Genomic DNA, 115343 nt, shown 5'->3' with positions numbered 1-115343 from the left:
GGAGGCGGGCGTGTCCGAACACGGCGCTTCCGTGCATTGGGTGACGCCGGGCGTGGATGAGGGCGAGATCATCGCCCAGGCGCGCGTGCCGGTGTTTTCTGACGATACGCCGGAGCGGCTGGCGACGCGGGTGCTGGCCGAGGAGCATCGGCTGTATCCGCAGGCGCTGCGCAAAGCGTTAGCGGCGTCTAAGTAACGGGGTCTGGGGCTCGGCGCCCCCGGTCAACTGGCCCCAGCCTTTCCTTTATCCATAAGAAAAGCCCGGCTCTTTGGCCGGGCTTTTCTTATGGATAGCGAAGATGTGGGGCAATCGCCCCCACGCCCCGTCACTTAGCCGACGATATCGGCTTCCGAGAAGAACTGCGCGATCTCGATCGCCGCATTCTCATCCGAATCCGAACCATGCACCGAATTCTCACCGATCGACAAAGCGAATTGCTTGCGGATCGTGCCGTCGGCGGCCTGTTCCGGGTTGGTCGCGCCCATGACTTCGCGGTACTTCGGCACGGCGTTATCGGCTTCCAGAACCTGCACCACGACCGGCGCGGCGGTCATCTGCTCGACCAGCTCGCCGAAGAAAGGACGCTCCTTGTGGACGCCATAGAAACGCTCGGCCTGAGCGCGGGTCATGTGGACGCGGCGCTGCGCCACGATGCGCAGGCCCGCGGCTTCGATCACGGCGTTGATCGCGCCGGTCAGGTTGCGGCGCGTGGCGTCCGGCTTGATGATGGAGAAGGTACGGGACATGGGAGGTTCCATTTTTGCTTGGTATTTAAGATTGGCGCGCTTATAGCGACCTCCATCCGGTTCGCCAACCCTGAATTTTCCGAAGTTTTCGCGACATGCTGCAAATCAACGCCCTGGTCTTCGACGCCTATGGCCGCCGCTTCTTCGACGGCGCCAGCCTGACCCTGGCGCCGGGCGTCAAGGCGGGCCTCGTCGGCCTCAACGGCGTCGGCAAATCGACCCTGTTCAAACTCATTTTAGGCCATCACCAGCCCGGCGGCGGCGAGATCCTGATGCCGAAGGGCTGGCGCGTCGCCTCTGTCGATCAGGAAATCGCCGCCTCGCCGCAGCACCTGATCGACGCAGTTCTGGCGCTCGACACCCGCCGCGCCAATCTGCTGAAAGCGCTGGAAACCGCCGATCCGATGCACCAGGCGGAAATCCATCACGACCTCTACGCCATCCAGGCCGACCGCGCCCCGTCGCGCGCCGCCGAAATCCTGTCCGGCCTCGGCTTTTCCAATGCCGATCTGACGCGGCCCATTTCGGACTTTTCCGGCGGCTGGCGGATGCGCGCCGCCCTGGCTGGCGCCCTGCTGGCTGAGCCCGACCTGCTGCTGCTGGACGAACCGACCAACTATCTCGACCTCGAAGGCGCTTTGTGGCTGGAAGCCAAGCTTAAACGCTATCCGAACGCCGCCCTGATGATCTCGCACGACCGCGACCTGCTCAATGAAGCCGTGGACGCCATCGTGCATGTCACCGGTCAGAAGCTCGACTATTACAGCGGCAATTACGACAATTTCGAGCAGATGCGCGCCGAAAAGGCCCGTCTCAACGCCGCCAACCGCGCCAAGCAGGAGGCCGAGCGCGCCCACCTGCAAGGCTTTATCGACCGCTTCGGCGCCAAGGCCAGCAAGGCGACCCAGGCCCAGTCGCGCATGAAGAAACTGGCCAAGCTGCCGCCCATCGCCGCCAATATCGAGGACCGCGTCGCGCCCTTCCTGCTGCCGTCGCCCGAGAAACAACTGGCCCCGCCCGTGCTGCGCCTTGAAGACGTCAGCATCGGCTATGACGACGCCGTCATCCTGCGCAACGTCAATATCCGGCTCGATCCCGATGATCGCATTGGGGTTTTGGGCGTCAATGGCGCCGGTAAATCGACCTTCGCCAAGCTGCTGGCTGGCGCGCTGAGCGAAAAGCACGGCGTGCAATGGCGCGACCGGCGCATGACCGTCGCCTGGTTCCATCAGCATCAGATCGAGGCGATGGACCCGGAAGACACGCCGCTGGAAATGATGCGCCGCGCCCGCCCGGAAGAGACCGAGTCGAAACGCCGCGCCCGCCTCGGCTCCTTCGGTATGACCGTCGAAAAAGTCGAAACCAAGGTCAAAGACCTGTCCGGCGGCGAACGCGCGCGCCTGCTGCTCAACATGGTGGCGATGGACGGGCCGCACCTCTTGATCCTCGATGAGCCGACCAACCACCTCGACATTGATTCGCGCCGCGCCCTGCTCGACGCGCTCAACGACTACGAAGGCGCGGTGCTGATCATCACCCACGACCGCTCTCTGGTCGAACTGGTCGCCGACCGTTTGTGGCTGGTCGATCAGGGCACGGTCAAGACCTTCACCGGCAGCATGGACGACTACGCCAAACTGGTCATCGAACGGGCCAAGACCGCTACGCGCGAAGACGCCGCCGCCAATGCGGCGCCCAAACAGGCCAATATCAATTCCAAGGAGGCGCGCAAGGCCGCCGCCGCTGCGCGTCAGGCCATCGCCCCGCTGAAGAAGAAGGCTGACGACCTGGAGCGCAAGATCGAGACGACCGGCAATCAGATCAAGCTGCTCGACCACAAACTCGCCGATCCCGATCTTTATACAAAAGATAAGACGAAGGCCGTAAGTCTTGGAAAAGACAAGGCGAAACTGGAAAGCGATCTCGTTCGCCTCGAAGCCGAATGGATGGAGGCCGCCGAGGCTTACGAAAACGCCCGCCTGGAAGCGGGCGTTTGAAGCGTTTCCCCAAAAAGTGTCTTCACTTTTTGGATAAGGAAGAGCGACTTTAACAAAAAAACACCTTACGGATTTTTCGACAGCGTAAACGCCACCGTCAGACCGGCGCCGCGCCCGGACGGCTCCAGCCAGATTTCGCCGCCGTGCTGAAGCACGATCTTGCGCGCCAGGGTCAGACCCATGCCGACGCCCGGATAGGCGTCGTCGGTATGCAGCTTGCGCAGAGGGCGGAACACATCGTCATAGAACATGGCGTCGATGCCGACGCCATTGTCCGACACGCGAAACTGCCAAAAGTCCGCCTTTTCTTCGACCTGAATGCGAATATCCGGCGCCGCCTCGCTGCGAAATTTCAGCGCATTGTCGATCAGCGCGTAAAACAGGGTGAACATACGTCCCGGATCAGCGGTGATTTCCGGCATGCGCGGATAGTTGAGCACGCCCTTGGTGGCGTCCAGCCGTGGCTGGGCCTCCATATAGCAGCGCGCCAGCACGATCTCCAGATCGCAGACGGTCGAGACGCGCGGCACCGTGTTCAGCCGCGAAAAGGCCAGCAGCCCCTGAATCATCTCGCTGAGCTTCTGCCCGCTTTCGACAATCAGGTCGAGATGCAGTTGATCGTCGTCGGTGACCGTCTTGCCGACCTGTTCTTTGAGGATTTGCGAGAACGCGACCATAGAGCGCACCGGCCCGGCCAGGTCATGCGAGACGATATAGGCGAAGTCGCGAAACTCCTCCTCGGCGTCGGTGGTCGTTCTGGCTGTCACCAGATCATCGTGCATCCGCATCGACTCCTTCCCGCTTCGTCGCCCCTGCCGGCGGCAGCACCGCCAGCATAAAGAAAAACTGCTCGATCATGGTGATCGCCGCCCGAAAGGCGGTCAAGTCGCCGGGTTTGGCGACATAGGCGTTGGCGTGCAGGTCGTAACATCTGGCGATATTGGTAAGATTGCCTGAATTCGACATGACGATCACCGGAATGTGACGCAAATCCGGGTCAGACTTTATCGCTTTCAGCACGTCGAGGCCGCTCATGCGCGGCAATTGCAGATCCAGCAGCACAAGATCCGGATGCGCGACGCCCGCATATTCGTCTTCCCCGCACAGGCGCGCCAGCGCCATTTCTCCGGTTGACGCCATGCTGAGATTCGTCGCGACCCGCGCTTCGCGAAAGGCGTGCGCAGCCAGAAGGGCGTCGCCGCGATTGTCGTCGATCAGCAGGATTTCCGCCGCGCGCCCCTCCGCAATGCGTATCTTATCCATAGGGTCTCCCAACCGCGCCGCCTCACGCCTGTGATTCGTTTGGCTCTGCAATCATTGGACGATAGGATGCCACGAACGGTTGCGCCTATCTACCCACATTTCACCGATGTGATCAGTCCGGTGTCTGAATTGAAGGTAATGGTCTGGCGGTCGGCGCGGTATTCCTGCGTCACCACGCAGGTCGAACACACCACCCGCCGCATCGACGGATCGAGCGGCACGGGAATATCGGTGCGCGGCTTGCCGACCAGATATTGCAAAGGTTGCGCGCCGCACTGATCGTCCGCCATCGGCTTGAGTTGCGGCGCGGGCGCAGGCGTTTCCTGCGTCGGCGCGGGACGAAGCGGAACCGGCATGGACGGTCGCGGCGACGGCGGCGACGCATCCGGCGAAGATACGGGCGAGGTCGTCGCGCACCCGGCCAGAACCAGCAGCCCCGCCGCGAATCCCACCGCGCCTGCGGCGATTGTCGTCACCCTGATCACTGCATCTTCTCCCATCTGCCGTTGTCGTTCTGCTTCCAGTAGGCCAGCTTGCGTCCCTCGCCCTTCAACTGCTTCCACAGCGACCGCGCCCAGCCGAGATGACCGTCATCGCCGCCTTCAAACACGATCAGGCAGCGCTGCAAGGACGCCATAGCGCCGGAATCGGGCAAATTTACGGGCGCGACCGACAGATAAACGTCCGGCGCATTGCTCAAACTGCCGCTGTCGCCCAGCAGGACTGGCTGCTGCGCCGCATTCGGCTCGCTCTCCAGTCCGTGCGCCAGAAACGAAGCCGGAGCATAGGTCCACAGATGCGCGTTCAGCGCCTCAAGCCGCTCATCGTCCGCGCCATGCACATAGGCGCGCCAGCCGCGTTGCAGCGTCCGCTCCAGCAGTTCCGGCAGGGTCTGCGCCAGCGACCGGCTTTCCAGATGATAGAACCAGAATTCCGGCCCGGACGCCGCGCCCGCTTCGAGATCGCCATCCGGCATGGTCAGCCTTCGTAATAGCTGGCCACAAGCTGATTCAGCGTGCGCACGCCAAAGCCGGTCGCGCCTTCCGGCACGCTGGGGATGCGCTGCTCATTGGTCCAGGCGGTCGGGGCGATATCCATATGCGCCCACGCCAGGCCGTTGACGAAGCGCTGCAGGAACAGGGCCGCGGTGATCGAGCCCGCCGGACGTCCGCCGATATTGCGGATGTCGGCGATTTTCGAATCAATCTGCTTTTCGTACTGCGCGGGCAAGGGCATGCGCCAGGTGTTCTCGCCCGCCGTCTTCGACGCCGCGCCGATGCGCTCGGCCAGTTGGTCATTATTGCTGAACACCCCGGCGTAATCGGTGCCGAGCGCGATGATCATGGCGCCGGTCAGGGTGGCCAGGTCGATCATGAATTGCGGCTTGAAGCGGTCCTGACAGTACCAGAGCGCGTCGGCCAGCACGAGACGGCCCTCGGCGTCGGTATTGATCACCTCAATCGTCGTTCCCGACATCGCCTTGACCACGTCGCCCGGACGCTGCGCATTGCCGTCCGGCATGTTTTCGACCAGGCCGACAATGCCGACCGCATTGACCTTCGCCTTGCGCCCGGCCAGGGCGATCATGGTTCCGACCACGGCGGCCGAGCCGCCCATGTCCCACTTCATATCCTCCATGCCCTCGGCGGGCTTGATCGAGATGCCGCCGGTGTCGAAGGTCACGCCCTTGCCGACAAAGGCGACCGGCGCGTCGCCGTCCTTGCCGCCTGTCCATTGCATGACGACCAGCTTCGATTCGCGCGCGCTGCCCTGCCCGACGCCTAAAAGCGCGTTCATGCCCAGCTTCTGCATCTCGGCGACGCCCAGAACCTCGACCTTGAGGCCGACGCCCTCAAGCGCCTTCAGACGGTCGGCGTAGGATTGCGGATAGAGGACATTGGCGGGCTCCGACACCAGATCACGGGCGAACATAATCCCGTCGCGCAGCGCCGCCAGCGGCGCAAACGCCGCTTCAGTCGCCGCCGGGTCGTCACAGACCACGGTGACCGTCTTCAAAGTCGGCGCCTTGTCCAGCTTGGCCTGCCCGAAATACTTGTCGAAACGGTATCCGGCCAGTTGCAGCCCTAAATAGGCCTGCGCCGCCACATCCGGCGCAAAGCCGCTGAGATCGAGGCTCAGACTGGCGAAGCCCGACGCCTTGACCGCATGATAAAGACCGGCGGCCAGCGTCTCCATGGCGGCGGCGTCCAGCGTCTTCAGATCGCCCGCGCCGACCACAGCCAGCCCCGCCGCCGTGAGACCGGCGGGCCGCCCGACAATCTGCGTCTTGCCGCGCGCGCCCTTGAAGCCGAGCGTGGCGAGCTGCGCCAGAACGTCGTCCGCCAGAGCCTTGTCCAGTTTGGCGAAACCCGCGCTGGGCGTCTCGCCCTCGCCAAGAATGACGGCCAGAAGGGTATGCTCGGCGGGCGCGGCGGCAAGACGATAATCGGGCGACGGCATGGGATGCGATTCCTTGTAACAGGTCTGCGAAAGCTTGCTTCATGACCTAGGCGACGGCTGTTTCTTTTGCAAATGGTTTCGCGACATTGTGACCATGCGTCGGGCGCGGCGTCGCGCCTGCGCACAAAATTTGTGCGGCGCGACGGGGCGGCTTGTAATTAACCGCGTAAGCGGTCAAAAGGGAGCGGAACACGCCGCCGCTATAGGTCACGCCTTACGTAATGCGCACCCTCGACCGCTATATATTCCGTCAGACCCTGACGCCGGTGCTGGGCGCCGTCGCCGCCCTGACGGCGATTGCGCTTCTGAGCCAGTCCCTGTCGCAGTTCGACCTGGTGGTCGAGCGCGGGCAAAGCACCTGGACCTTCCTGCGCATCACGCTTCTGTCGCTGCCGCAACTGGCGGGCATGATCTTTCCTATCGCCCTGTTCGTCGGCGGACTGGTCGCGCTGACGCGGCTGCAGGGCGAGTATGAGTTCACCGCCGCCTACGCCAGCGGCATGTCGCTGGCGCGCATCGCTTATCCGGTGGTGCGCATCGGCGTCTATTTCACCCTTATCAGCCTGGTCGCCAATCTGTTCCTGCAACCGCTGACCGCGCGCGCCATGCGGCACGAGCTGTTCAACATCAAGAACGACCTCGTCGCCACCCTGGTCAAGGAGGGCGACTTCTCGACCTCGGCGACGGGTCTGACCATCTATGTCAAGCGCATCGACCAGAACGGCCTGCTGCGCGACATCTTCATCCGCACCCCGGCGACGGGCGGCCACGACCGCACCTATGCGGCGCGCGAAGGCCGCATCATCAAGCAGGGCGGTCTGTCCTATCTCGTCATGCGTCAGGGCTCGACCGAACAGGTCAATGATCAGGGCGCGCTCGACCACACGACCTTCGACGAATACAGCATCGACATCACCCCCTATTTCGCCACGGACGATTTCCTGCAATTCAAGGAAAGCGACCGCTACATGCACGAACTGTTCTTTCCCAATCTCAAACTGCCGGGCATTGGCGGCGACTGGGACCGGGGCAACTGGCGCAAATTATACGCCGAGGGTCATGCGCGGCTGGCTTCGCCGCTCTATAATCTCAGCTTCCTGATGCTGGCCCTGCTCGCCGTTATGGGCGGCGGCTTCAGCCGCAACGGCTATGGACGCCGCATCGCCATCGCCGCCGCCGCCGCAGGCGGCACGCGCATCCTCGGCATCGTTGTCACGTCTGTATGCGCCAGCGCGGCGCCGTTGAACATTCTGCAATACGCTGTGCCGCTCGTACCGATCTATCTGTGCGTACAGGCCATCCGCAAACGCGACCGGATGCTGGCCACCAGCGGCGGCCTGACCGCGGTTGGCGCTTCCGGCCAGTTACAGCCGCTGACTTAGGGGGGACGCCAAGGATGCTGAACGCCGTACTGTCCACCCTCAATCCCTGGCGCAAGAGTCGGCTGGAAACCTATATCCTGCGCACCTGCATCGCCATGTTCGGCGCAGCGCTGGCGGTTGTTTCGTGCCTGATCGTGCTGGTCAACTATGTCGAGATTTCGCGCACCCTGGTCGGCAACGCCGATCTGTCCGGCGTATCGGTTATCGGCCTGGTGCTGGAAAAATCACCCAGCACCATCCTGATCCTGCTGCCCTTCGCCTTCCTGTTCGGCGCGATCCTGGCCTTTATCGGCCTGAACCGCCATTCCGAGCTGATCGCCATGCGCGCGGCGGGCGTCTCGGCGTGGCGCTTTATCCTGCCCGCCACGATTCTGGCCTTCGCCTTCGGCGTCGTCACCCTGACGGTTCTGAACCCGGTCGCTTCGCATCTAAGCGACGCCTATGACCGCGTCACCAATCCGGTGGACCTCGCGACCGCCGGGACGCAGACCGTATATATGCGTCAGGGCGACAACGATCAGCAGATGATCATCCGCGCCGAATCGCAGCAGGCGGGGCCTGTGCATCGCCTGAAGGGCGTCACCTTCTGGATCTACAACGTCACCGGCAAGGGTCGCCCGCAATTTGACGAGCGCGTTGACGCCGAGAGCGCCGATCTCAACACCGGCCACTGGCTGCTGCGCAATGCGCGCGAATACACGCTCGACAAGCCGGTTCAGGCCTATGACGTCCTCAGCCTGAACTCCAATCTTGACCCCGAAAAGGCGTTCAAAACCTACGCCAACACCGAGTCTGTCGCCTTCTGGCAGTTGCCGGGCTTGATCGCGCGCAACTCCGCCTCCGGCGCCTCAACCGCGCTCTATGAGCTGAAGCTGCACGAACTGTTATCGACGCCGCTGATGTTCGCCGCCATGACCGCGCTGGGCGCCGCCTTCTCCTTACGCCTGATGCGCCTCGGCGGCATGACGCAGTTGGTGATTTCCGGCGTCAGCCTCGGTTTCGTCATCTTCTTCGTTAATCAGTTGTTTTCCTCAATGGGCAAGGCTGGCGTGATTCCCGTCGCGCTGGCCGGATGGTCGCCCTCCGTACTGGCCCTGCTCGCCGCGATGACATTGCTTGTTTATACGGAAGATGGATAGCTCATGGCGGCGCGCGCAGCGTACACGACGAAATTGTGCTATGTCACATGCCTGCCGGCGTGGACGGCGCAATCCCTGGCATGAATCTCTTTAGGGCGATGATGAAGCGGTACTCCCCGAACCTGAGCGCCGGACTGGTGTCTTTCATGGCGATGAGCGCGGCCTGCGTCGGCGGCGCCCACGCCGCGCCGCTGCTCGCCAGCGCCGCTGCGGACGGCGACCATACCGGCATGCAGCTATCGTTCGAACTGGCGATGGCCGCCGCGGCGCAGACCACTCCGCCCGCCGCCACGCCCAATAAGGCCGCCACGTCCGCCACATCGCCCGAATCGGATCAGCCCGGCCCAGACGGCCTGAAGCCGGGCGCGGCCTATGTCGAGGCGGATCAGGTCCAAAGCCCGGCGCAAAACCAGTTCGTCGCCAGCGGCGCCGTCGAGATGCGCTACAAGGACCGCACGATCAACGCCGATCAGGTCCAGTACAATTCCGACACCGGCGTCACCGTGGCGACCGGACACACCCGCACCATCGACGATGACGGCACGATTCAAGACGCCGATTCCATCACTTACGACGACAATATGAAGTCGGGCGTCAGCTATAATTTCGCCGCCATCAGCCGCGACAACGCCAAGGTGTTCGCGCGTAAGGTCGAACAGATCGACCCGAACACCAATGAGCTGACCAATGTGATCTATACGCCCTGCGACCTCTGCGTCGCGCACGGCAAGACACAGGAACCAAGCTGGTCCATCCAGGCCTCGCGCGTCACGCAGCGCAAGGACCAGAAGATGGTCTATTATCAGAACGCCATCCTGCGCCTGCAGGGCGTTCCGGTCGTCTATATGCCCTATATGTGGACGCCGGACCCGACTCTGGACCGCGCTTCAGGATTTCTGGAGCCCAAGATCGCATTTGGCCGCAAGCGCGGCTTCTCCTATGAGCAGCCCTATCTGTGGTCGATCTCGCCCTACCAACAACTGATCATCAGCCCGCAGCTCAACGCCAGCGTCGCGCCGCTGCTCAACATCGACTATCAGCGCAACTTCTATTCCGGCCTGCTGCACATCCGCGGCGGCGTGACCAACGAATCCTTCTTCGACAATCACGGCAACAAGATCGGTCCGGCGGAAATCCGCGATTACATCCTGGCCGACGGCGCCTTCAAGATCAATGATAACTGGCGCTGGAACTTCACGGCGCAGCATGTGAGGGACGATTTTGCGGCGGGAAGCTATGATGGCGGCCAGCTCTCGCTCCCGCGCGGCGGCGTCTACGCCAACTTCTTTGAACGCTACAATATCGACGGCGCCTTCGATAAGGTCGGCGACTTTTCGGTCGATGACCGCCAGTTGATCAATCAGCTGAATCTGATCCGGCAAACGCCGAACAGCTACTTCGCCCTCACGATGGCCAGCTTCCAAAGCCTGCAAATCGCGGGCTATCTGGATTACAATCCCGCCCTCAACGCCGCAGACCAAAATCTGGTTCAACCCTACGCCACCGATTCCGCCCTCTACCCTGTCATCGCGCCGATGATCGAAGGCTACTGGTCGCCGCGCGCGCGTATTTTGGGCGGACAACTGACATTTTCGTTCAATGCGCTCGGTTTGCAGCACAAAAAAATCGGCGCTGGTACACTTCCAGACCTATTTCCCAACTACGGGAACTATACCAACGACGAAAGCAATGGATTTGATAGCGTACGTGGCAGCATTGGTGTCAACTACAGCGGAGGTATGACGACGAGCGGCGGCTTACGCTGGGGGCCCGTGCTTGATTTACGCCATGACGAATATCGTCTCTATGGCTTATCAAAAACCAATCTGGTCCTCGCCAAAGATAACGTAAGCATCTCACGCGACCTGGCCACAGCAGGCTTTAAGGTCAGCTATCCGCTGCTGCGCAAATTCAGCGGCGCGACGGTCGTGGTCGAACCGATCGGCGAATTCCTGGTCTCGCCCAACGCGCAGCAAAGCCCATATCAGCCCAACGAAGACAGCCAGAGCGTCGAGTTCGACGAAACCACCCTGTTCGCTATCAACAAGGCGCCCGGCTTCGACGTTTATGAAGGCGGCGCCCGCGCCAATCTGGGCCTGCGCACCAGCGTGACCTTCACCAGCGGCCGCTCGTTCGACCTGCTGGTCGGCCGCACCCTGCGCAATAAGCCGGAAGATCAGTTCTTAAAGACGTTCACCGTCACGGATAAATCGGGTCAAAGCGGCGCCTATACCTACGACCCCTCCGGTCTTGGCGGGAAAAACTCTGACTGGATCGTAGATAGCTCGTTTGTCCTCACCAAGGGCCTGAACGGCTATGAGCGGCTGCGTCTCGACTCAAGTACTTTTAAGCCCGTTCAGGGCGAATTCGGCTTGAGTGCGATCACGTCAAAAACTCAGGCGACCTTGCGCTACATTTTCAACGACGTCCTTACCGAAGCGCAAATTCAGACGCTTTATCGATCCGCCACCGTCCTGCCTTCGCAGGAAGGACTCAACACGACCGGCGACAATTACCGCGATCTGCAACTTTACGCTCAGCATTTCTTCACGAAAAACTGGGGTGTGTCGGCGCGCGTTGACCGCGATCTGGTTCTGAACACCTGGCATCGGTCGACCGTCAGCCTGATCTATAAGAACGATTGCATCTGGTATGAACTGGTGTATCAGAAGAACGACAGCCAGTTGGTCAATTATAACCATAAGCCGCAGTCCACGATACTGTTCCGACTTAACTTCGCCACATTGGGAACGTCTGGTCACAAGTTCTCCGACGTGCGTTAATCCTGACAAAGCCATACAACCGACGAATGCCCATTATGCGATTTTCAACCTTCTCCGCCGACTCTTCCAAGCTTAGGATGGCCCTGCGCCACGGCGCGGCAGCGGCGGCGTGCATTATGGTCGTGATCGCTGGCGGCGCATCTGCGCAGGGCCTGACCCCGCCGCCCCTGACCGCCAACAGCGGCGACGCCGCCTTCGATTCGCAGGCCCCGCTGACGGCGAACACCCAGGCGCCGCAATTGCCGCAGCTCGGCGAAGGCGTGCTGGTGTCGGTCAACAGCGACATGATCACCTCCTACGATCTGAAGCAGCGCATGCTGCTTTTGATCGTCACCTCCGGCGTTCAGGTCACCCAGGACAATTACGCCGCCTTCCAGCAGCAGGCTCTGAACAGCCTGATCGACGAAAAGCTGGAAATGCAGGAGATGAATCACTGGAAGCTCAAGGTCACCGACAAGGAGGTCGATGACGAACTGAAGCGCATGGCCGGTCAGAGCAATATGAGCAAGGACCAGTTGCTGGCCGAACTCAAGCGCGTCGGCGTCGAGGCCGACACCCTGCGTCAACAGATCCGCGCGGGCATCGGTTGGCAGGAACTGGTCGGCGGACGCTACCATTCCAACGCCGCCGTCGGCTCGGCCCAGGTGGACGCCATGATGGACAAGGTGATCGCCGACGGCCAGAAGCCGCAATATCTGGTGTCGGAAATCTTCATCGACCCGCAGGTCGCCGGCTCCATGCAGGCGGCGCAGCAAGGCGCGCAACAACTGTACGACCAGCTCCAGAAAAAGGTCGCCCCGTTCCAGGCCGTCGCGCGCCAGTTTTCCAACGCGCCCTCCGCCGCCAATGGCGGCGATGAGGGCTGGCTGGTGTCCGGCAATATCGACCCGGCCATCGAAACCGCGCTCAAGCAGTTGCAGCCTGGCGAGATGAGCCCGCCGGTCATGACCAAGGACGGCGCCTATATTCTGCTGCTGCGCCGCAAGACCGACGGCAATGCCGACATGCTGTTCCATCTGAAAGAGGCCGCTGTGCCCTTGTCGGACGGCAATGGCTCCGCCGCCCTGACCGCGTTCAGCGACCGGGTCAAGACCTGCGACGCCTTTGACGATCAGAACGAAAAGGCCGCTTCCGGCGTGCAACTGGTCGATCTGGGCGAGGTGCAGCTCAGCACCCTGACGCCGGAATATTTCGACGCCCTGCATCCGCTCAAGGAAGGCGAGGTCACCTCCCCGCTGAAAAACAGCCAGAACACCAATATCCTCTATGTCTGCAGCCGCCAGTTGGCGGGCGACAACGCCCTGTCGCGCAGCCAGTTGGAGGATAATCTGGTCAATCAGCGTCTCGCCATGCTGGGCAAGCGATACTTACGCGAACTGCGCGCGTCGGCGACGATTGAACACCTCCAGTAAGGAGGCGCTATGACCGCATCCGCATCTCCGCTGATCGTCAGTCTGGGCGATCCGTGCGGCATCGGCCCGGAGATCATCGCCGCCGCCTGGCGCGCGCTGAAAGACCAGCCGCATCTCGCCTTCGCCGTACTGGGCGACGCCGATCTTCTGAGCCTTTATGCCCCGGTCGCGCGCTGCGCCGCGCTCGCCGATGCGCCGCAGACCTTCGCCAACGCCCTACCCGTTTTGGATCGCCCGCTGACGGCCTCTGCCACGCCGGGCCAGCCGGACGCCGCGCACGCGTCGCACATCATCGGCTGGATCCGCGAAGGCGTCGAGCTGTGCCAAAGCGGCGCCGCGCGCGCCCTGATCACCGCCCCCATCGCCAAGTCGGTGCTGTACGGCGCCGGTTTCAGCTTTCCCGGCCATACCGAATATCTGGCCGATCTGTGCCGCAACGGCGAGGTCGCGCCGCGCCCAGTCATGATGCTGACCGCGCCCGACGCCGCCAACTCCGGCGCCCTGCGCGTCGTCCTGGCCACCATCCATGTCGCGATCGAAGATGTTTCCGAACATCTCAACCCCGCCGTTATCACCGAAACCGCGCGCATCACCCACGCCGCCCTGATCCGCGACTTTGGCGTCGCCAATCCGCGCATCGCCTTCGCCGCGCTTAATCCGCATGCCGGCGAAGACGGCGCCATCGGGCGCGAGGAGATCGACCTGCTGCGCCCCGTCGCGCATCACTTGCAAAACGAAAGCATCGACATCACCGACCCGCTGCCCGCCGACACCCTGTTCCACGCCGAAGCGCGCCGCGCCTATGACGCCGTCCTGTGCATGTATCACGATCAGGGGCTTATCCCTTTGAAGGCGTTAGACTTCTGGCGCGGCGTCAACATCACGCTCGGCCTGCCCATCGTGCGCACCTCGCCCGACCACGGCACGGGCTTCGCGATTGCGGGCAAGGGCAAGGCGCGCCCCGACAGCCTGATCGAAGCGATCCGCGCCGCCGACGCCATCGCCGCCAACCGAAGCCGCGCCGCATGACCGACCTGCCCACCTTGCGCGAAAGTCTGGAGCAGCACGGCCTGATGGCGAAAAAAGCCTTCGGCCAGCATTTCCTGCTCGACCTCAACGTCACGCGCAAGATCGTGCGTCTGGGTGGCCCGTATGACGGCGATACGGTGATTGAGGTCGGCCCCGGCCCCGGCGGCCTGACGCGCGCCGTGCTGGAAACCGAGGCCTCGCGCCTGATCGCCATCGAGAAGGACGCGCGTTTCATCGACCTGCTCGAAGAACTGAAAATCCCGTATGGCGAACGCTTTGAGGTCATCGAAGCCGACGCGCTCAAGGTTGACGAATCTGCATTGCTTGCGGATCGCAACCTGCCGCCGCGCGCGCATATTGTCTCCAACCTGCCCTATAATGTCGGCACGCCCTTGCTGATCAAGTGGCTGACCGGGCCGTGGCGGCCTCTGTCGATGACGCTGATGTTCCAGCTTGAGGTCGCGCTGCGCGTCGTGGCGCCGGTCGGGGACGATGATTATGGCCGTCTGTCGGTGATTGCGCAGGTCTTGTGCGACTGTGAGAAGATCATGGACCTGCCCGCGCGGGCCTTCACCCCGCCGCCGAAAGTGGACAGCGCGGTGGTGCGGCTGACGCCTAAGGCGGAGCGACCTGACGACGCCCTTGTCAAAAACCTCGAAAAACTGACCGCCGCCGCCTTCGGTCAGCGCCGCAAGATGCTGCGGGCTTCGCTGAAATCCCTGGGCGGCGAGGCGCTGCTGGTCCGGGCGGGAATCGAGCCGACCTTACGCGCGGAGCAGGTGGCGCCGGGGGATTTTGTGAGGATGGCCGGACTGCTCTGAACCCAGTTACGGGGTCTGGGGCCAATGGCCCCAGCCTTCCTCTTTTCCTTTTCGCCATCCGCCCTTTGGGGCGGGTGTCGAAAAGGAAGACAGGAAAGATGTGGGGTCATCGACCCCACGCCCCATAACCGGTTCAGATCGCCTCCGCCATCAGTTCATCGACAAACGGCGCAATCCATAATCCCCGCGACCGCCGCGACGCCTCGGCATGATAGATATGCGCCAGCTCCGCATAGGACCGGTCGAAATCGTCGTTGAGAATGACATAGTCATATTCCGCCCAGTGCGCGATCTCGCCCTTGGCGCGCGTCAGACGACGCTCGATCACGTCCATCTCGTCCTGCGCCCGCGCCACCAACCGGCGGCGCAGCTCCAGCATCGACGGCGGCAGGATGAACACCCGCACCACGTCCGACGGCGCCTTGACCGAGATGCGCTGCGCCCCTTGCCAGTCAATGTCGAACAGCACATTCTTGCCCTGACTCAACGCCCGCTCCACCGGCTCGCGCGGCGTGCCGTAGCGCGCATCATGCACCGGCGCCCATTCCAGCAGCGCATCGCCCTGCACCAACTCATCCATCGCGCCGTCAGTGATGAAGTGATATTCGCGCCCGTCCTGCTCGCCCGGACGCGGACCGCGCGTCGTCACCGACACCGACAGCTCCAGATCGCCATGATCGGCCATCAGGCGACGGCACAGGGACGTCTTGCCCGCGCCCGACGGCGCGACGACGATCAGCATTAGGCCGCGTCTCAGTTTTTGCGTTTGGGACATGCGCTACTCCACATTTTGCGTCTGTTCGCGGAACTGGTCGATGACGGCTTTAAGTTCAAGCCCCGTGCGGGTCAATGCGATCAGCGCCGATTTTGAACATAAGGTATTGGCCTCGCGCATGAATTCCTGCGCCAGGAAATCGAGCTTGCGCCCCGGCGCGACCTCTTCGCCAATCAGGCGATGCGCCTGTTCGATATGGGAATGCAAGCGATCCAGCTCCTCGCGCACATCGGCCTTGACCGCTAAAGCCGCCGCCTCCTGCATGACGCGCTCGGCCAGGCCCTCGCCCGCCTCGCCGCTCAACTCCGCCATCCGGCGCGCAAAGCGGTCGCGGATCGCCTCGACCTGTTGCTGCGCCAAGGCTTCCGCCTCCGCCACCAGCTTTTCCATACTGGCCAGATGCCCGTTCAGCACGGCCTCCAGCGCCTGTCCTTCGGCGGCGCGCGCCGCGTTCATGCCCTCACACAAGGCCGCCAGATCGGCAGCCAAAGCCGCCTCCGCCGCCTCATCGAGCGCCACGCCCTCATCGCCTGACGTCTCGATCACCCCGCGCAGGGCCAGCAACCCGTCCGCCCCCGGCGTCAGCGCATGGCCCGCCTCGACCAGCCGGTTGCTGGCGGCGATATATAGATCGAGCGCCGCCTGATTCACCGCAACGCCCGTCGCCGCCCGCGCCGAAGTCACGCTGACGGTCAGGTTCATCTGCCCGCGCTGAAAATGCCGCTTGCTCAGTTCGCGGCCAAGCCGCTCGACCGCCTCGAACCCCGCCGGAAAGCGGTAGCGCACATCCAGCCCACGCCCGTTGACGCTGCGCAGCTCCAGCGTCCAGTTCAGCTCGCCCAGCCCGCCCTCAATGCGGGCGAAGCCGGTCATGCTGTTCAAAGCCATGCGACGCCTTTCGTTGTATAAGCCCGATAAGCGATCAGGACTTGCCTTTTAACTGCACCGGCGCCGCGGCCTGCGCCTTTTCCGGCCTGGCGCCCGGTTTGGCCACATCCAGATGCGCCATCGCCGACTCGCCCGGCGTCAGATCGTCGGTCATCGCCGACGAGGTATAGACATCGACCTGATTTTCCACCGCGCGCCACTTGGCGACATTGGCCAGATGCTCCTCATAGGTGGCCGAGAAGACATGCCCGCCGGTTCCGTTGGCGACGAAATAGAGATCGTCGCTCTGCGCCGGAGTCAGCACCGCCGCAATCGACGCGCGGCCCGGATTGCAGATCGGCGTCACCGGCAGCTTGTCGATCTGATAGGTGTTCCATGGCGTCCAGGTCTCCAGCTCCGTCTTGGTCAGGCCGCGCCCCAGCGGCTCGCCATGCGACACGCCATAGATGACGGTCGGGTCGGAGCCGAGCCGTATTCCCTGCTTCAGACGGTTGATAAACACGGCGGCGATGTGCGAACGCTCATTGGGCAGCGATGTTTCGCGCTCGACGATCGACGCCATGATCAGCGCGTCTTCCTTGTTGGCGAACGGCAAACCCGGCGCGCGCTTCGCCCATAGCTCGTCGAGCGTCTTGCGCCCCGCCTCCAGCATGCGCTCCAGCACCGCCTGCCGCGTCTCGCCGGGCGTATAGAGATAGGTTTCCGGCAGGATGGCGCCTTCCGGCGGGACTTCGATGTCGCCGGTCAGATCCTTGACGCCCATCAGGATGCGCACCGCCTGAGCCGAGGTGCGGCCTTCGGGGATGGTGACATAGGTTTGCACGACCTTGCCCGCTTCGATCTGGCTGAGCGCGCCGATCAGCGAAGTGCGCGCCGGAAATTCGTACACACCCGCCTTGAGGCCGTTTTCATGCCCGCGCAGCCGCGCCGCGATGCGGAACAGGGTCGACGAATGGATGACATGCTGTTTCTGCAACTGCGTCGCCATGGCCGAAACGCTCATGCCGTGCGCAAAGGTGACGCGCGTCGGCGCGCTGGAGCCGGGGCCGAACAGTTCGGCGTACAGAAACAATCCCGCCGCGAAGATCAGCAGCAAAACGCCCGCCATCAGTCCGGCCAGCGGCGCCAGCAGCGATCTGACCTGTTTCGGCGCGGGCTTGTCCGTCATCTCAGGCGTCGGCCACCTTGCCGAGGATCAGCGCCGCATTGGTGCCGCCAAAGCCGAAGCTGTTGGACATGACCTTGTCGATCTTCATTGACTTGGCTTTGTGCGGAACGAGGTCGATCGGCGTTTCCACATCGGGATTGTCGAGATTGAGCGTCGGCGGCGCGACCTGATCGCGGATGGCCAGCGTACAGAAGATCGCCTCCACCGCCCCGGCGCCGCCCAGCAGATGCCCGATGGCCGACTTGGTCGAGGACACGGTCCCCGTCGCGGCGCGTTCGCCCAGAAAACGCTCAATCGCCTTCAGTTCGATGCCGTCCGCCATGGTCGAAGTGCCGTGCGCATTGACATAGTCGATCTCGGTCGGATCGACGCCCGCAGTCTTCGCCGCCGCCCTCATGGCGCGAAAACCGCCGTCGCCGTCTTCGGAAGGCGCGGTAATGTGGTAAGCGTCGCCCGACAGGCCGTAGCCCAGCACCTCGGCGTAGATTTTCGCGCCGCGCGCCTTGGCGTGTTCATAGTCTTCGAGGACGACGATTCCGGCGCCCTCGCCCATGACGAAGCCGTCGCGGTCCTTGTCATAGGGGCGCGACGCCGCCTTGGGATTGTCGTTGAACGCCGTGCAGAGCGCGCGGCAGGCGATGAAGCCTGCAATACCGATCGGCACGATCGACGATTCGGCGCCGCCCGCCACCATGACGTCGGCGTCGCCGGACTTGATCAGCCGCGCCGCGTCGCCGATGGCGTGGGCGCCGGTCGCGCAGGCCGTCACCACCGCATGGTTCGGACCTTTGAGCTTGTGGCGGATCGACACCTGCCCCGAAGCCAGATTGATCAGGGCCGACGGAATAAAGAAGGGCGAGATGCGCTTATGGCCCTTGGCCTGCATTTCCAGCGCGGTTTCGGCGATGACGCCAAGGCCCCCGATGCCGGAGCCGATCATCACGCCGGTGCGCTCCTGATCCTCATCGCTTTCGGGATGCCAGTTCGCGTCGTTGAGCGCCTCATCCGCCGCCGCAATGGCGTACAGGATAAAGTCATCGACCTTGCGGCGCTCCTTGTTGGACAGGATGGCCGACGGGTCGAACACGCCCTCCATATCGGGCGTTCCGCCGCCGCGGCCATCGACGCTGGGGATTTCGCAGGCGACCTGACAGGCATAGTCGCTGGCGTCGAAAGCGGTGATCGGACCGGCGCCTGACTGACCGTCGATCAAGCGTTTCCAGGAGACATCGACTCCCGCGCCCAGAGGCGTAACCAGACCCAGACCTGTGATAACGACGCGACGAACCATGCTCACCCCAAGTTTTTGCCGAAACCCCGGCCCCAAAGAAACCGAGCGCGGCCAGACCCCCGGCGGGAGTCTGAAAACCGCGCTCGCGCAAAAGCTTTCGCTTAGGCCTTCAGCTTTTCGTTGATATAGTTGACGGCGTCGCCAACCGTCAGGATGTGCTCAGCCGAGTCATCCGGAATTTCGATATCGAACTCTTCTTCAAAAGCCATGACCAGCTCAACGATGTCGAGCGAATCGGCTTCCAGATCGTCGATGAAGCTGGCCTTTTCGGTCACCTTGTCCGGATCGGCGTCCAGGTGGTCGATCACGATCTTGCGAACACGTTCAAGAACATCAGACATTTATAGTCCCTTCAGAGGTTTTAACTATCCAAAACCCCTGACCCGTAAGGGCTTGGAGGGGTAATCAGAATCCAGATTTGGTCTTGTAGGCACAGATGGTCCGTGATTCAAGCCATTTCAAGTTTGCCTAACACACTCTTGCCTCTGACAACAATAGTCGTGGCGAGACTGTGTCCGGGCAATTTAAATCATCGCCATGCCGCCATTGACGTGCAAGGTCTGGCCGGTGACGTAACCGGCCTCGTTGCTGGCCAGATAGACCGCCGCCGCCGCGATGTCGGCGCCCTTGCCGAGGTCGCCCGCCGGAATCTTGGCCAGAATCGCCGCGCGCTGCGCCTCGTTCAGCTCGTCCGTCATCGGCGAGGCGATAAAGCCCGGCGCGATGCAGTTGACCGTAATGCCGCGCGAACCGACCTCCTGAGCCAGCGCCTTGGAGAAGCCGATCATGCCCGCCTTGGAGGCGGCGTAATTGGTCTGGCCCGGATTGCCGGTCACGCCGACGATCGACGTGATGCCGATAATGCGGCCATGACGGCGCTTCATCATGCCCTTCGTGGCGGCGCGCGCCAGCCGGAAATAGGCTTCGAGATTGACCTTGAGCACCGTCTCCCAGTCCTCGTCCTTCATGCGCAGGATCAGGCCGTCGCGCGTAATGCCCGCATTGGCGATCAGGATGTCGAGCCCCGCGCCCGCAGCCTCTTCGGCCCTGGCGACCAGGCCATCGACCTGAGCCGAATCCGACAGGTTGCACGGCGCGATGACCGCGCCTGTCAGTTCAGCGGCGAGATCGGCCAGCACGTTTTCGCGCGTGCCGGACAGTACGACTTTTGCGCCCTGACCATGCAGGGCGCGGGCGATTTCCGCGCCGAGCCCGCCGGTCGCGCCGGTGACAAGAGCGGTTTTGCCAGTCAGTTCAAACATGATATCTCCTGAAATCAGCGCGGCGGTGTAGTGGAAACCTGCCCCTAAGACAAGTCTTTCGCAAAAGTCTCGAAATCGGCGGCGCCATTAAGCGCAACCGATTGCGCGTCAGGCGCGATGCGCTTGCCCATGCCGGTCAGCACCTTGCCCGCGCCCAGTTCGGCGAATGTCGTCACACCCCCCTCCCCGGCCAGCCACATCACGCTCTCGCGCCAGCGCACCCGGCCCGTCACCTGCTCGACCAGCAGACCGATAATCTCGCCCTTGTCCGCGACAGGACGCGCGGTGACATTGGCCACCAGGGTCGCAACCGGCGTATTAATCGCCACAGCAGCCAAAGCGTCGCGCATCTCATCGGCGGCGGGCTGCATCAAGGGGCTGTGGAACGGCGCGGAGACATTGAGCAGCATCGCCTTGGCGCCCAGCGCCTTGGCCGTCTCCATCGCCAGTTCGACCGCCTGTTTCATGCCGGAAATCACGATCTGACCGGCATTATTGTCATTGGCGACCACGACCACGCCCGCCGCGCGTCCGGCTTCGCAGGCCTTTTCCGCCAGCTCCAGATCCGCCTTGCCGATCAGGGCGGCCATCGCCCCGACGCCCACCGGCGCCGCGCGCTGCATGGCCTGACCACGCAGCTTCAGAAGCCGCGCCGTATCGGCCAGCGAGAACGTCCCCGCCGCCGCATGCGCCGAATATTCGCCCAGGCTGTGGCCCGCGACATACTTCGCCTTCGCGCAGGAAACGCCGAAATCCTTTTCCAGCACCCGCGCCACAGCCAGCGATACGGCCATAATGGCGGGCTGGGCGTTTTCGGTCAGGGTCAGTTGATCCTCCGGCCCGTCCTTCATCAGCGCAAACAGCTTCTGGCCCAGGGCTTCGTCGATCTCGTTAAAGACGTCGCGCGCGGTGGCGAACGACTCATAAAGCTCCGCGCCCATGCCGACGCTCTGCGAGCCCTGTCCGGGAAATACGAAGGCCAAACTCATCTGAAGCGACTCCCTGAAGTCTTAAAAGCGACCCGCTGGTTAGGCCAAACCGCGCAGGAGGGCAAGTCTGTGTAACCCAACTTGCCGCTGCGGCGTATAAGGCGTAGCGTCACAATAGCTTGAGGAGACACGCCATGAAGTCCTTTATCACGTCCATTCTTCCCGGCGCCATCGCCGCCGCCGCCCTTATGACCGCCACGCCGTCGCTGGCGGCGCTCAAGGTCGGCGACACGGCGCCTGATTTCAAACTACACGCGGCCACCAATGGCCAGGTCAGCACCTTCTCGCTGGCCAAGGCGCTGAAGTCCGGCCCGGTTGTGGTCTATTTCTACCCCAAGGCCTTCACCAGCGGCTGCTCTTTGGAGGCGCACGAATTCTCCGAAGCCATCCCGCAGTTTCAGGCCAAGCACGTCACGGTGATCGGCGTGTCGGCGGACGACATCGGCACGCTGCAGAAATTCTCGGAACAGACCTGCCAGGGCAAGTTCCCGGTCGCCGCCGACGCCGACGCCAAGGTCGCCAAAGAATACGACGCCAAGATGCCCGCCATCCAGATGGCCAGCCGCATCTCCTACATCGTCGGTCAGGACGGCAAGATCACCTTCGTCCACGACGATATGAACGCCGCCACCCACGTCAAAAGCCTGCTGGCGGCGATCGGGCAGTAGAAAGTTTATCCACAGATGACGCAGATTTTCGGCGCGTTTCCTGAGGGATCGCTATCCCGGCATGAAGCTGAAAACGGACACCCTCTGCGTCATCTGTGGATCACAAGGCATTGGCGTTTCCGCCTAGCTTCCCCCGCCGAACTTCCAGGCCAGCCCCACGCGCCAGACCTGTTCGTTGTCGAACTGGGTCACGCGTCCGCGCAAGGACGGCGTGTTGACGACCGCAATCCGGTCCTGCCCCTTGAATATGTCGCTGGCGGAAACGCTTAGCGACACCTTTTTCGTCAGAGGTCGCGACCAGCTCAGATCGACATGGCTGGTCGGCTCGGCATAGCCCTGAACGCTCAGGCGGCGGCCTGAAACGCCGAAACTGACCTGATACTGCTCGCCATTGCTGCGGTCATATTCCAGATAGCCGTTGCCGGTATAGGTCATCTGGCTGTGCGTCGCGCCGTCCACGCCGTTATAATAGGGCGTCTCCTCGGCAAACAGGTTCACGTCCAGCATGTATTTGAAATGATGCGGCAAGGGCGCCTTGAGCGATAGCTCGGCGCCGGTCTGGCGCGCATTGCCCGCATTGACGTCCTGCGTCAGCACGACGTTGTCGCCTATGTCGCGGCTATAGGTGGTCAGCAGGTCGTGGGTGATCCGGCTGTACACGGTGACCCCGGTCAGCGTGTCGCCCTTGTTCAGATCGTAACCGATCTCGAACGAGTCCGTGGTCGGCGATTTCAGATCGGCATTGCCCTGATAGGCGCTGCGCGAACCGTAATAGGCGATGCTTGGGTTATATTGCGTGATCTGCGGACGCTCGATCTTGCGGTTATAGGCGATGCGCAGCTTGCCCTGCCCCAGAGCATGCGCCAGATGCAGCGACGGCAGCACATGGGTGAAGTCCGGCGAAGCCGATCCAACATCGCCTTGGGCGTCGATCCGTTCCTGCTCCAGCCGCAATCCCGGCAGCACGGTCCAGGCGCCGACATCATGCTGATAGGTCACATAGGCGTCCAACGTCGTGCGCGCGCCGCTGAAACTCTGCGTAAAGCCATCCGGGTACGGTCCCGCAACTGCGCCGGAATCATTAAAAATCGTGGCGATATCGGCCTCGATCCGCGCCCATTCCGCCCCGGCGGTCAGTTGATCGCCATTGTCCATGCGCCGCTCATAGTCGAGCTTGATGTCGTCCTCCGGTCCCTGACGGCGGATATGGTGGCCATAGACCGCCGCGCCGCCGGGCGCCGACAGATAATTGTCGCGATAGGCGTTCCGGGTCAGGGTGTCGTAATCGACATGCCACGTATCCAGAGTCAGATGCCGCCCTGTATCCGTATCATTGTCTTCATAGATCATTTCGACATAGGCGTACTGGTCATGGATGCGTCCGCGTCCGGCCTGATCGTAGCTGATGTCGTCGGAGCGGTACTGATCGTCATTGCGCAGCCGCGCCCACACGCTTCGCGCCTCGCTGTCAAAGGCCAGACTGCGCTTGTCGTCGAACCTGTAGGTCAGATTGGCGGTGGCGATGACGGCGTCCTGCGCCCAGCCATACCGGCCCGTATCGGTCATCGCAAACGGCGCGGTCAGGACGCTGTTCTGCCGCCAGTCCTTCTGGGCGCGCATCACAACCAGCCTTGTATCGAGCGTCCACGGCCCTTTTGTCACCACGCTTGAAGCGTGCAGATTGTCGCGCACATTATCGACGCGCGCCGAGACCTCGCCGCTGACGCCCAGATGCGCGCGTTTTTTTGTAATGATGTTGATGACGCCGCCCGGCGCGTCGGCGGCGTATTGCGCAGACGGCGTGGTCATGACCTCGATCCGCTCGATCGACGAGGCTGGCATATCCTGAATGACGGCATTGCCGTTGGCCGGATACTTGCCGTCCACCAGCACCAGAACCCGCCGGTCGCCGCGCAGCGACACCGCGCCCGACGGCGTCACCTGCACCGACGGCAGCTTGCCCAGAATATCGGCGCTGGTCCCCGTCGCCGCATCGGGATCGCTCGACACGTCATAGACGCGCCGGTCGATGCGGTCAGCGACCTCTTTATGCTTGCCCTCGACCGTCACCTGCGTCGTCGCATCTGACGGCGCGGTCTTCGCCGCCTTGTTCCCGGCCGCCGCCGTCGTCTGCGCCCCCGCAGACCACGCGCTGACCAGAGCCACTATGCTGACGCCCGCCAGCATCCACCGGCCTGTCCCCCTCGCTCTCACCTTACCTCATCCCTCCCGCTGATCTGATACGATGGATACCATACCCGTTACAATTGCAAGCGACTATGTGACCCTCTCACATTTGTGACCCGCAACTATGTCGCAGCCGCAACAATTAGACGTCGCCTGAACACAGCCTTCGCTTGCCTTTTCCTGTTTGATCCTGTAAGGGGCGCGCGTCCCTGCCGGTCGGTCGGCTCGCATCGTGCGAACCCCGATCCATCACGATCCCTGAGGCTTCCGCTCATGATCGTGCCGCCCGGCGCAACGGAAGAGGATAAAATGGCTTATTACGAACACGTCGTCATCGCGCGACAAGATATTTCGCCGCAACAGGCGGAAGCTCTCAACGACCAGCTCAAGGCCCTGATCGAAGAAAATGGCGGTCACATCGCCAAGATCGAATACTGGGGTCTGCGCAACCTGACCTACCGCGTCAAGAAGAACCGCAAGGGCCACTACTCCCTGCTGGCCATCGACGCCCCGGCCCCGGCCGTGAAGGAAATGGAGCGCCAGCTCTCGATCAATGAAGACGTCATCCGCTTCATGACCATCCGCGTCGAGGAACTCGACCTCGAACTGTCGCCCATTCTGGCCCGCCGCGACCGCCCGGAACGCTCCGAGCGTTCGGACCGCGCCGAAGCCTCGGAATAAGGGAGGGTTTTCACCATGGCTGAAGACACCAACACCCCCACTGTCGGCGCCCCCGTCGGCAACGCCCCCGCCCGTCGTCCCTTCTTCCGCCGCCGCAAGGTGTGCCCGTTCTCCGGCGCCAACGCCCCGAAGATTGACTATAAGGACGTCAAGCTCCTGCAACGCTACATCTCCGAGCGCGGCAAGATCGTTCCCTCGCGCATCACGGCTGTCAGCCAGAAGAAGCAACGCGAACTGGCCAAGGCCATCAAGCGCGCTCGCTTCCTGGCCCTGCTGCCTTACGTCGTGAAGTAAGGAGTACGGATCATGAAAGTTGTTTTGCTCGAACGCGTAGAAAACCTCGGCACGATCGGCGACGTCGTCGGCGTGAAGGACGGCTACGCCCGTAACTACCTGCTGCCGCGCCACAAGGCGCTGCGCGCCACCGCCGCCAACCTGAAGGTCTTTGAGGCCCAGAAGGAACAGATCGTGGCCCGCAACGCCGCCGCCAAGGCCGCCGCCGAAAAGGCCGCCTCGGAACTGGACGGTTCGTCCTACATCGTCATCCGTCAGGCCGGCGACACCGGCCAGCTTTACGGTTCGGTCAACGCCCGCGACGTGGTGGACGCCGTGGCCGAAGCCGACGGCAAGGTCGAGCGTCATCAGGTCGTCCTGAACACGCCGATCAAGACCCTGGGCCTGCACCAGATCTCGGTGCGCCTGCACGCCGAAGTCGCAATCACCATCACGGTGAACGTGGCCCGCTCGCAGGACGAGGCCGAACGTCAGGCCGCTGGTGAGAACGTCATCGCCGCGCAATTCGAGGAAGACCGTCTCGCGGATGAAGCCGCGGCGGCCGATATGCTCGAAGGCGGCGCCGGCGCCGCCATGGCGGACGCGCCTTACGAAGCGTAAAGTCTGGCTCCATGTGAGTCTGAATGAAGCCCCGGAAGGTCCGCCTTCCGGGGCTTTTTCGCGTCTCTGCGCCGCAATTTCGTGACGTTTTCGCCACACATGACCGCCTTTGTGATCACGTGAACGGCGCCGCCCACCCCTGCCCCAGCGCAGCGGACTGTAATGAAAACGTCATAAATATAAGGCGTTTTCTCCCCATTCCTGTAGCGGCGCGCCGCCCGCCGATAGTTTTCCTAACTTCTCAGGCGAAAATCTATTGCGGCGCACCATCTTTAAATCCGACAGCAATGTGACCAACTGTGGCGCATCCGACCGTCATTGTGTCGTGTTTTCGTCGGTATCGCCCAAATGGAGACCTCCCTAATGTCCCGCTCAAGCACCTGGCTTCTCGCCGCCTCCGCCATCGCTCTCAGCGCCGCTTTCGCCGCCCCGTCCTTCGCTCAGGACTCATCGACCGCCGCGTCCGATCAGCCGACCGAGGTCGTCGTCACCGGCCAGCGCGCCTCGCATCGTTCGCGCCTCGACACCCTGGCTCCGGTCGATGTCGTCAAGACCGACACCCTGACGGCGCAGGGCTCCTCCGAACTGGCGCAGGGCCTGTCCCGCGCCGCCCCCAGCGTCAACTTCCCGCGCCCCAGCGGCACCGACGCCACCGACAGCATCCGTCCGGTCGCCCTGCGCGGCCTGTCGCCGGATCAGACGCTGGTTCTGGTTGACGGCAAGCGCCGCCATACCTCGGCCCTCGTCAATATCAACGGCTCGATGGGCCGCGGCTCGTCGGCGGTCGATCTGAACGCCATCCCGGAAAGCGCGCTCGACCGCCTCGAAGTGCTGCGCGACGGCGCCTCGGCGCAGTACGGCTCCGACGCCATCGCCGGCGTCGTCAACCTCCACCTGCGTCAGGCCGATCACGGCGGCGGCGTCACCGTCTCCTACGGCGAATACGACACTGACATCAAGGCGGCCAATTCGTCGCGCACCGCCCATGACGGCGGCACCACCGACGTCAGCGGCTGGGCGGGCTTCAAGCTCGGCTCGGACGGCTTCCTGACCCTGTCCGCCGAAGCGCGCCGCCGCCAGCCGACCTCGCGCGGCGACATCGACAACACCGTCTCGCCTGCCGTCGTCACTTCGCGCTACGGCGATCCGGACCAGAAGAACTTCGCCATCTTCGCCAATGCGGGCAAGCCGCTGAACGACACCTGGTCGCTGTACGGCAACCTCAACTACAGCGACGTCGATTCCAAGAGCGCCGCCTTCTTCCGCCACGCCACCAGCTCCGGCACGGTGGCCAGCCTCTATCCGAACGGCTTCCTGCCGATCATCGAGGCCAAGTCGAAGGATCTGGGCGCCACGATCGGCCTGCGCGGTTCGATCGGCGAATGGGCGTCGGACTTCAGCCTGACCCACGGCGACAATACGCTCGACTACTATACGCTCAACAGCGACAACGCCTCCTATGGCGACCAGTCGCAGCGCAACTTCTATGACGGCCAGATGAAGTACGGTCAGACCGTCTTCAACGCCGACATCAGCCGCCCGTTCGAAGTCGGCCTGGCCAGCCCGATGACCCTGGCCCTCGGCCTCGAAGCGCGCGACGAAACCTATAAGATCAAGCGCGGCGAGGAGCAGTCCTACGCCATCGGTCCGCTCGGCGCGTCCGGCAAGTCGGGCGGCGCACAGGGCTTCGGCGGCTTCCAGCCGTCGAACGAGGTCGATAAGAACCGCAACAGCGTCGGCGTTTACGCCGACGTCGCGGGCAACTTCACCGAAAAGTTCAGCTATGACGCCGCCGTGCGTTACGAGAACTATTCCGACTTCGGCGACAACACGTCGGGCAAGCTGGCCCTGCGCTACGACTTCACCCCGTCCTTCGCGATCCGCGGCTCGGTGTCGAGCGGCTTCCGCGCCCCGTCGCTGCAGCAGCAGTACTTCACCGCGACCTCCAGCAACATCGTCACCACGAACGGCGTCAGCGAAATCGTCCAGACCGGCACCTTCCCGGCCACCAGCGACGTCGCCAGGACGCTGGGCGCGCAGCAGCTCAAGGCGGAAACCTCGACCAGCGAAGCCCTGGGCTTCGTCTGGCACAAGGGCCCGTTCGAACTGACCGTCGATGGCTATAATATCCGCATCGGCAACCGCATCGTTTTGTCGGAAAACATTTCGGGCAGCAACATCACCCCGATCCTGGCGCCCTACAACGTGACCGCCGCGCGCTTCTTCATGAACGGCGTGACGACCACGACCAGCGGCGTCGATGCGGTGGCGAACTATCGCATCCCGACCGACCATTATGGCCGCTTCAACCTGTCGCTGGCCTGGGCCAACAGCAATACGGTCATCAACCGTATGCCGACGATCAACACCCTTTCCAGCCTCAATCCGGCCCCGACCCTGTTCGCCCGCACCCGTCAGTACATCCTGACCAACGGCTCGCCTGAGAACAAGGGCACGTTCGGCGTGGACTGGACCGACGGCGCCTGGTCGGTCAATGCGCGCGCCACCTATTACGGCGACGTGATCGACGCAGCCTCGACCCCGGCCAGCGACATCCACACCGGCAAGAAGACCATCACCGACCTGAGCGGCTCCTACCGCTTCGCGACCGGCACGGTCCTCACCGTCGGCGCGGACAATCTGTTCGACGTCTATCCAGACAAGGTTCCGGCCAATCTGAACATCACCAGCGGCAACGGCGTCGGCGCCCTCGCCTTCGACCGCTTCTCGCCGTTCGGCTTCAACGGCCGCTACCTGTACGCCAAGCTGACCCAGACCTGGTAAGCCGCGTCACAACCTACCCTTACAGCCCTCCGCGCACCCGCGCGGGGGGCTTTTTTTTGTTTAGGCAAGAGAACCACAGATTACGCAGATTTACGCAGATGAGCCGCCACGATTAAACCGGCGCGCAGCGCCAGTCACAGACCACGCTCCACATATGGCAGCCGCCCGCGCCGCCGAAAAATCTGCGCAAATCTGCGTAAATCTGCGGTTCCCCCCTTACTTCCCGTGTTCATCCCCACACTTAACAGCCTGTGGACACTCCCCGGTGGACAGACGCCGACTCAGGCTATGCTGGCGCGCACAAGACGGCTATGAACCTAACCATGCCCGACACAGCGACCCTCGCGGCCCCCGATGCCGCCCTCCACACCCTGCCGCACAACCTGGAGGCCGAGCAGGCCCTTTTGGGCTGCCTCCTGTTCGACAACGGCGCCTATGAGCGCCTCTATGACGGCCTGCAGGCGCGGCATTTCTACGAACCCTTCCACCAGCGCCTGTTCGCCACCATCGAAGAGCAGATCCGCATCGGCCATCTGGCCGAGCCGATCGTGCTTGTGGACAAGTTCAAGTCCGATCAGGCCTTCAATGACCTGGGCGGCATCCGCTATTTCGCCGACCTGGTGGACCGCGCCCCGCCCGCCGCCAATGCGTCCGACTATGCGCGCGTCATCTACGACCTGGCCCTGCGCCGCGAACTGATCCGGCTCGGCGGCGAAATCGCCAAAGGCGCGTCGGGCGAGATGGACGCGCGCGAGCAGATCGAGGCCGCCGAAGCGCAACTGTTCGACCTGGCCGAAAAGGGAAGCTCCTCGACCGGCTTCGTGCCGTTCTCGGATGCGGTCGCGGGCGCGATTGGTCTGGCCGAAGAAGCCTTCCACCGCGACGGCGGGCTGGCCGGCATCGCCACGCGCCTGGCCGACCTCGACAAGCAGATCGGCGGCCTGCACAAGTCCGACCTGATCATCCTGGCGGGCCGCCCGTCGATGGGCAAGACCGCGCTGGCGACCAATATCGCCATGAACGTCGCCAAACATTACAGCTACGAGCCGCAACCCGACGGCACGCGCAAGACGGTCGATGGCGGCGTGGTCGCCTTCTACTCGCTGGAAATGTCCGCCGACCAGCTCGCCACCCGCCTGCTGGCCGATGCGTCGGGCGTCTCCTCCGACCGCCTGCGCAAGGGCGAGATCGACGTGTCGGAATTCGCGCGTCTGAAAGAGGCGGCGATGGAGATCAGCGCCGCCCCGCTCTATATCGACGACACCGGCGGCATCACCCTGGCCAAGCTGACCGCCCGCGCGCGCCGTTTAAAGCGCACCGTCGGCCTTGACTGCATCATCGTCGACTACCTCCAGCTCATCACGCTCGGCGAAGGCGGCGGCTCCCAAAACCGCGTGCAGGAGGTCTCGACCATCACCATGGGGCTGAAATCGCTGGCCAAGGAGCTGGCCGTGCCGGTCATCGCCCTGTCGCAGCTCTCGCGTCAGGTCGAAAGCCGCGACGACAAGCGCCCGCAACTGTCCGACCTGCGCGAATCCGGCTCGATCGAGCAGGACGCCGACATCGTCATGTTCGTCTATCGCGAAAGCTACTATCTCGGCCGCGCCGAACCGCGCGAAGGCACGCCCGAACACCTGACCTGGCAGGAAGACATGGACCGCATCCGCGGCACCGCCGAAGTCATCATCGGCAAACAACGCCACGGCCCCATCGGCACCGTCCGCCTCTCCTTCGACGAAAACGTCACCAGATTCGGCAACCTGGCGCAAAGCGGCAGGTACGATAATTATAATATGGAATAAGGGTAAAACACGCCTTCATCGAGAATTTTTCAGATCCGCTATGCGTCATTCGTTTTCATTTGTCATTGCGCGCTTCGTTTTGACGCTTAGGCCATGGAAGACGAGGACTTTGATATGAACGAAAATAACGGATGTGGTCGTCTATTTTTGTCTTGGTGCCGTTCATCCAGTCATCAAGCTTTTTCGTATTGAAAGTGCTATCTTCGAATTGATCTGGCCTGAATGCCACTAAATACATTTTTAGAATGCGTTCCGCTAGTTCACGACATGACTTTAAACCCTTAGTGACATTTGGGTCATTTGGTGATAACGATCCGTGGACAAGCTTGCTCCTAAGCTTGTAAACTTGGCGAACCTTTTCACTCAATTCAGTGCGAAGTTTCTCACTTCTAAGGCGCACAGGCATCCCAACATTGGAAGCCCTCTCTACGAGGACTTGCGTGACGTCTTCCTTACCGTCAGTCATTAATAGGCGTTCGAGACAAAGGACATATTTGATTACAGAACTCGCATGTCCACTGTCTCTGACCGCTTCACCATACCACTGTAGCCCGTCTAGGAAGCGAAGACTTAACGGCCATTTTGGGTTCGGCACTGTTTTTGCTTTTAATATTACGTGTGCTTGCGAGAGAAAATATGCTTCATCACCATCCTCTAGTAGCCCCGGCCAAGCTTCCCCCAGTGGAACTTCATTGCTACGACCAGTGGACTTATGCAACTTAAGACCACTCTTGGATGCTACGGCCAAATGATAGTAAGATTTGTCGGCTCGAAGTGTCGGATTGGTCTCGAAGCGATCCGTCCACGGAGCGCCAATTATTAAGTGGAGAAAGTCCACCGCACTGGTTACCGCGCTTTTTGCCAATTGTTCAGCGATTTTTGGATGGCAGCCTTCGATGTTGGCCTCAGCTATCCAACTGAAGCCGCCATAGTGATCTAAGGTTTCATTTCGAAATTTGGCAAAGTCTGGATTTCCTTTATCCAGTTGCTCCTTATTAGGATATCGTTCTCGCCAAACTCGTTGGAAACCGTTCTTTGAATGGAAGCGTACAGCGCCGAGATCAATCGTTTCCGGCTCTTGATCCTTCATTAGGTATACGGGGAAAAAATGAGTTTGGGCTTCACAATTAAGTGCCATAGCCCGTCCGCAATCGCGTAAAATCCGATCGATTTCGGTTTTACCGATCAACTGGTCGCTACCAAAGATGTCAGACGATATCCGCTTTTTAAGGAATTGAGCAGCTTCTTCAACGGGGATATGGCCAGTCAAATTACGACGCTTAATTGCCTCAGCAGCTAGCTTATGCACCTCCGACATTCCGGCATAGCCAATGGGAATTATACCTGGAATGTCAGCAGCCGGTAGGTAGTTCAGGAAGTCATCAGCAAAGCCGCCATCTCTTTGTTTTCCGATTTCAGCTCGAAGTCGGGCTGCTTCTGAGACAATAAATTCAATGCTTTTGAGCGGCCAATCGGAGGACATTTTCATTACACCTATATTTCGCAGGACCAGAAAAATGTCCACCAGTCGAGGCGTAGTTTGAACGTATGGAGTGTGCGCATTGGACATTGACCGAATGCCGCAATGCTACAAATGTAATAGCCCCCTCATACCTCCCCAGCAAGCTGGGGAGGAGGACCGCAGTTGCGGAGCGGCGAGGCTTTCTTTCTTCCTCCCCACATTCCCGCCAGCCGCGCATCATGCTATCCCCCGTCCATGACGTCTGAACACCCCACCGCCCGGCTCGATATCGACCTGAGCGCCCTGCTGCACAATTACCGCGCCCTGCAACGCCAATGCCCCGGCGCCGAGATCGCGCCCGTGGTCAAGGCGGACGCCTACGGCCTCGGCATGGCCGCCATCGCCCCGCATCTGGCCCGGCACGGCGCGCGCACCTTCTTCGTCGCCCGCCTCGATGAAGGCATAGCCCTGCGCCACACCCTGCCGGAGGCGGTCATCTATGTGCTGGACGGCCTCGCTGGCGATCCGCAAGCCTTCCTGACGCACACTCTGCGCCCGGTGCTGAACAGCGCCGAACAGTATGCGACATGGCTGCAAGGCCCCGCACGCGTCGAGGCCGCCCTGCATATCGACACCGGCATGAACCGCCTCGGCGTCCGCCCCGACGACCTCGCCGCCCTGCCGAAAACCCGCCCCTTAAGCCTCGTCATGAGCCACCTCGCCTGCGGCGACGAACGCGATCATCCGATGAATGCGCGGCAACTGACCGCCTTCCGCGACGCCTCAGCCGCCTTCGATGCGCCCAAATCCCTGGCCAACAGCGCGGGCGCCTTTCTCGGCCCCGACTACCATTTCGACCTGATCCGACCGGGCATCAGCCTCTATGGCGGCGGCCCGTTCGGCGTCGCCCACCCCGACATCCGGCCCGTCGCCCGCCTGACCGCCCGCATCCTGCAAGTCCGCCCGCTGGAACCGTGCGAAACCGTCGGCTACGGCGCGACCTATGAGGCCGCCGAACCCATGCAACTGGCCACCATAGGCATCGGTTACGCCGACGGCCTGCTGCGCAGCTTCACGCCCAATGGCTTCGTCACCGTGAATGGCGAACAACGCCGCCTGACCGGGCGCGTCTCGATGGACGTATGCAGCCTCGACGTCACCGGCCTCGACGTTCAGGTCGGCGATGAGGTCGAACTCCTCGGCCCGGCGCAGAACCTCGATGCGGTCGCCGCCGCCTCCGGCACCATCGGCTACGAATGGCTGACCCGCCTCGGCCCGCGCATCCCACGCCATTACCGCACTTGACAGCTACAGCTAAATCAGAACATATGAAGAACATTCTTCTGTGAGGGCGATATGGCGCGCGATTCCATCCAATATGTCTGCCAGTCCTGCGGCTCGGTCGCGTCGAAATGGGCCGGGCAATGCTCCGGCTGCGGCCTGTGGAACACCCTGGTGCAGGAGACGTTCAGCGCCCCGCCCGGCGGCCTGAAGCCGGAACCCGCGGGCAAGGCGTCGCGCCTTGATCGCTTGCAGTTTGAAACCCTCGACAGCGAAGACGAAGCCCCCGCGCGCATGATCACCGGCGTCGGCGAATTCGACCGCGTGTGCGGCGGCGGCGTGGTGCCGGGTTCCGCCATCCTGATCGCGGGCGATCCCGGCGTCGGCAAATCGACCCTGCTGCTGCAGGTCGCCGCCCAGGCCGCCCAGACCGGGCTGAAAATCGGCTATATTTCCGGCGAAGAAGCGGTTGAACAGATCAGAGGCCGCGCCGCCCGCATGGGCCTGTCGAAGGCGCCCGTCGATCTTGCCGCCGAAACCGGCCTGCGCGCCATTCTCGATGCGCTCAAACGCGAAAAATTCGACCTCGTGGTCATCGACTCGATCCAGACCCTGTGGTCCGACGCGGTCGAGGCGGCGCAGGGCTCGGTGTCGCAGGTGCGCGCCTGCGCCAGCGAACTGGTGCGCCTCGCCAAAAAACACGGAACCAGCGTCATCATGGTCGGCCACGTCACCAAGGAAGGCCAGATCGCCGGACCGCGCGTCGTTGAACACATGGTCGATGTCGTCCTGTCGTTCGAAGGCGAGCGCGGCTATCCGTTCCGTATCCTGCGCGGCGCCAAGAACCGCTTCGGCGCCACCGATGAGATCGGCGTGTTCGAAATGGGCGATTCCGGCCTGCGCGAAGTGCCCAACCCGTCCGCCCTGTTCCTTGGCGACGGCCACGAACGCGCCGCCGGCTCCGCCGTCTTCGCCGGCATCGAAGGCTCCCGCCCCGTATTGGTCGAAATGCAGGCCCTCGTCGCCCCGTCCGCCTATGGCACCCCGCGCCGCGCCGTCGTCGGCTGGGATTCGGGACGGCTGGCCATGATTCTGGCCGTGCTGGAATCGCGCTGCGGCGTCTCGTTCGCGCAAAAAGACGTCTATCTCAATGTCGCAGGCGGCTTGCGCATCTCCGAACCCGCCGCCGACCTGTGCGCAGCGCTGGCGCTCGTTTCGGCCCTGACCGACACGCCCCTGCCGCGCGACGGCGTCATTTTCGGTGAAATCAGCCTGTCCGGCGACGTGCGCGGCGTCTCCCGCAGCGAGGCCCGCCTGAAGGAGGCCCTGAAACTCGGCTTTTCCTGCGCCCTCGCCGCCGCCTCCGCCGCTGAGAACGCCCCCTTGCAGGTCCTGGGCTTCCGCTCGCTCAACGACGCCCTGATCCGCCTGTTCCCTGGCGATCAGGGTTAACGAAGATTGTTAAAACGGCGATCTGATGGTATGCCATGAACCGGACAGTAAGCGCCGCACTGGCGAATGCGACGGCGCACACTATATCCGGGGGCATGGATGCAGCTTTACGATCTGGTCTTTCTGGCGCTGCTGGCGCTGTCGTGCTTCGCGGGCGTGGTGCGCGGCGGGCTGAAGGAACTGGTCAATCTGATCGCCTTCTTCCTGGCCCTGTTCTTCTCGATCGTGGGCAAGGCCTTCATCGTCAAGGTGTTCCACCTCGACACCATCACCGGCTATGTCGCCGCCTTCATCCTGTTTCTGGCCATCTATTTCGCCATCCGCTATGTCGGCCACGCCCTGTCCGACAAGGTGCATACGCAAAAGGCGCTCAGCGTCTTCGACCGCGTCCTGGGCTTCGGCGTCGGAATCGTCCGTACACTGGTGGTGCTGGGCGTATTCCATTTGATTTTTTCGGCGGTCACGCCTATTGAGCGGCAACCCCACTGGTTCCGGGCCGCCAAGGTCTATCCGCTCAGCGTGAAGTGCGCCAAGATCATCCAGGCGTTCGTCCCCGCGGGCGCAGGCATGGCCAACAAGGTGGCCGATAACGAGTAACCGACCGCTCCGGTCCTGTGTACGGGCGGTCCAGCGTTTGGAAAAGAGATACCATGCTGTCGTCCCAGATCGACCTGTCGGCCCTCACCGATCCGGATGCCGCTTTGCGCGAAGCTGACGATGACCGTCCCCGCCTCGAATGCGGCGTGTTCGGCGTCCACGGCATAGACGACGCCAGCGCGATCACGGTTCTGGGCATGCACGCCCTGCAACATCGCGGCGAAGAGGCCTGCGGCATCGCCTCCTGCGACGGGCGCCGCTTCTACACCGAGCGCGAACACGGCCTGGTCGGCGACGTCTTCACCCAGCCCGAACTGGTCGCCAAGCTGAAAGGCCGCTCCGCCATCGGCCACACCCGCTATTCGACGGCGGGCGGCGCCTTTATCCGCAATGTGCAGCCGATGTTCGCCGATCTCGACGACGGCGGCATCGCCATCGCCCATAACGGCAATCTGACCAATTTCATGTTCCTGCGCACCAAGCTGGTGTCCGAAGGCTCCATCTTCCAATCGACCTCCGATTCGGAGGTCATTTTGCATCTGATCGCCCGTTCGCGTCAGATCAAGGTGATCGACCGCTTCATGGACGCCCTGCGCCACATCGAAGGCGGTTTCGCCATCGTCGCCCTGACCAAGGACATGCTGATCGGCGCCCGCGACCCTCTGGGCATCCGCCCGCTGGTGATCGGCAAACTGGGCGACTCCTACGTGCTGGCCTCGGAAACCTGCGCGCTCGACATGATCGGCGCCCATTTCGTGCGCGACGTCGAACACGGCGAAGTGGTGCAGATCGACGCCGACGGTCTGAAATCCTATAAGCCGCTCGACCAGAAATCCGCCCGTCCGTGCCTGTTTGAATATATCTATTTCGCCCGCCCGGACTCGGTTGTGAACGGCAAGTCGATCTATGCGGTGCGCAAGGCGATGGGGCGGCAACTGGCCATCGAACACCCCGCCGACGCCGACATCGTCGTGCCGGTGCCCGATTCCGGCGTCCCGGCTGCGCTGGGCTTCGCCGAACAATCCGGCCTGCCGTTTGATCTCGGCATTATCCGCAACCACTATGTTGGGCGCACCTTCATCCAGCCGACGCAAGGCATCCGCGACCTCGGCGTGCGCAAGAAGCACGCCCCGAACCGCATCGTTCTGGAAGGCAAGCGCGTCATCCTGATCGACGATTCCATCGTGCGCGGCACCACCTCGGTCAAGATCGTGCGCATGGTGCGCGCGGCGGGCGCGAAAGAAGTCCACCTGCGCTCGGCTTCGCCGCCGATCATGTGGCCGGACTTCTACGGCATCGACATGCCCGACCGCGAAAAGCTGCTGGCCGCCAATCATACGCTTGCCGAAATGCGCGAAAAGCTCGAATGCGACTCGCTCGGCTTCCTGTCGGTCGATGGCCTCTATAAGGCGATGGGGCATAATGGCCGCAATCCCGACAGCCCACAGTTCACCGACCACTATTTCACCGGCGAATACCCGACCCGTCTGACCGACCGCGAAGGTCAGTCGCAGAACGCCGAGGAATCGGCGCAACTGTCCCTGCTGGTCAACGCGCACTAAAGAGGGCCTTATGTCCATGACGCAACAGGGCCGCATCGCCCTCGTCACCGGCGCTTCGCGCGGCATCGGTCGCGCCTGCGCTCTGGCCCTGGCCAAGGCGGGCGCGCAGGTCATCGCCTGCGCCCGCTCCAAGGCGTCGCTTGAGGAGCTGGACGACGAGATTTTCGCCGCCACCGGCCAGCACGCGACTCTGGTGCCGTTCGACCTGACCGATTTTGACGCGCTCGACCGCCTGAGCGGCGTCCTGTTCGAGCGCTTCGGTCGTATTGATACGCTGGTCCACGCGGCGGCGATTTCGGGAACCCTGATGCCGGTCACGCATCAGGAGCCCAAGGATTTCGACAAGATCGTCACCATGAACCTGACCGCCTCGTGGCGGATGCTGCGCGCCTGCGAAGTGCTGCTGCGTCAGTCCGCCGCCGGTCGCGTCGTCTTTTTCACCACGGGCGACAGCGTCACGAAAGGCCGCGCCTTCTGGGGTCCGTATGGCGCCACCAAGGCTGCGATGGAGACTCTGGTGCGCGCCTGGGCCGATGAGGTCGAGATCACCCCGATCCGCGCCGCCCTGCTCTCGCCGGGCGCCATGCGCACGAAAATGCGCGCCGCCGCTTATCCGGGCGAAGACCCGATGACCTTGCCGCACCCGGACGAGATCGCGCCGCTGCTGCTGGAACTGTGCGACCCCGCCCGCATCCCGCCGCTCGACACGGTCAGCTTCACCGCCTGGCGCACCCAAACCCTCGCCGCCGCAACGTAAAGCAGGTTTATCCGCAGATCACGCAGATGACACAGATGGCCCTGCGGGCCTTCCGTTCATGAAGAATTGTGCGTCTTAACGGCGCGAAGCGCCAATCCGCATCCCTTCTCGTCACGACGCCGCCCATCGCGCACTGCAAAAAATCTGCGTAAATCTGCGTAATCTGCGGTTCCCCTACCTTCCCTGCTTTCTCTACGCGCGCGTCCTAACAAGACACGCAAGGACTCGTCGCTGCATGTCGAGAGAAGGTTAACCACAGATTACGCAGATTTTCGCAGATTGCCGTACGCGTCATAACGGCGCAAAGCGCCATTCCACGTCTTGCCTTTCAGTCCCGGGCCTCCGCCCAAAATCTGTGAAATCTGCGTAATCTGTGGATGTCTCTTTACCCACCCTTCAATACGAAAATCATTTTGATGATAAAATTACTCACTTTGTAATTTTAAGCTTTCATTTTGCAAATTCCAGCGTCAAACTGTCACCATGACGCATTATCCCGGACCGAAAAGCGCGGCCATGCTGGCCGAACTCGCCAACTATGTCATCGCCGAGCCGTATCCGTTCGCGGTCGATCTGTCGCGTTCGCGCGGTCTGAACCTCGTCACCGTCGATGGCCAGACGATCAGCGACTGGACCGGCCTCTATGGCTCGAAACTGCTCGGCTACAACCATCCGCGTCTGTTCGAGCCCGACTATGCGCGCGAGCTGGTGATCGCGGCCAACACCAAGATGGCCAATCCCGACTTCCTGACGCCGCAATGCCTCGACTATTACCGCCTGCTGCACAAACTGGCGCCCAAATGCATGGCCGATCATGGCCGTGTCGAGGTCTATGCCGTCAATTCCGGCGCCGAAGCGGTCGAGAACATGATGAAATATCTCATCAATCTGCACCACCACAAGCAGCAGGCCAAGGGTAGCGACATCCTAAGCCACCGCTTCGTCTATTTCGATCAGGCTTTCCACGGCCGCACCGTCTATGCGCTCAACATAACCGAACTGAGCCACGATCCGGTCGCGACGCGCGATTATCGCGGCATTATTCAGGGCAATATCCGCATTCCGTTTCCCGAATACGACGCGCGCCGCAGCGACGCCGACAATGAAGCCACGGCCAACGCTGTGCTGGCGCAGCTCGAATCCCTGTTCCGCGAACAGGCCGACGAGATTGCGGGCGTCATCCTGGAGCCGCTGCAAGGCGCGGGCGGCCATCGTCTGGCGCCGTACAGCTTCTATCGCGGCCTGTCAGACCTCTGCCATCGCTATGGCGTCGGCTGGGGCCTCGACGAGGTGCAGACCTCCGGCGGCCAATGCGGCGCGGTCTTCTCCATCGACCTGTTCGACGTGCCTCACCCGCCGCAGGCCGTCGCCACCGCCAAGAAATTCGGCAATGGCGCGGTCTATATGCTCAACCCGATGGACGATGTCGGCGTGCTCGACTCCACCTGGGGCGGAACCCTGGCCGACATGGTGCGCTTCGTGCAGGAATGGCGCATTGTCGAGGACGAGGGCCTCCTGGATCAGGTCGCGCCCAAGTCCGTGCATCTGCTCGATGGCCTGAACGGGCTGATCAAAAAGCACGCCGACCTGATCGGCAATCCGCGCGGCCTTGGCCTCTATCAGGGCTTCACCGTCTTCGGCGCAGGCCACAAGGGCCGTCTGATCGACCTGGCGCTGGAACAGGAAAACCTGCTGCTGCTTGGCGCCGGCACGGACAGCATCCGCTTCCGCCCGCCGCTCGACGTCACAAAGGCCGATATCGACGACCTGTTCACCCGCCTCGACCGCGCGCTTGCCGCCTTGCGTCAGGACGTGCAGGCGGTCGCCTAAACCTCCAGCGCGACATAGCGAACAACCTTGTCCAGACTCAGCGCGCGCTCGCCAACCGCCGCAAACCCCAATCGCTCGTGAAACGCAAGCGATCCTGGATTGGGTGGTTGGATATTGATCTCAGCGACAATGCGATCATGCCCCAGAGCTTTGGCCGTCTCGATCAGCTCTGCATAGAGCCTGCGCCCCCAGCCCTGACCTTGCGCCGCCGCAGCGACGACAACGCGGTCGATATAGAGGAAGCGCGCAAAGCGTTCGCGAAACCACAGAAAGTTCGGGCTGTCATAATCGCCGTCCTGATCGAAGGCGATCAGGAACGCCTCACCGCCCGGCGCCGCCAGCGCCAGAGTCGCACCCTCGACCAGAGCAACAAAGGCCGCGTCGGTCAGATACGATGTCTCCTGCGCGAACCGGTTATTGAGCGCTGAGGCCGCCGGGATCAGATCGGCGCACGCCTTCAGATCGACCCACATCACCGCTTGCCGGAACGCCCGCCCGGTCCCGCCGCGCCCGGCTTGGTGCTGGGGCCGCCCTTGCGGAAGGCCTTGGCGCGCGCCGCATCGGTGCGGTCCTTGACCACGACTTTTGGCGCAGCTTTCGCAGCGACTTTCGGAGCCGCCTTCGCGCCGCCCTCGGCCTTGGGCTTTTGCCGCACGCGGTTCGGGTGCGCGGGCTTGGCGCCCGGTTTTCTCGCCTTGGGCGCGCTGGAGGACGGTCGCGCCGCGCCCTCATCGAACGGATTGTTCGTCGTATTGGCCTTGACCAGCAGGCGGATCGGCACGCCCGGCATATCGAAGGACTCGCGCAAACTGTTGATCAGATAACGGCGGTAATGGTCCGGCATCGCATAGGCGCGCGACGCGAACAGCACGAATGTCGGCGGACGCCCCTTGGTCTGGGCCATATATTTCGGCTTGATGCGCTTGCCATCGACGGCGGGGGGCGGGTGACGCTGAATGGCCAAAGCCAGCCAGTCATTGAGATCGCGCGTCTTCACCTTGGCCGACCAGTTGCGATAGGTCTTGAGGATGGCGGGCATCAGCCGCTCGACCCCGCGCCCGGTCGCCCCGGACAGGGTCACCAAAGGCGTGCCGCGTAATTGCGGCAGCATGCGCTCGGACGTTTCCAGAATTTCGGCAAGGCGCGCCTGCGGCTCCTCGACCTGATCCCATTTCGACACCGCATAGATCAGGCCGCGCCCCTCGCGCTCGACCAGGTCTGCGATCTGCAAATCCTGCACCTCAAAGGCGTTGGCCTCGTCCATGACCAGCACCACCACCTCGGCGAAGGTGATGGCGCGGATGGTGTCGGCGGTGGACATCTTCTCCAGCCGGTCCTGCACGCGCGCCTTTTTGCGCAGCCCCGCCGTATCGACAAGACGGATGGTGCGGCCCTCATACTGCCACTCGACGCTGATCGAATCGCGCGTGATCCCGGCTTCCGGCCCGGTCAGCAGCCGGTCTTCACCGAGCAGCTTATTGATCAGGGTCGATTTACCCGCATTGGGGCGCCCGACAATGGCGATGCGGATCGGCTTGGTCTCGTCGTCCTCCTCGCCCTCGTCCTCATCCTCGATGAAGTCGCCCTCGACCAGTTGCCGGTATTTTTCCGTCGCCTCGAACAGCTCGGACATGCCCTCGCCATGCTCGGCGCTCAAATGGATCGGCTCGCCAAAGCCCAATACACGCGCTTCTTCAGCGGTGGCGGCGGCCTGATGGCCTTCGGCCTTGTTGGCGATCATCACGACCGGCTTGTCGCGCTTGCGCAATATGTCGGCGAAGATGCGGTCCAGCGGCGTCACGCCCTCGCGCGCGTCGATGATGAAGAAGGCGACGTCGCATTCGTCAATGCCGCGCTCGGTCTGTTGGCGCATGCGCGCCTCCAGCGACTGATCGCTCAGGTCTTCGAACCCCGCCGTGTCGATCAGCTCCAGGTCGATATCGCCCAGCCGTCCGGTGGCGTAGCGGCGGTCGCGCGTGACGCCGGGCTGGTCATCAACGATGGCCAGCTTCTTGCCCGCGAGGCGGTTGAACAGGGTCGATTTGCCGACATTGGGTCGACCGACAATGGCGATTTTCAAAGGCATGTGCGCCTTATAGCCGAAAACGCCTTAATCGCCAGTCTTTGTTACGGGACAAACAAAAACGCGGCCCCGGAAACCGGAGCCGCGTTCCCTTGCCTTGCGCCAGCGATCACTCGCCCGCGTCGGCGCGCTTTTCATAGACGTGGTCGATCAGGCCGAACGCCTTGGCCTCGTCCGCCGTCATATAGCGGTCGCGGTCGAGCGTCTTTTCGATCGTCTCATAGGTCTGGCCGGTGTGCTTGACGTAGATTTCGTTGAGCAGCTTCTTGGTCTTGCGGATATCCTCGGCCTGAATCTCGATATCCGAGGCCATGCCGCGCGCCCCGCCCGAAGGTTGGTGCACCATGATCTTGGCGTTGGGCAGCGAGATGCGCTGACCCGCCTCACCAGCCTGCAGGATCAGCGACCCCGCCGAGGCCGCCATGCCCATGCACACGGTGGAAACCGGCGACTTGATGTATTGCATGGTGTCGTAGATCGCCAGGGCCGAGGTCACCTGACCGCCGGGGCTGTTGATATACATGGCGATTTCCTTCTTCGGGTTTTCCGATTCCAGAAACAGCAATTGTGCGCAGATCAGCGACGCCATGCCGTCCTCGAACGGCCCGGTCAGGAAGATGATCCGCTCCTTGAGCATGCGCGAAAAGATGTCATAGGCGCGCTCGCCGCGGCTGGATTGCTCCACCACCATAGGCACCAGGTTCATGGTCAGATTGTCAACGGGATCGCGCATCGGGCATCCTTAAAGGGATAAAGAATCAAAGTCTGACGGCGTTTGTAAGGGTCAAATCTTAACCCCGTCTTGCGCCGCCCGCATAAGGCAACTTGGCAATTCGCCCCGGCAAATTCAAGAGCTAAACATCCGGCCCTACAGCAGGCCGACCCGAATGGCCGACATGGCGGCGCGGAACAGCACGCCGAAGGCGGCGACCGCTGCGAAACCGCTGGCCAGAACCTGCCGCAACCCCGCCTCACTGATAAACGGCAGGATCACGCCCAGAGCGATCCAGCCCTGCACGATCACGATCAGCGCCGCCGCCTCGAACCCGGTCAGCCTGCCCGCCTGCGCCGCGCGATGCTCGGCATAGGCCCCGTGCCAGCGCCCCGCCGCCAGCATCACCAGCGCCCCCGCCGCCATCGCGGCCAGCACGATATTGCCGACATGACTGCCATGCGGATGCGCCACGCGGTCGAACACCAGCCAGACCATGCCCGCAACGCCCGCAAGCCCCAGCCCGCTCTCTCCGATTTTAAAGGCCAGCGCCCGATCCCCGGCGTCCATGACCACATCCCCTGTCCAACCGCCCTGTCTGGCCCCGATTCGCGTTAACAAATACAAAAGCCTGCCCAAGGCGGCGGGTTGCGGCGGCGAAGGCAGGAAGGGTTTATCCACAGATTACACAGATGTTCCGGCTTGATTGCACGCTACCGCTATCGCTAGTGAATCTGATCCGGCACAGGCCTTCGGCCATCGAAAGGATCGGCGCGAAGCGCATCTATGCTTCCACCTCCGATAGCGTTAGCGCGCCATCCACCCGGAAAATCTGCGTAATCTGCGTCATCTGTGGATAAACAAAAAAGGCCCTCCGGCGGAACCGAAGGGCCTCTAATCGTCAAAGACAGAAAGGCTTACGCCTCGTCTTCCTTCAGCAGCTCTTCCTTCGACACCGGCGTGTCGGTGACCTTGGCCTGGGTGAAGATGAAGTCGCAGACCTTTTCTTCATAGATCGGCGCGCGGATCTGCGCGGCGGCGGCGGGGTTCTGACGGTAGAAGTCGAACACCTGCTTTTCCTGACCCGGATAGTTGCGGGCTTCCTGCATGATGGCCTGCGAGACTTCCTGATCCGTGACCTGCACGTTCTGGCGCGTGCCGATTTCGGCCAGCACCAGACCCAGACGCACGCGGCGCTCGGCGATCTTCATATATTCGTCGCGCAGTTCGGCTTCGGACTTGTTCGCGTCTTCCTCGGCAAGCTGGCCATTGGCCTTGTCCTGCTCGACCTGCGCCCAGATGCCCTGGAACTCGGCGTCCAGCATGCGCTTGGGCAGATCGAAATCGTGCTTTTCGTCCAGCACATCGAGCAGTTGCCGCTTCATCTTGAAGCGCGACGCGGCCTTGTACTGCTGCTCAAGCTGGGTCTTCAGGATGTCCTTCAGCGCCTGCAGGCTTTCAAGACCCAGGCTCTTGGCCAGCTCGTCATCGGCCTCGCCGTCCTTGGGGGCCAGAATGTCCTGCACGGTGGTCTCGAAGGTCGCGGCCTTGCCGGCCAGGTTCTTCGCGCCGTAATCTTCCGGGAAGGTGACGTTGAGCGTCTTCACTTCGCCCTTCTTGGCGCCGATCAGTTGCTCCTCGAAGCCCGGAATGAACATGCCCGAACCGATGACCAGCTCCGCGCCTTCCGCCGAGCCGCCTTCAAAGGCTTCGTCGCCGATCTTGCCGACGAAGTCGATGATCAGCTTGTCGCCGTCCTCGGCCTTCGCCGCGGCTTTGCCCTTGCCCTTCTTCTCTTCGTACTGCTTGTTGCCGGACACGACCGACTTCAGCGCTTCGTCGATATCGGCGTCCGAAGCTTCATAGACCGGGCGGTTCAGCTCGACCGTGTTCGGCTCGACCGGCGTGAAGATCGGCATCATTTCGACGGCGAGCTCATAGGCCAGATCGGCATTACCGGCGATCACGCCTTCGATGTCGCCGATCGGCTTCAGCTCCGGCTGGCTGGCCGGACGGATCTTGGCGTCGTCCATCGCCTTCTGGGTCGTTTCGTTCAGGGTTTCCTGAATGATCTCGCCCATCAGCTCCTTGCCGTACACCTTGCGCACGTGCGCCGCAGGCACCTTGCCCGGACGGAAGCCCTTGATGTTCATCTTGGGGGCGATTTCGGCCACCTTGGCGTTCAGCTTGGAGGTCAACTCGTCCTTCGGGATGGTGACTTCCAGAACGCGGCTCAGGCCTTCATTCAGTTTTTCAACGACTTGCATCGGTCAACTTACCTTTTGCCCTTCGGACATCCACTCTCAGAGCAGAGCCATTGAGGCGGTTAAAATAGCGACAAGCGCACCCGTGTTGGCGGATGCGCTAAAAAGATGTGCCCTTATGGCATGATTGGCTGACAGGTCAACGCCTAGGTTTCGTAAATTCAGCTTTTCCGCCGGAAATTACGGAACGAGCGGGTTTTAAGAGAGAAGGAAGTTATCCACAGATAAGCCAGATAAGCACAGATGGTTCGAGCGCGCAGCCAGCGCCCTCATTCCTCTTTGAGCGCCTATGGCGCTCGCTATCTCATTAAGCCATACCGCCAGCCACCAACTCAGACCATCTGTGCTTATCTGGCTTATCTGTGGATCAACCCTTTAAAGCGCCCGCCAAGCCCATAACTCAGGCCGCCTCGTCCTCCAGCTTGCCTTCCCAGCGCGCGATCACCGCCGAGGCCACGCTGTTGCCTAGCACATTGGTCGCTGACCGGCCCATATCCAGCAGGTGATCGACGCCGATGACCAGGGCGATCCATTCGGCGGGCAGGCCGAAATAGGTCAGGGTCGCCATGATCACCACCAGCGAGGCGCGCGGCACCCCGGCAATGCCTTTCGAGGTGATGACCAGCAGGAACAGCATCATCACGATCTGCGCCGTGGTGAAATGCACGCCATAGGCCTGAGCGATGAACAGGGTCGCAAAGGTGCAGTAGATCATCGAGCCGTCGAGATTGAACGAATAGCCAAGCGGCAGCACGAAGGAGACGATCTTGCGCGGTATCCCGACCGTGGGCAGGCCCGCCAGCAGCTTCGGATAGGCGGCCTCGGAACTGGCGGTCGAAAAGGCCAGCAGGGCCGGATCGCGGATCACGCCGAGCAATTTCAGCATCCGCCCGCCGACAAACAGGAATCCAACCGCGATCAAAATAGCCCACAAAATGCCCATGGCCGCATAAAACTCGCCCATGAACTTGGCGTAGGTGATCAGGATCGGCAGCCCCTGCTCGGCCACGGTGCGCGCCAGAGCGCCGAAAATGGCGAAGGGCGCAAACTTCATCACGATCTCGGTCACTTTCAGCATGATGCTGGACGCCTCCTCGGCCAGCTCCATCACGCGCGGCGACTTTTTCTCCAGCATCGAAATCGCCGTGCCGACAAAGACGGCGAAGACGACGATCTGCAAAATCTCATTATCCGCCATCGCCTTGATGATCGACGACGGGATCAGATGCTCGATAAAGGCCTCCAGCGTAAATCCGGCTGTCGAAGGCACGGTGACGGCTTCGCCGACATTCAGATTCATGCCGACGCCGGGCCGCAGCCACTCGACCATAAAGACCCCGATCAGCAGCGACACGATCGACATCAAAAGGAACCAGCCCAACGCCTTGACGCCGACGCGACCGACCGTCGCCGCATCCTCCATATGGCCGATGCCGGCGATCAGGGTGAACAGCACCAGAGGCGCGATGATCATCTTGATCAGGGTGATGAAGATCTTGGTCAGCAGGCCGTACAGCATCACCGCCGTCTTGAGCTGGTCCGCGCTCAGAAACTGATGGCTGGCCCAGCCGGACGCCACGCCCAAAATCATGGCCAGCAGCACGTACAGCGCCAGATTGCCCTTTTTCATAAATCGCCCCGATCGGTTGTCGTCGCAACTGACACTAACGGAGCCGTCGATGAAGTCCACCCGGAAAAGACGCCGCCAGCCCCTCGCCGCCGCATCCGGGGCGCTCTGGGTGGGTGGGTGGGCGCATGGGCGCGAATTTCAGGCTATTTGAGGCTTTTTCCGGCAAACAAAGCCAAAAATCACGATACGCCCACGCTTTTTCGGGGTCTTTTCGGCCCAGAAGCGCCATTTTATGCGGGGATCGATTTAAATCTTATTCCCCCCATAAAAACCATGGTGCGGATGAGAGGACTCGAACCTCCACGCCTCTCGGCGCTGGAACCTAAACCCAGTGCGTCTACCAGTTCCGCCACATCCGCAATCTCAGGGCGTCTTACCCGCTGGACCAAAGGACGCGCCTGCGGGGCCGTCTGTCTGGCGCCATCGCCTCCTCACGTCAAGCTTCGTTGATCTCGCAATTGCAAAACAGCGCTATATTTCGCTTGCCTCACAGGGCGAAGCGCGGCAAACTCATTGCAGATGAGACATGTTTTCTCGCGGTTCGCGAAACCTGGCGCAGAAAATTCATTTTATAAGCCGCCAAATCCGGCTAAAACCTATTTTCTCTTTGAATTCCGTCCGCCTTGCGTCTAAACGCAGGGCCATTGCGTTCACGCTGCGTAATTGTTTTTTACAGCCATGTGAGCCTTCGGCTTGCAAAACGGCTTGCATTCTTGCGCAATGCAAACAAGGTACGGCGTTGAACGGTCTCGTTTATGGATTGCTCATGAAAAAGATAGAAGCCGTCATCAAACCCTTTAAGCTCGACGAAGTGAAGGAAGCCCTTCAGGAAATCGGCGTACAAGGCATGACCGTGCTGGAGGCCAAGGGCTATGGCCGCCAGAAGGGCCACTCGGAGCTTTACCGTGGGGCCGAATATGTTGTTGATTTTCTTCCGAAGATCAAGATCGAACTCGTCGTTTCCGACGACCTGGCCACCGCGGCGCTGGAAGCCATCCAGACGGCGGCGCGCACCGGCAAGATCGGCGACGGCAAGATTTTCGTGAGCGACGTCCTTGATGTCGTTCGCATCCGAACCGGAGAATCCGGGCCTCAGGCGGTTTAACCGTCCCGGCTCACTCCAGAACCTGAACTCTACGGCTTAATGGGGCGTCACATATGACTGCAGCAGACATTCTCAAGCTCATCAAGGAAAAGGACGTCAAATATGTTGACGTGCGTTTCTCCGACATGCGCGGCAAAATGCAACACGTTACCTTCGACATCGACCTGGTCGACGAAGAATTCCTGAACGACGGCACCATGTTCGACGGCTCGTCGATCGCCGGCTGGAAGGCGATCAACGAGTCCGACATGAAGCTGCGTCCCGACCTGAAGTCGGCCTATATCGACCCCTTCTACCAGCACACGACCCTGTTCCTGTTCTGCGACGTCGTGAACCCCGACACCAACGAGCCGTACAACCGCGATCCGCGCTCCATCGCCAAGAAGGCGCTGTCCTACGTCGCCTCTTCGGGCGTCGGCGACACCGTCTATTTCGGCCCGGAAGCCGAATTCTTCATCTTCGACGACGTGCGCTGGTCGATCGCGTCGAACAACACCGGCTACGCCTACGACTCGACCGAACTGCCGCAGAACTCCTCCAAGGAATATCCTGAAGGCAATATGGGTCACCGTCCGGGCCCCAAGGGCGGCTACTTCCCCGTCAATCCGGTCGATTCGGCGCAGGATCTGCGCGGCGAAATGCTGGCCATCATGGGCGAGCTGGGCATGGAGCCGGAAAAGCACCACCACGAAGTGGCGCCCGCGCAGCACGAGCTGGGCCTGAAATTCTCGGACATGCTGACCATGGCCGACCGCCTGCAACTCTACAAGTACGTGATCCACAACGTCGCCCACGCCTACGGCAAGACGGCCACCTTCATGGCCAAGCCGATGTACGGCGACAACGGTTCGGGCATGCACGTCCACCAGTCGATCTGGAAAGACGGCAAGCCGATGTTTGCGGGCGACAAGTATGCGGGCCTGTCCGATATGTGCCTGTGGTACATTGGCGGCATCATCAAGCACGCCAAGGCGATCAACGCCTTCTCGAACTCGACGACCAACTCCTACAAGCGTCTGGTTCCGGGTTACGAAGCGCCGGTCAAGCTGGCCTATTCGTCGCGTAACCGTTCGGCCTCGATCCGTATTCCGTGGGTGTCCTCGCCCAAGGCCAAGCGCATCGAAGCCCGCTTCCCCGATCCGATGGGCAACCCGTACCTGACCTTCACGGCGCTGCTGATGGCCGGTCTTGACGGCATCGAAAACCGCATCGATCCGGGCGCGGCCGCCGACAAGAACCTCTACGACCTGCCGCCGCAGGAGCAGAAGAACATCCCGGAAGTCTGCGGTTCGCTCCGTGAAGCTCTGGAAAGCCTCGACGCCGACCGCGCCTTCCTCAAGAAGGGCGGCGTGATGGACGACGATTTCATCGACGCTTACATCGAGCTGAAGATGGAAGAGGTCATGAACCTGCAACTGCGTCCGCACCCGGTCGAGTTCGAGATGTACTACAAGTGCTAATCGCGCCTGCGTCCGTCTGACGCATTGCATTTGGCGTCAACGACTGCTATCTGGCCCGTCTTCCTCGCGAAGACGGGCCAATTGCTTTTCCGCAGCGCAGCATAGCCCTTGAATTTTCACAAAATTTCCGATGTGACTTATTTCATTTGAAACCTTTATGGTTTCTAATGATACCTGTTTTGGAACCCTTATAAACCATAGGTTTGCGCCCATATTGACACATAAATGACGCAAACAGCGCCCCGCTTCCCACACGGAAGCCTCCCGCCAAACAAACCCCTTTGCGATGCCCCGAACTCACGCCACTGTGAGCAGGTGCAATATCCGCTACCCAAAGGGGGATACTTTGAAAACGTGGATCAAACTCTCCAGAGTGCTTGCTGCGGCGGCGACTCTGATGCTGTCGGCGCCTGCCGCCAGCCTGGCTCTGGCTCAGGACGCCGCCCCCGCGGCGTCGGCTGAAGCCAGCGTTTCCGACATGGCGATGTCGGCGGACGACGCGTCGGCTACGGCCAGCGCTTCGGCCGAAGCTTCATCTTCGGCTGCGCCGGTCCTGCTGGCTTCACAAAAGCCACTTGCTCTCGACAAAGCCGACACCACCTACCTGATCTTCTGCACCGCCATGGTGCTGATGATGACCCTGCCGGGTCTGGCGCTGTTCTACGGCGGCATGGTGCGTAAGAAAAACATCATCGCCACCGTGACCCAATCGGTCGCCGTGACCTGCGTGGTCGCGATCGTCTGGTGGGTCGTTTCCTACTCGATGGCCTTCGGCACGGCGGCGACGCCGATGTTCGGCATACCGGCGGATACGCTGAACAAATTCTTCGGCGGCTTCGACAACTTCATGCTGAAAGCCGTGACTCCGAACACCGCATACGGTGCGACGGCTGGCGTTCCGGAATATACCTGGATCTCCTACCAGATGACCTTCGCGATCATCACGCCCGCCCTGATCACCGGCGCCTTCGCTGAACGCGTCAAGTTCTCCGGTCTGCTGCTGTTCATGATCCTGTGGTCGATCTTCGTCTATGCGCCGATCTGCCACATGGCCTGGGGCGGCGGCATCATGTCGCAAATCGGCGTCCTCGACTTCGCGGGCGGCGCGGTTGTTCACTGCAATTCCGGCGTCGCGGGCCTGGTCTCGGCCATCTTCCTCGGTCGCCGCAAGGGCTATGGCACCGACTCGATGCCCGCCAACAACCCGATCTTCATCATGGTCGGCGCTTCGCTGCTGTTCGTCGGCTGGATCGGCTTCAACGCTGGTTCGGAATGGGCGGGCGACACGGTCGCTTCAGCGGCTCTGCTCAACACCATCCTCGCCACCTGCATGGCCGGCGTGTCCTGGAAGGTCGTCGAATGGATCTTCCGCGGCAAGCCGTCCCTGATCGGCATCCTGTCGGGCATGGTCGCAGGCCTCGTCGTCATCACCCCGGCTTGCGGTTTCGTCAACCCGACCGGCGCGATGATCTGCGGTCTGCTGGCTGGTCCGGTGTGCTACACTTCGGCTGTCTGGGTGAAGAAGCTGCTGGGCTATGACGACTCGCTGGACGCCTTCGGCATCCACGGCGCGGGCGGCTTCCTCGGCGCGGTTCTGACGGGCTGGCTCGCTGACCCGACAGTGAACCCGCTGGGCGAAGGCCACAGCGTGGTCAAGCAACTGATCGGCCTCGGCATCACCATCGCCTGGTCCGCCATCGGCACCCTGATCATCCTGATCATCTGCAAGTTCACAACGGGCCTGCGCGTGACGGCTGAAGAAGAAGAAGCCGGTCTCGACTCGTCGCTGCACGACGAAGTCATGGATCACTAAAACTACCCATCAACTGTTGCACAAAAGAAGCAGGGCGTCCGTTCACCGGACGTCCTGTTTTTGTTAATATATAAGGCAATAGTGGCGTTATACCGCCATGTTCGTGCCGCATTATGTGCAATTTTGACACACCTTAGGGTATATTTAGCAACACCCCTTTGAGTTCTGTCATAAATCTGCAATTCTTCCGCTGCGTCATCCATAACAGCTATATCGACGCGGGAAACGTCTTGGACCGGGTTGGCACATAACTCGATCTGAGGATAATTAAATGAAAAAAGCGCTTTTAGCCGCCGCCGCCCTCGCCGCTCTGGCTGCCGCCGGTTCGGCCTCCGCCACCGATCTCGCCGGCGGCACGCTGAGCTACAATATCGGCGTCACCAGCGACTATGTCTTCCGCGGCGACGCGCAGACCTCCACAAAATCCAGCATGCCCGCCATACAGGGCGGTCTCGACTACACCAAGGGTCTTTTCTACGCCGGCGCCTGGGCGTCGAATGTCGACTGGGACTATTCCAAAGGCACCAAAAATCTTGAAGTGGACGTCTATGGCGGCGTTCGTCCGACCTATAAGGATTTCAGCTTCGATTTCGGCCTGGTGACTTATAACTATGGCACGAAAGAACTGGACTTCTCGGAAATCAAGGCCGCAGTGAGCCACCCGTTCTATAAGGGCACGATTGGCGCCGCCTTCTACGACAATATCACCTGGCGCGAGTCGGGCTATTATGAAGTCAACGCCTCCTACCCTCTGACCAGCAAGTTGAGCATTTCGGGCGCCGTCGGCGAATCGGCGCTTCTGGGCTCCAAATACACGACTGAGAATCTTGGCCTGACCTATGCCTTCTCACCGATCGTGTCGCTTGACGTTCGCGCTTCTGACACCAACGTACCAGAATCCAGCATGTATGCGCCTTACAACAGGCCTTACAAGCCGCAACTCGCCGTCACGCTTAAAGCCGCGTTTTAACGCACCCGGCCTTATGCGGCGGAAGTCGTCCGCCGCATAAGGTCGACAACGGCGGGGACATAAATTTTATTGCACCGCAACAAAAACCGCATTTCACGTATCAGGCGTAGATCCAGTTAGGCCCGCATTTAATTTTCTCTTTATTGATATAGGGTTACAGGCTTTCTAAGAATTCACATCTTGTTAAAAAAACGTGATAAATATACATCAAACCGTTGCAAAGCGACGCAGGGGACTTTGCGCCGCCCAAAAAAAAGATACATTACGACAGGTTTCTGGACCAACGATAAGTTCCTCATTGCTGGCGGCCCGTTCTGACCGGCGAAAACATTGAACTGGGAAAATGACTATGAAAAAGACGCTTCTTGTCGCCGCCGTGGCCTTCAGCGCCCTCTTCGCGGGCAGCGCCGCCATGGCGCAGGATGACGCGGGCTCGCTGAGCTTCAACATCGCCGCCACCAGCAACTATGTGTGGCGCGGCGTCACGCAAACCAATAACGGCGCGGCTCTGCAAGGCGGCGCGGACTACTCCAAGGGCATCTTCTACGCCGGCACCTGGCTGTCGAACGTCGATTGGGGCACCTCGACCTCGACCGAAGCCGACTTCTATATGGGCGTCACCCCCAAGGTCGGCGATTACGGTTTCGATTTCGGCGTGATCTACTACACCTATCCCGGCCACGACAAGGCTGACGCCGGTTCGATCGGCGAACTGAAGGCCGCCGTCAACCACCCGATGGGCAAGGGCACGATTGGCGCCGCCATGTATCTGCCGACCGAGTCGCTGGAAAATCCTTACTATGAAATCAATGCTTCGTATCCGCTGACCGACAAGCTGAGCCTGTCGGGCGCCATTGGCAACTACGAAAGCGGCGCCTACAGCTATACCGACGGCGCTGGCGCCACGATCTCCGCCATGGGCTACACCACCGAAAATATCGGCGTGACCTATTCCCTGACCGACGCTCTGGGTCTGGACCTGCGCTGGACCAGCGCTTCGCGTCTGCCCTCGACCTTCGCGGCGACCCTGAAGGCGACCTTCTAAGCCATCGGGCATAAAGCCTTCCACAAAAGGCCGCAGGTTCTCAACGAGCCTGCGGCCTTTTTCTGTTGCGCTGCGCCGTCCGCTTTACGAATATGGGCCGAATCATAAGATGCTGAGGACATGACGAGCACTCCGATCCCCAACCTGTTCGACGGCGGCGAACCCGAAGCGCCGAAACCTGCGGCGAAGGCCGAACCGCGCAAACCGGCGGAGGTTATTCCGGCGCCTGTCAAGCCGCAGGCCACGCCGGACGCCGGTTATAACGCGTCCAGCATCGAAGTGCTGGAAGGGCTGGAGCCGGTGCGCAAGCGTCCGGGCATGTATATCGGCGGCACCGACGAAAAAGCGCTGCACCACCTGTTCGCCGAAGTGCTCGACAATGCGATGGACGAAGCCGTCGCCAACCACGCCAAGGCGATCTGGGTCGAGCTGGATTCTGACGGCTATGTCAGCGTGCGCGACGACGGACGCGGCATGCCTGTCGATCCGCACCCGAAATATCCGGGCAAGTCGGCGCTTGAAGTCATCATGACCGTGCTGCATTCGGGCGGTAAGTTTTCCGGCAAGGCCTATGCGACATCCGGCGGTCTGCACGGCGTCGGCGCCTCGGTGGTCAACGCCCTGTCTGAGCGTCTCGAAGTCACCGTCTGGCGCGACGGTCACGAATGGCGACAGGATTTCTCGCGCGGCCATGCGCTGGCGCCCATCGCGCAGGTCCAGCCGTCAAAGAAGCGCGGCACGAAACTGCGGTTCGCGCCCGACGCGGAAATCTTCGGCTCGCACCATTTCAAACCGGCGCGCCTCTACCGCATGACCAAGGCCAAGGCCTATCTGTTCCGTGGGGTGCAGATCTTCTGGAAATGCGCGCCGGACGTGATCCACGATCAGACGCCGGCGGAAGACAAGTTCTACTTTCCCAATGGTCTGGCCGACTATCTGGCTGAGCGCGTCAAGGACACGGAGACGGTTTCGGACATCTTTTCAGGCCGCGTTGAGCGCGCTGACGATGCGGGCGCGGTCGAATGGGCCGTGGTCTGGTCCGCCGCCGGTTTCGGCGAACATGACGGCTTCGTGCAGTCCTACTGCAACACCATTCCGACGCCTGATGGCGGTACGCACGAGGCGGGCCTGCGCGCCGCCCTCACCCGCTCGCTGAAATCCTACGCCGAAATGACCGGTGACAAGCGCGGCGGCCTGATCACCGCCGAAGACGTTGCGGCCAGCGCGGGTATCGTTATCTCCGTTTTCATCCGCAACCCCGAATTCCAGGGCCAGACCAAGGACCGGCTGTCCTCGCCCGATGCGCAACGCCTTGTCGAACGCGCTCTGGCCGATCCCTTCGACCACTGGCTGACCTCGTCGCCGAAACAGGCCGACAAGCTGTTGCAATTCATCGTCGAAAAGGCGGAGGAGCGGCTCAAGAAGCGCAAGGACAAGGAAATCCAGCGCGCCTCGGCCACGCGCAAGCTGCGTCTGCCCGGCAAGCTGGCCGACTGCGCCCGTCAGGACGCCAACGGCACCGAACTGTTCATCGTGGAAGGCGATTCGGCGGGCGGCTCGGCCAAACAGGGCCGCAACCGTAACATCCAGGCCATCCTGCCCCTGCGCGGCAAGATTCTCAATGTCGCTTCGGCGACCGGCGACAAGGCGCGCGCCAACCAGGAATTGTCAGATCTCGGCCTGGCTCTGGGCGTGCAGCCCGGCGCCAAGTTTCGCGAAGAAGATCTGCGCTATGAGCGCATCATCATCATGACCGACGCCGATGTCGACGGCGCCCACATCGCCAGCCTGCTGATCACCTATTTCTACCGCACCATGCCGTCCATGATCCGCAACGGCAACCTGTACCTGGCCATGCCCCCTCTCTATCGCCTCAGCCTTGGCGGCAAAACCATGTATGCGCGCGACGACGCCCACCGCGACGAGTTGATCGCCAAGGAATTCAAAGGCAAACGCCCGGAGATCGGTCGCTTCAAGGGCCTCGGCGAAATGATGCCGAACCAGCTCAAGGAAACGACCATGGACCCGAAGACGCGCACCCTGGCGCGCGTCACCCTGCCGCATGACGAGGAAGATATCGAGGATCTGGTCGAGACCCTTATGGGTCGCAAACCGGAACTGCGTTTCCGCTATATTCAGGACCATGCCGAATTCGCCGCCGCCGATCTGGACGTTTAGGTGGGTTTTAGGTAGAAAAACCTGTTAATTCCGGCGATTTCTGCTATGTGAGCGCATTCACAATTGCAGGTATCATGACGAAATTTACCGATCTGGGTCTGGGCGCTGAAGTGCTCAAGGCCGTGGCTGAGACAGGCTACGACACGCCAACCGCCATTCAGGAGCAGGCCATACCGGTCGCGCTGACCGGATTGGATGTGCTGGGCATCGCCCAGACCGGCACCGGCAAGACCGCCGCCTTCACCCTGCCGATGATCGAGCGTCTGGCCGCCGGACGTTCACGCGCCCGCATGCCGCGCGCCATCGTACTGGCGCCGACGCGCGAACTGGCCGATCAGGTCGCCGAAGCCTTTGAAAAATACGCGAAGTTTCACAAGCTGAACTGGGCGCTGCTAATCGGCGGCGTGTCGATGGCCGATCAGGTCGCCAAGCTGGATAAGGGCGTCGATGTGCTGATCTGCACGCCGGGCCGCCTGCTCGACTTGTTCGACCGCTCCAAGGTGATGCTGAACGGCGTGCAGATCATGGTGGTCGATGAGGCCGACCGCATGCTGGATATGGGCTTCATCCCTGACATTGAGCGCATCTTCAAGCTGACGCCGCCGACGCGGCAGACCCTGTTCTTCTCGGCGACCATGCCGCCGGAAATCACGCGCCTGACCGAACAGTTCCTGAAGAATCCGATGCGCATCGAAGTGTCGCGTCCGGCCTCGACCAATGAAAATATCACTCAATATCTGCTGCGTGTGCCGCACCGCGACGTGCGCGCCAAGCGCATCGCTCTGCGCGCCCTGCTAAGTACGTTGGAGATCAAAAACGGCATCGTCTTCTGCAACCGCAAAACCGATGTCGATATTGTCGCCAAGTCGCTGAGCAAATACGGCTTCAACGCCGCGCCGATCCACGGCGACCTCGATCAGGCGCTGCGCATGAAGACGCTCGACGCCTTCCGCAAAGGCGATCTGACCTTGCTGGTCGCCTCGGACGTCGCCGCGCGCGGCCTCGACATTCCCGATGTCGGCCATGTGTTCAATTTCGACGTGCCGCACCATGCCGACGACTATGTGCATCGCATCGGCCGCACCGGTCGCGCCGGACGCACGGGCGAAGCCTATCTGCTTTTATCGCCTGCCGATGAAAAGAATTTCGACAAGGTGATCAAGCTGATCAAGAAGGAGCCGGAGCCTCTCTCGCTCGACGTCGATTACAGCGACCTGGACGAGACTCCGCGCAGCCCGCGCCGTGATTCGGATAAGGGACGCGGCGGGCGCAAGCGTGATCACGCGCCCAAAAGCCGTGAACGCGCCGCCTCGCCCGCAGCGCCAGAAAAAGTATCGCCTGAAAAAGTATCGCCCGAAAAAGTATCGCCCGAAAAAGCAGCGCCCGAAAAAATCGGGACAGCCTCAGAACCGTCGGCGCCACAGGAAAAAGCGGTGAAAGAGGCAGCCAAGCCTGCCGCGTCACGCAGGAAAAAATCTGAAAAAACAGAGAATAAGCCGCAAAGCGACAACGCCTTTGGTGATCACACTCCTGCCTTTATGTTGCGCGGCGCGCCGGTGAAGACCTGAGCGGAATCTCCCCTTATCGAAAAAACGAACGGCGTTAACCGCCTATCAGAGAAGTTGGGTTAGAGTGGCGCAGAGGCGAAGAATCGCTAATGCCGGACGACCCAGGGGAACCTCCGCTCACAATGAATAACGATATAGAGATCAGCATCCGAAGCCCGAACGCTTACGCCCTTGCGGGCGAGGCGCTGCGGCTGATGCAGGAACATGGCGTCTGGCCCACCCCGCTCAACTACGAGCTTTGGCTGTATGTCGTCGGTGAGCCCGAATGCGCGCTGGCGCAGGAAATTCACCGCCTGATCGCCGCCGGCGAAACCATTACCGAAGACGTTTCGGAAAGCCTGGCCACCAAATTCATCGCGCGTATGAAGCTGAATGACGAAGTGCGCGATGCAGGGCTGAAGCTGACGCGCGAACTGGCGTCGATCACCGAGGTGATCAGCGACGCTCAGAAAACGCAGCGCAGCTATTCCGAAACCCTGCAAAGCGCGCGCGACTCGATGGCTGGCGTCGATATTTCGGCGCTGCAAAAGCTGGTTGACAGCCTGAGCGAGGCCACGACCACCGTACTCGATCATCACGCCTCGCTTGAGAACCGCCTGTCGGACTCCTCGCGCGAGGTCAATCGTCTGCGCAAGCATCTCGATCAGGTGCGCATGGAGGCGATGACCGACGCCCTGACCAATCTGGCCAACCGCAAATCCTTCGACGAAGCGCTGGACGGCCATTGCGAACATGACGACGTCTCGACGCCGCTTAGCCTGGCCGTCATCGACATCGACCATTTCAAGCGTTTTAACGACACCTGGGGTCATCAGACCGGTGATCAGGTGCTGCGTTACGTGGCCTCGGTTCTGGCGCGCATCGGTCGCCCGCCGCGCATGGCCGCGCGCTACGGCGGTGAAGAATTCGGCCTGTTGTTCCCCGGTGAAACCAGCGCCCAGGTCGAGCGCCTGCTTAACGAGGCGCGGCAGGAAATCGCTTCGCGCGTGTTGAAACGCCGTTCGACCAACGAAGATCTCGGCACGGTGACCATTTCCGTCGGCGTCGCGCAACGTCAATATGGCGAAGACTCCTTCGACCTGCTCGACCGCGCCGACAAGGCGCTCTACCACTCCAAAAACGCCGGACGCAACCGCGTCACTCTGGCCGAAGCGCTGGAAAGCAACTCTAACGCGGCATGATCCATCTCACTTGACAATGATATTGAACAATGTTCAAATTCATTGTCTGGAGATATGTCATGCGCAGTTTCGCCTTCGCCCTCGCCTATTGGACTCTGTCCATCACCTATAGCCTGATGGCGCTGGCGGCGTCGCTGCTGCCCGGTCATGCGCCGGTGCGCCGGATCATCCGCCATTACACGCGCCGCATGGTGCAGGCGATGCGCTTCTTCGCTGGCATCCGGCTAGAGGTGCGCGGGCGTGAACATCTGCTTCCGCAACCTGTCATCTATGCCTGCAAACATCAAAGCTGGGGCGACGGCTTTTGCATTTATTCGCAATTCGACGATCTGGCCTTCGTCACCGGCGACCATCTGGAAAAATACCCGCTGATGGGAACCCTGTTGCGCAAGCTGGGCGCCATCGTCGTCAACAATTGCGGCGGGCATCAGGCGCGCAAGGCGCTGGCCAGCCGCGCCGCCGACGCGGCGCGCGACGGGCGTTCGATCCTGATCTATCCTGAAGGCCATCTCAATGCGCCGGGCACCTATCGCCGTTATCGCGCAGGCGTCTGGCATATGATGCGCGATTTCGATATGCCCGTCATACCCGTCGCCACCAATCTAGGCCTGTTCTGGCGGGAACAGGGATTTCAGAAACGTCCCGGAACCGCCGTGCTGGAATTCCTTGAGCCGATCATGCCGGGCATGGACAAAGACGTCTTCCTTGAAACCTTGCGCGACCGTATCGAAACGCACAGCCAGCATCTCATCAGCGAAGCCACCGGCCAGCCTTTCACGCCCTCCCTGCCCGCCGACGCTGTTCTGACGTAAGCGTGACAGCCACGCCAAGCCTTTATTAAGGATCGGGTCTGTACGTTCATGGATTATGTAAGGAGCGTACCCATGCCGCGAGGCTTCCGCGTCAGCGCGCACATCCATAATGATGAAAACCTGATCATCTTCCGCATGACCGGCGAGATCGACAGCCTGGCATTGGTGGAAAAGTGGATTGCGGTTTACAGCGAAATCGCCGAACCGTGGCGTTATAACCGCCTGTTCGATTACCGCCGCGCTGAAGGCGTCGTCGAATACGACCAGATCGCCCGCTTCGCCGCCTGGTGGGATCAGCGCACGCACGGCGTCGATTATCTCGGCAAGGTGGCCGTTATCGTCAACAATCCGCTCGATCTGGCGCGCGTCAATACGGTCGCGCCGCACTTTCCGCGCGATATAAGACGCGCCTTCATGACGCTGGATGAAGGGCTAAACTGGTTGAATGAAGCTGATAACGTGAAGGCTTAGTCTGCGGCGACGGGCTTGATCGTCACACTTTCCCCACATCCGCAGGCGTCCGTCTCGTTCGGATTATTGAACACGAATTTCGAGGCCAGCTTCGTCGTCTCATAGTCGATCACGGTGCCGACCAGATACAGCACCGCCTTGGGCTCGATCAGTATGGTGACCTCCTTATCGGTAATCACCTCATCGAGCGGCCCAATCTCTTCGGCATAGGACAGCACATATTCCTGCCCGGCGCAGCCGCCCTGTTTGACGCCGACGCGGAGTCCCACATAGGGCTTATCGGCACGCGCCATGATCGCCTTGACCTGCTCGGCGGCGGCCTCGGTCAGGCTGACAATGGCGGGGCGCGGACGGCGCGCGCGGGGTGTGACAGCGGGTTGCGTTTCCATGCTCAGAACATATTCAACTGAAGTTTCGCCTCATCGCTCATGCGCGACGAGTCCCACGGCGGATCGAAGACAAGATTGACGTCGCAGCCTGCGACGCCCTTGACGCCCATAACGGCCTGCTGCACCCAGCCCGGCATATCCCCCGCCACCGGGCAGCCCGGAGCGGTCAGGGTCATATCGACCACCACATGCCGGTCGTCAGAGACATCGACCTTATAGATCAAACCCAGTTCGTAAATATCGACCGGTATTTCCGGGTCGAACACCGTTTTGAAGGCCATGATCAGCTCATCGGTCAGCCGATCCAGTTCCGCCTGTTCGAGCGCGGCGGGCTGATTGCCGCCCATCTCATCCAGGCTGAACATCGAGTCTTGCGTTTCCGTATGGGCTTCGGTCATGTCTGTACTCTAGGCGAAAAACGATTGGGCCTTGGCGACCGCCTCGGCCAGCGTGTCGATCTCGGCTTGCGTATTATATAGGGCGATGGAGGCGCGCACGGTAGAGGTGACGCCCAGCCGGGTCATCAAAGGCTCGGCGCAATGCGTGCCGGCGCGCACCGCGACATTGTAGCGATCGAGGATCTGGGCCACATCATGCGCGTGCGCGGACCCCAGACTGAAGGTCAGGATCGACCCCTTGCTTGGCGCCTCGCCATGGACGCGCAAGCTATTGATTTGGCTCAGGGCGTCATGCGCGCGCAGGTACAGCGCGTGCTCATGCGCGGCGACCGCCTCACGATCCAGCCCCGACAGCCAGTCGATGGCGGCCTTCAGCCCGATCACTTCCAGAATGGCGGGCGTTCCAGCCTCGAAGCGGTGCGGCGGCTCGTTCCAGGTGATCTTGTCCTTGGTCACGCGCGCGATCATCTCGCCGCCGCCCTGCCAAGGCGGCATGGCCTCCAGCAGGTCCGCCTTGGCGTAGAGCACGCCCAGCCCGGTCGGACCATAGAGCTTATGCGCGGAAAAGATGTAGAAGTCGGCGTCGAGCGCCTTCACATCGACCGGCAGGTGGACAATGCCCTGCGCCCCGTCGATCAGCACCTTGGCGCCAACGGCGTGCGCCTTCTGCACGATCTCGGCCACGGGATTGATTGTGCCCAGCACGTTCGACATATGGGTGACGGCGACCAGCTTTACGCGCGGGTTCAGCAACTGGTCGAAAGCGTCCATATCGAGCGATCCGTCATCGCGGATCGGCGCATAGGTCAGCTTCAAACCCTTGCGCTCCGCCAACATGTACCACGGCACAATATTGGCGTGATGCTCCATCTCAGTGGTCAGGATTTCATCACCCGCTTGCAGATGTTCACCCCAACTGTTCGCCACCAGATTGACGGCTTCAGTTGCCGACTTGGTGAAGACGATCTCATTCGTTTGCGCGCCCATAAAGCGCGCCACCGTCTCTCGTCCGGCCTCATAGGCGTCGGTCGTTTCATTGGCCAGGCGATGCAGGCCGCGATGCACATTGGCGTAGGAGAAGCGCATGGCGTGACTCATCGCCGCGATCACCGCTTCCGGCTTTTGCGCCGAGGCGCCGCTGTCGAGATAGACAAGCGGCTTTCCGTTGATCTCACGCGACAGGATCGGGAAGTCCGCGCGCGCCTTTTCGACGTCAAAGGCCATGATAGGACTCCGTGACATTTTCAAGGAAATTCAAGACGGTTTCGCGCAAAACCTCATCTGGGATCGCATCGGCGACTGGGACGACGAAGGCCTGCGTCAGCAAGGCCCGCGCCTGCTCTTCGGAAAGGCCGCGCGTCTGGCAGAAAAACAGGGCCTCTTCGTCCAGCGCGCCAATGGTGTTGCCGTGCGCGCACTGCACATCGTCAGCGTAGATTTCCAGCTCCGGCTTGGCGCGGACATGCGCGCCATCGTTCAGGATCAGCGCCTGATGCCTCATGCGCGCATCCGTGCCGTCCGCGCCGCGTTCGACGAAGATGCGGCCCTGGAACACCGCCGTGGCGCTGTCCTTGACCAGCCCTTTGGTCAATTGGGCCGTCACGCCGTCAATATCCGTATGCAGGACGCGGGTGGTCAGGTCGAAATGGCGCTTGTCTTTCAGCAGATAGGCGCCGTTCAGCTCGACGTCCGCGCCGTGACCGGCATGGTTCACATGCGTCTCGAAGCGCTGGAACTTCGCGCCGGTCGAAAAGACATATTGTTTGAACACGCTGTCCGGCGCGGTCTCGATCAGCGAGCGGCGGATGGACACCGCCGTTTCCGGCTCATCAAGGATGACGACGCGGACCAGCCGCGCGCCCTTCGCCAGTGTGAAGCGCAACTGCGTGTTCACCGCATAGTCGAAGGCGCCGGTGTAATCTTCGAACACGACAAGGCTTTGGCCGTCTTTCAACTCGATATGGCCTGCGCCCTGATAGCCGAGATAGCCATCCTCATCGCCGAAATCATTGCCGTCGATATAGAGCCGGCCCGAATGCGACATGGCGTGATCGGCGGCCTTTTGCAGCCCGTCGAAACCCGCCTCATCGGCGGAGTAATAGGTGAAGCCGTCCGGTTCGGACTCCAGTTCCGACAGGGTGCGCACCACCAGCGGCTTGTCAGGCGCGGTCCGCAGCACGCGGCTGAGGTCGGAATATTTCCACTCCTCTTCGCGGCGCGTCGGATAGGACGACGGATCGAAAATGTCGAGTTGCGTCAGCACTTACGCCGCCTCGCCTAAGAATTGATCGTAACCGTGCGCCTCAAGTTCCAGCGCCAGTTCCGGCCCGCCCGATTTGACGATGCGGCCCGCCACCAGCACATGCACCCGGTCCGGCTTAATGTGGTCGAGCAGGCGCTGATAGTGGGTGATGACCAGCATAGCGCGGTCAGGGCTGCGCAGCGCATTGACGCCATCCGACACGACTTTCAGCGCGTCGATATCGAGGCCGGAATCGGTCTCGTCGAGGATCAGGAATTTCGGTTCCAGCAGCGCCATTTGCAACACTTCCATGCGCTTCTTCTCGCCGCCGGAAAAACCGACATTGAGTGGGCGTTTCAGCATATCCATGTCGATTTTCAGCGACTTAGCGACTTCGCGGACGCGCTTGAGAAAGTCAGGGGCGGAGATCTCGGCCTCACCGCGAACTTTTCGCTGCGCATTCATCGCCGTGCGCAGGAAGGTCAGGGCCGGAACGCCGGGAATTTCCAGCGGGTACTGGAACGACAGATAAAGCCCCGCCGCCGCGCGCTCATGCACGTCCTTGTCCAGCAGGTCTTCGCCGTTGAAGGTCACGGACCCGCCCGTCACATCATAGTTGGGACGCCCCGCCAGCGAATAGCCCAGGGTCGATTTGCCCGCGCCGTTCGGCCCCATAATGGCATGGACTTCGCCAGCAGGTACGTCGAGTGTCAGCCCTTTCAGAATGGTCTTGTCATCAACAGAGACGGTGAGATTTTCTATAGAAAGCATTGAATCCATAACCTAAATGCAACCTCTACCGGATGCGCAAGCCCACAAAAGCATCGCAACTATCCACAAGAAGGTCAGGGCAGGAATAGCCCCAAATAACGAAAGCCATCCCAATTTCATTGAGGCGGCAAATGTCCAGAACACTGAGATCAACCATGCTGCAAAGCTAATTGCAGCGACTGGCCCGGCTACTTTGTGTATCTCGCCTAAACCTGTCATACCCCAGAAGGTCGCCTGGAAGAATCCGGTCAACAGCGCCAGACCGTAGCTGAACCCCAGACGAACATATGGCTGAGCCGTCGCACTCATCCCACGCTCCCCTCCAGCGAGATGGCCACCAGCTTCTGCGCCTCGACGGCGAATTCCATCGGCAGTTCCTGCAAGACGTCGCGCACGAAGCCGTTGACCAGCAGGGCCACCGCCTCCTCCTGCGAGAGGCCGCGCTGCATGGCGTAGAACAGTTGATCCTCAGACAGCCGCGTCGTCGTCGCCTCATGCTCGAACTGCGCTTTCGCCGTATCGCTCTCGACATAGGGCACGGTATGCGCCGCACAGGTCTTGCCAATCAGCAAACTGTCGCACTGCGTGAAGTTGCGCGCGCCTTGTGCCTTCGCGTGGGCCGAGACCAGGCCGCGATAGGTGTTGGACGACTTGCCCGCCGACACGCCCTTTGAGATGATGCGCGAGCGGGTGTTCTTGCCGAGATGGATCATCTTAGTGCCGGTGTCGGCCTGCTGCGCGCCATTGGTGACAGCGATCGAGTAGAACTCACCGACGCTGTCGTCGCCGCGCAGGATGCAGGACGGGTACTTCCAGGTCACCGCCGAACCGGTTTCAACCTGGGTCCATGACACTTTAGAGCGCGGGCCGCGACAATCGGCGCGCTTGGTGACGAAGTTATAGATGCCGCCCTTGCCCTCGGCGTCGCCCGGATACCAGTTCTGCACGGTCGAATATTTGATCTCAGCGTCGTCCAGCGCCACCAGTTCGACCACGGCGGCGTGAAGCTGATTTTCGTCACGTTGCGGCGCGGTGCAGCCTTCCAGATAGGAGACATAGGCCGCCTTATCGGCGATGATCAGGGTGCGCTCGAACTGCCCGGTGTTTTCAGCATTGATGCGGAAATAGGTGGAGAGCTCCATCGGGCAGCGCACGCCTGGCGGCACATAGACGAAGGAGCCATCGGAAAACACCGCCGAATTGAGCGCGGCGAAATAGTTGTCCGACACCGGCACGACCGAACCGAGATATTGCCGCACCAGTTCAGGATGTTCGCGCAAGGCCTCAGAAATCGAGCAGAAAATCACGCCCGCGGCCGCCAATTCCTTCTTGAAGGTGGTGACCACCGACACCGAATCGAACACCGCATCCACAGCATAACGCGGCGCGCCTTCGACCCCGGCCAGCACGGCCTGTTCCTTCAGCGGAATACCGAGCTTTTCATAGACGGCCAAAAGTTCCGGATCGACCTCATCGAGCGATTTCGGCCCATCCTTCTTCTTCGGCGCGGCGAAATAGTAGAGATCCTGATAATCGACCTTCTGGTAATGAACCTTGGCCCAGTCGGGCTCCTCCATCGCCTGCCAGCGCTCGAACGCCGCCAGTCGCCAATCCAGCATCCATGACGGCTCGCCCTTCTTCTCGGAAATGAAGCGCACGATGTCGGCATTCAACCCCTTTGGGGCGAACTCGGTCTCGATATCAGTGACAAAGCCATGCTCGTAGGCCTCTAACTTGGCCACCGTGTCGATGGTTTCCTTGACCGCAGCCATGTTCAGTTCAATTCCTTTTCCAGCGCCTTTTCATGACGCCTGAGATATGACTCATAACCTTTTGACCAGACGTCAAAAAAGCGCGTCCAGTCTTCGGGCGTCGTCGTCCATCCGCCAGAGATGCGCAGCGCCTTGTCGGCCAGGCTGTCCAGCCCCATGGCGGCGACGATCCGGCTCGACTTCACCTTGCCCGAAGAGCAGGCCGAACCCGACGAGACGCAGATTCCAGCCAGGTCCATGTGCATCAATTGCAAGGACGACGGCCAGTGCGGCTGCGCGATCGCCAGAACGCCCGGAACGCGCTGCGCGTCTTCACCCAATATGGTGACGCTCAGCATTTTTAGCGAACGCTCCACCGCGATTTGCGCGCTCAATACGGCCTCGGACATGGGCTGGCAAGCCTTGAAGGCGGCGGCGAAGGCGACGACGCCCGGAATATTTTCGGTGCCGGCGCGCAGGCCCAATTCCTGGCCGCTGCCGCGGATCAGGGCCACAGGCGTCCGGTCGCGGTCATGAACAAAGGCGCCGACGCCCTGCCCGCCGCCGACCTTATGGGCGCTAATGGACAGCGAATCCACGCCCAAGGACCGGAAATCCACATTGATCTTGCCCAGGGCCTGCACCGCATCGACATGCAGCCAGCCGTCATGCGCATGCACAATCTGCGCGATGGCGGCAATGTCGTTGATGACGCCCGTCTCATTATTGGCCAGCATGACGCAGACGAATGGGCGACCTTCACACGTCAGCAGCGCCTCAAGCGCCGCGACATCGACCTCGCCCTGCGGCGTCAAGGGCGCAATCACCGCATCCGTCACAGCGCCGTAGAGACTGTCATGTTCGCCTGCCGACAACACCGTGTAATCGAACTGTTGCGCCTGCCGAAGCGCCATCGCATTGGCCTCGGTCCCGCCGGAGGTAAAGACCAGCCCCGCCGCCCCTGTCGCATTCAACCCGGCCAGAAGGTCCGCGCGCGCTTCCTCAAGTAAAAGCTTAGCTTTGCGTCCGAAGGCATGGATAGATGACGCATTTCCACCAAAATCGGACGCGCGCAGAAGCGCCTCGCGCGCTTCCGGGCGCAAGGGCGATGTCGCGGCATGATCGAGGTAAAGAGGCGTCACGACGCAGCGGCCTCCATAAGCGGCGATGAAATCTGCACCTTCTTGCGCGTCCGACGCTTGACCACATCCTCAAGCGACACCTGCGACAGATAATCCTGAATAGCGACGCCAAGATCTTCCCAGAGATTGTGCGTCAGGCAGCGCTGACCGCCCGGCATGCAGCCGATTTCGCGCACAGCTTCTTCCTTGCTGAGTCGCTTATTGGCGCCCAGCTTGTTCGAGGTCATCGAGCAGCGGGTCGCCTTGATTGGCTCATCGACCGCCAGTACGATGTCTGAGACATACAGCTCCGCCGCCGGTCGCGACAGGGTATAACCGCCGCCGGGGCCGCGCGCGCTGCGCACCAGCCCGGCCTTGCGCAGGCGCGCGAACAACTGCTCCAGATAGGACAATGAAATCTGCTGGCGCTCAGCAATATCGGACAAAGAGATCGGGCGCTCGCCATACGAACCGAACTGGCCGTTGAGCGCCAGATCGGTCATGGCCATGACGGCGTAACGTCCCTTGGTGGACAGACGCATGAAAAGTCCTTTGTGTCGTGCGGGACGCCGAAAGCCGCAGCAGAGAATTCTTTGTGTCCAGAGAAATCTTTGTGCCCAGAGAAATCTTCGTGCTAATAGGCGCAACGGCCCGCCTCGGCGACGTTGCCGGGAGTTTAGCAATTTCCGACTAACGCAGTCAAGTATTGCGGCGCCAAATGCTCTTTTTGAACTACCTCTAAGGTGATTGAATGCCCGAAGTCATCCTGGCCGGAGCCGCTGGTCGCATCGAAGCCCGTTACAGCCAGGGCAAGTCGGAAAATGCGCCCATCGCCCTGATCCTGCACCCGCATCCCAAGGCGGGCGGCCATATGAACAATCCGGTGACGGTGCAACTGTTCCACCTGTTCATGACCCGTGGCTTCTCGGTCTTGCGCTTCAACTTTCGCGGCGTGCAAAAGAGCCAGGGTGAATTCGACGCCGGGATCGGCGAACTGGCCGATGCGGCGACTGCGCTCGACTGGCTGCAGGCCAAGAACCCCACCGCCTCGCAATTCTGGGTCGCCGGTTATGATTTCGGAGCCTATATCGGCATGCAGCTTCTGATGCGCCGCCCGGAAACCGACGGCTTCATCTCGGTGTCCCCGCCGACCAACGCCTACGATTTCAGCTTCCTGGCGCCTTGTCCGGCCTCGGGCATGTTCCTGCACGGCGGCGCCGATTCGATCGTGCCGACCGCCGAGGTGGACCGTGTGGTCGCCAAGCTGCGCACGCAAAAGGGCATTGTCATCGACGCCGAGGTCGTGCCGGAAGCCAACCATTTCTGGGCCAACCACCTGCCCGAAGTCGAATCCCGCGTTGGCGCCTATATCGACCGCCGCATGAACGAACGCGGCTAAGCGGTCTCCATCGCGCCACAGGGACGGACCAATTCGCCACCCGTCAGCGGCGCCTTGACGCCCGTGGTGCCGGGGAAGGAGATCGGCAGGCCTTTAAGCGAGCGCACCGCCATATAGGCGAAGCCCTCCGCCTCCAGCGCGCCGCCGCGCCAGCCCAGGTCTTCGGCCAGTATGACGCGCGCAGGCGCGACGGCCTCGCGCAATTGCGCGACCAGATGGGCGTTATGCCGCCCACCGCCCGCCAGAATCACCGTTTTCGGCGTCACGCCCGTCAGCCGAATTCCCGCTAGCAGGCTTTGCAGCGTAAAGGCCGACAAGGTCGCCATGCCGTCCTCGAAACCCAGCCCCTCAATCGCTTGCAGATTAAAATCGTAACGATCGAGCGACTTGGGCGCGGCGGCCTGAAAATACGAATGCGCCATATAGGCGGTCAGCGCAGCCTCATCCGCACGCCCCGACGCCGCGATGCGCCCCTCATGGTCGAAATCGCCGCGGTCGTGCCGCCGCATCCACTGATCCATTAAGCCATTGGCCGGACCGGTGTCGAAAGCGGTCAGGCGGTCAGCCTCGATGGCGGTGATATTAGCCACCCCGCCCAGATTGACCACGATCACCGGCAGGTCCAACCCGGCGTTCTGCACGAGCGCGCGATGATAGACCGGCATGAGCGGCGCCGCCTCACCGCCCGCCTGGATGTCGGCCTGACGGAAATCGCTGACCACCGGCACGCCGGTCGCGTCGGCAAAGGCCTGGGCGTCGAACAGTTGCACGGTGCGCCCCGCCACGCCGTCCTTGGGACGTTCATGCAGCACGGTCTGGCCATGCACGCCCATCAGGTCGAGATCGCCGAAGGTCATGTCGTGTTCCGCCAGGAATTTCGCCGCCGCTTGCAGATGGCAATCGACAATCGCCCGACGCGCATCGGCGAAAATCTCAGGCTCCGGCGCGCCGCGCTTCCAGCCGAGCGCGGCCTTAATGGTCACCTCCAGCAGATTGCGCGTATCGGGCGGCATGGGCTGCTCGTCCCACGGCCCGAAAGCGATCTTCGCCTCGCCGTCCGTTTCCAGCACCGCCAGATCGACGCCATCCAGCGAAGTCCCGGTCATAAAGCCCAAAACTCTGCGCATATCCGCCTCCCGCACTTGACGCGCTCGCCTGCAAAGGCCACAGAAGCGGCCCTCACTCTCACGATATTGTCCCGATACCATGACCGAGCCAAGCTTTAAATCCGACTTCCTGCGCACCTTAGGCGAGCGCGGCTTCATCCATCAATGCACCGACGCCGAGGCGCTGGACGCGATGGCGAAGGACGGCATGATCACGGCCTATATCGGTTTCGACGCCACGGCCTCGTCGCTGCATGCCGGATCGCTGGTGCAGATCATGATGCTGCGCTGGCTGCAAAAGACCGGTCACAAGCCGATCGTACTGATGGGCGGCGGCACCACCAAGGTCGGCGACCCGTCGGGCAAGGACACGCAGCGCCAGTTGCTGGATGATGCGAAGATCGCCGAGAATATGGCGGGCATCAAACAGGTCTTCACCAAATTCCTCAGCTTCGGCGAGGACAGCAATCAGGCGGTCATGGTCAATAATGACGACTGGCTGTCAGGCTATGGCTATATCGAATTCCTGCGCACCTTCGGCACGCACTTCACGATCAACCGCATGATGACGTTCGATTCCGTCAAGCTGCGGCTGGAGCGCGAGCAGCCGCTGACCTTCCTCGAATTCAACTACATGCTGATGCAGGCGGTCGATTTCCGCGAACTGAACCTGCGCCGTAACTGCGTGCTGCAAATGGGCGGCTCGGATCAGTGGGGCAATATCGTCAACGGCGTCGAGCTGACGCGGCGGATGAACGCCGCCCCGGCCTTTGGCCTGACGACGCCGCTCCTCACCACCGCCTCAGGCGCCAAGATGGGTAAGACGGCCTCTGGCGCAGTCTGGCTCAATGCCGATATGCTGTCGCCTTACGACTACTGGCAATACTGGCGCAATGCCGAGGATCGCGATGTCGGTCGCTTCCTGCGCCTGTTCACCGAACTACCGCTCGACGAGATTGCGCGTCTCGAAGCTCTTGAAGGCACCGAGATCAACGAGGCCAAAAAGGTGCTGGCCGACGAGGCCACCCGCCTGCTGCATGGCGACGAAGCGGCGGCGACCGCGCGCGACACCGCGCAAAAGGCCTTTGAGCAAGGCGTGCTGTCCGCCGATCTGCCGACCGTGGAAATTCCCGCCGCCGACCTCAGGGAAGGGATCATGCTGGCGGCTCTGGCCACCCGCATCGGCCTGACCGCGTCGAATGGCGAAGCACGCCGTCTGGCGCAGGGCGGCGGCCTTCGCGTCAACGACGTGGCGATCAGCGACGGCAATCAGACGATCAGCGAGGCCGACCTGAACGCTGACGGCGTGATCAAGCTGTCGCAGGGCAAAAAGAAGATTTTCCTGGTCAAGCCGGTTTAGGCCGCATCTTAATCCTTGCCGCGCATCGCCTTGAGCGCGTCACTGTAATCGGGCAGGTCAAGCGCCTCGACCGGATCCTTGCGCTTTTCTTCGCCGATCTTGCGGATAAAGCCGGGCAGGATCATCGAGAACGGATTGATCGTGACCTGCGGCGCCTTATACGTGCCGCGCAGATCGTAGCGGATGCCAACCAGGCCCAGCCCGTTGCGTTTGACGTCGCCGAACCACGAATTGACGCTGTAGGCCGGGATCAGCGTGCCGCTGAAAGTCATACTGTGCGCATCGGGATCGGTCACGCCCCAGATGTTCAGCCCCAGAGCCTTACCCTTCAGATAGCCGTCGCGGATGAACAGTTCGTGCGGGCGATAGCGCACCGGGAAATCGAACTCGCGGAACAGAATTCCGTCGCCCGCCAGCGTGTCGTTCAGGCCCGTCAGAGTCGCCACGCTGAGGAGTTGCGCCAATACCGGAATCTGCTTGGCGCGGATATCTTCGCCGCGCAGCCACGCATCGGCCATGCCGTCCTTATAGGCGCCTTCCAGCACCGCCTTGCCGCCGTAGAGGTTATGGTTGCCCGTCGCCGTGCGGACCGCATCGCCCAGATCGTCCATTCGTAACGAGAACAGGCTGTAATTATCCTTCGCCTGCATGGACAACCGCATTAAGGCGCCATGATCGCTCAGGGCCGAGCCTTCGCCGCTGACGCCGTTATGACCATCCCAGCTCAAATCCACCTTCAACGCTCCGAATGCGCTGTCCGGGGACATTTGCAGATGCGCCAGATTCACCACCACATGGGTGGGCCGACCGGCGGGCGGCGGCGTCTGCGGCGCGGCGGCCTGCGACGGCGTTGACGCCTGATCGTCAGGCCCCGCCTCCAGCCACGGGCGCAGGTCGAGGCGCTGACCGCTGACCGAAATCACGTCATTGGCCGCATTGTGATAGTAGCTGGCGGCGAAATCGACAAAATCCTTGAGGTAGAAGCGGTTGAAGTCGAAGAATTGCAGATTGCCGCCCGCATCGAAAGCCGCTCGCCCGTCAATGCTGATCTGCGCGCCCTCAGCATAGATGCGCGACAGGTTGAGCCCCTGAGGTTTCAGAGGATCGTCGCCCTGAGCGTCGAAACTGACCGCCAGTTGCGCCGCCTCGCCCGCCGGTTTCATCCAGTCGGTGCGGCTCACGCCGAGTTGCGCCTGAGCGCCGTCGACATTCAGCACCGCGCCCGGCTGCCCCGGCTGGTCAAACAGGGTGAAGACGACGCCCAGAGGTCCGTCGATACGCACCGGGTCTTGCGTATAGCCGAGAGTCGACAACATATCCGGCGTCACCTGTCCACGCACCTGCAGGACATGCGGCGGCGGCGTCTTGTCGTCCGGTTGCAATGGCGGCGGATTCTCGACCTCGCCATACGGGTGCAGCGGCATGTCGAAGTCGATGCTGTGCCCCAGCAGCTTGACCTGTCCCTGCAACAGGCGTTCGCTCTGCCGCCACAGGGCCGTGACCGGAATGGACGCCTTCGGATGGAAGAAGGCGGTCGGCAGGCCGAAGGTCGCCCAGTCGTCCGGCGTCACCGTCATATCAAACCGGCGCAGCACGTCGTCGCTGCCGGGAACTTCCTTCCAGCCCAGCACGCCCTTCATCTTATCGAGCGTGATCAGCGCCTCCTTGCTGTCGCTGTCGAGCGCGACATTCACCGTCAGGCGGCGCGGCGCCTTGAACATCGGCAGGGCGCCGTAGCCCAGTTCACGCGCCTCCTGCGGCGTGATGGTCGATTTATAGACCAGTCGCGGGCGCTCGCCCTCGATATAGGCGATGTCGCCGGACAGGGCCTCGGCCTCAATCTCGCCGCTCCAGATGTCGCCGGAGCGCAGAAGCGTGATGCGCGTCGGCAATTGCGGCTTCAGATGCTCGAAAATCGGCAGCCCCTGCGCTTCCATGCCGGAGCGTAGCGTATCGCCCGCAATGGTCACCTGATCGGGCCGCCCCTGCGCGTCCTTTTCGCCGCCCGACCAATCGACATGGCCTTTGAAAATATCGGCGTCAACATCGCCCTCGCCCGCCCCGCCGGTGATGGTGAAATGGCCGGTGATGCCGACCGGCACGCGCGGCGAGCCGCCGAACTGCGCGGCGTTGAAGCGACCCTTGAAATCAACGCCCTGCGTTTTGGGCGTAAACTGGGTGTGGTAGGCGACATTGCCCGTGAATGGCCCGACCTGCGCCGGGCCGGAAATATCCAGCCGGTCGGCCAGCAGGTCGCCCTTGACGCTCAAGTCTCCGCCGCTCAGATCCCAGCCCAGCGCCGCCTGCTTGAGACCAGCATTGTGAATATCGCCATCGAAGGTGACGCTGAAATTATGTTCGGTGATCGGTTGCAGGGTTGGAAAACTGATCTCGACGTGCGCGCCCGCTTCGCCATTCAGGCGCTGCTTCGTCAGACCGTGTTGCGTCAGCCCGCCGTCGGCCAGCGGGTCGATGGCCTCAATGACGTCCGCCGCCTGCCCCGTCGCATCGAGCGCGATCAGGGTCTTTGTGCGACGATCGTGAAAGCTGGGCACGTCCAGCTTGCCGCGCGTCAGGTGGACTTTCAGCAATCGCCCGCCAGTGACATCCATGCGGAAACTGTCGCCCAGCAGCAGGCCGTGCCCATCCAGGCCTTCAGCGTCGTGCATGCGCGGGTCGATGAAGACTTCGAGATTGTGGTAATCGAAATCGAGCCGCAGATCGTCATTGGTCAGGCCGTCGGCGACAAAATGCCCCGGCGGCGCCTTCAATGTGAAATCGGCATTGGCGAAATCGCCGCCACGGATGCGCTCAATCAGCATGTCGCGCGTCTGCGGGGCCAGATCCTGCGGCCAGAAGGCGAACACCTCCTCCTTGGTGAAGCGGCCCTTGATCTTCGCGGTCAGATCGGCGCCGAGACGGCCCTGTTCATCGGTATAGAGCGTGCCTTGCGTCTCCAGCGGCGCGCCGTTCAGCAGACCTTCGCCGCTGTCGATGCGAAAGCGCCGGTCATGCGGTACATAGCGGCCCCGAAAATGCGCGCCGGTCAGGGTCTGCTGCGCGTAGTCGTCCGCCAGATTGCCCGTCAGACGCGGACCGGAAAAGTCATAGGCGATAACCATATTGGCGCCGGTCTTGTCATTGTGCGGCTGGATATAGATACGGCCCGACAGGTCGCCGTCGATGCGCGGCGACTTGATCTGAAAGGTGGTGAAACGCGCGGTATGCGAGTGGGAATCGTAACTGACCTTGACGCGCGCATTGTCAAAGCGCTGGTGGACGTCGCCGATGTCGAGCCGTCCTGCCCCTGCAGCGACATCCAACCAGGCATTGGTGAAGCCGCTGCCTTGTGTGAAATTGATGCGCGCCTGACCATTGAGCGGCGCCCGCACCCCGGCCAGAAAGCGCGTGACCCCAGAGGACGGGGCGACGAAGGCCGGGTTGAGATCGCTCAGACTGGCGCTCAGCACCATATTTTTCAGCCCGACCTCGCCCTCCGCCGCGGCGCGCAGCGTCGCCGCCGGAGCGCCCGCCGGGGCGATGCTGAGTTCGGCGTGACTGGCCAGGCGACCGTTCAGCTTGCTGAAATCGACGCGCGCGACATGGGCGGTCCAGTCCACGCCCGCATGTTGCGGATCGCGCGCCTGCTCGATCAGCCGCACCTCGCCGTCGCGTAAAGCGACCTGCCGCGCAAAGCTGGCCGGACGGCCCAGACGCTCGCGCCCGGTGACGTCATAAAACAGTTTGTCCAACCCGCCCGTCTCCGACGGAGCGCCGCTGGCTTCATAACCGAGATCGTAACGCCCCTCCTTCGACACCGAGGCGGCGAGGAAAAAATCATCCGCCGTCAGCCTCGCGGGCGCTATACGCGCCAGCAGCAGGCCGTCCGCCGCCAGCGCCATCTCCATATGACCGGCGCGCGCGACGATGCGGTGACGCGAATCCAGAATACGCAGATCCTCGAAGCGAAACCCCAAGGCGCGCGCGTCTCCGAACCAGACCAGATCGAGATGGCCGATGCTGGCGTGCGTTCCCGGCAGGGTGCGCTCAAGCCGCGACACAATGATCGGACGGATGACGTCCACCCGGATGGGCGCGCTGGCCAGGCGCCAGGCCAGCACAACAACCATGACCAGAATCCACACCAGCACGAACATCCGCAACCGACGCGCCAAATGGTCGAACAGGGTGCGTACAGAGGCGGAAAATTTCTTCACGAACAGGTCTGGCGGAAAGGTCTGAAAATGCGGATGTTACGTAGTATCCTAAACGGGCGAAGACGGCGTTAACATGCGCGCCTGCGCGTGTCATCCGCCGCTTGTCCATTTTTCTCCACCTAGGCGACTTCGTAAGGCTAACTTATGGCGAAATCAGACAAAATCGACGATTTTTCACCCTATCCCCTGCCCGATTTCAGCGCGCCGTCCAGCGCAGGCGGAGTCGTGAGCCGCGACGACCTGAAAGGGCGCTGGACCGTTCTTTTTCTCTATCCCAAGGACGATACGCCCGGCTGTACGCAGGAGAGCTGCGATTTCTCGACCGCCCTGCCGCAATTTCAGGCTCTGAGCGCGCAGCTTTACGGCATGTCCAAGGACAGCCTGAAATCTCACGAGAAATTTATCGCTAAGTATGCCCTCGCCATGCCGCTGCTCTCCGATCCCGATAATGTCGCCATCGAGGCCCTTGGCTCCTGGACCGAAAAAAGCCTCTATGGCCGTAAATATATGGGTACGGATCGCTCGACCTTTATCATTGACCCTGAAGGGCTCGTGCGTCGCGTCTGGCGCAGCGTCAAGGTCAAGGGCCACGCCGAATCCGTTCTGGACGGCCTGAAAGCGCTTATGGCGGCGTAACGCCTTGGCAGCGGAGGCCGACGTAAAATTGTCGCTGAACAGGGTTAACACAGATCGGACGAAACCAGCGCGGCATTGATCTTGAAACCACCGTCATACCGTTTTCAAATCGGGACACTTCCCCGAATAGTGGAAATATCATGACTGCAGCGTCGCACAATTCGCCTGTCCGTCTCTTTGAAGAACGCATATGTGCGCGCCCCTGTACAGCTTCGCAAAGCCGTGCCAAAACGGTACATATGGCCGGGGATGTTGCGTAAAATGGCGGTTATGGGCGAGAAAAGCGATGAGCGGCTCGGCGGCTGGATGGAAAACCTCCTGCCGGAGCGGCATATCTATATCCGTTCGCACGGCGAAACCCAGGTCTTCACCCTTACGCCGGGACGGCAGTTCACGCTGATTTTCCTGACCGCCGCCCTTCTCACCTGGCTGGCCATTTCAACCGGCTTCACTCTGTTCTTCGCCGCCGCGCATGGCGCAGGCGCCGAAAGCGAAGTGCTGATGATGAAGCATCAGTCCGAACGCTGGATCGCCGACCGGCAGGCGCGCCTCGACATCGCCACGCAGCAGGCCACCAACAATTCCGGTTCGCTCGAAGACCTGGCCAAGACGGTGACGGCGCGCAACGACGCCCTGATCAAGGTGCTGACCGACTTCAAAGGCGTGCCGGGCGCCGCCGCCGCGCTGGCTCCAGCCCAGATCGACGACAGCCTGCCGCCCATCGAACGCATCTATTCGGTGCGCGCCGAACAGGAACGCATGATCAGCAACGCCCAGGCCTTCGCCAAGACCCGCGCAGAGCGTCTGCGCCTGGCCTTCCGCATGGCGGGCCTCAATCCGGCGGCCTTCGCCGGCGGCCCCTCCAGCCCGCTGGCCAGCGGCGACGCGGCGAGTCTGTCGCAACTGCTGGGCGTTGACGCCGATTTCGCCGAGCGCGTCCACAGCGCCGCCGCCGATCTGTCCGACATGCGCGGCCTGCAAAACAGCGAAGCGCATCTGCCCTTCGGGCGTCCGACCGTCGGCACGCGCGAAAGCTCCGGCTTTGGCGTGCGGCTCGACCCGTTCACCCATACGCCGCACTACCACACCGGCCAGGATTTCGCCGGGCCGATGTTCACGCCGGTTTACGCCACCGCGCCCGGCATTGTCAGCTTCACCGGCGTGCGCACCGGCTATGGCAATGTGGTCGAGATCGACCACGGCAATGGCTTCATGACCCGTTACGCCCACCTGGCCGCCTTCAGCGTCCATCCCGGCCAGCGCGTCGCGCTCGATCAGCGCATCGCCTCAATGGGCTCGACAGGCCGCTCGACCGGACCCCATCTACACTATGAGGTGTGGATCAACGGCCGCCCGCAAAACCCCGCTCGCTTCTTAAAGGCAGGAGACTATGTTCAACAAAACTAAGCCCAGCAAACCGGCCGCAAAACCGCAGCCTGTCCCGCCCCCGCCACTTGTTGAGACCCCACAGGTCAATATGGCGCGCACCAAGCCCGCAGCGTCTTCCGGCGCGCATCCGCTCTCGACCATAGGCTCCGGCCTGCTGATCGACGGTAATGTCACCGGCAATGGCGATCTGCATCTGGACGGCGCCGTGCGCGGCGACGTCAAGGTCGGCCACCTGATCGTCGGCGAATCCGGCAATATCGAAGGCAAGGTCGAGGCCGAAACCATCGAGGTGCGCGGTCGCATCGTCGGTTCGATTCAGGGCCGTCAGGTCAAGTTGCAGGCCACAGCCTATGTCGAGGGCGACATCACCCACGACCAGCTCGCCATCGACGTCGGCGCCTTCTTCCAGGGCCGCTGCCTGCAAAACCGCCGCGCCGAAGCCCCCGCTATGACGCCGCATGTCGCCAGCGTCGGCGAAGCTGCGCCGGTCGCCGCGCCAACTCCGGCATCCACTCCCATCGGCGCTCCCAATGGCGCGCCCAGCCTGGACGCCTACGATATGAGCGCCTTGTCTGACCTGAAGTAGCGGCCTCGGTCGAACCCTAGCCTTTAACAAAGCCGACGAACGCGGTTCGTCGGCTTTCGTTTTTATGCTTTCCTTTTTCGACAGGCGCACCAAATCCGTTATACTGCGGCGCGAAAACACTGTGCGCGAGCTTTTATGACGCAAGCCAAACCCCAACGCCGCCTGCTGACCCTGTCGAGTTTCTGGTTCATCCTGCGTGAAACTCTGCGCGAATGGAACGACGACAAGGCCCCGCGTCTGGGCGCCGCCCTGGCCTTTTACAGCGTGCTGTCGCTGGGACCGCTGCTGCTGATCGTCATCGCCGTGGCCAGCCTGTTTTTCGGACGCGACGCTGTGTCCGGCTATCTGATCGCCGAGATTCAGGCGCTGATCGGCGACCGCGGCGCCCACGCCATTCAATCCATCCTGCGTCATCGCCAGAATGCGCAGGATCATTCCGGCGGCGGCTGGGCCACAGCGATCGGCGTCATTACCCTGCTGGTGTCCTCAACCGGCTTTTTCGCGCAGTTGCAGGACGCGCTCAACACCATCTGGAACGTCGATCATATTCCCCGCGGCCACTGGATCTGGTTCGTCAAGAAGCGGCTCTTGTCCTTCGCCATGATTCTGGGCGTCGGTTTCCTGCTTTTGATCGGTCTGGTGATTTCGGCGGCCCTGTCCGCCTTCAGCGCCCCGATCGCAGTTCATGTCTCGCCCGGTATGGCGCATATCGCCAACACCGTCATTTCCTTTGTCGTGGCGGCGGTTTTGTTCGCCATGATCTACAAGTTCCTGCCCGATGTGGCGATCAAATGGCGCGACGTCGCCATCGGCGCCTTGATTACGGCGCTGTTGTTCGAGGTCGGCAAGGCGCTGATCGGCCTCTATCTCGGCCATTCCGCCTTCGGCTCGGCCTATGGCGCGGCGGGCTCAATCATCGTGCTGCTGGTGTGGATCTATTACTCCACCCAGATCTTCTTTCTCGGCGCCGAATTCACGCAGGTCTATGCGCGCTACATGGGCGACGAGGTCGTGATCAAGAAGGGCCGCCGCAAGGTGTCCGTCAAATCCGACGCGCATCCGCACCATACGCCCGACGTGGTCAATGTGGCCAAAGCCGCCGACCACGCCCGCCCGCCGGAACCTAAGTAAGAATCGAAATCATCAGCCTTCCGCGCCCTCATCGCGCGTCAGGCCGACGCGCTGCGCCAGCGACGCGCCCATAAAGGCGTCGAGATCACCGTCCAGAACGCCCTGCGTGTCCGAGGTTTCGACATTGGTGCGCAGATCCTTGACCATCTGGTAGGGTTGCAGCACATACGACCGGATCTGATGCCCCCAGCCGATATCGGTCTTCTGCTCCTCCAGAGCGGCCTGGGCCGCCTCGCGCTTCTGCAATTCCAGCTCATAAAGACGCGCGCGCAGCATCTTCCACGCCTCGTCGCGGTTGGCGTGCTGTGAACGCCCGGCCTGACAGGCGACGGCGATGCCGGTCGGAATGTGCGTCAGGCGCACGGCGGAATCGGTCTTGTTGATGTGCTGCCCGCCCGCGCCCGAGGCGCGATAGGTGTCGGTGCGCACATCCGCCGGATTGATGTCGATGACGATGGTGTCATCCACCACCGGATAGACCCAGACCGACGCGAACGAGGTGTGGCGGCGCGCATTGGAATCGAACGGCGAAATGCGCACCAGCCGGTGAACGCCCGCTTCGGTCTTCAGCCAGCCATAGGCGTTCTCGCCCTTGATCATCAGGGTGACGGATTTGACGCCCGCCTGTTCGCCCGGCGTTTCTTCCTCGACCGTGACGCTCATGCCGTGCGCGGCGGCCCAGCGCGTGTACATGCGCAAGAGAATGCCCGCCCAGTCGTTCGACTCGGTGCCGCCAGCGCCGGAATTGATTTCCAGGTAGGCGTCGTTGCCGTCCGCCTCGCCGGACAAAAGCGCTTCCAGCTCGGCGCGACCGGCGCGGGCTTTGAGCGCTTTCAGCATCTCGCGCGCCTCGTCGATCAGGCTGTCATCGCCTTCCAGATCGCCCAGTTCGGCGAATTCCAGCGCGTCTTTCAGCTCCTTCTCGACGCCCAGCACAGCGTCCACGGACGAGGCCAGTTTGGAGCGTTCGCGCGTAACCTTCTGAGCCTCTTCGGGCTTGTCCCACAGCGTCGGGTCTTCGACCCGCGCGTTCAGTTCGTCGAGACGGCGTAGGGCGACATCCCAGTCAAAGACGCCTCCTGAGCAGACCGACGGACTGCTCGATATCGGCCGCGGCGGCCTCAATATCCAAACGCATGTAAGCTTCCTGTGAAAAATATGAGGGGCGGGTTTATCGCTCCCGCCCCCTGATGACAAGTCAGAACTGGTTTTTGCCGTTGCGCGCGCTGCGCCGCGGGGCTTCGTTCTGCTGCGGCACATAGACGATGGGCGCATCAGGCTTGTTCGCCGCAGGCGGCGGCGGTTCTTCCGACGGCACATAGGTCACAGGCGCGGCGTCGTTCTGGTCCGCGCCGGGACCGCCATCCTGCCAGGTATTGAGATAAGGTTTCGGTCCGTCGACGTCCGGCGCGACCTGAATCTTCGGCTCCGTGCCCGGCTTGAAGGCCTCCTCAATGCCGCGCACATAGGCGTAAACCGCGTCCTTAGGCTTGTTAAAGTCGCGCGCGGGTTTGCCCGCATGGGCCTGCTTCATGAAGTCCATCCAGATCGGCAGGGCCGCGACAGCGCCCGTCTCATGATTGCCCAGCGAGCGGTTATCGTCAAAGCCGACGAACACGCCCGCCACGATGTCCGCCGAAAAGCCGACGAACCAGGCCGAACGGAAATCATTGGTCGTGCCGGTCTTGCCGCCGATCGGGAAGCCGATATTGCGCGCCGCCGCCGCCGTGCCGCGGATGGTCACGCCCTGCAGGAAGGAATTGATCTGATAGGCTGTAATCGGGTCCAGCACCGGATCGCCGATTTGCGGCAGGCGCGGGCTTTCCAGACCGTCGAAGACGCCCGTGCAGGCGGCCGGGCAGGTCCGCTCATCCGCCTTATAGACGACGTGGCCATTGCGGTCCTCGACCTCGGAAATCATGTGCGGCTTCACCTTATAGCCGCCATTAACGAAGATGGCGTAGGCGTCCACCAGACGGTACGGATTGACCTCGCCCGCCCCCAGCACCATCGACATTTCATTCGGCATGGAGTCGTTGACGCCGAAATTGACGATGCCCTGAGTGATCTGTTTGATGCCGACCTTCTGCGCCAGATGGATGGTCATCAGGTTGCGCGACAGCTCGATGCCGCGCCGGATCGGCTGCGGGCCGAGATAGTCGTGTTCGTAATTTTCCGGCGTCCACATCTAGCCGTCGCCGCCCATCATCGACACCGGCGAGTCCTCGACGATTGAAGCGGGCGTGAAATCATGCTCCAGCGCCACCGCATAGACGAACGGCTTGATCGACGAACCAGGCTGGCGAGACGCCTGAGTGGCGCGATTGAACTTGGACAACGAGTAGGAATAGCCGCCGACCATGGCCAGAATCCGCCCCGAATACGGGTCAATCGCCACCAGGGCGCCATTGACCAGTGGCGGTTGATGCAAGCTGTAGGCGCCGTCGGCGTCCTTCGAGACATAGACGAGATCGCCGACCTTGAGGCCGCGCGTCGCCTTAGCCCAGGCGATATCGGCGCTGCGGATGACGCCCTCGCCGCCGTTGATGTCGCGCACCGTTCCACTGGATTTGACGATCATGCCGATGATCCAGTCGGGACGTTCGGAAGGCGCCTTATGGCTGTCCGGCATGCGGTCTTCGGCGGTCTGCGCGTCCTCCGCCCAGTTCGGGTCATTGACATCGAGGTTACCCCAGGCGCCGCGCCAGCCGTGGCGGCGGTCATAGGCCTCCAGACCGTTCATCAGCGCTGCGCGCGCCATGGTCTGCAGTTTGGGATCGAGCGTGGTCTTGATGTAGTAGCCGTCGGTGTAGATCTTGTCGTCGAACAGACGCTTGGAGCGCAGTTCGACCTCGGAGACGAAATAGTCGGCGTCCTGATACTTGGCGCGCAAGGGCTTGGACTGGATGACCAGATCGTCCTTCATGGCGGCCTGCGCCTCGGCCTGGGTCACCCAGCCCGCCTTGGCCATCTCGCCCAGCACCCAGTTGCGGCGTGCAATCGCCGCCGCCTTGTGCGTCGAGGGCTTGTAATTCTCCGGTCCTTTGGGCAGGGCGCCCAGAAACGCCATCTCGCTCAAAGAGAGCTGATCGACCGACTTGCCGAAATAGTTGAACGCCGCCGCCCCGACGCCATAGGCGCGATAGCCGAGATAGATGTCGTTCAGATAGAGTTCGAGAATCTGTTCCTTGCTGAGATTCTTCTCCAGCCGCCGCGCCAGAATGACCTCTTTCAGCTTGCGGCCCAGGGTGCGCTCATTGTTGAGCAGCAGGTTCTTGGCGACCTGCTGGGTGATGGTCGATCCGCCCTCGAAACGGCGCCCGCGCAACAGATTGAAGACGTTCTTGGCCATGGCGCGCGACACGCCGCCGACATCGACCCCGTTATGCTGGAAGAAGCTGCGGTCCTCAGCGGCCATGAAGGCTTCGCGCAAACGCGGCGGAATGCGGTTATAGGGCACATAGATGCGCCGTTCCTGACCATATTGCCCGATCAGGGTGCCGTCCCATGCGAAGACCCGCGCCGAGGTGACCGGATGGAAGTCCGCCAGTTCGGAGCCGTCCGGCATGTCATGGAACAGCCAGGCGGCGTAAATCGCCACGGCGAAGCCCGCCAGAGCCACAAGGCTCATGGAGATCACCCCCGCTATGGTGAACCAACGCTCCGACGTCTTGCGCAAACCGCCTCCAGATACGCTTGCGACGGCGCGCCATCGCATCCGTCAAACCTGTACGCCCCGACACTTATCAAACCGCTGCTCTCAGGCAAAGCGATTCCGCAGAAAATGCGCACCGACCACGCGGACAAAGGCCCCGCATAATACGCGGGGCCTTGCTTCATATCCGTTTCGGGGCGTCAGGAGCGCTTAATTCAGACCGGCGAACGAAGCGTAACGCACATCATTGTCGAAATACTGGTCGATGGCCTTGGCGACCTCGCTCATCATCAGCTCGCGATGATGCGGGTCGTTGAGCATCTTCTCGTCATGATCATTGTTGACATAACCCATTTCGAGCAGCACCGCCGGCACGTCGGGCGCCAGAAGCACCACAAAACCGGCCTGACGCAGATTGCTTTTCAGCAAAGGCGTTGAGGCGCCGATATGGTCCATGACAAGCTGGGCGAAGGTCGCCGAGCGGTTCTTGGTGGCGCGCTGAGTCAAGTCGATCAGGATGCGGTTGACGATGCGATCCGACGACGTCATGTCCGACAGCGACCAGTCGCCCTTGACCATGGCTTTTTTCGCTGCACGCTCGGTGCCGGAGTCCGACAAAGTGTAGATCGAGGCGCCCGAGGTCGAGCCGTCGCCGCCCGAATCGGAGTGCAGCGAGATGAACAGGTCGGCGTCGGCGCTGCGCGCAATGCGGACGCGCCCGGCCAGATCGACAAACGAATCGGTGTCGCGCGTCATGATGACCTTGTAGCGTCCGGTCTTTTCCAGCGCGTCGCGCAAGGCCTTGGCCGAGGCCAGGTTGATGTCTTTTTCGAGGCTGAACGCGCCATGCGCGCCCGGATCCTTGCCGCCGTGGCCGGCGTCAATCACGATCACCTTCTTACGCAGCGCATTATCTTCCGGCAGCGGCGCGGCCTGAGCGACTGCCTGCGTTACGACCGGTAAGGGCGCAGCCTGCGCGGAGGTCGCGTCAGCGCCCTCCGGCGCAATATCGACGACGTAGCGATAAACGCTGATCCCGTCAGCGGGCGGCAGAAGGAAGCGCCGCAGCACTCGCGCCTTGCCGCTGTAATCCAGATGCAGGCGCGTGCTGCCGGCGATCTTTTCGATCTTCCAGTCGGCGATCAAACCACGCCCCTGCCCGGTCAGCATGTGGTCGAGATCAATATCAGGCAAGGCGATCACCTGACGCGCGCCATTTTCGGCGCCGACCATCTTGCCCTCGACGCTTTTGTCCAGTTCAACCACGATGCGGGTCTGGTGCGTATCGCCGCCAAGACGGACGCGCACGACGTCGCCGCCGGTCGAAGCCTCCGCCAGAGCTGGCGCAGGAAGGCTTAGAGAAAGAACGGGCAGCGCGACTGCGGCCAGCGCGCAAAGGGTCGTCTTCAGGCTTACGAGGGTTTTGAACCGTCGTGTCATTGTTACTCCACACACCACATATTCTATGTAGGCCAGATTCAAGAGGGCCGTCAAAACGCGGCGGCTTTGCGCCTCGTCATGATGGTGACTATGCCTGAGAGAGGTCGAGATAGCGTTAAAGCCTATGCCTTTTTTTCTCTTTAGGAATATGGTTGCCATCCCGTTAAAATATCCCCCCAAGCGCACAGGAATTTCCGCAACGACGCCGATACGCTTATGACGCGAAGAAATAGGTTGACGCCTCTGACATTTTACCGACATGGTTTCGCTCAGGACGTCGCCGACGAGGCGGTATGGCCGATTCAGCGCTGATGCGCGAATTTCGCCGGACGCCGCGTCCGATGCCCTTGTGAAGTCGATACCGGGACGCCATCTCGCACGGCGACGCGATTCAAACGGATTTCCGCAGGATCAAGCGCCCGTCCGCAGCGAAGATTTTTCGCACCGAACTCTTCGTCACGCCCTTTTTCAGCGCACTTTGCGCTGCCTTAGAATACAAGTCTGGATTACCAACCCCATGGGCCGCGCCCTGCAACCTGTAGAGATTTTCCTTACCGGAGCCTCGGTTGAGCATGACGTCGTCATGCGCGCGCGCCTTTACCCCACCCAACAGCGCCCCGCCCTCATACCCGCCGGCCCTTACGCCGCGCGCCGAGTCGCGTCCGAGCGCTACGGAGACGTCTTTAATGCCCAAAACAATGTTGATAGACGCGACGCACGCGGAAGAAACCCGCGTCGTCGTGATGAACGGATCCCGCGTCGAGGAATTTGATTTCGAAAGCCACGCCCGCAAACAATTGCGCGGCAATATCTATCTCGCCAAGGTCACCCGCGTCGAGCCCAGCCTGCAAGCCGCCTTCGTCGAATATGGCGGCAACCGGCACGGCTTCCTCGCCTTCAACGAAATTCACCCTGACTACTATCAGATTCCGGTCGCCGACCGCGAAAAACTGATGGCCGAACTGGCTCAGGCGCAAAGCAAGGGCAATGGCGACAAGGCCGAAGTCCATGGCGACGACGCCGACGATGACGACCATCACCACGAGGACGAAGGCGACGACCTGCCCGATGAAGAGCGCCGTCTGCGCCAGCTTCTCAGCCGCCGTTACAAGATTCAGGAAGTCATTAAACGACGCCAGATTCTGCTGGTCCAGGTCGTCAAGGAGGAACGCGGCAACAAGGGCGCGGCCCTGACCACCTATCTGTCTCTGGCCGGTCGTTACTGCGTGCTGATGCCGAACACGGCGCGCGGCGGCGGCATTTCGCGCAAGATCACCAATGCAACGGACCGCAAGCGCCTCAAGACAATGGTTTCTTCGCTCGACGTGCCGCACGGCATGGGACTGATCGTGCGCACCGCCGGCGCCAAGCGTACCAAGATCGAGATCAAACGCGACTATGACTATCTGCTGCGCGTCTGGGAGACGATTCGCGAGAATACGCTCAAATCGAACGCGCCCGCGCTGATCTACGAGGAAGAAGACCTCGTCAAGCGCGCGATCCGCGACCTGTTCGATAAGGATTTCGACGGCGTGCTGGTCGAAGGCGAGGACGGCTATCGCGGCGCCAAGGACTTCATGCGCATGATCATGCCGTCCCAGGCGAAGAAGATTCAGCTCTACAAGGCCAATGCGCCGATGTTCGCGCGCTACGGCGTCGAGGACATGATCTCGAAAATCTATTCGCCGGTCGTGCCGCTGAAATCCGGCGGCTATCTGGTCATCAACCAGACCGAGGCCCTGGTCGCCATCGACGTCAACTCCGGCAAGTCGACCAAGGAGCGCAATATCGAGGCGACCGCGCTCAAGACCAATATGGAGGCGGCCGAGGAAGCCGCGCGCCAGATGCGTCTGCGCGACCTGGCCGGTCTCGTGGTCATCGACTTCATCGACATGGATGAGCCGAAGAACAACCGCGCCGTCGAGAAAAAGCTCAAGGACGCGCTGGCCGAGGACCGTGCGCGCATCCAGATGGGCAAGATTTCCGGCTTCGGCCTGATGGAGATCAGCCGCCAGCGCCGCCGCACCGGCTTCCTGGAAGGCACCACCATCGTCTGCCCGCACTGCGAAGGCACGGGGCGCATCCGTTCCGTCGATTCCGCCGCCCTGTCGGCGATGCGGGCCATCGACATGGAGGCGATGCAGAATGGCGCTGGCGCCATTACAGTCAAGCTGCCCGTCGCCGTCGCGCTCTACATACTGAACGAAAAGCAGGTCCACCTCGCCAAGCTGCGGCTGGAATGGGGCCTGAAGGTCAATGTCGAGATCGACGCCGATATGGGCCAGACCGACATCCAGATCGTACGCACCGTCCATGCCGACGAAGTCGATTTCACGCCGCCTGTGCGGCCTGAGCCGATCGCCTTTGAGCCTGAAATCGAAGACGAGGTCGAAGACGAGGCTGAGGATGAGGCCGATATCGAGCGTGAGGATACGGACGACGACGAAGCCTCCGCGCGTACAGAAGATCGCGACGACCGTCGCGGCGGACGCCGCCGCCGCCGCCGCCGCGGGGGCAAGGATCGCGACCGCGCCGAGCCGGAAGAGCGCGCCGCCGCGCCGGATGAAGACGGCGCAGACGAAGACGATAGCGACGAAAACGACTTCCGCAAGGGCCGCCGCCGCCGCGGTCGCCGTGGCGGTCGCCGCTCCGGCTTTGACGGTCGCCCGCGCGAAACCTATTCGTGGGTCCGCGCCCGTACGCCGTCGCTTGAGGCGCCCTATGTCTGGATCGACCCATTCGAGGAGCAGCAGCGCCAAACCTCCGATACGCCACGCGATGAGGTCAGGACAGCGAAACCCGCCGCAAATGCAGCGGCGGAAAACATCAGCGTGCTCGGCGAAGCGACGACGCAACCGACCTCGCTGACGCCGGAAGACGCCGCCCAGGCGCCCGCGCCAAAGCGTCCGCGTCCCTCGCGCCGTCGCAAGGCTGCGCCTGACGCTGAAGCCGCGCCGGAAGCGGTCGCAGACGCGGTTGCAGAAGCCGCTGAGACGCCTGCCGAACCTGCGGCGGAAGCCGAGCCAGTCGTCGCAGAGGCGGCGCCCGAAGCCGAGGCTCCTGCCAAGCCCGCGCGCCGCACCCGCAGCCGCAAGAAGACGGTCGAGGCCGAACCGGCGTCAGAAGCGCCCACCCCCGCTTCCGAAGCGGTCGTAGCGGAACCCGCCCCCGCGCCTGAGCCGGAAAAGACGTTGGAAACCGTTGCAGCGGAACCCGTCCAGCCTGAGCCCGATCCCGCAGAAATCTCTGCGCCGCCGGAGAAGCCCAAGCGCGGCTGGTGGCGTCGCTGATCGTGATCGAAAAGGGCGGATCTTCGGGTCCGCCCTTTCCTTTTCTCGGACACCCGCCCTAGATTTGTCACGCTTGCCGCTTACATCGGACATACTGGGGACATACTGGTTTCCTGTAACCGCTTGCTGTAAGGTCTTCGCGATGCAAGGTTTTCGCGCCTACCTGATCCGTGTGCTACGCCTATCGCCGCCCGCATGGCGCAAAGGGCTTCTGCTTGGGGCCTGCGCCAGCCTGTCCCTGAGCCTGCTCGTGTCGCCGCTGACCGCATCCGCCCAGGATATCGACCCCGATTCGCAAAGTGTGATCCGCGACACAGAGATCGAGACCTTCCTCAAGACGCAGACGCGGCCCGTTCTGGTCGCCGCCGGACTCAATCCCGACGACGTGCATTATCTGCTGATCGCCTCCAGCGATCTGAACGCCTTTTCGACCTTTCGACTGGTCATCGGCCTCAACACCGGTCTGATCATGGAGGCCGATACGCCCAATCAGTTGTTCGGTGTGATCGCGCACGAAACCGGCCACTTAAGCGGCGGCCACATGATGCGCACTGATGAAATCGAGCGCGCGGGCCGCGCGCCAATGGCGATCTCGCTCGGCCTCGGCATCGTCGCCGCGCTGGCGGGCGCGCCCGATGCGGGCCTGGGCATCGCCGCCTCCTCACCGACCTTTGGCGCGCTCAACCAGTTGCATTACATGCAAACTGAAGAATCCGCCGCCGATGTGGCAGGCGTCAAGGCGATGGAAAAGGCTGGTATGTCGGGTAAGGGCCTGGTCGATTTCTTCTACAAGTTCAGGAATGTCGAAACCTTCAGCCACGCCGAACGCTACGAATTCTTCCGCACCCACCCCCTGTCGCGTGAACGCATTCAGGCCCTGACCGATTTTGCAAAGAAGCAGCCCCATTACAATACGCCGGATAGCCCGGCGGTCATCGAGCAGTTCAAGATCGTCAAGGCCAAGCTGGCCGGTTTCCTGGACGACCCGATCAAGACCTTCCAGCTCTATCCTGAAACCGATCACAGCTTCGCCGCGCGCTACGCCCGCGTCATCGCCACCTATAAACAGGGCAACTGGGATAAGGCGATCAATGATCTCGACGCGCTGATTCAGGAAAATCCCGACAATCCTTATCTTTGGGAATTGAAGGGCCAGATCTATTTTGAAACCGGGCGTCCGAAACTGGCCAAACCCGCGCACGAGAAATCGGTCGAACTGATGCCGACGGCGGCCCTGTTGCAGCTCAATCTCGGTCAGACCCTGATCGCCATTGGCGACAAGGACGACCTCAACGAAGCCGTGCAGCACCTGCAGGAATCCATCAAATACGAAGAGGATGACGGCTTCGCCTGGGAGCAACTGGCGCAGGCTTACGACGCGCTGAAGCAACCGGGTCTGGCGCGTCTGGCCACCGCCGAGGCGCAGTTTTATGAAGGCGACTACAACGCCGCGCGCAGCTCGGCGGTCTGGTCGCAAAAATATTTCGATCCGCAATCGCCGGAATTCCGCCGCGCCCGCGACATCGTCATGACCACCTCCTCCGAACTGGGCATCGCCCCGGTTGACGGCGAAACCAAGCGCCGCCACCCCTGATCAGAAAGTTCCCCCCTTGTCCGAACCCGAGTTCAAACCCTCCCCCCTGCGCGATATTTTCAGTCAGGCCAACATCGCGGTCGGTCTCGCCGTCTTCGCTGTCGTGCTGGCCGCCGCCCCCTATGTCGCGCCGCCGGTGCGGACATGGATGGTCCGCGAAGCCCTGCTGAGCCGCCCCGACATGTTGCAGGACGCCTCGGACAAGCTGAATGCGCAAATGCAGGCCAAGGCGGAACAGGCATTGGCCGACGGCGTGAAGTCGCATCACGACTCGTTATTCAACGACGCCAGCGATCCGGTGCTGGGCGATCCCCAGGCGCCGGTCAAGATCGTGGAATTTCTCGACTACAACTGCACCTTCTGCCGCGCCGCGACGCCTGTGCTGAAAGACTATCTGGCGCAGAACCCGGACGTTGCGATCATCGTCAAGGAATATCCGGTCATCAACCAGAATTCACCGCTGCTGGCCGCCTACGCCCTGGCCGCGGCTCAACAGGGCAAGTACGCCCCGATGCACTATGCGCTGATGACCAATAAGGCCGAGGATGTCCCAGCGCTCGACGCGCTGGCGGCAAAGGTCGGGGTGGACATTGACAAGGCGCACGCCTTCCTGAAATCCGACGCCGCCCGCGACCATATTAACAAGGTGATGAATCTCGGCGCCGACCTCAATATCACCGGCACCCCGACCTTCGTGGTCGGCGATCAGGCAATCAATGGCGCCAAGATCGACGACCTCAAAGCCGCCGTCGAAGCGCAACGCAAGGCTCTGAAAAACGGCTGAGGCCTTTAGATCCCCAAGAACGCCAGAACCGCCCGCGCCGCCTTTTCGGCGGGCGGCTTTTGCCCGCGTCCCATCAGGTCGAGCGCCGCATATTGTTCGGCGGTCTGAGCCGCCAGCGCCGCCGGATCGTCCAGCAGCCGCCCGACCTCGGCCAGCAGTTTGTCCGCCGTGCAGTCGTCCTGCAAAAATTCCGGCGCGATGCGCTTACCCGCCACAGTATTGAACAGGGTGGCGTGCTTGAGCGTCGAATAGCGCTGAACGATCCACCAGGTCAGCGGCTCCATGCGATAGGCGATGACCATCGGACATCCCGCCAGGGCCAGTTCGGTCGAGACCGTGCCGGAACAGGCCAGGGCCAGGTCGGCAGCCTTCATGGCCGCGTACTTGTCGGCCTCGTTCTCAATCAGCACGAAGCGCAGCGGCAGGTCGCGCGTCGCCGCGACAACCGCCTCGCGCACCGTCTCGGCGACAGGAATGGCCATGGTCAGGCCGGGTCGCTCTCGTCCCAGCCGCAGCATGACCTCGCGGAAGACCGGCATCAGACGCTTGATTTCGGATGGACGGCTGCCCGGCAACACCAGCAAAAGCTGGTCTTCCGGCGTCACGCCCAAGGACTCGCGAAACGCCGCTGGATCGGCGTGAGAAAAATCGACATTGAGCGCCGGATTGCCGACTACGACAGTCTTTAACCCCTCACGCTCGAAATAGGGCGCGTCCATCGGATGCAGGGCCAGCAGCAGATCGACCGCCTGCGCCAAGGTCTTCGCGCGGCCCGGCCGCATCGCCCAGACCTGCGGCCCGACATATTTGATCAGCTTCACATTGGGCATCAGCTTACGGATGGCGTGCGCCACGCGCAGCGTAAAACCCCACGAATCGATCAACACAACCGCGTCCGGCTTTTCCGCCGCCGCCAGAGCCGCCGTGTCGCGCACCCGGCGCATGACCCGGCCATAGGCTTTCAGGCCCTCAACCAGTCCAAGGATCGACAGTTCGGCGATGTCAAACGGGCTTTTGACGCCATGTTCGGCCATGCGCGCCCCGCCGACGCCGACAAACCGCCACTCGACCTGCGGCGCCTGCGCCTTGAGCTGCGCCATCAGTCCGGCGCCGAGCAGATCGCCGGACGCCTCGGCGGCGACCAGCATGATCTTTTTAGTCGTCGCCATCTTTTTAGGTATCGTCATGGCCATAGATGAAGACGCCTTTCTCGGCTGCGCGGGCGAAGACGGCGGGTTTATCCACGATCAGCAGGTGATGGGAACGCGCCACAATGCCGCACAGGCCCGCTTCGGCGACGTCATCGACCGTCGCGACGCCAATTGTAGGCATGTCCAGGCGCAGATCCTGAATCGGTTTCGCCAGTTTGGCCAGCACGCCTTTACGCGCCTCGACCGTGCCGCGCAGGGCCGCGTTCAGCAGCGGAATCCGCCGCAACATGGCCTGCGTGCCCTCCTGCGCCTCGACCGCCAGGGTCACGCCGCCCGCGACGATCACGGCCTGCCCGATATCGAGCTGTCCGATCGCGGCGGCGACCTGCAAGGCCTTCTGCGCATCCTCCATGGCGGCGGGCGACAGGTCCGGTCCCGCCTGCAGACCCGATCCGATCAGCAGACCCGGATGGGCCTCATGCGCGCCCTCGATCACATAGCCCTGCGCCGTGATGACATTGGCCAGTTGGCGCAGCAGAGAATCGTCGCCCCCGCGTCCGGCGCTCTGGATCGTCGGCAGAACGCGCGCGCCCATCTCGTCGCGCGGCATGGCGTCGAAATCAGGACGCTGCACATAGCCGCACATGCACACGGCCTTGCATTGCTCGTTCGACAGTATCTCGAACAGTTTGAGAAAATCGCCCAGGCCCAGCATATAACCGGGATGCGCCTCCAGCGCCGCGTCTGACAGGTTCTCGATACGAATAACGATATAAGGCCGCCCGGACGCGCGCAAATGCGTCGCGATCTCGACCGGCAGGCCGCCGCCGCCCGCGATCAGCGCCAGTTTGCCGCTCCCGCTCATGAGTCAGACGGCAGGCATATCGGACGGCCGGAGTCCTCGCGGATAAAACGCACGATCTCGACCACCTGATCGACCTCGGAAAAGTTCTCCAGCACGTCGTCGAGACGTTCCTGGAACGTGCCTTCTTCGGCGAACATCATGCGATAGGCGGTACGCAGCGCCAGAATCAGCTCGCGTGAAAAGCCGCGCCGCTTCAGGCCGACAAGGTTCAGCCCCTCCAGACGCGCATGATTGCCCCATACGCTGCCGTAAGGAATCACATCCTTGGTGACGATGGCGCCGCCGCCGATGAAGCAGTAACGGCCAAGCCGGGCAAATTGGTGGATCGCGCACACCCCGCCCAGAAACACATAATCCCCGACCTGCACATGGCCGCCCATCGAAGCGTAATTGGCCATGATGACATTATCGCCCAGAATGCAATCGTGCGCGACGTTCGAGCCGGTCATGAACAGGCAGTCATTGCCAATGATCGTCACGCCGCCGCCCTTGACGGTGCCGGCGTGCATGGCGACATGCTCACGGATCAGGTTGCGCTCGCCGATGATCAGCTTCGTCGGCTCGCCCTTATGCGCCAGATGCTGGGGCGGTCCGCCGAGGCAGGCGAACGGATGCACGGCGCAATCGGCGCCGATCTCGGTCAGCCCATCCACCGAGACGTGCGATTTGAGCGTGACGCGGTCTTTCAGCGTCACCTCCGGCCCGACGACGCAGAAAGGTCCGATGTTGACGTCGGCGCCCAGTTGCGCGCCGTCATGAACGATCGCCGTCGGGTGTATACTGACTGTCATTTAGGGCTCTCAACCACCATGGCCGCGAACTCCGCCTCGCAGACGATCCGGTCGCCGACATAGGCCTCGCCACGGAATTTGAAGACATCGCCGCGGTGCCGCACCACCTCGACCGGCATGCGCACCACGTCGCCCGGACGCACCGGACTGCGGAAACGTACACCATCCACCGACATAAAGAAGATGGTCTTGCCTTCAACTTGCGCGTCCAAAGATTTCGACATCAGCACGGCGCCTGTCTGCCCCAGCGCCTCGATCAACAGAACGCCCGGCATGACCGGATTTTCCGGGAAATGCCCGTTGAAGAACGGCTCGTTGAACGTGACGTTCTTAATGCCGGTCATTGACGTATTCTTGATCCAGTTTTCGCCACGGTCGATCAGCAGGAACGGATAGCGATGCGGGATGCGGCGCAGAATTTCAGCATAGTCTACGCTCACCGGCGCGGCAGCCACAGGGTCCGTCCCCTCGCCCGCCGTCGGAGCGGCTTCGTCAGTCAGATTGGTCATGGAGGTCTTTTATCCTTTATCCTTGATGGCGTTCTTCTCCAGCCAGACCATTTCGCGCAGGAACTGGCGCGATGGCCGGGCGGGGAACCCCGAAACCGTGACTCCGGGCGGCACGTCCTTGAATACCGAAGCCCCGGCGGCCACCTTGGCGCCGGGTCCGATGGTGATATGGTCGATAATCCCGGCGCGCCCCCCGAACATGGCGCCGTCGCCGACGACGACAGACCCCGACAGTCCGGAATGGGCGGCGACGATGCAGTTGCGGCCCAGATGCACATTGTGCGCAATCTGAACCATATTGTCGATCTTGGTCGCCTCGCCGATCACCGTATCCTCGAAAGCGCCGCGATCCACGCACGTGCCGGCGCCGATCGAGACGTCGTCCTGCAGGATAACACGCCCCAGTTGCGGCACATCGACCAGACCGCGCGCATCGCCGCTGACACCGAAACCCGCTTCGCCGATGCGCGCACCCGAAGCCAGTTGCACCCGGTCGCCCAGCAGGGCGCAGTACACGGTAGCGTGCGCGCCGATGCGGCCATCGCGACCGATTCGGCAGCCCGGCCCGATGACGGCGTAGGCTTCGAGGCGCGTCCCGGCGCCGATCTCGACGTCCTGACCGATCACGACACCGACGCCGAGTTGCACGCCCTCCTCCAGCCGCGCGGACGGGTGAACGGCTTGTGCGCCGTCATGCACGCGCGGGCGATAAAGCTGACCGGCGACGCGCGACCACGCCGCCTGCGGCTGGGCGCATACGATGGCCCGGCTCGTTTCCGGCGTATGATCGACGAAATCGGCGGTTACAAACACATATTCCGCCGCCGTCCGGTGCAGTTGCGCCAGATAGCGTCGGTCGCCGAAGAAAGCAGCCTTGCCGACCCCGAGGCTCACATCGCCGGAAAGCGACAAAGGGGCGCAGGCTTTGATAAAGCCGCTCCCCTTTGCGTCCGGCTTGGCCAGCCGACCTTGCGTCAACGCGAGGGCCTGATCGAGGTCGAGTTGTGTTCCGACTTCAAAAAAACGTGGATCAGGCACAGGCGTAAAGCTCTTACTTCTGGGCGGGCGCGGCTCCCTGAGCTGGCTGATCCAGGCTGACGCGGTCAAACGACGGCAGCAGCTCCTTGGTCGCGTCCAGCTTGGCCACCACGTCCTGCGTGATGTTCATCGACGGATTGGCGTAGAGGAAAGAGGTCTGCGCCGGTTGGCCATTGCTAGTCGAGCTCATGTCATAATGCAACAGGCTGTCGGAGGACAGAACGGTCGCGCAGCCCTTGGTCGTCACAACCGCATTGATCTGAGGGATCAGCTTCTGGAAGATGGCCGACATAACTTCCTGCTGGGTGTACTGCATTTCCTGATTGCGTTGTTCAACCTTCTGCTGGAAGGCTTGACGCTTTTGCTCCCATGCCTGCGCCTTGCCTTCCCACGCCGTCTTGGCCGCAGGGGTTGTTGCCGCCTTTTGCTGCGTGGCCAGGCTTTGACGCTCGCTGTCCAGCGACTTGCCTTCAGTCGACAGCTCGCTGTCCACGACGGCCTTCAACTGGCGCAGGCGGTCTGCGGCGGCCTTGCCCATGGCGGAATCGGCCATGGCTTCCTGGGTGTCCAGAACGCATTGGCCCGGCACGGCGGCGCCAAAGGTCGGGGGCGTCGGCGGGGTCGGAGCGGCGGCGGCGGGCGCGGCGGGCGTCGCAGCAGTCTGGGCAAAGACCTGACCGGAGACGCCCGCCATGATCAGGGCGCCGAGGGAGATGAGGGTAGCTTTTTTCATTGTCACTAAGTCCGTTTTGGGGTCCGTTTTTGGAGATCGGTCTTCGTTGTGAAGACGGGTTTATCAGAATTGGGTGGATTGCGAGAAGCGGAAGGTTTCGACCTTATCGTATTTATCCTTGGCCAGAACCTGGCTGAGGTCGAACTGCACCGGCCCCATGGGCGACTTCCAGCGGATGGTGACGCCCGCCGAAGCGCGCAGACCGTAATCGTCGACGATATTGGTCAGGCGCTGACCCGCCGTGCTGGAGCCCGGCGTGGTGTCGATCTTGAGACGTTTATCAACGCCGCCCAATGTGCCGACGTCGATGAACACCGCCGTCTTCAGACCGTACTGATCCGGCAGATGGTTCGGGATACCCAGTTCGACCGAGCCGATGGCGTAGGTCTGTCCGCCCAGAGCGTAGCCTGTCGAGGTGTCGCGCGGCCCGATGCCGGCATACTGGAAGCCGCGGATCGTATCGCCGCCCTTGAAGAAGCGGTCGTTGATGCGGATGGCGTCGCCGCCCCACGGCGACTTGGTCCCGGCATTGCCCGACACCGACAGGATCATATCCTTGGCGAAGCCGTGATACCAATGCGCCTCAAGCTCGGTGTCGACATATTTGACATTGCCGCCGAGACCCGCGAAGTCCTGACGCAGGTAAGCCGTCCAGCCGCGCGTCGGCTGCACGAAGTCGTTGCGCAGGTCAACGCCCAGCGTATAGCCGACCGACGAGGTGATGCCGGAGCCGCAGTTGTACAGAAGGCCGTTACAACTATTTGAGCTGGTGTAGGTGATGTCGTCTTTGCGGATATTGTAGCGCAGGCGCAGCACTGAGAAGCCGTTGAGATTGTAGCCGAGGCGCACATCGCCGCCTTTGGAATCCTGCGAATAGTCGACGCCTGTATAGTGATACGAGCTTTGGAACAGGTCGAAGCCCGCCGAAATATCGCGATCGAGGAAGTGCGGTTCGGTGAAGGAGAAGTCGATATCCTTCGAGATCGAGCCGGTCTGGACGCGCGCGCGCACCTGCTGGCCCGTGCCGCGGAAGTTGGACTGCGACACGCTGATGTCGAGGATGAACTTCTCATAGGACGAGAAGCCCGCCCCGAAGCTCAGTTCGCCGGTCGGCTGCTCCTGAACGGCGACCTCGATATTGGTCTTGCCCGGCTCAGTGGATGGCTTTTCGGTGATCTTGACGCCGTCCTCGCCCTGCTTGAAGAAGCCGAGGCCCGCGACGTACATCTTTGAGCGCTCGATCAGCGCCTTGTTGTAGGCGTCGCCTTCGGAGACCAGCAACTGACGACGGATGACCTTGTCCAGCGTCTGCGTGTTGCCCACGATGTTGATCTTATCGATATAGACGCGCGCGCCTTCGTGGACGTTGAAGGTCAGATCGACCGTCTTGGTGTTCGGATTGGCCTCTTCATCGGGACGAATATCGACGAAGGCGTAACCGTTCGAGCCCGCCGCAAAGGTCAGATCGTCCACCGCCTTATCGACGCGGTCGCTTTCATAAAGCTGGCCCGGCTTGATCGAAATCGACCGCTGCAGGTTTTCCGCCTTCAGCTTGTCATTATCGGTCTTGATGGTGATGCGACCGAAATTGTACTTCTGGCCCTCGTCCAGCGTGTACGAAATCGCGAAATCCTTACGGTCCGGCGTCAGTTCGGCCACCGCCGAAATCACCCGGAAGTCGTAATAGCCGCGATTGGTGTAGTATTTGCGTAATTGCTCGCGGTCATAATCCATCCGGTCGGGGTCGTAATTGTCGTTCGACGAGAAGAACTTCCACCACAGCGACTTCTTGGTGACGACGACGCCCTGCAATTCACTGTCGGAAAAGGCGTGGTTGCCGATGAAGTTGACGCTGGACACGCCGGTCTTGGGGCCTTCGTTGATCTCGAAGATCAGATCGACGCGCTTTTGCGGCAGTTCGACGATCTTCGGCGTCACAGTGGCGGCGATGCGGCCCGACTTGCGGTACAGTTCGATAATACGTTGTACGTCGGCCTGCACCTTGGCCTTGGTGAACACGCCGCGCGGACGAATCTGCACTTCGTCGCGCAGCTTGTCCTTGGTCATGGCGTGATTGCCCTCGAACACCACCTGATTGATGATCGGACTCTCGACCACCGTAATGTCCATGGTGTTGCCGTTCATCACGATCTGCACGTCGGAGAACAGGTCGGTATTGTACAGCGTCTTGACGGCCAGGTCGATCAGCTCCGAATCGACGGTCGCGCCGGTCTGGAACGGCAGATACGAGACGATGGTCTGCGAATCGATGCGTTCATTGCCATTGACGACGATGCGGTCAACGCGCGCAGTCGGATTGGCGGCGACGGGTTCGGGCTGAGCCTGCGCTTCCGCAGGCGCGGCGGGGGGCGCATCCTGAGCCGCCGCCGGGGCCGTCGCAGTCGCATCGGCGCTGGGCGGGGCGTCCTTAGGCGTGTCCTGAAGCAGGGTGCGCGCCTGCGCCAGACCCGTATGGCCCAGCGCCACCAGGCTGACGCCCAGCGTCAGCGCGCGGGCGAAGCGCGATAATCCCTTACGGGCGGTCGGGTCGGCGTCTGCGAATAAAGGCGGCAGGGTCTGGCCTGACATAAATGACTTACCTTTGTGACGGGCGGAACCGTCCGTCCGCGTCCAGGCGCGGCGGGCGGGTCATACCCTGAGTTTGTCTCAGGGTATGACCCTGAGTTTGGTTTATCCGAAAGGGACCGGACGCGCTCACGAGAACAGCCCCCCGAAGAACCTGGCGAGGCCGATATGGTTAAGATCGTTCCATGCCGCGAACAACATTAAGCCTATAACCAGGACAATGGCAATCCGGAAGGCGGCGTTTTGGAATCCCGCCGAAACGGGCCGCCGCGTGATCGCCTGAAACAGGTAGAAGACCAGATGCCCGCCATCCAGCGGCGGCAGCGGCATCAGGTTGACGAAGCCGATGGCGACCGACACGAAGGCGGTCATCTGCGCGCCGGTCAGCACGCCGTTGATCAGCTTGACGTATAGCGGAACCTTGGCCTCGGCCAGTTGCGTCGTGGCGTCGCCCGCCACCTTGGTCATGCCGATCAGACCGCCGATCTGGTTGCCGTTTTCCTTGCCCGCGAAGATGCGGCCAATATAGGTCAGGTTGGTGTCCAGCACCTGCCAGGTCTGGCGCGCGCCCAGTTGCACGGCGCGAATGGGATTCACCGGCGTGGTGATCGGCTTACCGCCCAATAAGACGCCGATACGGCCGCCGGTCGAGGTGCGGTCGCGGCCCGTCGGGTCCAGCAGAACGCGCTCCGGCGTCACGGTCAGCATGGCCTGTCCGCCACCGCGTTGCACCAGCACGCGCAGCGGCGTTCCGGCCTGCAACACCACCAGCATGGTCGCGTCGCTATTGTCTTCAACGACATGATTGTCAATTTTCAGAATGGTGTCGCCGATCTGAAACCCGGCCTTCGCCGCCGGACTGCCCGCCTCGATCTGCGTCACGGTCGCTGGAACGCGCTGATCGCCGACAATCATGAACACGCCAGCGAAAATAGCGATGGACAGCACGAAATTGGCCGCAGGTCCGGCCAGAATGATCAGAAAACGCTGCCACAAAGGCTTGAAGTGGAAATAATCCTTCACCGCCTCGGCGCCTTCGCGCGCGGTGATCGCCTCGCGCGCCGCCTCAAGCTCGTCCGGGCTGGGGCTCATCGAGGTCAGATTGTCGTCGCCCGCGAATTTGACATAGCCGCCGATCGGCAGAGAACTGACGCACCATTCGACGCCATGCTTGTCGCGGCGGCGCAGCACCACCTTACCCATACCGACTGAAAAGCGCTCGATCCGGGTCCTGAACAGGCGCGCGACCGCATAGTGTCCATATTCATGGAAACTGACAATCACCGAAACGATGATCAGAATCGGAACTATGCCTGCGATAAAACCCAGCAAAAAGGGCCTCTCCCCGAATGTTTACGCGCGTCGCCGGTCGTGGGCGAACAGCCCGCGCACCAGACGCCGCACCTCGCCGTCCAGTTCCAGCGCGCGCTCCATAACCGCGTCGCTCGTACCATGATCGGCCTGCGTCTTGGAAGAGATAGATGGCAATTGAGCCCGCATCATGGCAGATTCGACATATTCGGGAATGTCCAGAAAGGCGATCTTTCGCTGCAAAAAAGCCGCGACGCAGACCTCGTTGGCGGCGTTGAAGACCACCGGCATCCCCTCCCCCTGAGCCAGAGACCGGCGCGCCAGAGCCAGCATCGGGAACGCCTCCAGATCGGGGGCGGCGAAGTCCAGCCGCGCCAGCGCCGCCAGATCGAGCTTCGGCGCATCCCAGGCGACGCGCTCCGGCCAGGCCAGACACGAGGCGATCGGCACGCGCATGTCCGGAGGCCCAAGCTGCGCAAGGGTCGAGCCGTCGGCATATTCGACCAGACTATGCACGACCGATTGCGGATGCACGACCACGTCGATCCGCTCGCCCGGTATGTCGAACAGATAGGCCGCCTCGATCAATTCCAGCCCCTTATTGGCCAGGCTGGCCGAATCGATGCTGATCTTGGCGCCCATGCTCCAGTTCGGATGGCGCAGCGCCTGTTCCGGCGTCACGCTGGTCAGTTGCTCGCGTGTGAAGCCGCGAAACGGCCCGCCCGACGCGGTCAGGATCAGACGCGACACCTGTGGCCGGTGATCGGCGTTGAACACCTGAAAGATGGCGTTGTGCTCCGAATCGACCGGCAATAGCTTGCCGCCATGCGTCTCGACGCGCGCGATCAGAGCGCGCCCGCAGCCGACCAGACTTTCCTTGTTCGCCAGCGCCAGAACGGCGCCCGTGGCGGCCGCCGCCCAGGTCGGGCGCAGGCCCGCCAGACCGACAATGGCCGCCATGATCCAGTCCGCTTTGCGGCCCGCGGCGTCAATCACCGCATCTTCGCCGCACGCCCAGGCCAGGCCTGAACCGCTCAGGCGCGCGCGCAAAACCCCGGCTTGCGCTTCATCGGCCAGCACCGTGATTGCGGGCCGCCAGCGCAGCGCCTGCTCGGCCAGCAGATCGACATTGCGACCGCCGATCAGCGCCTCAATCTCATAGGCGTCAGGTCCGCCCGTCTCCTCAAGCAGGCGCAGAGTGGACACGCCGATGGAGCCGGTCGAGCCGAGGATGGAGATGCGACGAGGCTTTGCGCGTGGCGTCATTCAGATCACGGTTCCCAGCATGACGAGCAGCCTTATACCCCCGATGGCCAGGATGGCAAACATCAGCCCGTCAACGCGGTCGAGCAAGCCGCCATGCCCCGGTATCAGCGCGCCCGCGTCCTTGACGCCGAAGCGCCGTTTGAGCGCCGATTCCCATAAATCCCCAGCCATGGTCGCCAGCGCCACCAGCAGGCCGACGAACGAGGCCGATGTGTCATGTTTGAACAGATGCGTCAGGTCCGACAAGGTGCCCGCCGTCAACATGCCCGCGATCATGCCGCCCGCAAAGCCCGACCAGGTCTTGTTCGGCGAATAGCGCCGCCACAGCTTCGGCCCGCCCACTGTCTTGCCGACCACAAAAGCGGCGATGTCCGACGCCCAGGCGATGCCGTAGGCGAAAAACACCCAGTCGCGTCCATTATCCGTCTGGCGCAGCCACATCAGGATGATGGCGGGCACGCCGATATAAAGAACGCCATAGGCCGCCGCCATCCAGCCGATCTTGAGCTTGTGGCCATACATACCGGCGCACAGGCTGCCGAAGGCCAGCACGACAAAGGACAAGATCGGATGGTGCAGATAGGCGGTGAACAGACTGATCAGCGCGGCGATCGCCACGGCGCAAGCGATGCGCGACGCCGATTTCGGCGCCGCCATCATGCCCCATTCTATGCACAACAGGGCGACGCCGACGCTGATCATGGCCAGAAACAAGACGTCGCCCAGAACCACCACCCACAGAACCAGCGGAATCAGCACGGCTGCGGAGCCGATGCGCAACAGCAGGTCGCGCATGGACGATTTAGGCTTAGCGGATAAGGCGGCGAACGACGGATCGGGCGATGTCATGCGCCATCCTGCGCCGTCTGCACGCCGCCATAACGCCGGTCGCGCTGCGCATACACATCCAGCGCCGCCTGCAACGCGTCACGACCGTAATCCGGCCAGAGAACGTCCTGAAATACGAACTCGGCATAGGCCGCTTCCCAGAGCAGGAAGTTGGACAGGCGATGCTCGCCCGAGGTGCGGATCAGGAGGTCGAGCGGCGGCAGGTCATGCGTGGACAAAAAACTCCCGAAGCTTTCCGGCGTGATGTCCTCCGGCGCCATGCGTCCGTCCCTGACGGCTTCAGCCATGCGGCGCGCCGCATCGGCGATATCCGCCTGAGCGCCATAGTTAAGCGCGACCTGCAAAAAGAAACGCGAATTGTCTTTCGTTTTGTCATGCGCATCTGCGACCATGGCGACAATATCGGCGGGCAGACCTTCCTGTTGCCCCAGTATGCGCACGCATACGCCTTCCTTGCGCAGCTTTTCCAGATCGGAGCGGATAAAGGCGCGCAGCAGCCCCATCAGATCGCTGACCTCAGCTTCCGGGCGGCGCCAGTTTTCAGTCGAAAACGCGAAGACCGTCATGTGGGTGACGCCCAGTTCGACCGCCGCCGTGATCGTGCGTCGCAAAGCCTGCACGCCTGCTCTATGGCCCATGGTGCGGATCTGACCGCGCTCCTTGGCCCAGCGCCCGTTTCCGTCCATGATGATGGCGACGTGTAAGGCCTGCGTCGAGGCCCGGCCCTGCGCGCAGCCCTTCGCACCCGTCGCCGGGACGCTGACCAGAGCTTCGGTCGGACCTAGGGGCATGAACGCGTCTTCCTCACTGTGGCGAGGTCTGGCCGCAGCCTAGACCTGCATGATTTCGGCTTCTTTCACCTTCAGCGCCTCGTCGATGCGCTTGATGGCCGCGTCGGTGAAGCCCTGAATCTCGGTCCCGCCGCGCTTTTCCTCGTCCTGGCTGATCTCCGAAGCCTTTTCCATCTTCTTGAGGTCTTCCATCGCCTCGCGACGGACATTGCGCACGGCGACGCGCTGGGTTTCGGCGTACTTGCCCGCGATCTTGGCCAGTTCCTTGCGACGCTCCTCGGTCAGGGGCGGGATCGGGATGCGCAGGGTCTGACCATCCGTGATCGGGTTCAGGCCGAGACCAGCGTTGCGAATCGCCTTTTCGACCGAGACGACCAGCCCTTTGTCCCAGACATTGACGCTGATCATGCGCGGCTCCGGCACGCTGACCGCCGCGCAGGCGTTGAGCGCCATCGTCGAGCCATAGGCGTCAACCGTGACTTGATCGAGCAGCGAAGCCGAGGCTCGCCCCGTGCGCAGACCGCCGAAATCGTCCTTGAGCGCGGTGACCGCCTTGTCCATGCGGTCGCGATAGGTGTGAAGATCAGGCAGGGCCATGTGACTTCCCTCTTAGTTCGTAATAACGGTATGGGTGCCGCGACCGTGGATCACCTCATTCAGCGCGCCCGGCGTGCGAATGGAGAAGACCACGATTGGAATTTCGTTTTCACGCATCAACGACACCGCCGATGCGTCCATGACGCGCAGGTCGCGCGACAAAACTTCGAGATATTTCAAGTTGTCGTAACGCTCAGCCGAGGCGTCCTTCTTGGGATCGGCGGTATAGACACCGTCCACCGAGGTGCCCTTGAACAGAGCGTCGCAGTTCATCTCGGCGGCGCGCAAGGCGGCGGCGGTGTCGGTCGTGAAATACGGCGCGCCGGTCCCGGCGGCGAAGATCACGACGCGGCCCTTTTCCAGATGGCGGATGGCGCGGCGGCGGATAAACGGCTCGCACACGGCGTTCATCTGGATCGCCGACTGCACGCGTGTATCAACGCCCTGTTTTTCCAGCGCGTTCTGCATGGCCAGCGCGTTCATCACGGTCGCCAGCATGCCCATATAGTCAGCGGAGGAACGTTCCATGCCGACCGCCGCTTTCGACAGGCCACGGAAGATGTTGCCGCCGCCGATGACGAGGCACAGTTCGACGCCAAGCCGCGCCACGTCAGCGACCTCCTCGGCCACGGCCTGCACCGTCTTCATGTCGATGCCGAAACCCTGCTCGCCCATCAGCACCTCGCCGGAGATCTTCAGCAGGATGCGTTTGTATTTCAGGCCCGGAGCGGGTTTTAGCGAGTCGGACGTCATAACGGGTTTCCGGGTCTTTGAATCGTTGCCAAGGCTTTAGCGCGTTCAGCGCGCCTTGCATAGTCAAAGGGGCGCCGGCATGTCAAATGCCGACGCCCCTTATACCGTTTATTTTACAGCGTTCGCTTTTACGCGCCCGCCGTCATCGAAGCGACTTCGGCGGCGAAATCGTCCACCTTCTTCTCGACGCCTTCACCCAGGGCCAGACGGGTGAAGCCTGTCACCGCCACCGGCGCGCCTAAAGTCTTGGCCGTTTCCGCAACCAGTTGCTTGACGGTCTGATCCGGGTTCATGACGAATTGCTGCTCCAGCAGCACGACTTCGCGCTGGAACTTGGCGATCTGGCCATCGACGATCTTGGCGATCATCGCTTCAGGCTTGCCTTCTTCCTTGGCCTTTTCGGTCAGGACAGCGCGCTCGCGCTCAACCGCCGCCGGATCGAGGTCGTCGGACGACAGCGACAGCGGGCTGGTAGCCGCGATGTGCATGGCGATCTTGCGGCCCATATCCTTCAGCGCGTCCTGATCGCCCGACGATTCGACGGCGACCAGCACCGCGATGCGGCCCAGGTCCGGCGCGATGGCGTTGTGGATATAGGAGGCGACGACGCCCTGCTCGACCGAATGGCGGGCCATGCGGCGCACAACCATGTTTTCGCCGATCGTGGCGATCAGGTTGGTCAGTTCGTCGCTAACGGCGGCGGCGACGCCTTCGACCGTATCATTCTTCAGACCGGCCTGACCTGCGTTGCGTGCGGCCTTCTGGAACAGCTCGTTACGCGACACGAAGTCAGTTTCGGCGTTCACTTCGACAGCGGCGGCGGTCATGCCCGCGCCCTGGGCTTCGCTCGCCACGGCCACCAGACCTTCGGCGGCGACGCGGTCGGCCTTCTTGGCGGCCTTGGACAGGCCCTTGGTGCGCAGCCAGTCCATCGCGGCTTCGAGATCGCCGCCGTTTTCCTGCAAGGCCTTCTTGCAGTCCATCATGCCCGCGCCCGACTTTTCGCGCAGATCCTTAACCAGGGATGCCGTGATTTCAGCCATGAAATCCTCCAATAAAATCAGAAAGTCGCGACTTCCATAGCCGCGATAGATGTCAATTTGGCAACAGCTTGAAGCCGAAAAACGGCCTCAAGCTGTCAACGTCCATAAGACTGACGCCATTTCGTCAGCCGCAATATGGGAAGCCTCAGGCTTCGCCGGTAGCTTCAGTGGCGACTTCGGCGCTCAGGGCCGGTTCGACCGGAGCGACGGACGCGCCCAGATCGACGCCCGAAGCGACCTGACCCGCGGCCAGACCGTCCAGCACCGCGTCGGCGACCAGATCGCAATACAGTTGCAGCGCGCGCGCCGCATCGTCATTGCCCGGCACCGGATAGGCGATGCCGTCCGGATCGGAGTTCGAGTCGAGGATGGCGATCACCGGAATGTTCAGCTTGCGCGCTTCCTGAATGGCGATGCCTTCCTTATTGGTGTCGATCACGAACATCAGGTCGGGGATGCCGCCCATGTCCTTGATGCCGCCCAGGCTCAGCTCAAGCTTTTCGCGCTCGCGCGTCAGGGTCAGCAGTTCCTTCTTGGAGCGGCCCGCCGGATTGTTGTCCAGAACCTGCTCCAGTTCGCGCAGACGCTGGATCGAACCGGAAATGGTGCGCCAGTTGGTCAGGGTGCCGCCCAACCAGCGGTGGTTGACATAATATTGCGCCGAACGCTTGGCGGCGGTCGCCACCGAACCTTGCGCCTGACGCTTGGTGCCGACGAACAGGACGCGCCCGCCCGAAGCGGCGACTTCGCGCACCTTCAGCAGCGCCTGATGGAACAGCGGCAGGGTCTGAGATAGGTCGATAATATGGATGTTGGAGCGGGCGCCGAACAGATAGCGCTCCATCTTGGGGTTCCAACGGTGGGTCTGGTGACCGAAGTGCGCGCCGGCTTCCAGCAGCAGACGCATCGAGATTTCTGGCATAGCCATGAGTTGTGTCCTTCTTCCGATAATCCTCCGCGGATCGGAAAGCCATCGGAACGACAGCCTCGGAACGCAGTCTCCCAAAGGGACACAGCGCTTATCCGCGTGTGAGATGACGCGCACCTATTCACAATTTCAAAAAAAGCAAGCCTTACACGCCAAAAAACGGCGCAAATATCTTCCCAGCCTAGACATCTTCAAAGTATAGGACGCCCGGCGCGGCCTTGAGCTGACCGCGCAGATGGGCGTCGAGGCTATAGCGCTGCGGCAATCGAAACTCGATCTCGCCCTCCCCGGCCAGATCGCCGGCCAGACTGATCACCCCGCCCCTCGGCGATTGCGACGCTGCAAGGCGCGCGCGCAGATCGGCAAGATCAATTATCTGCGCCGATACATGTACGCGCAGTCCCATATCCTCGCTTTTCAGCGCTTCGTTCATCGGCATGGCTTCGTCGCCAAAGAAACGCACCTCGCCATCGCGCCCCTTAGAGCGCACCTTCAACACGATGGAGCCGCCCGGTTCAAGATGGTCGCGGTTCTTGCGCAACGATTCCGGCGGGAACAGCACCTCATATTCGCCGCTGGGATCGGACAGGGTGACGAAGGCGAATTTCTCACCCGATCCCGACGCCGCGCGCTCCTGCTTGCGGCGCACGATCCCAGCCATGCGAAACGCCTCCCGCCCCTCGCCCGCCAGCGACAACGCCTCGGCGTACAGGGTGACATTGCGGCGTTTGAACACGTCGAGCATGTCTTCCAGCGGATGTCCCGACAGATAAAAGCCAATCGCCGCAAGTTCCTCGTCGAGCTGCGCCGGACCGGACGCCGCCGCCACCTTGGGCAGGCGCGGACGCGATGCTTCGTTCGAGCCGAACAGGCTGACCTGCGAGGCGGCGCGATCTGCGGCGATGCTCTGGGCGTAGGCGATCAATATGTCCGCTGCGGCGACGATCTGGGCTCGATTGGGGTGGATCGAATCGAACGCTCCCGCCTTGGCCAGGTTCTCAATCGCGCGTTTGTTGACCGCCTTCGGGTCGATCCGCTCCAGGAAGTCGAACAGGTCGGTAAACTTGCCGCCCTCCTCCCGCGCCTGCACCACGCTCTGCATGGCTTCAAAACCAACATTACGGATGGCGCCCAGCGCATACAGCACCTCGCCATCCTCGACGTCGAAATCGGCCATTGAACGGTTGATGTCCGGCGGTCGGATCGTGACGCCGAAACGCCGCGCATCTTGATAAAACACCGCCAGCTTGTCAGTATTGGTGATATCGAGGCTAAGCGTGGCGGCGAAGAACTCAACCGGATAGTTCGCCTTCAGATAGCCGGTCTGATAGGAAATAAAGGCGTAGGCGGCGGCGTGCGACTTGTTGAAACCGTAGCCCGCGAACTTATTGACCAGTTCGAAAATGCTGTCAGCCTGCGCCTCATCGACGCCCTTTTCCCTGGCGCCAGAGATGAACCGCGCCTTTTGCAGGTCCATCTCCTCTTTCTTCTTTTTACCCATGGCGCGTCGCAGGAGGTCGGCTTCGCCCAGGCTGTAGCCTGACAGGATCTGGGCGATCTGCATCACCTGTTCCTGATAGATGATGACGCCGTAGGTCTCTTTCAGCACAGGCTCCAGCGACGGATGCAGCATGTCGATCTCGGCGCGCCCGAACTTGCGATCCACATAGGTGTCGATATTGTCCATCGGCCCCGGACGGTACAGCGAGATCAGCGCCGTAATCTCCTCCAGCGAGTTGCAGCGCATCTTGCGCAGCGTGTCGCGCATGCCCTGGCTTTCAAGCTGGAATACACCGATCGACTGCCCCGACGCCAGCAATTCATAGGTCGGCGCATCGTCCAGCGGCAGGGTCGAATAGTTGATATCGACGCCGCGCTTGCGCAGATAGTTTTCCGCTCGCTTCAGCGTGGTCAGGGTTTTGAGGCCGAGGAAGTCGAATTTGACCAGCCCGGCGCTCTCCACCCATTTCATGTTGAACTGCGTCGCCGGAATGTCGGAACGCGGATCGCGATACAACGGCACAAGTTCAGTCAGGGGCCGGTCGCCGATCACAATGCCAGCGGCGTGGGTTGAGGCGTTGCGATAAAGCCCTTCCAGCTTTAGCGCTGTATCGAGCAGATTGCGCACCGCCTCTTCTTCGTCGCGCGCCTCGCGCAAGCGCGGCTCGATCTCGATGGCCTGCGCCAGAGTGGTCGGATTGGCCGGATTGTTTGGCACCATTTTCGACAGGCGATCCACCTGACCAAGCGGCAATTGCATTACCCGGCCCGTATCGCGCAACACGGCGCGGGCCTGCAAGGTGCCGAAGGTAATGATCTGCGCAACCCGGTCGCGACCATATTTATCCTGAACGTAGGAAATCACCTCTTCGCGCCGTTCCTGACAGAAATCGACGTCGAAGTCTGGCATCGACACCCGCTCCGGATTGAGGAAGCGCTCGAACAGCAGACCGAAGCGTAGCGGATCGAGATCGGTAATGGTCAGCGCCCACGCCACCAGCGAACCGGCGCCTGATCCCCGCCCCGGCCCAACTGGAATGCCGTGCGACTTGCCCCATTTGATGAAGTCGGAAACGATCAGGAAGTAGCCAGGAAAGCCCATCTTCTGGATGACGCCGATTTCGCGCTCCAGACGCGCCCAGTAGTCCTCTTCAGGAAAGGCCAGCTTGACCTGCTTGAAACGCGCTTTCAGCCCTTCGCGCGCCTGATAAGCCAGTTCCTCGGCTTCGTTACGCCCGGCGCCCGTATCGAAACGCGGCAGAATCGGATCGCGCTTATTAACGAGGAAGGCGCAGCGTCGCGCGATCTCCAGCGTATTGTCGCAGGCTTCGGGCAGATCGTCGAACACGGCGCGCATATCCGCCGCCGGTTTGAACCAGTGCTCCGGCGTCACCTTACGCCGTTCATCCTGCCCCAGATACGCGCCGTCAGCGATGCACAGCAAAGCTTCGTGCGCGGCGTAAAGATCGCGCGTCGCGAACTGCACGTCATTGGTCGCCACCAGCGGAACGTCATGCGCATAGGCGAATTCGACAAGCCCGGCCTCGGAAACACCGCCCTTGCGCCCGCCATTGGGGCTGTCGTCATGGCGCTGCAATTCGATGTAGAAGCGATCGCCAAACGCCTCAAGCATGACCTGCAAGGCGGCGCGCGCCTCGTCGCCGCGGTTCTGCTCGAACAGAGGGTTGACCGGTCCATCCGGCCCGCCCGATAGCAGGATCAGCCCCTCATTATGCTCGACCACCTTGTCCCACGGCACGACTTGGTCGTCCTCGGATTCGACATAGGCGATGGACGACAGCTTGGTCAGGTTCAGATAACCCTGCTCGTTCTGCACGAACAGGACGATTGTGGGAATGCGCGACCAGCGCTCCGCCCCCTCGCCGCCAATGCCCCGCACCGGCAGGGCGCACCCGATAATCGGCTGCACGCCGGTGTCTTTGCAGGTCTGGGAAAATTCAAGCGCGCCAAACAGGTTACATCTGTCAGCTATGCCAACGGCGGGCATGGCGTTTTTCTGCGCCAGTTTGCCGAGATCATAAGCCTTGATCGCGCCTTCCAGCAGCGAATAGGCCGACCGGACGCGAAGGTGGATGAAAGTCTCAGTCATGGCGCGCGCTCCCCATCAGCGCCCGCTCACCTCTTAGGCGGCGAGGGACACCACATGACACATCAGGACAACAAAGCCCGTAACGGCGGCGAATGACAACAGGTTATGCAGTGTGTTCAGCATTTTTCCACATCCTCTTGCGAAGCCGCTTCTGCGGCTGTGTTCAGATAATGTTCTCAATTCCTGCTTTGTTCTATATTCCCGCTTTGTTCCACACGCAAGCGCAAACTTGCCCCCAATGTGAACAAAATTAGAACGCATTGATTCGATGAATAATTTCAGGCTGTAACGAGCTGGCCGTTCTCGATGCGAACCACGCGATCCATGTGCGCGGCAAGGTCAAGATTATGCGTGGCGATCACCGCCGCCACACCCTGCGCGCGCACGATCTCTTTCAGCGCCTCAAACACCTGCTTCGAAGTCGCCGGATCGAGATTGCCGGTCGGCTCATCGGCCAGCAGGAGTCGGGGAGTGTTGGCCAGAGCCCGCGCGATCGCCACGCGCTGCTGCTCGCCGCCGGACAACTGCCCCGGCAGGTGATCGAGCCGGTCCGCCAGCCCCAGCGCCGTCAGCAAAGCCTTCGCCCTCGCCTCGGCGTCAGCCTTGCGCCGCCCCAGAATGCGCTGCGGCACACAGACATTGCCCAGCGCCGTGAACTCCGGCAGGAGATGATGAAACTGATAGACAAAGCCGATCTTACGTAAGCGCGCGCGCGTTCGCTCCGCCTCGGTGGCATGCGCGAAATCCTCGCCGTCGATACTGAGCTGCGCATTCGGCGCGGCTTCCAGCAGGCCAATGGCGTGCAGAAGCGACGATTTGCCAGAACCAGACGGTCCGATCATGCCGACCAGTTCACCCGCCTTAACGTCAAGATCGACGCCCTTCAGCACACTCAGCTTGCGCCCGTCGCCGATATCGTAGTCGCGCGTTAACCCGCGCAGGATCAGGACATTACTCATACCGTAACGCCTCCACCGGTTCGAGCTTGGACGCCCACAGCGCCGGGAAGAAGGTGGAGATGCTGGCCGCCAGCAGGGACGCCACCACCACGAAGATCACCTCGGACGGCTCCATCTTGGCTGGCACATGGTCGAGGAAATAGATATCCTTGTTGAACAACTGAACGTGGAAAACCCATTCCAGCGCATCCTGAATCTCGCGGATAAAAGTGCAGAACAGCACACCGACCAGCAGGCCGCACAGGGTTCCCGCCGCGCCGATGCTGGTCCCGGTCAGGAAGAACACCCGCGAGATCGCGCCGCGGTCAGCGCCCATCGTCCGCAGGATCGCCACGTCGCGCGCCTTGTTCTTCACCAGCATGACGATGCCGGAAATGATGTTGAGCATGGCGATGATGACGATGAAGAACAGGATGAAACGCATAGCGTTGCGCTCGACCTTGAGCGCACCCCATAAGGGCGCGTTCAGGTCTTTCCATGTCGAAATGACCGCGCCCCGGCCCGTCGCCTGATGCAGGGCGGGCAGGTATTTCTCGATGTCATACGGCTTTTCGACCTTGATCTCGACCTGATCCCACTCGTCTTCACGGTCGAAGAAGAGTTGAGCCTGCTGGATCGGCATATAGACGAAGCTCTTGTCGATCTCGCTGACGCCGCTTTTGAAGATGCCGCCGACCGTATAGACCTTGCGGCGCGGCGTGGCGCCGAAGGCGGTCGATCCGCCCGGCGAGGTCAGGGTCAGTTGATCGCCCGGAATCAGGCCCATATCCGAGGCCAGGCCATCGCCGATCAGCACCACGTCGCCGCCATAATCGCCGACGCCGAACTGATCCATCGAGCCGCCTTTTTCGAGCGTATCGGCGACAATCGGCGTGTGGCGCAGATCGTCCGGTACGACGCCGCGCATATAGGCCAAACTGGTCTGTCCCTCAGCGTTCTGCACCAATCCCGGCGAGTCAATCTGCGGAGTCGCTTCAATAACGCCCGGAACCGCCTTGAGTCTTTTCAACATATCGTCGCGATGGGCGAAGTCGTTGATCAGCGTGCCCTGCACATAGGCATGGCCCTGAAACGCCAGGACGCGCGACATCATCTCGTCGCGAAAGCCATTCATGATCGACAGGACGCTGATCAGCGCCGTCACCGCCAAAGCAATGCCGACAAAGGAGATGATCGCGATCACCGCAATGCCGCCGTCCTTGCGCTTGGTGCGCAGATAGCGCATGGCCAGATCGGCCTCCCAGCCCCGAAAGGCGAACATCGAGAAGATGGCGTTCATGCTCAGGCTTTACCGGTGAGCTTGGCCAGGGCGGCTTCCAGACTGAGCGTCTGACGCTCGCCGCTGGCGCGATGCTTCAGCTCGACCACGCCCTCGCCCAGGCCCTTCGGCCCGATAATGAGCTGCCACGGTATGCCGATCAGGTCCATGCTGGCGAACTTGGCGCCGGGGCGCTCGTCGCTGTCATTGTACAGCACATCCTTGCCTGCGCCCTGAAGCGCCGCATAGGCCTGCTCGCAGGCTGCGTCGCACGCCGCGTCGCCGACGCGTAGGTTTATCACCGCCACGTCGAACGGCGCGACGCTTTCGGGCCAGATCATGCCCGCATCGTCGTGGCTGGCCTCGATGATCGCGCCCAGAAGCCGCGACACGCCGATGCCGTAGGAGCCCATATGCACGCTGACCTCGCCGTCCGGCGCATTGACTACGGCCTTCATCGGTTTGGAATATTTCTCACCGAAGTAGAAGATGTGCCCGACCTCGATACCGCGCGCTGACAACTGCTTGTCCGCAGACACCTGGGCGAAGGCGGCCTCGTCGTGCATTTCCTCGGTCGCCGCGTAGAGCGCCGTGCGCTGATCGACCAGCCCCTGCAAGTCATCCCAATCGACATCGTGACCAGGCGCCGCCATATCGACCAGGTCCTTATGGCAAAAAACCGCGCTTTCGCCGGTGTCGGCCAGGATGATGAATTCGTGCGACAGGTCGCCGCCGATCGGGCCGGTGTCGGCGCGCATCGGCACGGCTTTCAGACCCATGCGCGAAAACGTGTTCAGATAGGCGATGAACATGCGGTTATAGGCCTTGCGCGCGCTGGCCTCGTCCAGATCGAAGGAGTAGGCGTCCTTCATAAGGAATTCGCGCCCGCGCATCACGCCGAAGCGCGGGCGTTGCTCGTCGCGGAACTTCCACGAAATCTGATAGAGATTGAGCGGCAGATCCTTATAGGAGCGCACGCTGGCGCGGAAGATGTCGGTGACCATCTCCTCGGCGGTGGGGCCGTACAGCAGGTCGCGTTCATGGCGGTCCTTGATGCGCAGCATTTCCTGACCGTAATCCTCATAACGCCCGGATTCGCGCCACAGATCGGCCAGTTGCAAGGTCGGCATCAACAGTTGAATCGAGCCCGCGCGCGCCATTTCCTCCTCGACGATGCGCTCGACCTTTTTCAGCACCTTCAGCCCCAGCGGTAGCCAGGCGTAAATGCCGGCGGCCTCCTGACGGATCATGGCGCCGCGCAGCATAAGCCGGTGCGAGACGATCTGGGCTTCGGAGGGGTTTTCCTTGAGCAGGGGCAGAAAAAAGCGCGACAGGCGCATGATCAGAGAATCCGTCAGTTAAGGTTGGCGCAAAACTACCGGTCCTGCGCCTTATCGGAAAGCTTTTTTGCGAACAAATGCGGCGGAAACGCGCCGCGTCAGTGAATTTCCGGCAGCGGCAGGTGAATAAGGTACATGAAGGCCATCGCCACCAGCCACAGCACAAAGGCGACCAGCGTATTCAGCCGCATCTTCTTGCCGAGATTATGCTGCACGGGCGCGCCTGGATCGTTGCCCTTCTCCACCGGCACGCCCGCCTCGTGATGGCTGAGATCGCCCCGCAGCGGCAGAACCGCGAACAGGGTCACCCACCAGATCATGATGTAAATCGCGGCGGCGGTGACGATTTTGGTGATCAAGACGGCGTATCCTTCCCGGTTTCGCCGGTCGGTCCACGCCGCCGACGGTTCTTAAAGACCCAGCCCTTCGTCCACCCCTAATACCAGATTGAGGTTTTGTACAGCCGCGCCCGACGCGCCCTTGCCCAGATTGTCGAACACCGCCACAAGGTTGGCCGTCTCGGCTTCCGGGTCGCCGAAGACGTGGATCAACAGTTGATTGGTGTTCGCCAGGCTGTCCGCATCGACCGACTTCGCCGCGCGCGACTCGTCGAGCGACGCCACAGTGACAAAGCGCTCGCCCTCATAGGCCGCCATTAGTGCGTCGTGGATCGTCTCCAGATCCGGCGCGTCCGGCAGCGCCCATAAGGGCAGCGGAACCTCGACGATCAGGCCTTGCGGGAAGCGCCCGACCTTGGGGCTGAAGATCGGCGGTGATTCCAGACCGCTGTAGAGCGTCATTTCCGGTAGATGTTTATGCGTCAGGCCGGTCGCATAGACGCGCTCGTGGCCTTCTCCCGTCTCGAACTCGGCGATCATCGCCTTGCCGCCGCCTGTATAGCCGGACAGGGAGGTCGCGGTGAACGGGAAGAACGGCGCGATCAGCCCAGCCTCAACCAGAGGCCGCGTCAGGGCGATAAAGCCGGTGGCGTGGCAGCCGGGATTGCTGATCCGCTTCGACGCCTTGATCAGCTCGCGCTGCGGCGTATCCTCGCCATTCGGCATTTCCGCAAAGCCATAGGTCCAGCCGCCTGCGACGCGATGCGCGGTCGAGGCGTCGATCACCGCCACATCCGGGTTGTCGATCAGGCCGACCGCTTCGCGTGCGGCGTCGTCCGGCAGGCACAGGATAACGGCATGGGCGCTGTTGAGCGCCTCTTTGCGCGCCGCCGCGTCCTTGCGCACGGCGTCCGCCAGACGGATCAGCTCGATATCGGCGCGCTTTTCCAGCCGCTCGCGGATCTGCAAGCCTGTGGTCCCGGCCTCGCCGTCGATAAAAACCTTATACGCCATGACAGATGACCTTTGCATCCGATTGAGAAATAAAGAAAAAGCGCTCCGGTTGCCCGAAGCGCTTTTCGCAGAACAGTATGCCCGCTGCGACTAACGCTTCGAGAACTGGAAGGAGCGGCGAGCCTTGGCGCGACCGTACTTCTTGCGTTCGACAACGCGCGAGTCGCGGGTCAGGAAGCCGGCGGCCTTCAGAGCCGGGCGCAGGCCGGGCTCATAATAGGTCAGCGCCTTGGACAGGCCGTGGCGGATAGCGCCGGCCTGCCCGGACAGACCCGAACCCTGCACCGACACCATCACGTCGAACTGCGTGGCGCGGTCGGTCAGGTTGAGCGGCTGGGCGATCATCATGCGCAGCACCGGGCGGGCGAAATAGACTTCCTGCTCGCGGCCATTGATGATCCACTTGCCGGAGCCCGGCTTGATCCAGACGCGGGCGATGGCGTTCTTACGCTTGCCGGTAGCGTAGGCGCGACCCAGCTTGTCGAGTTGCTGAACGCGCTCGACGGGGGCGGCTTCCGGGTTGGAGGACAGCGAAGCCAGGGCTTCCAGGCCCTGGGCGGGAGCTTGAACTTCAGACATTAGGCGCTCCGGACGTTCTTGCGGCTCAGCGCCTTGAAGTCGATGACTTCCGGCGTCTGGGCTTCGTGGGGATGGACGGCGCCGGCATAGATGCGCAGTTGCGTCATCTGCTTGCGGGCCAGCGGGCTTTCTTTCGGCATCATGCGCTCGACCGCCTTGGTCAGAACGCGCTCCGGATACTTGCCGTTCAGCAGTTGGCCAAGCGTGCGCTGCTTGACGCCGCCCGGATGGCCGGTGTGCCAGTAGAAGATTTCATTGTGCTTCTTGCCGGTCAGGTGGACCTTCTCGGCATTGATCACGATGACATTGTCGCCGCCGTCGGTGTGCGGCGTGAAGTTCGGCAGATGCTTGCCGCGAAGACGCATGGCGATGAAAGCGGCGAGACGGCCCAGAACGGCGTCCTCGGCGTCGATCACGATCCACTTCTTCTCGACATCGGCGGGCTTCAGCGCCGCAGTGGTCGAAGTCAACATGGGGTCAGTTTCCTTGATAAGCCGCGCCCCATGAACCGGGACACAGCGAAGAGGCGCGTCATGTACATGAGCGCCTCTACCCTGTCAACGCGCAATTTTTAGCCAAATGCGCCCAACACTATTGATTTTAAAGGGAAAATTTGTATTGGTAATAAATTACCGTAACAAATTTCCCGACCTCAGAACCGTCCGCGGCGGAAACCGCGGTCCGCGCGCGCCATCATCCAGGTCAGGGCCGTCGCCAGCGCCACCAGACACGCCGCCAGCACCTGATGGGTCAGCGCGAATCCGAAGGCGACCACGGTCACCAGGGTCGCCACCCCCAGGGTCGCCTGCACCCAGATCAGGGTGGACAGGGCCGTGGCGGTGAATTTCAACCCGTCGTCCTGCGCCTTGCGGCCTAGAATGACCGCAAAGGCCGTGGCGTAGATCAGCAACAGATAGGCGTTGCAACGGTGCGCGAACTGCACAACGCCCTGATCGTGCAACACGCCCATCGCGTCGTGCGATCCCCCCGCGGGCGGCAGGACATGGCCGTTCATCAAAGGCCAGTCATTATAGACAAGCCCCGCCTGATTGCCGGCGACAAAGGCGCCCAGCACGCATTGCAGCACCACCAAAACCAGCAGGATAATCGTCGCCGCCATCCATCCGCCCGGCGCGCCGCGCCCGCGTTTTCCGCCTTCCAGCGCCTCAAACGCCGTCCACACGGTCGCGATCAGCAGCAACAGCGCCATCAGCAGGTGCGCGGCCAGCATTTCCGGCGCCACGGAGACGCGCTGCGACAGGCCGCTGGCCACCATCAGCCAACCGACCCCGCCCTGCGCTCCGCCCAGCACGAACAGGCCGACGCAGCGCCAGATCAGCCGCGCCGGGATTTCACGCAGCAGCAACAGAACGACAAAGCCGCCGAACAGCACCACGCCGACCACGACGCGCGCGATCAGCCGGTGCGTCCATTCCCACCAGAAGATGCCCTTGAACTGGTCCATCTGCATGTGCGGATTGATTTCGCTGAACTGAGGGATCTTCTTGTAATTGTCGAACTCGGCTTGCCAATCCTGCGACGTTTGCGGCGGGATCACGCCTGAAATCGGCTTCCAGTCGGTGATCGACAGGCCCGACTGGGTCAGCCGGGTCGCGCCGCCCACAGCGACCAGAACGATGATCAGGAAGGCCGCCGAGAACAGCCACGCCGCCGTCAGCGGCGACTTGAGGGGAAGTCGCACTTGTTACGCCTCGTTCATGCTTTTTTCTACAGTCTGCGCGCCGTGCGAATTTCTTGCCGTCGGAGGCGTTTACCGTTAGTTTCGCCATTCCGGCGCCCGGCGCGTCGCGGCGGATTTGTCCATGAAGATGTGGCGATTTCAAGCCGTGGCGCAGGAATTGTGCCGCAATTGTGATCGGAAAAGGACACGCGCGCCATGACGGTTGAAAACTACATCCTCGCCGCCCTCGCCGGCTTTGTCACCGGCTGGATCGCAAACGCCCTGAGTCGCAACCGGTTCGGCTTTTCGGTCAATCTGTTCGTCGGCGTGTTCGGCGCCATCCTGCCCAACCTGTTCCTGCACGACGCCGAAATGATCAGCACGCGCTTCCTGCCCGTGCTGGGCGTGTCGCTGGCCGGATCCAGCGCGCTGCTGATCCTGTTCCATATCAGCCGCCTGACCGAGCGCGTGCGCCGCAAGGACCGGGCGTAAGTTCATGAACGACAAGCCCGTCAACCTGCCGCTGCGCCGTCTGATCGCCTGCGTCGGCATCGTCGTCTTCCTGATCCTTTATGTGCTGATCGTCGTCTCGCTGGCCGGCCTGATCCACGGCGGGCCGATCACGGCGCTGATCTTCTATGCTTTGGCCGGAACCCTGTGGGGTCTGCCGCTAATCCCTTTGATCGCCTGGTCGGAAAACTATAAGGGCCGGAAAAAGAAATGAGCGTCGCGCCCCTGACCAAGTCCCGCCTCGAAGCCTTCAGCGACGGCGTCATCGCCATCATCATCACCATCATGGTGCTGGAGTTGAAAACGCCCGAAGGCTTCGACCTCGCCGCGCTGATGAGCCTGACCCACATCTTCCTGCTCTATGTGCTGAGCTTCGTCTATGTCGGCATCTACTGGAACAATCATCACCACCTGATGCACGCGGTCGGACGCATTACCGGCGGCGTCTTATGGGCCAATCTGCACCTTTTGTTCTGGCTGTCACTGGTGCCGTTCACCACGCGCTGGATGGGCGAAAGCCACCTGGCTACACTGCCCGTCGCGGTCTATGGCGTCTCGCTGCTCATGCCCGCCATCGCCTACTATATTCTGGTGCGCACGCTGATCGCCGCCAATGGCCGCGACAGCGCCATCGCCCACGTTATCGGCAAGGATGTCAAGGGCGTCGTCTCGGCGCTGATCTATGCGCTCGGCATCGGCCTGACCTTCCTGAGCGTCTGGGCGGGCATCGCCTGCTACGTCATCGTAGCGCTGGTCTGGCTGGTCCCCGATCGGCGCATCGAACACAGCTAGCCCGCTTCATTCATCGTAACGCGGTTCTCATTTCGATTTAGTTTGGGGTTTATACGGTCGCACTTTTCTGTGTCGTGTTTTTCGCCACGCGCTTGGGACTGATTTTCCTCTGATCGGGTTGATGGTTAGGGCGACGT

The 115343-nt window shown here is 61.9% G+C and carries 100 protein-coding genes, 1 tRNA gene and 1 pseudogene (1 of these 102 running past the window's edge); 42 read left to right on the top strand and 60 right to left on the bottom strand.

Annotated features, from left to right (window positions below; all coding sequences use genetic code 11):
- Nucleotides 1-196: the end of a phosphoribosylglycinamide formyltransferase gene (purN, locus tag ACTHLA_RS17125; protein ID WP_440192313.1), read on the top strand. Its footprint begins 392 nt before the window's first position; only the last 196 of its 588 coding nucleotides appear in the window; its start codon lies off the left edge, out of view; it ends in the stop codon at nucleotides 194-196.
- Between the two features lie 134 nt (nucleotides 197-330).
- Here purN and ndk read toward each other — a convergent pair whose 3' ends face one another.
- Nucleotides 331-747: a nucleoside-diphosphate kinase gene (ndk, locus tag ACTHLA_RS17120; protein ID WP_440192310.1), complete on the bottom strand. Its 417-nt coding sequence runs from the start codon at nucleotides 745-747 to the stop codon at nucleotides 331-333.
- A 95-nt stretch (nucleotides 748-842) separates the two neighbouring features.
- On the opposite strand from ndk, the gene ACTHLA_RS17115 reads away from it, so the two are divergent.
- Nucleotides 843-2744, top strand: a complete 1902-nt coding sequence (locus tag ACTHLA_RS17115; protein ID WP_440192307.1) for an ABC-F family ATP-binding cassette domain-containing protein — start codon at nucleotides 843-845, stop codon at nucleotides 2742-2744.
- 65 nt (nucleotides 2745-2809) lie between these two features.
- Here the strand turns inward: ACTHLA_RS17115 and ACTHLA_RS17110 are convergent, their stop codons facing one another.
- The 5 genes from ACTHLA_RS17110 to ACTHLA_RS17090 form a co-directional block, all read right to left on the bottom strand.
- Nucleotides 2810-3526, bottom strand: a complete 717-nt coding sequence (locus tag ACTHLA_RS17110; protein ID WP_440192304.1) for a sensor histidine kinase — start codon at nucleotides 3524-3526, stop codon at nucleotides 2810-2812.
- Nucleotides 3516-4007: a response regulator gene (locus ACTHLA_RS17105; protein ID WP_440192301.1), complete on the bottom strand. Its 492-nt coding sequence runs from the start codon at nucleotides 4005-4007 to the stop codon at nucleotides 3516-3518. Before ACTHLA_RS17105 ends, ACTHLA_RS17110 begins: the two co-directional genes overlap by 11 nt.
- 89 nt (nucleotides 4008-4096) lie before the next feature.
- Complete coding sequence (locus ACTHLA_RS17100) at nucleotides 4097-4483, bottom strand: I78 family peptidase inhibitor (protein WP_440192298.1); 387 nt, start codon at nucleotides 4481-4483, stop codon at nucleotides 4097-4099.
- Between the two features lie 5 nt (nucleotides 4484-4488).
- A complete protein-coding gene (locus ACTHLA_RS17095; RefSeq protein ID WP_440192295.1) occupies nucleotides 4489-4983 on the bottom strand; it encodes a DNA polymerase III subunit chi in 495 nt (164 codons plus the stop codon).
- 2 nt (nucleotides 4984-4985) lie between these two features.
- Nucleotides 4986-6467 (bottom strand): leucyl aminopeptidase, encoded by a 1482-nt coding sequence (locus ACTHLA_RS17090; RefSeq protein WP_440192292.1) that lies wholly within the window; start codon nucleotides 6465-6467, stop codon nucleotides 4986-4988.
- Nucleotides 6468-6688: 221 nt separating this feature from the next.
- Here ACTHLA_RS17090 and ACTHLA_RS17085 point away from each other — a divergent pair, with 221 nt between their 5' ends.
- The 6 genes from ACTHLA_RS17085 (at nucleotide 6689) to rsmA (ending at nucleotide 15033) form a co-directional block, all read left to right on the top strand.
- Entirely contained in the window at nucleotides 6689-7849 is a 1161-nt protein-coding gene (locus tag ACTHLA_RS17085; RefSeq protein ID WP_440192289.1) for an LptF/LptG family permease, read from the top strand.
- A gap of 14 nt (nucleotides 7850-7863) precedes the next feature.
- Nucleotides 7864-8988: an LptF/LptG family permease gene (locus ACTHLA_RS17080; protein ID WP_440192286.1), complete on the top strand. Its 1125-nt coding sequence runs from the start codon at nucleotides 7864-7866 to the stop codon at nucleotides 8986-8988.
- An 80-nt stretch (nucleotides 8989-9068) separates the two neighbouring features.
- A complete protein-coding gene (locus ACTHLA_RS17075) occupies nucleotides 9069-11771 on the top strand; it encodes an LPS-assembly protein LptD (protein ID WP_440192283.1) in 2703 nt (900 codons plus the stop codon).
- 77 nt (nucleotides 11772-11848) lie between these two features.
- Nucleotides 11849-13183, top strand: coding sequence for a foldase protein PrsA (locus tag ACTHLA_RS17070; RefSeq protein ID WP_440192280.1), 1335 nt, complete (start codon nucleotides 11849-11851; stop codon nucleotides 13181-13183).
- 9 nt (nucleotides 13184-13192) lie between these two features.
- The gene (gene pdxA, locus ACTHLA_RS17065; RefSeq protein WP_440192277.1) at nucleotides 13193-14212 is read left to right on the top strand and encodes a 4-hydroxythreonine-4-phosphate dehydrogenase PdxA; all 1020 of its coding nucleotides are present in this window, start codon (nucleotides 13193-13195) and stop codon (nucleotides 14210-14212) included.
- Nucleotides 14209-15033: a 16S rRNA (adenine(1518)-N(6)/adenine(1519)-N(6))-dimethyltransferase RsmA gene (rsmA, locus tag ACTHLA_RS17060; RefSeq protein ID WP_440192274.1), complete on the top strand. Its 825-nt coding sequence runs from the start codon at nucleotides 14209-14211 to the stop codon at nucleotides 15031-15033. Before pdxA ends, rsmA begins: the two co-directional genes overlap by 4 nt.
- Nucleotides 15034-15166: 133 nt before the next feature.
- Here the strand turns inward: rsmA and gmk are convergent, their stop codons facing one another.
- The 7 genes from gmk to fabD form a co-directional block, all read right to left on the bottom strand.
- Entirely contained in the window at nucleotides 15167-15808 is a 642-nt protein-coding gene (gmk, locus tag ACTHLA_RS17055; protein ID WP_440192271.1) for a guanylate kinase, read from the bottom strand.
- A 3-nt stretch (nucleotides 15809-15811) separates the two neighbouring features.
- Nucleotides 15812-16696 (bottom strand): YicC/YloC family endoribonuclease, encoded by an 885-nt coding sequence (locus tag ACTHLA_RS17050; RefSeq protein ID WP_440192268.1) that lies wholly within the window; start codon nucleotides 16694-16696, stop codon nucleotides 15812-15814.
- 34 nt (nucleotides 16697-16730) lie between these two features.
- Nucleotides 16731-17864 carry an endolytic transglycosylase MltG gene (gene mltG, locus ACTHLA_RS17045; protein ID WP_440192265.1) on the bottom strand — a complete coding sequence of 378 codons (1134 nt, stop codon included), beginning with the start codon at nucleotides 17862-17864 and terminating at the stop codon, nucleotides 16731-16733.
- A gap of 1 nt (nucleotide 17865) precedes the next feature.
- Nucleotides 17866-19155: a beta-ketoacyl-ACP synthase II gene (gene fabF, locus ACTHLA_RS17040; protein ID WP_440192262.1), complete on the bottom strand. Its 1290-nt coding sequence runs from the start codon at nucleotides 19153-19155 to the stop codon at nucleotides 17866-17868.
- A 101-nt stretch (nucleotides 19156-19256) separates the two neighbouring features.
- Nucleotides 19257-19496, bottom strand: a complete 240-nt coding sequence (locus ACTHLA_RS17035; protein ID WP_440192259.1) for an acyl carrier protein — start codon at nucleotides 19494-19496, stop codon at nucleotides 19257-19259.
- A gap of 183 nt (nucleotides 19497-19679) precedes the next feature.
- On the bottom strand, nucleotides 19680-20417 hold the full coding sequence (gene fabG, locus ACTHLA_RS17030; protein ID WP_440192256.1) for a 3-oxoacyl-[acyl-carrier-protein] reductase: 738 nt from the start codon (nucleotides 20415-20417) through the stop codon (nucleotides 19680-19682).
- Between the two features lie 44 nt (nucleotides 20418-20461).
- Nucleotides 20462-21406, bottom strand: coding sequence for an ACP S-malonyltransferase (gene fabD, locus ACTHLA_RS17025; RefSeq protein ID WP_440192253.1), 945 nt, complete (start codon nucleotides 21404-21406; stop codon nucleotides 20462-20464).
- A 134-nt stretch (nucleotides 21407-21540) separates the two neighbouring features.
- Between fabD and ACTHLA_RS17020 the strand changes: the two genes are divergently transcribed.
- Nucleotides 21541-22074: a peroxiredoxin gene (locus ACTHLA_RS17020; protein ID WP_440192250.1), complete on the top strand. Its 534-nt coding sequence runs from the start codon at nucleotides 21541-21543 to the stop codon at nucleotides 22072-22074.
- 123 nt (nucleotides 22075-22197) lie between these two features.
- On the opposite strand, the gene ACTHLA_RS17015 is transcribed toward ACTHLA_RS17020, so the two are convergent.
- Nucleotides 22198-24261, bottom strand: coding sequence for a TonB-dependent receptor (locus tag ACTHLA_RS17015; RefSeq protein ID WP_440192247.1), 2064 nt, complete (start codon nucleotides 24259-24261; stop codon nucleotides 22198-22200).
- Between the two features lie 309 nt (nucleotides 24262-24570).
- On the opposite strand from ACTHLA_RS17015, the gene rpsF reads away from it, so the two are divergent.
- From rpsF to ACTHLA_RS16990, 5 genes are all read left to right on the top strand, one after another.
- A complete protein-coding gene (gene rpsF / locus ACTHLA_RS17010; RefSeq protein WP_440192244.1) occupies nucleotides 24571-24942 on the top strand; it encodes a 30S ribosomal protein S6 in 372 nt (123 codons plus the stop codon).
- Nucleotides 24943-24957: 15 nt separating this feature from the next.
- Nucleotides 24958-25236 (top strand): 30S ribosomal protein S18, encoded by a 279-nt coding sequence (gene rpsR / locus ACTHLA_RS17005; RefSeq protein ID WP_440192241.1) that lies wholly within the window; start codon nucleotides 24958-24960, stop codon nucleotides 25234-25236.
- 12 nt (nucleotides 25237-25248) lie between these two features.
- On the top strand, nucleotides 25249-25836 hold the full coding sequence (gene rplI, locus ACTHLA_RS17000; RefSeq protein WP_440192238.1) for a 50S ribosomal protein L9: 588 nt from the start codon (nucleotides 25249-25251) through the stop codon (nucleotides 25834-25836).
- 363 nt (nucleotides 25837-26199) lie between these two features.
- Nucleotides 26200-28620 (top strand): TonB-dependent receptor plug domain-containing protein, encoded by a 2421-nt coding sequence (locus ACTHLA_RS16995; protein ID WP_440192235.1) that lies wholly within the window; start codon nucleotides 26200-26202, stop codon nucleotides 28618-28620.
- A 311-nt stretch (nucleotides 28621-28931) separates the two neighbouring features.
- The gene (locus tag ACTHLA_RS16990) at nucleotides 28932-30422 is read left to right on the top strand and encodes a replicative DNA helicase (protein ID WP_440192232.1); all 1491 of its coding nucleotides are present in this window, start codon (nucleotides 28932-28934) and stop codon (nucleotides 30420-30422) included.
- A gap of 55 nt (nucleotides 30423-30477) precedes the next feature.
- Here the strand turns inward: ACTHLA_RS16990 and ACTHLA_RS16985 are convergent, their stop codons facing one another.
- Entirely contained in the window at nucleotides 30478-31905 is a 1428-nt protein-coding gene (locus tag ACTHLA_RS16985) for a hypothetical protein (protein WP_440192230.1), read from the bottom strand.
- Nucleotides 31906-32139: 234 nt separating this feature from the next.
- On the opposite strand from ACTHLA_RS16985, the gene alr reads away from it, so the two are divergent.
- The 6 genes from alr (at nucleotide 32140) to ACTHLA_RS16955 (ending at nucleotide 39363) form a co-directional block, all read left to right on the top strand.
- Nucleotides 32140-33189, top strand: a complete 1050-nt coding sequence (gene alr, locus ACTHLA_RS16980) for an alanine racemase (protein WP_440192227.1) — start codon at nucleotides 32140-32142, stop codon at nucleotides 33187-33189.
- A gap of 51 nt (nucleotides 33190-33240) precedes the next feature.
- Entirely contained in the window at nucleotides 33241-34617 is a 1377-nt protein-coding gene (gene radA, locus ACTHLA_RS16975; RefSeq protein ID WP_440192224.1) for a DNA repair protein RadA, read from the top strand.
- A 99-nt stretch (nucleotides 34618-34716) separates the two neighbouring features.
- Entirely contained in the window at nucleotides 34717-35214 is a 498-nt protein-coding gene (locus tag ACTHLA_RS16970) for a CvpA family protein (protein ID WP_440192221.1), read from the top strand.
- A gap of 53 nt (nucleotides 35215-35267) precedes the next feature.
- Nucleotides 35268-36776 carry an amidophosphoribosyltransferase gene (gene purF, locus ACTHLA_RS16965; RefSeq protein ID WP_440192218.1) on the top strand — a complete coding sequence of 503 codons (1509 nt, stop codon included), beginning with the start codon at nucleotides 35268-35270 and terminating at the stop codon, nucleotides 36774-36776.
- 10 nt (nucleotides 36777-36786) lie between these two features.
- Entirely contained in the window at nucleotides 36787-37533 is a 747-nt protein-coding gene (locus ACTHLA_RS16960) for an SDR family NAD(P)-dependent oxidoreductase (protein ID WP_440192215.1), read from the top strand.
- Nucleotides 37534-38016: 483 nt separating this feature from the next.
- Complete coding sequence (locus tag ACTHLA_RS16955; RefSeq protein WP_440192212.1) at nucleotides 38017-39363, top strand: aminotransferase class III-fold pyridoxal phosphate-dependent enzyme; 1347 nt, start codon at nucleotides 38017-38019, stop codon at nucleotides 39361-39363.
- Here ACTHLA_RS16955 and ACTHLA_RS16950 read toward each other — a convergent pair.
- The 7 genes from ACTHLA_RS16950 to ACTHLA_RS16920 form a co-directional block, all read right to left on the bottom strand.
- On the bottom strand, nucleotides 39360-39836 hold the full coding sequence (locus tag ACTHLA_RS16950) for a GNAT family N-acetyltransferase (RefSeq protein WP_440192209.1): 477 nt from the start codon (nucleotides 39834-39836) through the stop codon (nucleotides 39360-39362). The genes ACTHLA_RS16955 and ACTHLA_RS16950 overlap by 4 nt on opposite strands.
- On the bottom strand, nucleotides 39836-41449 hold the full coding sequence (der, locus tag ACTHLA_RS16945) for a ribosome biogenesis GTPase Der (RefSeq protein WP_440192206.1): 1614 nt from the start codon (nucleotides 41447-41449) through the stop codon (nucleotides 39836-39838). Before der ends, ACTHLA_RS16950 begins: the two co-directional genes overlap by 1 nt.
- Nucleotides 41450-41555: 106 nt before the next feature.
- Nucleotides 41556-42179: an ATP-dependent Clp protease proteolytic subunit gene (locus ACTHLA_RS16940; protein ID WP_440192203.1), complete on the bottom strand. Its 624-nt coding sequence runs from the start codon at nucleotides 42177-42179 to the stop codon at nucleotides 41556-41558.
- A 135-nt stretch (nucleotides 42180-42314) separates the two neighbouring features.
- Nucleotides 42315-42728: a hypothetical protein gene (locus tag ACTHLA_RS16935; RefSeq protein ID WP_440192200.1), complete on the bottom strand. Its 414-nt coding sequence runs from the start codon at nucleotides 42726-42728 to the stop codon at nucleotides 42315-42317.
- Between the two features lie 347 nt (nucleotides 42729-43075).
- Nucleotides 43076-44425 carry a trigger factor gene (tig, locus tag ACTHLA_RS16930; RefSeq protein ID WP_440192197.1) on the bottom strand — a complete coding sequence of 450 codons (1350 nt, stop codon included), beginning with the start codon at nucleotides 44423-44425 and terminating at the stop codon, nucleotides 43076-43078.
- A 397-nt stretch (nucleotides 44426-44822) separates the two neighbouring features.
- The gene (locus ACTHLA_RS16925; RefSeq protein WP_440192194.1) at nucleotides 44823-46052 is read right to left on the bottom strand and encodes a dicarboxylate/amino acid:cation symporter; all 1230 of its coding nucleotides are present in this window, start codon (nucleotides 46050-46052) and stop codon (nucleotides 44823-44825) included.
- A 274-nt stretch (nucleotides 46053-46326) separates the two neighbouring features.
- Nucleotides 46327-46411 (bottom strand) — tRNA-Leu (locus ACTHLA_RS16920).
- A gap of 407 nt (nucleotides 46412-46818) precedes the next feature.
- Here ACTHLA_RS16920 and ACTHLA_RS16915 point away from each other — a divergent pair.
- The 10 genes from ACTHLA_RS16915 to ACTHLA_RS16870 all read left to right on the top strand — a co-directional run bounded on the left by ACTHLA_RS16915 (nucleotide 46819) and on the right by ACTHLA_RS16870 (nucleotide 58655).
- On the top strand, nucleotides 46819-47157 hold the full coding sequence (locus tag ACTHLA_RS16915) for a P-II family nitrogen regulator (RefSeq protein ID WP_440192389.1): 339 nt from the start codon (nucleotides 46819-46821) through the stop codon (nucleotides 47155-47157).
- Between the two features lie 53 nt (nucleotides 47158-47210).
- On the top strand, nucleotides 47211-48617 hold the full coding sequence (glnA, locus tag ACTHLA_RS16910; protein WP_440192191.1) for a type I glutamate--ammonia ligase: 1407 nt from the start codon (nucleotides 47211-47213) through the stop codon (nucleotides 48615-48617).
- Nucleotides 48618-49014: 397 nt separating this feature from the next.
- Nucleotides 49015-50430: an ammonium transporter gene (locus ACTHLA_RS16905; protein ID WP_440192386.1), complete on the top strand. Its 1416-nt coding sequence runs from the start codon at nucleotides 49015-49017 to the stop codon at nucleotides 50428-50430.
- Nucleotides 50431-50701: 271 nt separating this feature from the next.
- Entirely contained in the window at nucleotides 50702-51400 is a 699-nt protein-coding gene (locus ACTHLA_RS16900; protein ID WP_440192188.1) for a TorF family putative porin, read from the top strand.
- 349 nt (nucleotides 51401-51749) lie between these two features.
- On the top strand, nucleotides 51750-52445 hold the full coding sequence (locus ACTHLA_RS16895) for a TorF family putative porin (protein WP_440192185.1): 696 nt from the start codon (nucleotides 51750-51752) through the stop codon (nucleotides 52443-52445).
- A gap of 120 nt (nucleotides 52446-52565) precedes the next feature.
- The gene (parE, locus tag ACTHLA_RS16890) at nucleotides 52566-54623 is read left to right on the top strand and encodes a DNA topoisomerase IV subunit B (protein WP_440192182.1); all 2058 of its coding nucleotides are present in this window, start codon (nucleotides 52566-52568) and stop codon (nucleotides 54621-54623) included.
- A gap of 74 nt (nucleotides 54624-54697) precedes the next feature.
- The gene (locus tag ACTHLA_RS16885; RefSeq protein ID WP_440192179.1) at nucleotides 54698-56191 is read left to right on the top strand and encodes a DEAD/DEAH box helicase; all 1494 of its coding nucleotides are present in this window, start codon (nucleotides 54698-54700) and stop codon (nucleotides 56189-56191) included.
- 122 nt (nucleotides 56192-56313) lie between these two features.
- A complete protein-coding gene (locus tag ACTHLA_RS16880) occupies nucleotides 56314-57372 on the top strand; it encodes a GGDEF domain-containing protein (RefSeq protein ID WP_440192176.1) in 1059 nt (352 codons plus the stop codon).
- A 59-nt stretch (nucleotides 57373-57431) separates the two neighbouring features.
- The gene (locus tag ACTHLA_RS16875; protein WP_440192173.1) at nucleotides 57432-58184 is read left to right on the top strand and encodes a lysophospholipid acyltransferase family protein; all 753 of its coding nucleotides are present in this window, start codon (nucleotides 57432-57434) and stop codon (nucleotides 58182-58184) included.
- Between the two features lie 72 nt (nucleotides 58185-58256).
- Nucleotides 58257-58655, top strand: a complete 399-nt coding sequence (locus tag ACTHLA_RS16870) for a hypothetical protein (RefSeq protein WP_440192170.1) — start codon at nucleotides 58257-58259, stop codon at nucleotides 58653-58655.
- Here the strand turns inward: ACTHLA_RS16870 and ACTHLA_RS16865 are convergent.
- From ACTHLA_RS16865 to ACTHLA_RS16825, 9 genes are read right to left on the bottom strand one after another with little or no spacing between them, the layout of a single operon-like run.
- Entirely contained in the window at nucleotides 58652-59044 is a 393-nt protein-coding gene (locus ACTHLA_RS16865; protein WP_440192167.1) for a HesB/IscA family protein, read from the bottom strand. The two genes, ACTHLA_RS16870 and ACTHLA_RS16865, sit on opposite strands and share 4 nt — an antisense overlap.
- A 2-nt stretch (nucleotides 59045-59046) precedes the next feature.
- Nucleotides 59047-59409: an SUF system Fe-S cluster assembly protein gene (locus ACTHLA_RS16860; protein ID WP_440192384.1), complete on the bottom strand. Its 363-nt coding sequence runs from the start codon at nucleotides 59407-59409 to the stop codon at nucleotides 59047-59049.
- A gap of 42 nt (nucleotides 59410-59451) precedes the next feature.
- Nucleotides 59452-60666, bottom strand: a complete 1215-nt coding sequence (locus tag ACTHLA_RS16855) for an aminotransferase class V-fold PLP-dependent enzyme (protein ID WP_440192164.1) — start codon at nucleotides 60664-60666, stop codon at nucleotides 59452-59454.
- Nucleotides 60656-61705, bottom strand: a complete 1050-nt coding sequence (sufD, locus tag ACTHLA_RS16850) for a Fe-S cluster assembly protein SufD (RefSeq protein WP_440192161.1) — start codon at nucleotides 61703-61705, stop codon at nucleotides 60656-60658. Before sufD ends, ACTHLA_RS16855 begins: the two co-directional genes overlap by 11 nt.
- Nucleotides 61706-62455 carry a Fe-S cluster assembly ATPase SufC gene (gene sufC / locus ACTHLA_RS16845; RefSeq protein WP_440192158.1) on the bottom strand — a complete coding sequence of 250 codons (750 nt, stop codon included), beginning with the start codon at nucleotides 62453-62455 and terminating at the stop codon, nucleotides 61706-61708.
- 12 nt (nucleotides 62456-62467) lie between these two features.
- Complete coding sequence (locus ACTHLA_RS16840) at nucleotides 62468-62764, bottom strand: hypothetical protein (RefSeq protein WP_440192155.1); 297 nt, start codon at nucleotides 62762-62764, stop codon at nucleotides 62468-62470.
- Entirely contained in the window at nucleotides 62761-64227 is a 1467-nt protein-coding gene (sufB, locus tag ACTHLA_RS16835) for a Fe-S cluster assembly protein SufB (protein ID WP_440192152.1), read from the bottom strand. Before sufB ends, ACTHLA_RS16840 begins: the two co-directional genes overlap by 4 nt.
- Before the next feature lie 2 nt (nucleotides 64228-64229).
- A complete protein-coding gene (locus ACTHLA_RS16830) occupies nucleotides 64230-65348 on the bottom strand; it encodes a cysteine desulfurase family protein (RefSeq protein WP_440192149.1) in 1119 nt (372 codons plus the stop codon).
- Nucleotides 65345-65869 carry an Rrf2 family transcriptional regulator gene (locus ACTHLA_RS16825; protein WP_440192146.1) on the bottom strand — a complete coding sequence of 175 codons (525 nt, stop codon included), beginning with the start codon at nucleotides 65867-65869 and terminating at the stop codon, nucleotides 65345-65347. The genes ACTHLA_RS16830 and ACTHLA_RS16825 overlap by 4 nt, the downstream gene beginning before the upstream one ends.
- 209 nt (nucleotides 65870-66078) lie before the next feature.
- Here ACTHLA_RS16825 and ACTHLA_RS16820 point away from each other — a divergent pair, with 209 nt between their 5' ends.
- Complete coding sequence (locus tag ACTHLA_RS16820; RefSeq protein ID WP_440192143.1) at nucleotides 66079-66726, top strand: alpha/beta hydrolase; 648 nt, start codon at nucleotides 66079-66081, stop codon at nucleotides 66724-66726.
- On the opposite strand, the gene ACTHLA_RS16815 is transcribed toward ACTHLA_RS16820, so the two are convergent.
- A complete protein-coding gene (locus tag ACTHLA_RS16815) occupies nucleotides 66723-67853 on the bottom strand; it encodes an anhydro-N-acetylmuramic acid kinase (RefSeq protein ID WP_440192140.1) in 1131 nt (376 codons plus the stop codon). The two genes, ACTHLA_RS16820 and ACTHLA_RS16815, sit on opposite strands and share 4 nt — an antisense overlap.
- A gap of 79 nt (nucleotides 67854-67932) precedes the next feature.
- Between ACTHLA_RS16815 and tyrS the strand changes: the two genes are divergently transcribed.
- Nucleotides 67933-69192 carry a tyrosine--tRNA ligase gene (tyrS, locus tag ACTHLA_RS16810; RefSeq protein ID WP_440192137.1) on the top strand — a complete coding sequence of 420 codons (1260 nt, stop codon included), beginning with the start codon at nucleotides 67933-67935 and terminating at the stop codon, nucleotides 69190-69192.
- A gap of 8 nt (nucleotides 69193-69200) precedes the next feature.
- Here the strand turns inward: tyrS and ACTHLA_RS16805 are convergent, their stop codons facing one another.
- Nucleotides 69201-73409, bottom strand: a complete 4209-nt coding sequence (locus ACTHLA_RS16805; protein WP_440192134.1) for a hypothetical protein — start codon at nucleotides 73407-73409, stop codon at nucleotides 69201-69203.
- A gap of 144 nt (nucleotides 73410-73553) precedes the next feature.
- On the opposite strand from ACTHLA_RS16805, the gene ACTHLA_RS16800 reads away from it, so the two are divergent.
- From ACTHLA_RS16800 to ACTHLA_RS16785, 4 genes are all read left to right on the top strand, one after another.
- On the top strand, nucleotides 73554-74045 hold the full coding sequence (locus tag ACTHLA_RS16800) for a peroxiredoxin (protein WP_440192131.1): 492 nt from the start codon (nucleotides 73554-73556) through the stop codon (nucleotides 74043-74045).
- Between the two features lie 261 nt (nucleotides 74046-74306).
- Nucleotides 74307-75452: a M23 family metallopeptidase gene (locus ACTHLA_RS16795; protein ID WP_440192128.1), complete on the top strand. Its 1146-nt coding sequence runs from the start codon at nucleotides 74307-74309 to the stop codon at nucleotides 75450-75452.
- A 70-nt stretch (nucleotides 75453-75522) separates the two neighbouring features.
- Nucleotides 75523-76020: a bactofilin family protein gene (locus tag ACTHLA_RS16790; protein ID WP_440192125.1), complete on the top strand. Its 498-nt coding sequence runs from the start codon at nucleotides 75523-75525 to the stop codon at nucleotides 76018-76020.
- Between the two features lie 135 nt (nucleotides 76021-76155).
- On the top strand, nucleotides 76156-77151 hold the full coding sequence (locus ACTHLA_RS16785; protein WP_440192122.1) for a YihY/virulence factor BrkB family protein: 996 nt from the start codon (nucleotides 76156-76158) through the stop codon (nucleotides 77149-77151).
- Between the two features lie 12 nt (nucleotides 77152-77163).
- Here ACTHLA_RS16785 and prfB read toward each other — a convergent pair.
- From prfB to ACTHLA_RS16770, 3 genes and pseudogenes are all read right to left on the bottom strand, one after another.
- A protein-coding gene (gene prfB / locus ACTHLA_RS16780) for a peptide chain release factor 2 (protein WP_440192119.1) occupies nucleotides 77164-78289 on the bottom strand; the annotation gives its coding sequence in 2 pieces (ribosomal slippage) (nucleotides 77164-78219 and nucleotides 78221-78289; 1125 coding nt in all).
- A 60-nt stretch (nucleotides 78290-78349) separates the two neighbouring features.
- Nucleotides 78350-80719, bottom strand: a pseudogene (locus ACTHLA_RS16775) (penicillin-binding protein 1A).
- A 297-nt stretch (nucleotides 80720-81016) separates the two neighbouring features.
- A complete protein-coding gene (locus ACTHLA_RS16770) occupies nucleotides 81017-82246 on the bottom strand; it encodes an N-acetylmuramoyl-L-alanine amidase family protein (RefSeq protein ID WP_440192116.1) in 1230 nt (409 codons plus the stop codon).
- Nucleotides 82247-82932: 686 nt separating this feature from the next.
- Here ACTHLA_RS16770 and ACTHLA_RS16765 point away from each other — a divergent pair.
- The 3 genes from ACTHLA_RS16765 (at nucleotide 82933) to ACTHLA_RS16755 (ending at nucleotide 87914) form a co-directional block, all read left to right on the top strand.
- Nucleotides 82933-85536 carry an Rne/Rng family ribonuclease gene (locus ACTHLA_RS16765; protein ID WP_440192113.1) on the top strand — a complete coding sequence of 868 codons (2604 nt, stop codon included), beginning with the start codon at nucleotides 82933-82935 and terminating at the stop codon, nucleotides 85534-85536.
- A 142-nt stretch (nucleotides 85537-85678) separates the two neighbouring features.
- Complete coding sequence (locus ACTHLA_RS16760; RefSeq protein ID WP_440192110.1) at nucleotides 85679-87130, top strand: M48 family metalloprotease; 1452 nt, start codon at nucleotides 85679-85681, stop codon at nucleotides 87128-87130.
- 16 nt (nucleotides 87131-87146) lie between these two features.
- Nucleotides 87147-87914: a DsbA family protein gene (locus tag ACTHLA_RS16755; protein ID WP_440192107.1), complete on the top strand. Its 768-nt coding sequence runs from the start codon at nucleotides 87147-87149 to the stop codon at nucleotides 87912-87914.
- 5 nt (nucleotides 87915-87919) lie between these two features.
- Here the strand turns inward: ACTHLA_RS16755 and lpxB are convergent, their stop codons facing one another.
- The 24 genes from lpxB to ACTHLA_RS16635 all read right to left on the bottom strand — a co-directional run bounded on the left by lpxB (nucleotide 87920) and on the right by ACTHLA_RS16635 (nucleotide 113925).
- On the bottom strand, nucleotides 87920-89107 hold the full coding sequence (gene lpxB, locus ACTHLA_RS16750; RefSeq protein WP_440192105.1) for a lipid-A-disaccharide synthase: 1188 nt from the start codon (nucleotides 89105-89107) through the stop codon (nucleotides 87920-87922).
- Nucleotides 89088-89930, bottom strand: a complete 843-nt coding sequence (locus ACTHLA_RS16745; RefSeq protein WP_440192102.1) for an LpxI family protein — start codon at nucleotides 89928-89930, stop codon at nucleotides 89088-89090. The genes lpxB and ACTHLA_RS16745 overlap by 20 nt, the downstream gene beginning before the upstream one ends.
- Nucleotides 89927-90721, bottom strand: a complete 795-nt coding sequence (lpxA, locus tag ACTHLA_RS16740) for an acyl-ACP--UDP-N-acetylglucosamine O-acyltransferase (protein WP_440192099.1) — start codon at nucleotides 90719-90721, stop codon at nucleotides 89927-89929. The genes ACTHLA_RS16745 and lpxA overlap by 4 nt, the downstream gene beginning before the upstream one ends.
- A complete protein-coding gene (fabZ, locus tag ACTHLA_RS16735) occupies nucleotides 90718-91230 on the bottom strand; it encodes a 3-hydroxyacyl-ACP dehydratase FabZ (protein WP_440192096.1) in 513 nt (170 codons plus the stop codon). The genes lpxA and fabZ overlap by 4 nt, the downstream gene beginning before the upstream one ends.
- 9 nt (nucleotides 91231-91239) lie before the next feature.
- Complete coding sequence (gene lpxD / locus ACTHLA_RS16730) at nucleotides 91240-92268, bottom strand: UDP-3-O-(3-hydroxymyristoyl)glucosamine N-acyltransferase (RefSeq protein WP_440192093.1); 1029 nt, start codon at nucleotides 92266-92268, stop codon at nucleotides 91240-91242.
- A 13-nt stretch (nucleotides 92269-92281) separates the two neighbouring features.
- A complete protein-coding gene (locus tag ACTHLA_RS16725) occupies nucleotides 92282-93001 on the bottom strand; it encodes an OmpH family outer membrane protein (RefSeq protein ID WP_440192090.1) in 720 nt (239 codons plus the stop codon).
- 63 nt (nucleotides 93002-93064) lie between these two features.
- Entirely contained in the window at nucleotides 93065-95590 is a 2526-nt protein-coding gene (gene bamA, locus ACTHLA_RS16720) for an outer membrane protein assembly factor BamA (protein ID WP_440192088.1), read from the bottom strand.
- Between the two features lie 126 nt (nucleotides 95591-95716).
- Complete coding sequence (locus ACTHLA_RS16715) at nucleotides 95717-96919, bottom strand: M50 family metallopeptidase (RefSeq protein ID WP_440192085.1); 1203 nt, start codon at nucleotides 96917-96919, stop codon at nucleotides 95717-95719.
- A gap of 21 nt (nucleotides 96920-96940) precedes the next feature.
- Nucleotides 96941-98164, bottom strand: a complete 1224-nt coding sequence (gene dxr / locus ACTHLA_RS16710; RefSeq protein ID WP_440192082.1) for a 1-deoxy-D-xylulose-5-phosphate reductoisomerase — start codon at nucleotides 98162-98164, stop codon at nucleotides 96941-96943.
- On the bottom strand, nucleotides 98165-99013 hold the full coding sequence (locus ACTHLA_RS16705) for a phosphatidate cytidylyltransferase (protein WP_440192079.1): 849 nt from the start codon (nucleotides 99011-99013) through the stop codon (nucleotides 98165-98167). It lies immediately after the preceding gene.
- Nucleotides 99010-99804 (bottom strand): polyprenyl diphosphate synthase, encoded by a 795-nt coding sequence (gene uppS / locus ACTHLA_RS16700; RefSeq protein ID WP_440192071.1) that lies wholly within the window; start codon nucleotides 99802-99804, stop codon nucleotides 99010-99012. Before uppS ends, ACTHLA_RS16705 begins: the two co-directional genes overlap by 4 nt.
- A 39-nt stretch (nucleotides 99805-99843) precedes the next feature.
- The gene (frr, locus tag ACTHLA_RS16695) at nucleotides 99844-100401 is read right to left on the bottom strand and encodes a ribosome recycling factor (RefSeq protein WP_440192068.1); all 558 of its coding nucleotides are present in this window, start codon (nucleotides 100399-100401) and stop codon (nucleotides 99844-99846) included.
- A 12-nt stretch (nucleotides 100402-100413) separates the two neighbouring features.
- Complete coding sequence (pyrH, locus tag ACTHLA_RS16690; RefSeq protein ID WP_440192065.1) at nucleotides 100414-101154, bottom strand: UMP kinase; 741 nt, start codon at nucleotides 101152-101154, stop codon at nucleotides 100414-100416.
- A 128-nt stretch (nucleotides 101155-101282) separates the two neighbouring features.
- Nucleotides 101283-102197, bottom strand: a complete 915-nt coding sequence (gene tsf, locus ACTHLA_RS16685) for a translation elongation factor Ts (protein WP_440192063.1) — start codon at nucleotides 102195-102197, stop codon at nucleotides 101283-101285.
- A gap of 145 nt (nucleotides 102198-102342) precedes the next feature.
- Nucleotides 102343-103125: a 30S ribosomal protein S2 gene (rpsB, locus tag ACTHLA_RS16680; protein ID WP_440192061.1), complete on the bottom strand. Its 783-nt coding sequence runs from the start codon at nucleotides 103123-103125 to the stop codon at nucleotides 102343-102345.
- A 181-nt stretch (nucleotides 103126-103306) separates the two neighbouring features.
- On the bottom strand, nucleotides 103307-106735 hold the full coding sequence (dnaE, locus tag ACTHLA_RS16675; RefSeq protein ID WP_440192058.1) for a DNA polymerase III subunit alpha: 3429 nt from the start codon (nucleotides 106733-106735) through the stop codon (nucleotides 103307-103309).
- 278 nt (nucleotides 106736-107013) lie between these two features.
- A complete protein-coding gene (locus tag ACTHLA_RS16670; protein ID WP_440192055.1) occupies nucleotides 107014-107694 on the bottom strand; it encodes an ABC transporter ATP-binding protein in 681 nt (226 codons plus the stop codon).
- On the bottom strand, nucleotides 107687-108973 hold the full coding sequence (locus tag ACTHLA_RS16665; RefSeq protein WP_440192052.1) for a lipoprotein-releasing ABC transporter permease subunit: 1287 nt from the start codon (nucleotides 108971-108973) through the stop codon (nucleotides 107687-107689). The genes ACTHLA_RS16670 and ACTHLA_RS16665 overlap by 8 nt, the downstream gene beginning before the upstream one ends.
- 2 nt (nucleotides 108974-108975) lie before the next feature.
- A complete protein-coding gene (gene proS / locus ACTHLA_RS16660; RefSeq protein ID WP_440192049.1) occupies nucleotides 108976-110292 on the bottom strand; it encodes a proline--tRNA ligase in 1317 nt (438 codons plus the stop codon).
- Between the two features lie 98 nt (nucleotides 110293-110390).
- Nucleotides 110391-110651 (bottom strand): DUF1467 family protein, encoded by a 261-nt coding sequence (locus tag ACTHLA_RS16655; RefSeq protein WP_440192046.1) that lies wholly within the window; start codon nucleotides 110649-110651, stop codon nucleotides 110391-110393.
- A gap of 51 nt (nucleotides 110652-110702) precedes the next feature.
- Nucleotides 110703-111644, bottom strand: coding sequence for an N-acetyl-gamma-glutamyl-phosphate reductase (gene argC / locus ACTHLA_RS16650; protein ID WP_440192044.1), 942 nt, complete (start codon nucleotides 111642-111644; stop codon nucleotides 110703-110705).
- Nucleotides 111645-111734: 90 nt separating this feature from the next.
- Nucleotides 111735-112223 carry a 30S ribosomal protein S9 gene (rpsI, locus tag ACTHLA_RS16645; protein WP_440192041.1) on the bottom strand — a complete coding sequence of 163 codons (489 nt, stop codon included), beginning with the start codon at nucleotides 112221-112223 and terminating at the stop codon, nucleotides 111735-111737.
- Nucleotides 112223-112696 (bottom strand): 50S ribosomal protein L13, encoded by a 474-nt coding sequence (gene rplM / locus ACTHLA_RS16640; RefSeq protein WP_440192038.1) that lies wholly within the window; start codon nucleotides 112694-112696, stop codon nucleotides 112223-112225. Before rplM ends, rpsI begins: the two co-directional genes overlap by 1 nt.
- Nucleotides 112697-112875: 179 nt before the next feature.
- On the bottom strand, nucleotides 112876-113925 hold the full coding sequence (locus ACTHLA_RS16635; RefSeq protein WP_440192035.1) for a COX15/CtaA family protein: 1050 nt from the start codon (nucleotides 113923-113925) through the stop codon (nucleotides 112876-112878).
- Nucleotides 113926-114120: 195 nt separating this feature from the next.
- Here ACTHLA_RS16635 and ACTHLA_RS16630 point away from each other — a divergent pair, with 195 nt between their 5' ends.
- From ACTHLA_RS16630 to ACTHLA_RS16620, 3 genes are read left to right on the top strand one after another with little or no spacing between them, the layout of a single operon-like run.
- Complete coding sequence (locus ACTHLA_RS16630) at nucleotides 114121-114396, top strand: transglycosylase (protein WP_440192032.1); 276 nt, start codon at nucleotides 114121-114123, stop codon at nucleotides 114394-114396.
- 4 nt (nucleotides 114397-114400) lie between these two features.
- Complete coding sequence (locus ACTHLA_RS16625) at nucleotides 114401-114628, top strand: DUF2842 domain-containing protein (protein ID WP_440192029.1); 228 nt, start codon at nucleotides 114401-114403, stop codon at nucleotides 114626-114628.
- Nucleotides 114625-115206: a TMEM175 family protein gene (locus tag ACTHLA_RS16620; RefSeq protein ID WP_440192026.1), complete on the top strand. Its 582-nt coding sequence runs from the start codon at nucleotides 114625-114627 to the stop codon at nucleotides 115204-115206. Before ACTHLA_RS16625 ends, ACTHLA_RS16620 begins: the two co-directional genes overlap by 4 nt.
- Nucleotides 115207-115343 lie beyond the last annotated feature (137 nt).

Source organism: Asticcacaulis sp. (genome assembly GCF_051956075.1).
Taxonomy (GTDB): Bacteria; Pseudomonadota; Alphaproteobacteria; order Caulobacterales; family Caulobacteraceae; genus Asticcacaulis.
Note: the sequence above shows the minus strand (reverse complement) of the source record. Positions and strands in the feature narration are given on the sequence as shown.

Bases quoted from the DNA above. Each gene is read 5' to 3' on its own strand.
- ndk (WP_440192310.1), bottom strand. From the start codon at position 747: ATGTCCCGTACCTTCTCCATCATCAAGCCGGACGCCACGCGCCGCAAC.
- ACTHLA_RS17115 (WP_440192307.1), top strand. From the start codon at position 843: ATGCTGCAAATCAACGCCCTGGTCTTCGACGCCTATGGCCGCCGCTTC.
- ACTHLA_RS17110 (WP_440192304.1), bottom strand. From the start codon at position 3,526: ATGCACGATGATCTGGTGACAGCCAGAACGACCACCGACGCCGAGGAG.
- ACTHLA_RS17105 (WP_440192301.1), bottom strand. From the start codon at position 4,007: ATGGATAAGATACGCATTGCGGAGGGGCGCGCGGCGGAAATCCTGCTG.
- ACTHLA_RS17095 (WP_440192295.1), bottom strand. From the start codon at position 4,983: ATGCCGGATGGCGATCTCGAAGCGGGCGCGGCGTCCGGGCCGGAATTC.
- ACTHLA_RS17090 (WP_440192292.1), bottom strand. From the start codon at position 6,467: ATGCCGTCGCCCGATTATCGTCTTGCCGCCGCGCCCGCCGAGCATACC.
- ACTHLA_RS17085 (WP_440192289.1), top strand. From the start codon at position 6,689: ATGCGCACCCTCGACCGCTATATATTCCGTCAGACCCTGACGCCGGTG.
- ACTHLA_RS17080 (WP_440192286.1), top strand. From the start codon at position 7,864: ATGCTGAACGCCGTACTGTCCACCCTCAATCCCTGGCGCAAGAGTCGG.
- ACTHLA_RS17075 (WP_440192283.1), top strand. From the start codon at position 9,069: ATGAATCTCTTTAGGGCGATGATGAAGCGGTACTCCCCGAACCTGAGC.
- ACTHLA_RS17070 (WP_440192280.1), top strand. From the start codon at position 11,849: ATGGCCCTGCGCCACGGCGCGGCAGCGGCGGCGTGCATTATGGTCGTG.
- pdxA (WP_440192277.1), top strand. From the start codon at position 13,193: ATGACCGCATCCGCATCTCCGCTGATCGTCAGTCTGGGCGATCCGTGC.
- rsmA (WP_440192274.1), top strand. From the start codon at position 14,209: ATGACCGACCTGCCCACCTTGCGCGAAAGTCTGGAGCAGCACGGCCTG.
- gmk (WP_440192271.1), bottom strand. From the start codon at position 15,808: ATGTCCCAAACGCAAAAACTGAGACGCGGCCTAATGCTGATCGTCGTC.
- ACTHLA_RS17050 (WP_440192268.1), bottom strand. From the start codon at position 16,696: ATGGCTTTGAACAGCATGACCGGCTTCGCCCGCATTGAGGGCGGGCTG.
- mltG (WP_440192265.1), bottom strand. From the start codon at position 17,864: ATGACGGACAAGCCCGCGCCGAAACAGGTCAGATCGCTGCTGGCGCCG.
- fabF (WP_440192262.1), bottom strand. From the start codon at position 19,155: ATGGTTCGTCGCGTCGTTATCACAGGTCTGGGTCTGGTTACGCCTCTG.
- ACTHLA_RS17035 (WP_440192259.1), bottom strand. From the start codon at position 19,496: ATGTCTGATGTTCTTGAACGTGTTCGCAAGATCGTGATCGACCACCTG.
- fabG (WP_440192256.1), bottom strand. From the start codon at position 20,417: ATGTTTGAACTGACTGGCAAAACCGCTCTTGTCACCGGCGCGACCGGC.
- fabD (WP_440192253.1), bottom strand. From the start codon at position 21,406: ATGAGTTTGGCCTTCGTATTTCCCGGACAGGGCTCGCAGAGCGTCGGC.
- ACTHLA_RS17020 (WP_440192250.1), top strand. From the start codon at position 21,541: ATGAAGTCCTTTATCACGTCCATTCTTCCCGGCGCCATCGCCGCCGCC.
- ACTHLA_RS17015 (WP_440192247.1), bottom strand. From the start codon at position 24,261: ATGCTGGCGGGCGTCAGCATAGTGGCTCTGGTCAGCGCGTGGTCTGCG.
- rpsF (WP_440192244.1), top strand. From the start codon at position 24,571: ATGGCTTATTACGAACACGTCGTCATCGCGCGACAAGATATTTCGCCG.
- rpsR (WP_440192241.1), top strand. From the start codon at position 24,958: ATGGCTGAAGACACCAACACCCCCACTGTCGGCGCCCCCGTCGGCAAC.
- rplI (WP_440192238.1), top strand. From the start codon at position 25,249: ATGAAAGTTGTTTTGCTCGAACGCGTAGAAAACCTCGGCACGATCGGC.
- ACTHLA_RS16995 (WP_440192235.1), top strand. From the start codon at position 26,200: ATGTCCCGCTCAAGCACCTGGCTTCTCGCCGCCTCCGCCATCGCTCTC.
- ACTHLA_RS16990 (WP_440192232.1), top strand. From the start codon at position 28,932: ATGAACCTAACCATGCCCGACACAGCGACCCTCGCGGCCCCCGATGCC.
- ACTHLA_RS16985 (WP_440192230.1), bottom strand. From the start codon at position 31,905: ATGTCCTCCGATTGGCCGCTCAAAAGCATTGAATTTATTGTCTCAGAA.
- alr (WP_440192227.1), top strand. From the start codon at position 32,140: ATGACGTCTGAACACCCCACCGCCCGGCTCGATATCGACCTGAGCGCC.
- radA (WP_440192224.1), top strand. From the start codon at position 33,241: ATGGCGCGCGATTCCATCCAATATGTCTGCCAGTCCTGCGGCTCGGTC.
- ACTHLA_RS16970 (WP_440192221.1), top strand. From the start codon at position 34,717: ATGCAGCTTTACGATCTGGTCTTTCTGGCGCTGCTGGCGCTGTCGTGC.
- purF (WP_440192218.1), top strand. From the start codon at position 35,268: ATGCTGTCGTCCCAGATCGACCTGTCGGCCCTCACCGATCCGGATGCC.
- ACTHLA_RS16960 (WP_440192215.1), top strand. From the start codon at position 36,787: ATGTCCATGACGCAACAGGGCCGCATCGCCCTCGTCACCGGCGCTTCG.
- ACTHLA_RS16955 (WP_440192212.1), top strand. From the start codon at position 38,017: ATGACGCATTATCCCGGACCGAAAAGCGCGGCCATGCTGGCCGAACTC.
- ACTHLA_RS16950 (WP_440192209.1), bottom strand. From the start codon at position 39,836: ATGTGGGTCGATCTGAAGGCGTGCGCCGATCTGATCCCGGCGGCCTCA.
- der (WP_440192206.1), bottom strand. From the start codon at position 41,449: ATGCCTTTGAAAATCGCCATTGTCGGTCGACCCAATGTCGGCAAATCG.
- ACTHLA_RS16940 (WP_440192203.1), bottom strand. From the start codon at position 42,179: ATGCGCGATCCCGTTGACAATCTGACCATGAACCTGGTGCCTATGGTG.
- ACTHLA_RS16935 (WP_440192200.1), bottom strand. From the start codon at position 42,728: ATGGACGCCGGGGATCGGGCGCTGGCCTTTAAAATCGGAGAGAGCGGG.
- tig (WP_440192197.1), bottom strand. From the start codon at position 44,425: ATGCAAGTCGTTGAAAAACTGAATGAAGGCCTGAGCCGCGTTCTGGAA.
- ACTHLA_RS16925 (WP_440192194.1), bottom strand. From the start codon at position 46,052: ATGAAAAAGGGCAATCTGGCGCTGTACGTGCTGCTGGCCATGATTTTG.
- ACTHLA_RS16915 (WP_440192389.1), top strand. From the start codon at position 46,819: ATGAAAAAGATAGAAGCCGTCATCAAACCCTTTAAGCTCGACGAAGTG.
- glnA (WP_440192191.1), top strand. From the start codon at position 47,211: ATGACTGCAGCAGACATTCTCAAGCTCATCAAGGAAAAGGACGTCAAA.
- ACTHLA_RS16905 (WP_440192386.1), top strand. From the start codon at position 49,015: ATGCTGTCGGCGCCTGCCGCCAGCCTGGCTCTGGCTCAGGACGCCGCC.
- ACTHLA_RS16900 (WP_440192188.1), top strand. From the start codon at position 50,702: ATGAAAAAAGCGCTTTTAGCCGCCGCCGCCCTCGCCGCTCTGGCTGCC.
- ACTHLA_RS16895 (WP_440192185.1), top strand. From the start codon at position 51,750: ATGAAAAAGACGCTTCTTGTCGCCGCCGTGGCCTTCAGCGCCCTCTTC.
- parE (WP_440192182.1), top strand. From the start codon at position 52,566: ATGACGAGCACTCCGATCCCCAACCTGTTCGACGGCGGCGAACCCGAA.
- ACTHLA_RS16885 (WP_440192179.1), top strand. From the start codon at position 54,698: ATGACGAAATTTACCGATCTGGGTCTGGGCGCTGAAGTGCTCAAGGCC.
- ACTHLA_RS16880 (WP_440192176.1), top strand. From the start codon at position 56,314: ATGAATAACGATATAGAGATCAGCATCCGAAGCCCGAACGCTTACGCC.
- ACTHLA_RS16875 (WP_440192173.1), top strand. From the start codon at position 57,432: ATGCGCAGTTTCGCCTTCGCCCTCGCCTATTGGACTCTGTCCATCACC.
- ACTHLA_RS16870 (WP_440192170.1), top strand. From the start codon at position 58,257: ATGCCGCGAGGCTTCCGCGTCAGCGCGCACATCCATAATGATGAAAAC.
- ACTHLA_RS16865 (WP_440192167.1), bottom strand. From the start codon at position 59,044: ATGGAAACGCAACCCGCTGTCACACCCCGCGCGCGCCGTCCGCGCCCC.
- ACTHLA_RS16860 (WP_440192384.1), bottom strand. From the start codon at position 59,409: ATGTTCAGCCTGGATGAGATGGGCGGCAATCAGCCCGCCGCGCTCGAA.
- ACTHLA_RS16855 (WP_440192164.1), bottom strand. From the start codon at position 60,666: ATGGCCTTTGACGTCGAAAAGGCGCGCGCGGACTTCCCGATCCTGTCG.
- sufC (WP_440192158.1), bottom strand. From the start codon at position 62,455: ATGCTTTCTATAGAAAATCTCACCGTCTCTGTTGATGACAAGACCATT.
- ACTHLA_RS16840 (WP_440192155.1), bottom strand. From the start codon at position 62,764: ATGAGTGCGACGGCTCAGCCATATGTTCGTCTGGGGTTCAGCTACGGT.
- sufB (WP_440192152.1), bottom strand. From the start codon at position 64,227: ATGGCTGCGGTCAAGGAAACCATCGACACGGTGGCCAAGTTAGAGGCC.
- ACTHLA_RS16825 (WP_440192146.1), bottom strand. From the start codon at position 65,869: ATGCGTCTGTCCACCAAGGGACGTTACGCCGTCATGGCCATGACCGAT.
- ACTHLA_RS16820 (WP_440192143.1), top strand. From the start codon at position 66,079: ATGCCCGAAGTCATCCTGGCCGGAGCCGCTGGTCGCATCGAAGCCCGT.
- ACTHLA_RS16815 (WP_440192140.1), bottom strand. From the start codon at position 67,853: ATGCGCAGAGTTTTGGGCTTTATGACCGGGACTTCGCTGGATGGCGTC.
- tyrS (WP_440192137.1), top strand. From the start codon at position 67,933: ATGACCGAGCCAAGCTTTAAATCCGACTTCCTGCGCACCTTAGGCGAG.
- ACTHLA_RS16800 (WP_440192131.1), top strand. From the start codon at position 73,554: ATGGCGAAATCAGACAAAATCGACGATTTTTCACCCTATCCCCTGCCC.
- ACTHLA_RS16795 (WP_440192128.1), top strand. From the start codon at position 74,307: ATGGCGGTTATGGGCGAGAAAAGCGATGAGCGGCTCGGCGGCTGGATG.
- ACTHLA_RS16790 (WP_440192125.1), top strand. From the start codon at position 75,523: ATGGCGCGCACCAAGCCCGCAGCGTCTTCCGGCGCGCATCCGCTCTCG.
- ACTHLA_RS16785 (WP_440192122.1), top strand. From the start codon at position 76,156: ATGACGCAAGCCAAACCCCAACGCCGCCTGCTGACCCTGTCGAGTTTC.
- ACTHLA_RS16770 (WP_440192116.1), bottom strand. From the start codon at position 82,246: ATGACACGACGGTTCAAAACCCTCGTAAGCCTGAAGACGACCCTTTGC.
- ACTHLA_RS16765 (WP_440192113.1), top strand. From the start codon at position 82,933: ATGCCCAAAACAATGTTGATAGACGCGACGCACGCGGAAGAAACCCGC.
- ACTHLA_RS16760 (WP_440192110.1), top strand. From the start codon at position 85,679: ATGCAAGGTTTTCGCGCCTACCTGATCCGTGTGCTACGCCTATCGCCG.
- lpxB (WP_440192105.1), bottom strand. From the start codon at position 89,107: ATGGCCATGACGATACCTAAAAAGATGGCGACGACTAAAAAGATCATG.
- ACTHLA_RS16745 (WP_440192102.1), bottom strand. From the start codon at position 89,930: ATGAGCGGGAGCGGCAAACTGGCGCTGATCGCGGGCGGCGGCGGCCTG.
- lpxA (WP_440192099.1), bottom strand. From the start codon at position 90,721: ATGACAGTCAGTATACACCCGACGGCGATCGTTCATGACGGCGCGCAA.
- fabZ (WP_440192096.1), bottom strand. From the start codon at position 91,230: ATGACCAATCTGACTGACGAAGCCGCTCCGACGGCGGGCGAGGGGACG.
- ACTHLA_RS16725 (WP_440192090.1), bottom strand. From the start codon at position 93,001: ATGAAAAAAGCTACCCTCATCTCCCTCGGCGCCCTGATCATGGCGGGC.
- bamA (WP_440192088.1), bottom strand. From the start codon at position 95,590: ATGTCAGGCCAGACCCTGCCGCCTTTATTCGCAGACGCCGACCCGACC.
- dxr (WP_440192082.1), bottom strand. From the start codon at position 98,164: ATGACGCCACGCGCAAAGCCTCGTCGCATCTCCATCCTCGGCTCGACC.
- ACTHLA_RS16705 (WP_440192079.1), bottom strand. From the start codon at position 99,013: ATGACATCGCCCGATCCGTCGTTCGCCGCCTTATCCGCTAAGCCTAAA.
- uppS (WP_440192071.1), bottom strand. From the start codon at position 99,804: ATGCCCCTAGGTCCGACCGAAGCTCTGGTCAGCGTCCCGGCGACGGGT.
- frr (WP_440192068.1), bottom strand. From the start codon at position 100,401: ATGGCCCTGCCTGATCTTCACACCTATCGCGACCGCATGGACAAGGCG.
- pyrH (WP_440192065.1), bottom strand. From the start codon at position 101,154: ATGACGTCCGACTCGCTAAAACCCGCTCCGGGCCTGAAATACAAACGC.
- tsf (WP_440192063.1), bottom strand. From the start codon at position 102,197: ATGGCTGAAATCACGGCATCCCTGGTTAAGGATCTGCGCGAAAAGTCG.
- rpsB (WP_440192061.1), bottom strand. From the start codon at position 103,125: ATGGCTATGCCAGAAATCTCGATGCGTCTGCTGCTGGAAGCCGGCGCG.
- dnaE (WP_440192058.1), bottom strand. From the start codon at position 106,735: ATGACTGAGACTTTCATCCACCTTCGCGTCCGGTCGGCCTATTCGCTG.
- ACTHLA_RS16670 (WP_440192055.1), bottom strand. From the start codon at position 107,694: ATGAGTAATGTCCTGATCCTGCGCGGGTTAACGCGCGACTACGATATC.
- ACTHLA_RS16665 (WP_440192052.1), bottom strand. From the start codon at position 108,973: ATGAACGCCATCTTCTCGATGTTCGCCTTTCGGGGCTGGGAGGCCGAT.
- proS (WP_440192049.1), bottom strand. From the start codon at position 110,292: ATGCGCCTGTCGCGCTTTTTTCTGCCCCTGCTCAAGGAAAACCCCTCC.
- argC (WP_440192044.1), bottom strand. From the start codon at position 111,644: ATGGCGTATAAGGTTTTTATCGACGGCGAGGCCGGGACCACAGGCTTG.
- rpsI (WP_440192041.1), bottom strand. From the start codon at position 112,223: ATGTCTGAAGTTCAAGCTCCCGCCCAGGGCCTGGAAGCCCTGGCTTCG.
- rplM (WP_440192038.1), bottom strand. From the start codon at position 112,696: ATGTTGACTTCGACCACTGCGGCGCTGAAGCCCGCCGATGTCGAGAAG.
- ACTHLA_RS16630 (WP_440192032.1), top strand. From the start codon at position 114,121: ATGACGGTTGAAAACTACATCCTCGCCGCCCTCGCCGGCTTTGTCACC.
- ACTHLA_RS16625 (WP_440192029.1), top strand. From the start codon at position 114,401: ATGAACGACAAGCCCGTCAACCTGCCGCTGCGCCGTCTGATCGCCTGC.
- ACTHLA_RS16620 (WP_440192026.1), top strand. From the start codon at position 114,625: ATGAGCGTCGCGCCCCTGACCAAGTCCCGCCTCGAAGCCTTCAGCGAC.